112 protein-coding genes and 1 tRNA gene (2 of these 113 only partly in view) are annotated in these 111,422 nt (G+C 65.9%); 57 read left to right on the top strand and 56 right to left on the bottom strand.

The window, feature by feature from the left end; genetic code table 11:
• Positions 1-168, top strand: the 3' portion of a protein-coding gene (locus tag P0645_RS09460) for a HutD/Ves family protein (protein WP_284164324.1). It extends 366 nt beyond the left edge of the window; only the last 168 of its 534 coding nucleotides appear in the window; its start codon lies off the left edge, out of view; the stop codon is at positions 166-168.
• Between the two features lie 67 nt (positions 169-235).
• On the opposite strand, the gene P0645_RS09455 is transcribed toward P0645_RS09460, so the two are convergent.
• Positions 236-1,591, bottom strand: a complete 1,356-nt coding sequence (locus tag P0645_RS09455) for a formimidoylglutamate deiminase (protein WP_284164323.1) — start codon at positions 1,589-1,591, stop codon at positions 236-238.
• A gap of 74 nt (positions 1,592-1,665) precedes the next feature.
• Between P0645_RS09455 and hutI the strand changes: the two genes are divergently transcribed.
• From hutI to hutU, 4 genes are read left to right on the top strand one after another with little or no spacing between them, the layout of a single operon-like run.
• Complete coding sequence (gene hutI / locus P0645_RS09450; RefSeq protein WP_284164322.1) at positions 1,666-2,862, top strand: imidazolonepropionase; 1,197 nt, start codon at positions 1,666-1,668, stop codon at positions 2,860-2,862.
• A complete protein-coding gene (hutH, locus tag P0645_RS09445; RefSeq protein WP_284164321.1) occupies positions 2,859-4,394 on the top strand; it encodes a histidine ammonia-lyase in 1,536 nt (511 codons plus the stop codon). The genes hutI and hutH overlap by 4 nt, the downstream gene beginning before the upstream one ends.
• Positions 4,391-5,194 (top strand): N-formylglutamate deformylase, encoded by an 804-nt coding sequence (gene hutG / locus P0645_RS09440; RefSeq protein WP_284164320.1) that lies wholly within the window; start codon positions 4,391-4,393, stop codon positions 5,192-5,194. Before hutH ends, hutG begins: the two co-directional genes overlap by 4 nt.
• Before the next feature lie 11 nt (positions 5,195-5,205).
• Positions 5,206-6,894 carry a urocanate hydratase gene (gene hutU, locus P0645_RS09435; RefSeq protein ID WP_284164319.1) on the top strand — a complete coding sequence of 563 codons (1,689 nt, stop codon included), beginning with the start codon at positions 5,206-5,208 and terminating at the stop codon, positions 6,892-6,894.
• Here the strand turns inward: hutU and P0645_RS09430 are convergent.
• The 4 genes from P0645_RS09430 to ptsP form a co-directional block, all read right to left on the bottom strand.
• On the bottom strand, positions 6,828-7,163 hold the full coding sequence (locus P0645_RS09430) for an RHS repeat domain-containing protein (RefSeq protein ID WP_284164318.1): 336 nt from the start codon (positions 7,161-7,163) through the stop codon (positions 6,828-6,830). The genes hutU and P0645_RS09430 overlap by 67 nt on opposite strands.
• 409 nt (positions 7,164-7,572) lie before the next feature.
• Positions 7,573-8,355: an RHS repeat-associated core domain-containing protein gene (locus P0645_RS09425; RefSeq protein ID WP_284164317.1), complete on the bottom strand. Its 783-nt coding sequence runs from the start codon at positions 8,353-8,355 to the stop codon at positions 7,573-7,575.
• 48 nt (positions 8,356-8,403) lie between these two features.
• Positions 8,404-9,240 (bottom strand): glutathione-dependent disulfide-bond oxidoreductase, encoded by an 837-nt coding sequence (gene yghU / locus P0645_RS09420; protein WP_284164316.1) that lies wholly within the window; start codon positions 9,238-9,240, stop codon positions 8,404-8,406.
• 94 nt (positions 9,241-9,334) lie between these two features.
• Positions 9,335-11,581 (bottom strand): phosphoenolpyruvate--protein phosphotransferase, encoded by a 2,247-nt coding sequence (gene ptsP, locus P0645_RS09415; RefSeq protein WP_284164315.1) that lies wholly within the window; start codon positions 11,579-11,581, stop codon positions 9,335-9,337.
• A 218-nt stretch (positions 11,582-11,799) separates the two neighbouring features.
• Here ptsP and tpiA point away from each other — a divergent pair, with 218 nt between their 5' ends.
• The 3 genes from tpiA to P0645_RS09400 are packed head-to-tail and all read left to right on the top strand — an operon-like array spanning position 11,800 to position 14,641.
• Positions 11,800-12,546 carry a triose-phosphate isomerase gene (gene tpiA, locus P0645_RS09410; protein ID WP_284164314.1) on the top strand — a complete coding sequence of 249 codons (747 nt, stop codon included), beginning with the start codon at positions 11,800-11,802 and terminating at the stop codon, positions 12,544-12,546.
• Between the two features lie 3 nt (positions 12,547-12,549).
• Positions 12,550-13,458 (top strand): DMT family transporter, encoded by a 909-nt coding sequence (locus P0645_RS09405; protein ID WP_284164313.1) that lies wholly within the window; start codon positions 12,550-12,552, stop codon positions 13,456-13,458.
• 1 nt (position 13,459) lies between these two features.
• Positions 13,460-14,641 (top strand): cytochrome P450, encoded by a 1,182-nt coding sequence (locus tag P0645_RS09400; protein WP_284164312.1) that lies wholly within the window; start codon positions 13,460-13,462, stop codon positions 14,639-14,641.
• Positions 14,642-14,728: 87 nt separating this feature from the next.
• On the opposite strand, the gene P0645_RS09395 is transcribed toward P0645_RS09400, so the two are convergent.
• Positions 14,729-15,190: an Lrp/AsnC family transcriptional regulator gene (locus tag P0645_RS09395; protein WP_284164311.1), complete on the bottom strand. Its 462-nt coding sequence runs from the start codon at positions 15,188-15,190 to the stop codon at positions 14,729-14,731.
• A 141-nt stretch (positions 15,191-15,331) separates the two neighbouring features.
• On the opposite strand from P0645_RS09395, the gene P0645_RS09390 reads away from it, so the two are divergent.
• The 5 genes from P0645_RS09390 (at position 15,332) to P0645_RS09370 (ending at position 19,347) form a co-directional block, all read left to right on the top strand.
• On the top strand, positions 15,332-15,637 hold the full coding sequence (locus tag P0645_RS09390; protein ID WP_284164310.1) for a DUF2849 domain-containing protein: 306 nt from the start codon (positions 15,332-15,334) through the stop codon (positions 15,635-15,637).
• Positions 15,630-17,300: a nitrite/sulfite reductase gene (locus tag P0645_RS09385; RefSeq protein ID WP_284164309.1), complete on the top strand. Its 1,671-nt coding sequence runs from the start codon at positions 15,630-15,632 to the stop codon at positions 17,298-17,300. Before P0645_RS09390 ends, P0645_RS09385 begins: the two co-directional genes overlap by 8 nt.
• The gene (locus P0645_RS09380) at positions 17,290-18,066 is read left to right on the top strand and encodes a phosphoadenylyl-sulfate reductase (RefSeq protein ID WP_284164308.1); all 777 of its coding nucleotides are present in this window, start codon (positions 17,290-17,292) and stop codon (positions 18,064-18,066) included. The genes P0645_RS09385 and P0645_RS09380 overlap by 11 nt, the downstream gene beginning before the upstream one ends.
• A complete protein-coding gene (locus P0645_RS09375) occupies positions 18,063-18,434 on the top strand; it encodes a DUF934 domain-containing protein (RefSeq protein ID WP_284164307.1) in 372 nt (123 codons plus the stop codon). Before P0645_RS09380 ends, P0645_RS09375 begins: the two co-directional genes overlap by 4 nt.
• Before the next feature lie 88 nt (positions 18,435-18,522).
• Complete coding sequence (locus tag P0645_RS09370; protein WP_284164306.1) at positions 18,523-19,347, top strand: ferredoxin--NADP reductase; 825 nt, start codon at positions 18,523-18,525, stop codon at positions 19,345-19,347.
• 136 nt (positions 19,348-19,483) lie between these two features.
• On the opposite strand, the gene P0645_RS09365 is transcribed toward P0645_RS09370, so the two are convergent.
• Positions 19,484-19,912, bottom strand: coding sequence for a hypothetical protein (locus P0645_RS09365; protein WP_284164305.1), 429 nt, complete (start codon positions 19,910-19,912; stop codon positions 19,484-19,486).
• A 238-nt stretch (positions 19,913-20,150) separates the two neighbouring features.
• Here P0645_RS09365 and infC point away from each other — a divergent pair, with 238 nt between their 5' ends.
• From infC to P0645_RS09350, 3 genes are all read left to right on the top strand, one after another.
• Positions 20,151-20,639 carry a translation initiation factor IF-3 gene (infC, locus tag P0645_RS09360; protein ID WP_284164304.1) on the top strand — a complete coding sequence of 163 codons (489 nt, stop codon included), beginning with the start codon at positions 20,151-20,153 and terminating at the stop codon, positions 20,637-20,639.
• A 175-nt stretch (positions 20,640-20,814) separates the two neighbouring features.
• Positions 20,815-22,065, top strand: coding sequence for a SulP family inorganic anion transporter (locus P0645_RS09355; protein WP_284164303.1), 1,251 nt, complete (start codon positions 20,815-20,817; stop codon positions 22,063-22,065).
• A 28-nt stretch (positions 22,066-22,093) separates the two neighbouring features.
• Entirely contained in the window at positions 22,094-22,888 is a 795-nt protein-coding gene (locus tag P0645_RS09350; protein ID WP_284164302.1) for a 23S rRNA (adenine(2030)-N(6))-methyltransferase RlmJ, read from the top strand.
• Here P0645_RS09350 and P0645_RS09345 read toward each other — a convergent pair.
• Positions 22,874-24,493 (bottom strand): DUF4034 domain-containing protein, encoded by a 1,620-nt coding sequence (locus tag P0645_RS09345; RefSeq protein WP_284164301.1) that lies wholly within the window; start codon positions 24,491-24,493, stop codon positions 22,874-22,876. The genes P0645_RS09350 and P0645_RS09345 overlap by 15 nt on opposite strands.
• Before the next feature lie 139 nt (positions 24,494-24,632).
• Between P0645_RS09345 and P0645_RS09340 the strand changes: the two genes are divergently transcribed.
• The 3 genes from P0645_RS09340 to P0645_RS09330 are packed head-to-tail and all read left to right on the top strand — an operon-like array spanning position 24,633 to position 25,770.
• Complete coding sequence (locus P0645_RS09340) at positions 24,633-25,028, top strand: ArsR/SmtB family transcription factor (RefSeq protein ID WP_284164300.1); 396 nt, start codon at positions 24,633-24,635, stop codon at positions 25,026-25,028.
• Positions 24,967-25,389, top strand: coding sequence for an SRPBCC family protein (locus P0645_RS09335; protein ID WP_284164299.1), 423 nt, complete (start codon positions 24,967-24,969; stop codon positions 25,387-25,389). The genes P0645_RS09340 and P0645_RS09335 overlap by 62 nt, the downstream gene beginning before the upstream one ends.
• Positions 25,390-25,398: 9 nt before the next feature.
• Complete coding sequence (locus P0645_RS09330; protein WP_284164298.1) at positions 25,399-25,770, top strand: DUF1761 domain-containing protein; 372 nt, start codon at positions 25,399-25,401, stop codon at positions 25,768-25,770.
• 167 nt (positions 25,771-25,937) lie between these two features.
• Here P0645_RS09330 and P0645_RS09325 read toward each other — a convergent pair whose 3' ends face one another.
• From P0645_RS09325 to P0645_RS09315, 3 genes are all read right to left on the bottom strand, one after another.
• Positions 25,938-26,411, bottom strand: a complete 474-nt coding sequence (locus P0645_RS09325) for a DUF1203 domain-containing protein (RefSeq protein ID WP_284164297.1) — start codon at positions 26,409-26,411, stop codon at positions 25,938-25,940.
• 116 nt (positions 26,412-26,527) lie between these two features.
• A complete protein-coding gene (locus P0645_RS09320) occupies positions 26,528-28,606 on the bottom strand; it encodes an OmpA family protein (RefSeq protein WP_284164296.1) in 2,079 nt (692 codons plus the stop codon).
• Positions 28,607-28,731: 125 nt separating this feature from the next.
• Positions 28,732-29,598 (bottom strand): glycosyltransferase family 32 protein, encoded by an 867-nt coding sequence (locus P0645_RS09315; protein ID WP_284164295.1) that lies wholly within the window; start codon positions 29,596-29,598, stop codon positions 28,732-28,734.
• Positions 29,599-29,757: 159 nt separating this feature from the next.
• Between P0645_RS09315 and P0645_RS09310 the strand changes: the two genes are divergently transcribed.
• Positions 29,758-30,762 carry a Fe(3+) ABC transporter substrate-binding protein gene (locus P0645_RS09310; protein WP_284164294.1) on the top strand — a complete coding sequence of 335 codons (1,005 nt, stop codon included), beginning with the start codon at positions 29,758-29,760 and terminating at the stop codon, positions 30,760-30,762.
• Positions 30,763-30,833: 71 nt separating this feature from the next.
• On the opposite strand, the gene P0645_RS09305 is transcribed toward P0645_RS09310, so the two are convergent.
• Positions 30,834-31,739, bottom strand: a complete 906-nt coding sequence (locus P0645_RS09305; RefSeq protein WP_284164293.1) for a hypothetical protein — start codon at positions 31,737-31,739, stop codon at positions 30,834-30,836.
• 138 nt (positions 31,740-31,877) lie between these two features.
• Here P0645_RS09305 and P0645_RS09300 point away from each other — a divergent pair, with 138 nt between their 5' ends.
• Positions 31,878-32,819 (top strand): nucleoside hydrolase, encoded by a 942-nt coding sequence (locus P0645_RS09300; RefSeq protein WP_284164291.1) that lies wholly within the window; start codon positions 31,878-31,880, stop codon positions 32,817-32,819.
• A 72-nt stretch (positions 32,820-32,891) separates the two neighbouring features.
• Here P0645_RS09300 and P0645_RS09295 read toward each other — a convergent pair whose 3' ends face one another.
• From P0645_RS09295 to P0645_RS09275, 5 genes are read right to left on the bottom strand one after another with little or no spacing between them, the layout of a single operon-like run.
• A complete protein-coding gene (locus P0645_RS09295) occupies positions 32,892-33,242 on the bottom strand; it encodes a hypothetical protein (protein ID WP_284164290.1) in 351 nt (116 codons plus the stop codon).
• A gap of 46 nt (positions 33,243-33,288) precedes the next feature.
• Positions 33,289-34,305: an endonuclease/exonuclease/phosphatase family protein gene (locus P0645_RS09290; protein ID WP_284164289.1), complete on the bottom strand. Its 1,017-nt coding sequence runs from the start codon at positions 34,303-34,305 to the stop codon at positions 33,289-33,291.
• Positions 34,306-34,315: 10 nt separating this feature from the next.
• On the bottom strand, positions 34,316-34,999 hold the full coding sequence (locus tag P0645_RS09285) for a molecular chaperone DjiA (RefSeq protein ID WP_284164288.1): 684 nt from the start codon (positions 34,997-34,999) through the stop codon (positions 34,316-34,318).
• Positions 35,000-35,039: 40 nt separating this feature from the next.
• On the bottom strand, positions 35,040-35,525 hold the full coding sequence (locus tag P0645_RS09280; RefSeq protein ID WP_502854376.1) for a GNAT family N-acetyltransferase: 486 nt from the start codon (positions 35,523-35,525) through the stop codon (positions 35,040-35,042).
• The gene (locus tag P0645_RS09275) at positions 35,525-36,133 is read right to left on the bottom strand and encodes a VOC family protein (RefSeq protein ID WP_284164286.1); all 609 of its coding nucleotides are present in this window, start codon (positions 36,131-36,133) and stop codon (positions 35,525-35,527) included. The genes P0645_RS09280 and P0645_RS09275 overlap by 1 nt, the downstream gene beginning before the upstream one ends.
• Positions 36,134-36,278: 145 nt before the next feature.
• Between P0645_RS09275 and nhaA the strand changes: the two genes are divergently transcribed.
• Positions 36,279-37,496 carry a Na+/H+ antiporter NhaA gene (nhaA, locus tag P0645_RS09270; RefSeq protein WP_284164285.1) on the top strand — a complete coding sequence of 406 codons (1,218 nt, stop codon included), beginning with the start codon at positions 36,279-36,281 and terminating at the stop codon, positions 37,494-37,496.
• A 3-nt stretch (positions 37,497-37,499) separates the two neighbouring features.
• Here the strand turns inward: nhaA and scpA are convergent, their stop codons facing one another.
• The 8 genes from scpA to P0645_RS09230 all read right to left on the bottom strand — a co-directional run bounded on the left by scpA (position 37,500) and on the right by P0645_RS09230 (position 46,582).
• A complete protein-coding gene (gene scpA / locus P0645_RS09265) occupies positions 37,500-39,632 on the bottom strand; it encodes a methylmalonyl-CoA mutase (protein WP_284164472.1) in 2,133 nt (710 codons plus the stop codon).
• A gap of 53 nt (positions 39,633-39,685) precedes the next feature.
• Complete coding sequence (locus tag P0645_RS09260; protein WP_284164284.1) at positions 39,686-41,212, bottom strand: DUF8728 domain-containing protein; 1,527 nt, start codon at positions 41,210-41,212, stop codon at positions 39,686-39,688.
• Positions 41,209-43,212 (bottom strand): acetyl-CoA carboxylase biotin carboxylase subunit, encoded by a 2,004-nt coding sequence (locus P0645_RS09255; RefSeq protein WP_284164283.1) that lies wholly within the window; start codon positions 43,210-43,212, stop codon positions 41,209-41,211. Before P0645_RS09255 ends, P0645_RS09260 begins: the two co-directional genes overlap by 4 nt.
• A gap of 101 nt (positions 43,213-43,313) precedes the next feature.
• Positions 43,314-43,529, bottom strand: a complete 216-nt coding sequence (locus P0645_RS09250; RefSeq protein ID WP_284164282.1) for a hypothetical protein — start codon at positions 43,527-43,529, stop codon at positions 43,314-43,316.
• Positions 43,530-43,854: 325 nt separating this feature from the next.
• Positions 43,855-44,208 carry a hypothetical protein gene (locus P0645_RS09245; RefSeq protein WP_284164281.1) on the bottom strand — a complete coding sequence of 118 codons (354 nt, stop codon included), beginning with the start codon at positions 44,206-44,208 and terminating at the stop codon, positions 43,855-43,857.
• An 84-nt stretch (positions 44,209-44,292) separates the two neighbouring features.
• Complete coding sequence (locus tag P0645_RS09240) at positions 44,293-44,421, bottom strand: hypothetical protein (protein ID WP_267633996.1); 129 nt, start codon at positions 44,419-44,421, stop codon at positions 44,293-44,295.
• 217 nt (positions 44,422-44,638) lie between these two features.
• The gene (locus P0645_RS09235) at positions 44,639-45,040 is read right to left on the bottom strand and encodes a DUF6497 family protein (RefSeq protein WP_284164280.1); all 402 of its coding nucleotides are present in this window, start codon (positions 45,038-45,040) and stop codon (positions 44,639-44,641) included.
• Positions 45,041-45,049: 9 nt separating this feature from the next.
• Entirely contained in the window at positions 45,050-46,582 is a 1,533-nt protein-coding gene (locus P0645_RS09230; protein WP_284164279.1) for an acyl-CoA carboxylase subunit beta, read from the bottom strand.
• Positions 46,583-46,770: 188 nt separating this feature from the next.
• On the opposite strand from P0645_RS09230, the gene P0645_RS09225 reads away from it, so the two are divergent.
• The 3 genes from P0645_RS09225 to P0645_RS09215 all read left to right on the top strand — a co-directional run bounded on the left by P0645_RS09225 (position 46,771) and on the right by P0645_RS09215 (position 49,892).
• Entirely contained in the window at positions 46,771-47,124 is a 354-nt protein-coding gene (locus P0645_RS09225; protein WP_284164278.1) for a DMT family protein, read from the top strand.
• Between the two features lie 40 nt (positions 47,125-47,164).
• Positions 47,165-48,376 carry a multidrug effflux MFS transporter gene (locus tag P0645_RS09220; RefSeq protein ID WP_284164277.1) on the top strand — a complete coding sequence of 404 codons (1,212 nt, stop codon included), beginning with the start codon at positions 47,165-47,167 and terminating at the stop codon, positions 48,374-48,376.
• Between the two features lie 121 nt (positions 48,377-48,497).
• Entirely contained in the window at positions 48,498-49,892 is a 1,395-nt protein-coding gene (locus tag P0645_RS09215; protein WP_284164276.1) for a helix-turn-helix domain-containing protein, read from the top strand.
• Between the two features lie 3 nt (positions 49,893-49,895).
• Here the strand turns inward: P0645_RS09215 and P0645_RS09210 are convergent, their stop codons facing one another.
• Positions 49,896-50,135, bottom strand: a complete 240-nt coding sequence (locus P0645_RS09210; protein WP_284164275.1) for an HP1242/YdcH family protein — start codon at positions 50,133-50,135, stop codon at positions 49,896-49,898.
• Between the two features lie 186 nt (positions 50,136-50,321).
• Between P0645_RS09210 and P0645_RS09205 the strand changes: the two genes are divergently transcribed.
• Together P0645_RS09205 and P0645_RS09200 are read left to right on the top strand one after the other, a co-directional pair.
• Positions 50,322-51,446, top strand: a complete 1,125-nt coding sequence (locus tag P0645_RS09205) for an aminodeoxychorismate synthase component I (RefSeq protein WP_284164274.1) — start codon at positions 50,322-50,324, stop codon at positions 51,444-51,446.
• Complete coding sequence (locus P0645_RS09200) at positions 51,416-52,036, top strand: aminotransferase class IV family protein (protein WP_284164273.1); 621 nt, start codon at positions 51,416-51,418, stop codon at positions 52,034-52,036. The genes P0645_RS09205 and P0645_RS09200 overlap by 31 nt, the downstream gene beginning before the upstream one ends.
• Here P0645_RS09200 and P0645_RS09195 read toward each other — a convergent pair.
• From P0645_RS09195 to betI, 5 genes are all read right to left on the bottom strand, one after another.
• On the bottom strand, positions 52,017-52,550 hold the full coding sequence (locus P0645_RS09195; protein ID WP_284164272.1) for a DUF1003 domain-containing protein: 534 nt from the start codon (positions 52,548-52,550) through the stop codon (positions 52,017-52,019). The genes P0645_RS09200 and P0645_RS09195 overlap by 20 nt on opposite strands.
• A gap of 130 nt (positions 52,551-52,680) precedes the next feature.
• Positions 52,681-54,330 (bottom strand): choline dehydrogenase, encoded by a 1,650-nt coding sequence (gene betA / locus P0645_RS09190; RefSeq protein WP_284164271.1) that lies wholly within the window; start codon positions 54,328-54,330, stop codon positions 52,681-52,683.
• Positions 54,327-55,337, bottom strand: a complete 1,011-nt coding sequence (locus tag P0645_RS09185; protein ID WP_284164270.1) for a pyridoxal-phosphate dependent enzyme — start codon at positions 55,335-55,337, stop codon at positions 54,327-54,329. The genes betA and P0645_RS09185 overlap by 4 nt, the downstream gene beginning before the upstream one ends.
• Complete coding sequence (betB, locus tag P0645_RS09180) at positions 55,334-56,788, bottom strand: betaine-aldehyde dehydrogenase (protein WP_284164269.1); 1,455 nt, start codon at positions 56,786-56,788, stop codon at positions 55,334-55,336. The genes P0645_RS09185 and betB overlap by 4 nt, the downstream gene beginning before the upstream one ends.
• Positions 56,785-57,369, bottom strand: coding sequence for a choline-binding transcriptional repressor BetI (gene betI / locus P0645_RS09175; protein ID WP_284164268.1), 585 nt, complete (start codon positions 57,367-57,369; stop codon positions 56,785-56,787). The genes betB and betI overlap by 4 nt, the downstream gene beginning before the upstream one ends.
• Before the next feature lie 266 nt (positions 57,370-57,635).
• Between betI and choX the strand changes: the two genes are divergently transcribed.
• From choX to choV, 3 genes are all read left to right on the top strand, one after another.
• Positions 57,636-58,562 carry a choline ABC transporter substrate-binding protein gene (gene choX, locus P0645_RS09170; RefSeq protein ID WP_284164267.1) on the top strand — a complete coding sequence of 309 codons (927 nt, stop codon included), beginning with the start codon at positions 57,636-57,638 and terminating at the stop codon, positions 58,560-58,562.
• Positions 58,563-58,651: 89 nt separating this feature from the next.
• A complete protein-coding gene (choW, locus tag P0645_RS09165; RefSeq protein WP_284164266.1) occupies positions 58,652-59,500 on the top strand; it encodes a choline ABC transporter permease subunit in 849 nt (282 codons plus the stop codon).
• On the top strand, positions 59,500-60,552 hold the full coding sequence (gene choV / locus P0645_RS09160; protein WP_284164264.1) for a choline ABC transporter ATP-binding protein: 1,053 nt from the start codon (positions 59,500-59,502) through the stop codon (positions 60,550-60,552). The genes choW and choV overlap by 1 nt, the downstream gene beginning before the upstream one ends.
• A 4-nt stretch (positions 60,553-60,556) precedes the next feature.
• On the opposite strand, the gene P0645_RS09155 is transcribed toward choV, so the two are convergent.
• Positions 60,557-61,453: a DMT family transporter gene (locus P0645_RS09155; RefSeq protein ID WP_284164263.1), complete on the bottom strand. Its 897-nt coding sequence runs from the start codon at positions 61,451-61,453 to the stop codon at positions 60,557-60,559.
• Between the two features lie 80 nt (positions 61,454-61,533).
• A complete protein-coding gene (locus P0645_RS09150; protein WP_284164471.1) occupies positions 61,534-62,136 on the bottom strand; it encodes a LysE/ArgO family amino acid transporter in 603 nt (200 codons plus the stop codon).
• 137 nt (positions 62,137-62,273) lie between these two features.
• Between P0645_RS09150 and P0645_RS09145 the strand changes: the two genes are divergently transcribed.
• Positions 62,274-63,155, top strand: a complete 882-nt coding sequence (locus P0645_RS09145) for a LysR family transcriptional regulator ArgP (RefSeq protein ID WP_349775076.1) — start codon at positions 62,274-62,276, stop codon at positions 63,153-63,155.
• 147 nt (positions 63,156-63,302) lie between these two features.
• Here P0645_RS09145 and P0645_RS09140 read toward each other — a convergent pair whose 3' ends face one another.
• From P0645_RS09140 to P0645_RS09125, 4 genes are all read right to left on the bottom strand, one after another.
• Entirely contained in the window at positions 63,303-64,043 is a 741-nt protein-coding gene (locus P0645_RS09140) for a YebC/PmpR family DNA-binding transcriptional regulator (RefSeq protein ID WP_284164262.1), read from the bottom strand.
• A 73-nt stretch (positions 64,044-64,116) separates the two neighbouring features.
• Positions 64,117-64,455: a hypothetical protein gene (locus tag P0645_RS09135; protein ID WP_284164261.1), complete on the bottom strand. Its 339-nt coding sequence runs from the start codon at positions 64,453-64,455 to the stop codon at positions 64,117-64,119.
• A gap of 4 nt (positions 64,456-64,459) precedes the next feature.
• Entirely contained in the window at positions 64,460-66,244 is a 1,785-nt protein-coding gene (locus tag P0645_RS09130) for an SLC13 family permease (protein ID WP_284164260.1), read from the bottom strand.
• Between the two features lie 156 nt (positions 66,245-66,400).
• Positions 66,401-67,216 (bottom strand): TIGR00282 family metallophosphoesterase, encoded by an 816-nt coding sequence (locus P0645_RS09125; RefSeq protein WP_284164259.1) that lies wholly within the window; start codon positions 67,214-67,216, stop codon positions 66,401-66,403.
• 171 nt (positions 67,217-67,387) lie between these two features.
• Between P0645_RS09125 and P0645_RS09120 the strand changes: the two genes are divergently transcribed.
• Positions 67,388-68,014, top strand: coding sequence for a hypothetical protein (locus tag P0645_RS09120; RefSeq protein WP_284164258.1), 627 nt, complete (start codon positions 67,388-67,390; stop codon positions 68,012-68,014).
• Between the two features lie 54 nt (positions 68,015-68,068).
• Here P0645_RS09120 and P0645_RS09115 read toward each other — a convergent pair whose 3' ends face one another.
• A complete protein-coding gene (locus P0645_RS09115; protein ID WP_284164257.1) occupies positions 68,069-68,635 on the bottom strand; it encodes a 5-formyltetrahydrofolate cyclo-ligase in 567 nt (188 codons plus the stop codon).
• Positions 68,632-70,029 carry a magnesium transporter gene (gene mgtE / locus P0645_RS09110; RefSeq protein WP_284164256.1) on the bottom strand — a complete coding sequence of 466 codons (1,398 nt, stop codon included), beginning with the start codon at positions 70,027-70,029 and terminating at the stop codon, positions 68,632-68,634. Before mgtE ends, P0645_RS09115 begins: the two co-directional genes overlap by 4 nt.
• Before the next feature lie 126 nt (positions 70,030-70,155).
• Between mgtE and guaD the strand changes: the two genes are divergently transcribed.
• Positions 70,156-71,448, top strand: coding sequence for a guanine deaminase (gene guaD, locus P0645_RS09105; RefSeq protein ID WP_284164469.1), 1,293 nt, complete (start codon positions 70,156-70,158; stop codon positions 71,446-71,448).
• A gap of 73 nt (positions 71,449-71,521) precedes the next feature.
• On the opposite strand, the gene P0645_RS09100 is transcribed toward guaD, so the two are convergent.
• Positions 71,522-72,763 (bottom strand): flavin monoamine oxidase family protein, encoded by a 1,242-nt coding sequence (locus tag P0645_RS09100; RefSeq protein ID WP_284164255.1) that lies wholly within the window; start codon positions 72,761-72,763, stop codon positions 71,522-71,524.
• 109 nt (positions 72,764-72,872) lie between these two features.
• On the bottom strand, positions 72,873-74,213 hold the full coding sequence (locus P0645_RS09095; protein ID WP_284164254.1) for an 8-oxoguanine deaminase: 1,341 nt from the start codon (positions 74,211-74,213) through the stop codon (positions 72,873-72,875).
• Between the two features lie 240 nt (positions 74,214-74,453).
• Between P0645_RS09095 and rpmG the strand changes: the two genes are divergently transcribed.
• Entirely contained in the window at positions 74,454-74,621 is a 168-nt protein-coding gene (rpmG, locus tag P0645_RS09090) for a 50S ribosomal protein L33 (RefSeq protein ID WP_023666545.1), read from the top strand.
• A gap of 175 nt (positions 74,622-74,796) precedes the next feature.
• The gene (locus P0645_RS19300; RefSeq protein WP_349775075.1) at positions 74,797-74,973 is read left to right on the top strand and encodes an AAA family ATPase; all 177 of its coding nucleotides are present in this window, start codon (positions 74,797-74,799) and stop codon (positions 74,971-74,973) included.
• A gap of 283 nt (positions 74,974-75,256) precedes the next feature.
• On the opposite strand, the gene P0645_RS09080 is transcribed toward P0645_RS19300, so the two are convergent.
• Together P0645_RS09080 and P0645_RS09075 are read right to left on the bottom strand one after the other, a co-directional pair.
• A complete protein-coding gene (locus P0645_RS09080) occupies positions 75,257-75,979 on the bottom strand; it encodes a Bax inhibitor-1/YccA family protein (RefSeq protein ID WP_284164253.1) in 723 nt (240 codons plus the stop codon).
• 112 nt (positions 75,980-76,091) lie between these two features.
• On the bottom strand, positions 76,092-76,316 hold the full coding sequence (locus tag P0645_RS09075; protein ID WP_284164252.1) for a hypothetical protein: 225 nt from the start codon (positions 76,314-76,316) through the stop codon (positions 76,092-76,094).
• 127 nt (positions 76,317-76,443) lie between these two features.
• Between P0645_RS09075 and P0645_RS09070 the strand changes: the two genes are divergently transcribed.
• The gene (locus P0645_RS09070; RefSeq protein ID WP_284164251.1) at positions 76,444-77,355 is read left to right on the top strand and encodes a LysR family transcriptional regulator; all 912 of its coding nucleotides are present in this window, start codon (positions 76,444-76,446) and stop codon (positions 77,353-77,355) included.
• Here P0645_RS09070 and P0645_RS09065 read toward each other — a convergent pair.
• Positions 77,283-78,254 (bottom strand): NADPH:quinone oxidoreductase family protein, encoded by a 972-nt coding sequence (locus P0645_RS09065; protein ID WP_284164250.1) that lies wholly within the window; start codon positions 78,252-78,254, stop codon positions 77,283-77,285. The two genes, P0645_RS09070 and P0645_RS09065, sit on opposite strands and share 73 nt — an antisense overlap.
• Before the next feature lie 323 nt (positions 78,255-78,577).
• Here P0645_RS09065 and P0645_RS09060 point away from each other — a divergent pair, with 323 nt between their 5' ends.
• Both P0645_RS09060 and P0645_RS09055 read left to right on the top strand, forming a co-directional pair.
• Complete coding sequence (locus P0645_RS09060) at positions 78,578-78,940, top strand: helix-turn-helix domain-containing protein (protein WP_267633960.1); 363 nt, start codon at positions 78,578-78,580, stop codon at positions 78,938-78,940.
• A gap of 99 nt (positions 78,941-79,039) precedes the next feature.
• Entirely contained in the window at positions 79,040-79,849 is an 810-nt protein-coding gene (locus tag P0645_RS09055) for an inositol monophosphatase family protein (RefSeq protein ID WP_284164249.1), read from the top strand.
• A 103-nt stretch (positions 79,850-79,952) separates the two neighbouring features.
• Here the strand turns inward: P0645_RS09055 and P0645_RS09050 are convergent, their stop codons facing one another.
• Positions 79,953-81,074 (bottom strand): PA0069 family radical SAM protein, encoded by a 1,122-nt coding sequence (locus tag P0645_RS09050; RefSeq protein WP_284164248.1) that lies wholly within the window; start codon positions 81,072-81,074, stop codon positions 79,953-79,955.
• 165 nt (positions 81,075-81,239) lie between these two features.
• Here P0645_RS09050 and P0645_RS09045 point away from each other — a divergent pair, with 165 nt between their 5' ends.
• The 3 genes from P0645_RS09045 to P0645_RS09035 all read left to right on the top strand — a co-directional run bounded on the left by P0645_RS09045 (position 81,240) and on the right by P0645_RS09035 (position 82,866).
• On the top strand, positions 81,240-81,938 hold the full coding sequence (locus tag P0645_RS09045; protein WP_284164247.1) for a cobalamin B12-binding domain-containing protein: 699 nt from the start codon (positions 81,240-81,242) through the stop codon (positions 81,936-81,938).
• A 131-nt stretch (positions 81,939-82,069) separates the two neighbouring features.
• Positions 82,070-82,243, top strand: a complete 174-nt coding sequence (locus P0645_RS09040) for a hypothetical protein (RefSeq protein WP_284164246.1) — start codon at positions 82,070-82,072, stop codon at positions 82,241-82,243.
• A complete protein-coding gene (locus tag P0645_RS09035) occupies positions 82,240-82,866 on the top strand; it encodes a DUF1638 domain-containing protein (protein ID WP_284164245.1) in 627 nt (208 codons plus the stop codon). Before P0645_RS09040 ends, P0645_RS09035 begins: the two co-directional genes overlap by 4 nt.
• A gap of 102 nt (positions 82,867-82,968) precedes the next feature.
• Here P0645_RS09035 and P0645_RS09030 read toward each other — a convergent pair whose 3' ends face one another.
• Positions 82,969-83,394, bottom strand: a complete 426-nt coding sequence (locus tag P0645_RS09030; RefSeq protein ID WP_284164244.1) for a SufE family protein — start codon at positions 83,392-83,394, stop codon at positions 82,969-82,971.
• Between the two features lie 119 nt (positions 83,395-83,513).
• Here P0645_RS09030 and P0645_RS09025 point away from each other — a divergent pair, with 119 nt between their 5' ends.
• Entirely contained in the window at positions 83,514-83,990 is a 477-nt protein-coding gene (locus P0645_RS09025; RefSeq protein ID WP_284164243.1) for an SH2 domain-containing protein, read from the top strand.
• A gap of 127 nt (positions 83,991-84,117) precedes the next feature.
• Here P0645_RS09025 and rnd read toward each other — a convergent pair whose 3' ends face one another.
• The 4 genes from rnd to P0645_RS09005 form a co-directional block, all read right to left on the bottom strand.
• Positions 84,118-85,275: a ribonuclease D gene (rnd, locus tag P0645_RS09020; protein ID WP_284164242.1), complete on the bottom strand. Its 1,158-nt coding sequence runs from the start codon at positions 85,273-85,275 to the stop codon at positions 84,118-84,120.
• Between the two features lie 166 nt (positions 85,276-85,441).
• The gene (purN, locus tag P0645_RS09015) at positions 85,442-86,029 is read right to left on the bottom strand and encodes a phosphoribosylglycinamide formyltransferase (protein ID WP_284164241.1); all 588 of its coding nucleotides are present in this window, start codon (positions 86,027-86,029) and stop codon (positions 85,442-85,444) included.
• The gene (gene purM / locus P0645_RS09010) at positions 86,026-87,069 is read right to left on the bottom strand and encodes a phosphoribosylformylglycinamidine cyclo-ligase (RefSeq protein WP_284164240.1); all 1,044 of its coding nucleotides are present in this window, start codon (positions 87,067-87,069) and stop codon (positions 86,026-86,028) included. The genes purN and purM overlap by 4 nt, the downstream gene beginning before the upstream one ends.
• A gap of 63 nt (positions 87,070-87,132) precedes the next feature.
• Complete coding sequence (locus tag P0645_RS09005; RefSeq protein ID WP_284164239.1) at positions 87,133-87,555, bottom strand: ABZJ_00895 family protein; 423 nt, start codon at positions 87,553-87,555, stop codon at positions 87,133-87,135.
• A 94-nt stretch (positions 87,556-87,649) separates the two neighbouring features.
• Between P0645_RS09005 and P0645_RS09000 the strand changes: the two genes are divergently transcribed.
• From P0645_RS09000 to P0645_RS08955, 10 genes are all read left to right on the top strand, one after another.
• Positions 87,650-87,725: transfer RNA gene (locus P0645_RS09000), tRNA-Ile, on the top strand.
• Positions 87,726-88,116: 391 nt separating this feature from the next.
• Positions 88,117-90,204: an oxidoreductase gene (locus tag P0645_RS08995; protein ID WP_284164238.1), complete on the top strand. Its 2,088-nt coding sequence runs from the start codon at positions 88,117-88,119 to the stop codon at positions 90,202-90,204.
• A 94-nt stretch (positions 90,205-90,298) separates the two neighbouring features.
• The gene (locus P0645_RS08990) at positions 90,299-91,813 is read left to right on the top strand and encodes a trimethylamine methyltransferase family protein (RefSeq protein ID WP_284164237.1); all 1,515 of its coding nucleotides are present in this window, start codon (positions 90,299-90,301) and stop codon (positions 91,811-91,813) included.
• Positions 91,814-91,820: 7 nt separating this feature from the next.
• Positions 91,821-93,839, top strand: a complete 2,019-nt coding sequence (locus tag P0645_RS08985; protein ID WP_284164236.1) for a CocE/NonD family hydrolase — start codon at positions 91,821-91,823, stop codon at positions 93,837-93,839.
• 159 nt (positions 93,840-93,998) lie between these two features.
• Positions 93,999-94,949, top strand: a complete 951-nt coding sequence (locus P0645_RS08980; RefSeq protein ID WP_284164235.1) for an ABC transporter permease — start codon at positions 93,999-94,001, stop codon at positions 94,947-94,949.
• A 7-nt stretch (positions 94,950-94,956) separates the two neighbouring features.
• A complete protein-coding gene (locus tag P0645_RS08975) occupies positions 94,957-95,790 on the top strand; it encodes an ABC transporter permease (RefSeq protein ID WP_284164234.1) in 834 nt (277 codons plus the stop codon).
• Positions 95,787-96,758 (top strand): ABC transporter ATP-binding protein, encoded by a 972-nt coding sequence (locus tag P0645_RS08970; protein ID WP_284164233.1) that lies wholly within the window; start codon positions 95,787-95,789, stop codon positions 96,756-96,758. The genes P0645_RS08975 and P0645_RS08970 overlap by 4 nt, the downstream gene beginning before the upstream one ends.
• A complete protein-coding gene (locus tag P0645_RS08965; protein ID WP_284164232.1) occupies positions 96,755-97,711 on the top strand; it encodes an ABC transporter ATP-binding protein in 957 nt (318 codons plus the stop codon). The genes P0645_RS08970 and P0645_RS08965 overlap by 4 nt, the downstream gene beginning before the upstream one ends.
• Before the next feature lie 15 nt (positions 97,712-97,726).
• On the top strand, positions 97,727-99,277 hold the full coding sequence (locus P0645_RS08960; RefSeq protein WP_284164231.1) for an ABC transporter substrate-binding protein: 1,551 nt from the start codon (positions 97,727-97,729) through the stop codon (positions 99,275-99,277).
• A gap of 35 nt (positions 99,278-99,312) precedes the next feature.
• On the top strand, positions 99,313-99,909 hold the full coding sequence (locus P0645_RS08955; RefSeq protein ID WP_284164230.1) for a TetR/AcrR family transcriptional regulator: 597 nt from the start codon (positions 99,313-99,315) through the stop codon (positions 99,907-99,909).
• A gap of 3 nt (positions 99,910-99,912) precedes the next feature.
• Here P0645_RS08955 and P0645_RS08950 read toward each other — a convergent pair whose 3' ends face one another.
• From P0645_RS08950 to P0645_RS08930, 5 genes are all read right to left on the bottom strand, one after another.
• Complete coding sequence (locus P0645_RS08950) at positions 99,913-100,722, bottom strand: ABC transporter permease (protein ID WP_284164229.1); 810 nt, start codon at positions 100,720-100,722, stop codon at positions 99,913-99,915.
• Positions 100,719-101,531 (bottom strand): ABC transporter permease, encoded by an 813-nt coding sequence (locus P0645_RS08945; RefSeq protein WP_284164228.1) that lies wholly within the window; start codon positions 101,529-101,531, stop codon positions 100,719-100,721. Before P0645_RS08945 ends, P0645_RS08950 begins: the two co-directional genes overlap by 4 nt.
• 51 nt (positions 101,532-101,582) lie before the next feature.
• The gene (locus P0645_RS08940) at positions 101,583-102,698 is read right to left on the bottom strand and encodes an ABC transporter substrate-binding protein (protein WP_284164227.1); all 1,116 of its coding nucleotides are present in this window, start codon (positions 102,696-102,698) and stop codon (positions 101,583-101,585) included.
• A gap of 50 nt (positions 102,699-102,748) precedes the next feature.
• Positions 102,749-103,804, bottom strand: coding sequence for an ABC transporter ATP-binding protein (locus tag P0645_RS08935; protein ID WP_284164226.1), 1,056 nt, complete (start codon positions 103,802-103,804; stop codon positions 102,749-102,751).
• A gap of 103 nt (positions 103,805-103,907) precedes the next feature.
• Complete coding sequence (locus tag P0645_RS08930) at positions 103,908-104,792, bottom strand: LysR substrate-binding domain-containing protein (protein ID WP_284164225.1); 885 nt, start codon at positions 104,790-104,792, stop codon at positions 103,908-103,910.
• A 218-nt stretch (positions 104,793-105,010) separates the two neighbouring features.
• On the opposite strand from P0645_RS08930, the gene P0645_RS08925 reads away from it, so the two are divergent.
• From P0645_RS08925 to P0645_RS08910, 4 genes are all read left to right on the top strand, one after another.
• Entirely contained in the window at positions 105,011-106,603 is a 1,593-nt protein-coding gene (locus tag P0645_RS08925) for a zinc-binding metallopeptidase family protein (protein WP_284164224.1), read from the top strand.
• Between the two features lie 15 nt (positions 106,604-106,618).
• Positions 106,619-107,548, top strand: a complete 930-nt coding sequence (locus P0645_RS08920; RefSeq protein WP_284164223.1) for a dimethylarginine dimethylaminohydrolase family protein — start codon at positions 106,619-106,621, stop codon at positions 107,546-107,548.
• A 128-nt stretch (positions 107,549-107,676) separates the two neighbouring features.
• Positions 107,677-108,507 (top strand): dimethylarginine dimethylaminohydrolase family protein, encoded by an 831-nt coding sequence (locus tag P0645_RS08915; RefSeq protein ID WP_284164222.1) that lies wholly within the window; start codon positions 107,677-107,679, stop codon positions 108,505-108,507.
• 23 nt (positions 108,508-108,530) lie between these two features.
• Complete coding sequence (locus P0645_RS08910) at positions 108,531-109,532, top strand: GT-B fold glycosyltransferase domain-containing protein (RefSeq protein ID WP_284164221.1); 1,002 nt, start codon at positions 108,531-108,533, stop codon at positions 109,530-109,532.
• Between the two features lie 105 nt (positions 109,533-109,637).
• Here P0645_RS08910 and P0645_RS08905 read toward each other — a convergent pair whose 3' ends face one another.
• A complete protein-coding gene (locus tag P0645_RS08905; RefSeq protein ID WP_284164220.1) occupies positions 109,638-110,516 on the bottom strand; it encodes a phosphotransferase in 879 nt (292 codons plus the stop codon).
• Between the two features lie 161 nt (positions 110,517-110,677).
• Between P0645_RS08905 and P0645_RS08900 the strand changes: the two genes are divergently transcribed.
• A protein-coding gene (locus P0645_RS08900) for a DeoR/GlpR family DNA-binding transcription regulator (RefSeq protein WP_284164219.1) crosses the window boundary here: on the top strand, positions 110,678-111,422 show its 5' portion. The gene runs 8 nt beyond the window's last position; only the first 745 of its 753 coding nucleotides appear in the window; it begins with the start codon at positions 110,678-110,680; its stop codon lies off the right edge, out of view.

The raw sequence follows: 111,422 nt of genomic DNA, 5'->3' as shown, positions 1-111,422 counted from the left end.
CTGCCCGACTGCATGCCCGCCCCCGGCCGCAGCCATGCGCTCCTCGCCCTGAGCGCGCTGGAAACCCCGGCGGTTCCGGCCCGCGCCATTGCGCTGTTCGATCGCCTCGACGCCGGTCCGGCGCCGGGCTTTCGCGGCCTGCTCGTAACGCTCGACCAGCGTCTCTGATCCACTTTCTGTCGCGAAATACTCCGGGGGAGTCCCGGGCCCCGGCCCGGGACGGGGGCAGCGCCCCCTACCCGGCCAGAAGCCCCGCAACCGCCGCCCGATAGCCCGCGACGACCGCGTCGCGCGCCAGATGGCGGCCCGAGCGCACCTGATGGCGCCCGGCGGACCAGAGGTCGGTCACCACATTGTCCGGCGCGGCAAAGACGAGCCCGTCGAGCAGCTGATCGCCCGAAAGCCCGCAGAGCGCCGGATGATCGCCGTCCAGAGCCACCAGATCGGCAAGCCTGCCCGCCTCGATCCGCCCCGCATCGCGCCCCAGCGCCTGCGCTCCACCCGTCGCGGCACCGCGATAGAGGAAGGCACCGACCGAGCCCTCGCCCGGCACCAGAACATTGCGGCTCAAGTCCCTGAGCCTTTGGGAATATTCCAGTGTCCGAAGTTCCTCGACCATCGAGATACGGACATTCGAATCCGACCCCACCCCGAACGCTCCCCCTGCCGCGATCCAGCCTGGCCCGTTGAACGGCCCGTCACCCAGATTGGCCTCGGTGACCGGACACAACCCCGCGACCGCCCCTGACCGGGCCAGCCCCGCGGTTTCCGCCGCCGTCATGTGGGTCGCGTGTATCGGGCACCAGCGCCCGTCCACCGGCGCATTGGCCAGCAGCCAGTCCACGGGGCGGGCACCGAGCCAGACGGAGATATCCTCGACCTCCTTCGGCTGCTCGGCGATGTGGATATGGACAGGTCCGCCCGCCGCCAGCGGCAGCGCCGCCGCCAGATCCGCCGGGCAGGTGGCGCGCAGCGAATGCGGCGCGATACCGACGACCGTATCGGCTTTCATCCCCGCCGCATGCCCGCGCACTGCTTCAAGAAGGTGCGCAAAGCCCTCGACATCATTGCCAAACCTGAGCTGCCCGCCCGCCAGCGGCGCCTTGCCCGCGCCGCCATAAGTATACAGCACCGGCAGATGCGTCAGGCCGATCCCGGTCTCGGCCGCCGCGGCCATGATCCGCGCCGACATCTCGGCCCGGTCGGCATAGGCCGCCCCGCCCGGCTGGTGATGGACATAATGGAACTCGCCGACCGAGGCGAAGCCCGCTTCCTGCATCTCGACATAGACCATCGCGGCGATGGCCTGCATCTGCTCGGGCATCAGCCGGTCGAGGAAGCGGTACATGATCTCGCGCCAGGTCCAGAAGCTTTCGCGGCCCCTGGCCCGCACCTCGGTCCGCCCCGCCATCGCCCGCTGGAAAGCATGCGAATGCAGGTTGGCAAGCGCGGGCAACAAGACGTCGACCCGCGTGTCGCCCGGCCCTGCAGCGCCCCCCACCTGAACAGACGCGATCCGCCCGCCATCGCAGGTCACGCGGACATCCTCCGCCCATCCCGAAGGCAGAAGGGCACGGCGGGCGAAGATCATGGCGGGCTCCATTATGTCTAGACATATTCTCTATAACCGACTAGAACCCGCTCAGGCAACCGGAATCGCAGCCCATGACCTCTGCCCCCCTTCTCTACGTCAATTGCCGCGCCGCGACGCTTGCGGGCGAGGCACCCTACGGCCTGATCGAAGATGCGGCGATCCTTGTGGAACAGGGCCTGATCCGCTGGATCGGCCCCCGCACCAAGGCGCCGAAGGCTGCGGAACGCGACCTTGGCGGCCGGCTCGTGACACCCGCCCTCATCGACTGCCACACCCATATCGTCCACGGCGGCCACCGCGCCGCCGAATTCGAACTGCGGCTGAAGGGCGCGAGCTATGAAGAGATCGCCCGTGCAGGCGGAGGCATCATCTCGACCGTCGCCGCCACTCGTGCCGCGTCAGTCGAAGACCTTGTCGCCTCGGCCCTGCCCCGGCTCGATGCGCTGATCGCCGAAGGCGTGTCGTGCGTCGAGGTGAAATCGGGTTATGGGCTCGATATCGACACCGAGCTTCGCATGCTGCGCGCCGCGCGCGCGCTTGCCGCGCTGAGACCCGTGACGATCCGCACCACGTTCCTCGGCGCCCATGCGGTGCCGCCGGAATACAAGGGCCGCCCCGACGCCTATATCGACGACCTCTGCCTGCCCGCGCTGCGCGCCGCCCATGCGGACGGCCTGGCCGATGCGGTCGACGGGTTCTGCGAAGGGATCGCCTTCAGCCCGGACCAGATCGCCCGTGTCTTCGACGAGGCAAAGCGCCTTGGCCTGCCGGTGAAGCTGCACGCCGAACAGCTGTCGAACCTTGGCGGAGCCGCGCTCGCTGCCGGTTACGGGGCACTTTCCGCCGACCATCTGGAATATCTCGATGAAGCGGGCGTGAAGGCCATGGCCGCCGCCGGAACCGTCGCGGTGATCCTGCCCGGCGCCTTCTATGCGATCCGCGAGACGAAAGAGCCGCCCGTCGCCCTTCTGCGCCAGCATGGCGTGCCCATGGCCGTCGCGACCGACATGAACCCCGGGTCGTCGCCAATGGGATCGCTGCTTCTGGCGATGAACATGGCCTGCACGCTTTTCCGCCTGACGCCCGAGGAAGCCTTGCGCGGCGCCACCCAACACGCCGCCCGCGCCCTTGGCCTGAGCGACCGTGGCACGCTGGTGCCCGGACTGCGCGCCGACCTGGCGGTCTGGAACGCCGATCATCCGGCAGAGCTCGCCTACCGGATAGGGTTCAACCCGCTTCACCAACGCATTTTCGGAGCCACCTCGTGACCCTGACCCTCACCCCCGGCGCCGTCACGCTGAACGACCTCGCCCGCATCTGGTTCGAGGACGAACCGGTCCGCCTTGACCGCAGCGCCAGACCAGCCGTCGACCGGGCTGCCGCGGCGATCCGCGCCGCCGCCGAAGGCAATGTGCCGGTCTATGGCGTCAACACCGGCTTCGGCAAGCTCGCCTCGGTGAGGGTCGCGCCCAAGGACACGGCGACGCTGCAAAGGAACCTGATCCTGTCGCACTGCTGCGGCGTGGGCGAGCCGGTCAGCCGCCGTCATGCCCGCCTGATGATGGCGCTGAAACTCCTCTCCCTCGGCCGCGGCGCCTCGGGCGTGCGGTGGGAGCTGATCGAACTTCTTGAAAACATGCTGGAAAAGGGCGTCACGCCGGTCATTCCAGCGCAAGGCTCGGTCGGCGCCAGCGGCGACCTCGCCCCCCTTGCCCACATGACCGCCGTGCTCATCGGTCATGGCGAGGCAGAGTATCAAGGCCAGACGCTGCCCGGCTCGGAAGCGCTCGCCAAAGCGGGCCTGAAACCCATCCCGCTTGGCCCCAAGGAAGGGCTTGCCTTCATCAACGGCACACAGTTTTCCACCGCCTTCGCGCTCGCGGGTCTGTTCGACGCCTGGCGGGCGGCGCAGGGGGCGCTGGTCACGTCGGCGCTTTCGACCGACGCGATCATGGGGTCGACCGCACCCCTGCAACCGGAAATCCATTCGCTGCGCGGTCACGTCGGCCAGATCGAGGCCGCAGGCTTCCTACGCTCCTGCCTCGACGGCTCGGTCATCCGCGAAAGCCACCGCGAGGGCGACACGCGCGTGCAGGACCCCTATTGCATCCGCTGCCAGCCGCAGGTGACGGGCGCGGCGATGGACGTCCTGCGCATGGCAGCGCGGACGCTTGAAATCGAGGCGAATGCCGCCACCGACAATCCCCTCGTCCTGACCGAAGCGGGGATCATCGTCTCGGGCGGCAACTTCCACGCCGAGCCGGTGGGCTTCGCGGCCGACATGATCGCGCTTGCGCTGGCCGAGATCGGCGCCATTGCCCAGCGCCGCGTGGCGCTGATGGTCGATCCGGTCCTGTCGTTCGATCTGCCCGCCTTCCTGACCCCGAACCCCGGCCTCAATTCCGGCTACATGATCGCCGAGGTCACGACGGCGGCCTTGATGAGCGAGAACAAGCATCTCGCCAACCCGACCGTCACCGATTCCACCCCCACCTCGGCCAATCAGGAGGATCACGTCTCGATGGCCGCCCACGGCGCGCGCCGCCTCGGCAGGATGGTCGAGAACCTCGACCGCATTCTCGGTGTCGAGCTTCTCTGCGCCGCGCAGGGTATCGAGTTCCGTGCGCCGCTGGTCACGTCTGGCCCGCTCCAGAATGTGCTGAAACGGCTCAGACAAGAGGTGGCCACCCTCGGCGAAGACCGCTACCTCGCCCCCGACCTCGAACAGGCCGCGCGGCTTATCGGCTCGGGCGAGATCGCGCGGGCGACCGGGCTGGCGCTGCCGGAGCTTTCCGCATGACGCCCTTCACCGTCACCGAAGGCGACAGCCCCGTCATCCTCGGGATGCCACACGGCGGCACATGGTTGCCGGACGATCTGGCCGCGCGGCTGAATGACAACGGCCGGAAACTGGCCGACACCGATTGGCACATCGACCGGCTGTACGATGGTCTTTTGCCCGGGGTGACGGTGGTCGCCGCCACTTTCCACCGCTACGCCATCGACGCGAACCGCGATCCGTCCGGGGTTTCGCTTTATCCCGGCCAGAACACGACCGAGCTTTGCCCGACCACCGACTTTGACGGGCTGCCCATCTGGTCCGAGGGTCAGGCGCCCTCGGAGGCGGAAATCCTCGAGCGGCGCGAGGCTTTCCACACGCCCTACCACCTCGCCCTTCAATATCAGATCGACCGCGTAAGGGCCCTCCACGGTGCCGCGATCCTGTGGGATTGCCATTCGATCCGCTCGGTCATCCCCTTCCTGTTCGAAGGCACGCTGCCGCATTTCAATATCGGCACGAACGAGGGCACGACCTGCGCGCCCTTGATCGAAACCGCCACCCGCGCGCCCTGCATGGGCGCGACCGACTTTGAAACAGTGGTGAACGGCCGCTTCAAGGGCGGCTGGACCACCCGCCACTACGGCCGCCCCGAAGCGAAAATCCATGCGATCCAGATGGAGATTGCCCAGCGCGCCTATCTGTCCGCCGAAGGCGCGCCATGGTCCTTTGACGCCGCAATCGCCGAAGCGCCCCGCCGGGTTCTCGCAACGGCCCTCACCACCCTTGACCGCCTCGCCCGCTCGGGCGCCCTCTCCTGAAGGAGTCCCAAATGCTCGACCTCGACCGCAAGAACAGCCGCGACATCTACCCGCCGACCGGCCCCGACCGCACCGCCAAAAGCTGGCAGACCGAGGCCGCGATGCGGATGCTGATGAACAACCTGCATCCCGACGTTGCCGAAAACCCGCATGAGCTGGTGGTCTATGGCGGCATCGGGCGCGCGGCGCGCAGCTGGGGCGACTTCGACCGGATCGTGGCGACCTTGAAGGACCTTGAAAGCGACGAAACCCTCGTCGTCCAGTCCGGCCGCCCGGTGGCCGTGGTCAAGACCCATGCGGACGCCCCCCGCGTGCTGATCGCCAATTCGAACCTCGTGCCGCACTGGGCCAACTGGGACCATTTCAACGAATTGGATAAGAAGGGCCTGATGATGTACGGCCAGATGACCGCCGGGTCCTGGATCTACATCGGCACCCAAGGCATCGTGCAGGGCACCTACGAGACATTCGCAGAAGCGGGCCGCCAGCATTACGGCGGCAATCTCAGGGGCAAATGGATTCTCACGGGCGGTCTTGGCGGCATGGGCGGCGCCCAGCCCTTGGCCGCCGTCATGGCCGGCGCCTGCTGCCTCGCCGTCGAATGCGACGAGACGCGCGCCGACTTCCGCATCCGCACCCGCTATTGCGACGCCAAGGCCCATACGCTGGACGAGGCGCTGGCGCTCATCGACCAATGGACCAAGGCGGGCGAGGCCAAGTCCGTGGCCCTCATCGGCAATGCCGCCGATGTCTTCCCCGAGCTTGTCCGGCGGATGAAGGCGGGCGGCCCCCGCCCCGACATCGTCACCGACCAGACCTCGGCCCACGACCCCGTCCACGGTTACCTGCCGCAGGGCTGGACCGTCGCCGAATGGCGCGCCAAGCAGGAAAGCGATCCGAAAGCGGTCGAAAAGGCCGCCCGCGCCTCGATGAAGGTGCATGTCGCGGCGATGGTCGATTTCTGGAACGCAGGCGTGCCGACGCTGGATTACGGCAACAACATCCGCCAGGTGGCGAAGGACGAGGGGCTGGAAAATGCCTTCGCCTTCCCGGGCTTCGTGCCCGCCTACATCCGCCCCCTCTTCTGCAAGGGCATCGGCCCCTTCCGCTGGTGCGCGCTCTCGGGCGACCCGGAGGATATCTACAAGACCGACGCGGCGATGAAGAAGCTCTTCCCCGAGAACCAGCACCTGCACCGCTGGCTCGACATGGCGCGGGACCGCATCGCCTTCCAGGGCCTGCCCGCCCGCATCTGCTGGATCGGCCTGGGCGACCGCCACCGCGCGGGGCTGATGTTCAACGAGATGGTGGCGAAGGGCGAGTTGACAGCCCCGGTCGTCATCGGCCGCGACCATCTGGACTCGGGTTCGGTCGCCTCGCCCAACCGCGAGACCGAGGCGATGAAGGACGGGTCCGACGCCGTCTCCGACTGGCCGCTTCTGAATGCGCTGGTGAACACCGCCTCGGGCGCAACCTGGGTTTCGCTGCACCACGGCGGCGGGGTCGGCATGGGGTTCAGCCAGCATTCCGGCGTCGTCATCGTCGCCGACGGCACACCGGAAGCGGCCAAGCGCCTTGAACGTGTCCTGTGGAACGACCCCGCCTCCGGCGTCTGGCGCCATGCGGATGCAGGCTACGACATCGCGATCAGACATGCCCGCGACATGGGGCTGAGGCTGCCGACGATCCTCGGGAACTGAGCAGGCTGCGACTGGTCCGCCCCCCCCAGGATCATCACCTCCCACCAGTCGGGCTGGAGGAACATCCCCAGCCTCGGGTCGTAGTAGCGGGCGTTGAGGTACTGGAGCCCCGCGTCGGCGTCGTAGCGCTCGCCGATATAGCCGCGGCTCTCGTTGAGGAGGGCGGTGTAGGTCTGTTCCTGCTCTTCGCCATAGGGGCGGTAGAGGGCGGTTTCGGAGCGGGCGCCGGCCGCGTCGGTGACCGCGCGGACCGAGCCGAGGCCGTCCAAGTGCCGGACCGACAGCACCGAGACCGAGGTGCCGTTATAGAGCCGCCGGACGAGGCGCAGGCCGGGGCGGGCATGATCTCCATCAGCTCAACGCGCGTAGCCGCCCGTCTTTCTCGGGCCGGATCAAGGGGGCGGCATCCGTCCCGCCGCCGTCCCAACAGGTAAGTCGGCCAATGCGACACCGCCCGTTCATTTTCCAGCCTCGATAAAGCGCGAGAGGACGTAGGAAGAAGCGCCTGTACATAAGCCAACAAGAAGAGCGAGCTTCCAAGTTTCCACGACGAATGGCCGGAAGACCAGATATGCTACGACTGCCACGACCAGACATGCGATGCTGACTGCCAGTTTCTTCATTGTCTTGACACCAAGCGATATTTCACCAGCTGCCGGTGGAATGGAATGTACCTTGTCAGGGTGCCGTCCAGTCAGGAACATCCGGTCCTTCACCAACCGATATGCACCCATTCATCCCAAAAACGCCCGCAGCTGCCAACCCTCCGCGTGCAGCCGCCACAACTGCCGTCGGTCCCGAAACATATACACCTGCCGCCGCTAGCCCCGCTGCCAGAAGAGCTTTCTCAGAGGTGGAGAGCGGCCGCGTCCCTGGCGGGCAAGGATTGGGGCCAGATGGCGCGAGCACCGAGGGCGAACTGGCCGGGGTAGCTGACGCAGCTACAGTGCTCCTCCCGGGCACATCACGATCTCGATTGTCCGGCCCCGGCCCGGATTGCGGACCAGAACCGCCTTGCCCGCCACCCGCCGTACCGCCACCATTCCGTTCCTTGTATTTCGGATCGTTGGAGACGTGCCTCCGATCACCTTTTGGTCCAGTGAGTTTTCCATCGGCCTGTTCTTCGAGCCAATGCCCGCTCGGGTCGCGGCCATTGACAGGATCATTGAAGCTGTAGGCGTAGCGATTGGTCCCCACACCGCGGCGAGTGGGTCGCCACCAGTCCGGCTGGAGGAACATCCCCAGCCTCGGGTCGTAGTAGCGGGCGTTGAGGTACTGGAGCCCCGCGTCGGCGTCGTAGCGCTCGCCGATATAGCCGCGGGTCTCGTTGAGGAGGGCGGTGAAGGTCTGTTCCTGCTGCTCGCCATAGGGGCGGTAGAGGGCGGTTTCAGACCGGAGGCCCGGCGCGTTGGTGACGGCGCGGACCGAGCCGAGGCCGTCATAATGCAGGACCGAGAGCACCGAGACCGGGTTGCCGTTCTCAGGGCGAAGCGCCCGGCAGCGCCCCGTCTACTTCGCGAAGTCCGACGCCGAATGGCGTTCGGGCAATTGCATGTCCGCCTCGCCCCAGTTGCGGTTGACCATGCGGCCGCGCTTGACGGCGGGGCGGGTGTCGATCGCTTCGGCCCAGCGCATCACATGTTTGTAGGAGGCCGTGTCGAGGAAAGTCGAGGCATCGCCATAGGCCCGGCCAAGCGCCAGATTGCCATACCAGGGCCAGATCGCCATGTCGGCAATGGAATAATCGTCACCGGCGATGAAGGGCCGTTCCGCCAGCTGGCGGTCAAGAACGTCATACTGGCGCTTCACCTCCATCGCATAGCGGTTTATCGGATATTCGTATTTTTCAGGCGCATAGACGTAGAAATGCCCGAACCCGCCGCCGAGGAAAGGCGCGCTGCCCATCTGCCAGAAGAGCCAGTTCATCACCTCGGTCCGCGCCGGGCCGTCCTTGGGCAAGAAGGCACCGAACTTTTCGGCGAGATGGACGAGGATCGAGCCGCTTTCGAAGATGCGGCGCGGCGTCTCGCCGGAGCGGTCGAGAAGGGCCGGGATCTTCGAATTGGGATTGACCTCGACGAAGCCCGAACCGAACTGGTCGCCCTTGCCGATGTCGATCAGCCAGGCGTCATATTCGGCGCCCTTGTGGCCCGCTTCCAGAAGCTCTTCGAGCATCACGGTCACCTTCACGCCATTGGGCGTCGCGAGCGAATAGAGCTGCAGCGCATGGGAGCCGACCGGCAGGTCGCGGTCATGTGTCGGTCCGGCAACGGGCCGGTTGGTCGAGGCGAAGCTGCCGCCGGAGGGCTGTTCCCATGTCCAGACTTTGGGGGGCTGATAGGTCATCGCGGGCTCCATCGCTGATCTTTCCTTTCCAGATTAGGCACCAAGGCGTCCGTCGCAACCGGGCGGCGCCACACAGGTGGATGTGCAGCCCTGCTCAGACGTCCTGACGGCTGAGCCAGTCCATGACCGCCGGGCGCAGATTGTCGGCGCCGCTGGCCCGTGCCCGCTCCATCACCGCCTTCAGCGCGCCAAGATCGACGCGGCGGATCAGATGCTTGACCGGCCCGATCGAGGCGGGCCGCATCGAGAGCATGCGGAACCCTATCGCGGCAAGGCAGAGCGCCTCGACCGGACGCCCGGCATCCTCGCCGCAGAACGACAGCGGCGTTCCGGTCCGGTCGCAGCGCGCAACGATCTTTTCAAGGAAGGTCACGAAGCTCGCATTCAGCATGTCGTAGCGCTTCCTCACCCGTTCGTTCTCGCGGTCGGCGGCGAAGAAGAACTGCTTGAGGTCATTGCCGCCGATCGAGATGAAATCGGCCATTTCGAAGAAGGCGTCCGGCGCGAAGGCAAGCGAGGGGGTTTCCAGCATCGCCCCCACTTCGAGGATCGAGGGCAGCTTGTGGCCAAGGCTGCGCTCGTTCTCGATCTCGTCGATCAACATCGTCCGCGCTTCGGTGAATTCCGACATTTCGGCCACGAAGGGGAACATTACCGTCAGGGGCCGCCCTGCGGCCGCGCGGATCAGCGCCTGAAGCTGCATGCGCATCACGCCCGGCTTGTCGAGCCCGACGCGGATCGCGCGCCAGCCCATCGCCGGGTTCGGCTCCTCGACCCGTTTCATGTAGGGCAGGACCTTGTCGGACCCGATATCGAGCGTGCGGAAGACCACGCGCTTGCCGTGCGCTGCCTCCATCACCCGGGCATAGAGCGCGGCAAGCTCGCCGCGCTTGGGGACATGGCTACGGATCAGGAACTGCAGTTCCGTGCGGAAGAGGCCGACACCTTCGGCGCCGGACCCGGCGAGCGAGGGCAGGTCGGCCATCAGGCCCGCGTTCATGTGCAGCGCGATCGTCGTGCCCGCCTTGTCGGTCGCGGGCTGGTCGCGCAGGCTCGCATAGCGGCTTTGCGCCGCCGCCTGCATGGCGATCTTCTCGCGGAAATGGCGGGCGACGGTTTCGTCGGGCCTGAGATGCACCATGCCCTGATCGCCATCGACAAGGATATGGTCGCCGTTCAGCGCCTCGGTCGTGATCTTTTCGGCATGGATCACCAGCGGGATCGCCAGCGCGCGCGCCACGACCGCCGCATGGCTGCCGACCGACCCTTCCTCCAAGACCACGCCCTTCAGCTTGCGGCCATAATCCAGAAGCTCAGCCGGGCCGATATTGCGCGCGACGAGGATCGGATTGTCCGGCATCTCGGCGCCGGTATCCTGCCCCTGCCCGGTCAGGATGCGCAGAAGCCGGTTCGAGAGATCGTCAAGATCGTGCAGCCGGTCGCGCAGATAGGGGTCGGGCACGGTTTCCAGCCGCGCGCGCGCCTGGGACTGTTCCTTCTCGACCGCCGCCTCGGCCGACAGGCCGCGCGCGATATCCTCCTCCATCCGCCGCATCCAGCCGCGGGAATTGGCGAACATCCGGTAGGCTTCGAGGATCTGGTTCTGCTCGGCATCACCATTGTCGGAGGTGGTGATCATCGCATCGACCGACAGGCGCAGATCGGCGACCGCCTTGTTCAGCCGCTCCATTTCCTTGACCGGATCGTCGCCCACCGGATTGATGATGACGACGCGCGGCTCATGCAGCCAGACCCGACCCTCTGCCGCGCCTTCCTGCCCCGTCCCGCCCCGGAACATCACCGCATGCTTGTGGGGCGCCGCCAGCGCGTCGCCCTCGCCGATGAAGGCGCCAAGCTCGCTCATCTCGGCCACCACCATGGCCACGACCTCGAGCGCATAGATCTCGTCGTCGGAATAGCTGCGCGCCTCTTTCGACTGGACGACCAGCACGCCGAGCTTCTCGCCCAGCCGCTGGATCGGCACGCCGAGGAAGGAGGAATAGATCTCCTCCCCCGTCTCGGGCATGTAGCGGAAGCCCTTTTCGGCAGGCGCATTGGCGGTATTCACCGGCGACGAGGTCTTGGCCACCCGTCCGACAAGACCCTCGCCCAGCTTCATCCGGGTCTTGTGGACGGATTCGCGCTTCAGCCCTTCGGTCGCGCACAGTTCCAGCGTCTCGTCGTCGCGGAAGAGATAGACCGAACAGACCTCGGTGCCCATCGAGGAGGCAATAAGCCGCACGATCCGGTCCAGCCGTTCCTGACCGGCGCCGGGTTCGGCCAGCGTGTCGCGCAGGCGCCGGAGCAGCCTGCGACTGTCGCTTTCGGTACGTTCGGTCATGATCAGTCCCGTCTGCCTCGCCTCCTCTATAGGCGATGCGTTTCGCAAAAGGGAGTGGGAAGGCGGCCACTTTCGGGCGGATTTTTGCAGTCTGCCTGCGGCGCGGGCGGTTTTTCGGCCCCTATGTCCGTGCGGGGTCAGCCCGGAAATCGCGCCGCTTGCCCTTTCCGCGCGCCTGCCGGATTGCTACAGCTAGCCGGTCAGCGATGGAGGAAGAGATGCGCCGCAAGCTAGCCGCCGGAAACTGGAAGATGAACGGCACCCGCGCGAGCCTTGCCGAGATCGGCCGGATCGCCGCCGACCATGGCGGGGCGGCCTGCGAGATCATGATCTGCCCGCCCGCAACGCTGATCGCCGCCGCCGTAACAGCCGCAGGCGATGCGCCGGTGCGGATCGGCGGGCAGGATTGCCATGCGCGGGCCTCCGGCGCCCATACCGGCGACATCGCGGCGGCGCAGTTGGCCGATGCCGGCGCGAGCCATGTGATCCTCGGCCATTCCGAACGCCGCGCCGATCATGGCGAGAGCGACGCCGATGTGGCCGCCAAGGTGCTTGCCGCCTGGTCTGCGGGTCTCGTGGCCGTGGTCTGCCTGGGCGAGACGGAGGCGGAGCGCGACCGGGGCGAGACGCTTGCGGTGATCGGCCGCCAACTGGCCGGATCGGTGCCCGAGGGAGCGACGACGGCCAATCTCGTCGTCGCCTACGAACCGGTCTGGGCGATCGGCACCGGTCGGACGCCGACGCTGGACCAGATCGCCGAGGTCCATGATTTCCTCAGGGCCGGACTGACGTCGCGACTGGGGCCCGCTGCGGACGGCGTGCGGCTCCTCTATGGCGGATCGGTCAAGCCCTCGAATGCCAGCGAGATTTTCGCCGTCTCCAATGTCGATGGCGCGCTTGTCGGGGGGGCGAGCCTGAAGGCCGAAGATTTCGGCCAGATCATCGCGGCACTGTCGGCGGCCTGACCCATGACACTGGTGCGATCGAGCCCCGAACGCGGTCAGGGTGTGCTCGGCGCCAATCTCCTGTGCATGGGCTCGATGATGGTCTGGGCGGCGGGGCTGCCTGCGGCCGACGTGCTTATCCCGCTCCTGCCGCCGCTCGCACTCGCGGCTGCGCGCATGGCGCTGGCGACCGCCGTCCTTCTGCCGATCTGGCTCATACTGGAACCCAGGGCGGCGCTCGGCGCCAACTGGCTGATGGGCCTCCTTGTCGGCGGGCTCCTCGGTTTCGGCGCCGCCTGCCTCGTCATAGGCCAGGGCATGACGAGCGCGGTGACGGTCGCCATCATCTCGACCACAATGCCGATCGTCGGCGCGCTGATCGAGGCGGTGCTGGACCGCCGCCGCCCCTCGGGCGCGCTTCTGGCCGGGATCGCGCTCAGCCTGACGGGGGGCTATGTGGCGCTCGACCCTGCGGCGGGCGGCCCCGACTTCGGCCTCGGCGCGCTCGTCATGCTCGCATCCCTCGTCGTCTATGCGCTGGCCTCGCGCCTCACCGTCAGCGCCTTTCCCGCGCTCACGCCGCTCGGGCGCACCACGATCACCCTGACGACCGCGGCGATGGTCACGGCGCTCGCCGCCAGCATCTTCGGCGCCGAACCCGCCCAATGGTCGCACCTCGACGCCCATGCCTGGGGCGCGCTCGCCGTCTTCGCGGTGGGCGGGCTCGCGCTCAGCCAGCTTCTGTGGATCCTCGGCCTCGGGCGGCTCGGGCTCGCGCAATCCTCGCTCCACCTCAATGCCACGCCCTTCTACGTGATGCTCATCCTCTTCGCGCTTGGCGGCAGCTGGGTCTGGCGCGAGGCGGCAGGGGCGGCGATCGTCGGCCTTGGCGTGCTTGTCGCGCAGAATATCCTGACCTTCCGGAAGACCTGACATGCAGAGCCTCTCCCAGTCCCCGACCGATCCCGCCTTCGTGCAGGACCCCTACCCTTTCTACGAACGCGCCCGCGCGACGGGGCCGCTCTTTCACTGGGACGATTACGGGATGATCTGCACCACTTCGGCCGCCGTCACCGGCGCGATCTTCCGCGACCGGCGCTTCGGCCGCGAGGTGCCGCCCGAGAAGAGCCGCCCGATCCCCGCGCATCTGAAGCCCTTCTATGCGGTCGAGGCCCATTCGATGCTGGAACTGGAGCCGCCACACCACACCCGCCTGCGCGGCCTTGTGCTGCGCGCCTTCACCTCGCGCCGGATCGCTGCGCTCGGGCCGGAAATCGCCGAGGTCACCCATTCACTGATCGACCGTTTCCCCTCGGGCGAGTTCGATCTTCTCAAGGCCTTCGCCACCCACCTGCCCGTCATCATCATCTGCCGCCTTCTTGGCGTGCCGGAGGAACGGGGCGACGACCTGCTCGCCTGGTCGAACGCGATGGTCGGCATGTACCAGGCCCGCCGCACCCGCAAGACCGAGGAGGCGGCGGTGGCGGCGACCGAAGCCTTCGTCGCCTTCATGCGCGCTTATGTCGAGGAGCGCCGCCACCGGCCCGCCGACGATCTGATCACCAGCCTCATCGCCGCCGAGATGGAGGGCGAGAAGCTCTCGACCGACGAGCTGATCACCACCTGCATCCTGCTCCTGAACGCGGGCCACGAGGCGACGGTCCATACGCTCGGCAATGGCGTCATGGCCTTGCTGGAAAACGGTTTTGGCGCAAACGTGCTGGGAAGCGACAGCGTGGAAGCGACGGTCGAGGAAATCCTCCGCCACGACCCGCCGCTCCATATGTTCACCCGGCACGCCTATGAAGATATCGAAATCGGCGGCCATCTCTTCCGCCGGGGCGACGAGGTAGGCCTTCTTCTCGGCGCGGCCAACCGCGACCCCAATGTCTGGGACGATCCTCAGCGCTTTGACCCCTCGCGCCCGGTGAAACCAAACCATGCGTTCGGCGCGGGCCTCCATTTCTGCGTCGGCGCCCCGCTTGCACGCCTCGAACTGCAGATCGCGCTGCCGATCCTCTTCGACCGCTGCCCGAGCCTGCGCCTGACCGCGCCGCCGCGCTACGCAAACCTCTATCACTTCCACGGCCTCGACAGGCTCATGGTCCAGCCCTGATCCCTTTCATCTTGGCTGAAATACCTCGGGGGGTCCGGGGGGCAGCGCCCCCCGGCGGGTCGGCCCCGAAGGGGCCGAAATAGCCGCTCACAAGGGCAGCAACGTCGTCGACTTGATCTCTTCCATGCTCAGAAGCGCGGTGACATTGTAGATCTTCACCTCGGAAATCAGCGCCTGGTAGAACGTGTCATAGGCCCGCGCATTCCTGACCCGCACCTTCAGGATATAGTCGATATCGCCCGCCAGCCGGTGCGCCTCCAGCACCTCCGGCCGTTCCTTGAGCGTCTTGAGGAACTTCTTCTGCCATTCCGCCTCATGTTCCGATGTGCGGATCAGGACGAAGAAACAGGCCTCCAGCCCCAAAGCCTCCGGGTCGAGAATCGCGGTCTGGCGGCCGATCACGCCCGCCTCCTTCATCTTGCGGATCCGGTTCCAAACGGGCGTCTTCGAGGAGCCCACCTTGCGGGCGATCTCATCCAGCGACTGGCTCGCATCCTCCTGCAGTTCGGCAAGGATTTTCCGGTCGACCTCATCCAGACGGACTGACATTCGCTTTTCCTGCGCTTTCCGAAACACGGGTTCCTTCGGGGCGTTGATACGAAACGAATGTCCTTATCTGCAAGGGGTATCTGGCGGAAATGTGGGAAAATTTCCTATATTGGGCGCGGAAATATCACAGTGGATTCCGCCATGGCCCGCGCCTTCACGCCGAAAGTCGTCACCGCCAACGCCCTTCTCGAAGGCGATGTCATCTATCTGACCGCCGACGACCGCTGGACCCGCGATCACCATGAGGCAGAGCTGATCGAGGATGAGGCCCATGCGCAGCTTCGGCTCCTCAAGGCCGAAGCGCAGCGGCTGACGGTGGTCGGCGCCTATCTGGCCGATGCCAGGCCCGGGCCGAACGGGCCGGAACCCGTGCATTTCCGCGAGGTTTTCCGCACCCGCGGCCCCTCGAATTATGCGCACGGCAAGCAGGAGACCTCTCATGTATAAGTACTCCGATTTCGACGAGGCCTTCGTGCGCACCCGCGCCGCCCAGTTCCGTGGCCAGGTGGAACGCCGGATTTCCGGCGCGCTGACCGAGGATGAGTTTCGGCCGCTGCGGCTGATGAACGGGCTTTATCTGCAGCTTCACGCCTACATGCTGCGCGTGGCCATTCCTTACGGCACGCTTTCCTCTGCCCAGATGCGCCAGCTGGCGCTGATCGCCGACCGCTGGGACAAGGGTTACGGCCATTTCACCACGCGCCAGAACATCCAGTACAACTGGCCGAAACTGCCTGACGTGCCCGACATGATCGACGCGCTGGCCGATGTGCAGATGCACGCGATCCAGACCTCGGGCAACACGATCCGCAATGTCACCGCCGACCATTTCGCGGGCGCCGCGGCCGACGAGATCGAGGACCCCCGCCCGATTGCCGAACTGATCCGCCAATGGTCGACCGACCATCCCGAATTCCAGTTCCTGCCGCGCAAGTTCAAGATCGGCGTGACCGGCAGCCCCAATGACCGCGCCGTGGTCAAGGCCCATGACATCGGGCTGCGCACCGTGCGCGGCGGATCGGGTCAGGTGGGCTACGAGGTGATCGTGGGCGGCGGCCTTGGCCGGACGCCGATGATCGGCCAGGTGATCCGTCCCTTCGTGAGGAAGGAAGACCTGCTGCCCTATCTCGAAGCCATCGTCTCGGTCTACAACCTCTGGGGCCGCCGCGACAACAAGTACAAGGCTCGGATCAAGATCACCGTCTTCGAGAACGGCATGGAAGCCTTCCGCGACGCGGTCGAGGAGCGCTACCGCGCAATCCGGCCCGAGTTCACCGGCATTGATCAGGTGCTGCTGAAGGAGATCGAGGCCGCCTTCGCGCCCCCGGCCTTCCGCAATACGCCGGAAGACAGCTTTGAAGCTGCCCGCGCGAGCGATCCGGTCTTCCGCGCCTGGACCGACACCAACCTCGCCGCCCACCGCGCGCCCGGCTATGCAATCGTCACCGTCTCGCTGAAAGCTCATGGCGCGACGCCGGGCGACGCGACATCGGCGCAGATGCGGCTGCTGGCGGACTTGGCCGAGACGTATGGCCATGGCGAACTTAGGATCAGTCACGAACAGAATGTCGTGCTGCCGCATGTTCATAAATCCGACCTGGCGGTGCTGCACGCGGCGTTGAAGACCGAAGGGCTGGCGACCGCGAACATTGGCCTCGTCTCGGACATCATCGCCTGCCCCGGGATGGATTATTGCGCGCTCGCCACCGCCCGCTCTATCCCGGTCGCGCAAGAGATCGCCAGCCATTTCAAGGCCCTCGGCCTTGAAGAGGAGATCGGCCAGCTGAAGATCAAGATCTCGGGCTGCATCAATGCCTGCGGGCATCACCATGTGGGCCATATCGGCATCCTCGGCCTCGACCGGGCGGGGGTGGAGAACTACCAGATCACCCTTGGCGGCGACGCGACCGAAAAGGCCGAGATCGGCGACAAGGTCGGCCCCGGCTTTGCCTATGATCAGGTGGTCCCCGCGATCGAGCGGCTTCTGCGCGCCTATCTCGACATCCGCGCCGACCGGTCCGAGAGTTTCATCGACACTTTCCGGCGCCTCGGGCCGGAGCCGTTCAAGGCCGCGCTCTATCCGGCCGAGGCGGAACGCGATGCCGCTTGACCTGACCGACCTTGACGCGCGGGTGGCGGCCCTCAACGACCGCTATCGCCATCATTCGGCGACGGCGGTGCTTGAGCGTGCGCTGCATGACCCCGAGGTCGGGCAACTGGCGCTCGTCTCCTCCTTCGGGGCGGAATCGGTCGTTCTTCTGCATCTCGTCTCGGTCATCGCGCCTGAGACACCGGTTCTCTTCATCGACACGCAGATGCTCTTCCCCGAAACGCTCGCCTACCAGCGCGAACTGGCGGAGAAGCTGAACCTGACCGACATCCGCACCATCCGCGCCGACCGGCGCGACACGGATTTCGAAGATCCGGACGGCACGCTTCACCAGTTCTCGACCGATGCCTGCTGCCATATCCGCAAGGTGGTGCCGCTGGAACGCGCGCTGAAGGGCTTCGATGGCTGGATCACGGGCCGCAAGCGCTTTCAGGGCTCGACCCGCGCCGCGCTTGAGTTCTTCGAAAACGAGGACGGCAAGCGGCTGAAGGTCAACCCGCTTGCCCACTGGGGCCGCGACGACCTGCAGGACTATATCGTCAACAACCGCCTGCCCCGCCATCCGCTGGTCGCCAAAGGCTATCCCTCCATCGGCTGCGCCCCCTGCACCAGCCCGGTGGCCGAGGGCGAGGACCCGCGCGCGGGCCGCTGGCGCGGCCAGGGCAAGGTCGAATGCGGAATTCATATCGTCGACGGCAAGGTCGTGCGCGGGCCGCTGCCCGCCGCCGAGGCCGAGGCCGCTGCGCTGAAGGAGAATGTTGCATGAGTGTGATCGTGCGCGATGATGGTTTTCATGCCGAGGATTACGCGGGCGACCGCATCGTCGAGATCGCGTCAGATACGCGGCCCGATGCCCTGCCGGACGTGACGGGCGCAGAACTTGTCCGCGTGGCCTTCCCGGCCTTCTCGGACGGGCGCGGCTTCACCCTCGCCCGCCATATCCGCGCGGCGGGCTACACGGGGCGCCTGCGGGCCGCTGGCCATGTGATCGCCGACCAATATGCGATGGCACGGCGATCGGGCTTCGACGAGGTCGAGATCGGCGATGATCTGGCCGCCCGCCAGCCCGCCGACCAGTGGCTTTACCGGGCCGACTGGCGCGCGCATGACTATCGCGCCCGCCTGCGCGCCTGAGCCGCCTTTCACCCGACCGGTTTTCCGTGTAAAAGCAGGGCGACGGCCCCGCGTTCGTTTCTGCACAAACAAATATCCGAGGCTCCCCGTGAACGATCTCGCCGCACCCAGCACGCCCTCCCCGGCCGCCAGGCACCTGCCCGACGCCCAGACGGTGACGTCTGTCAGACACTGGACCGACCGGCTGTTTTCCTTCCGGGTGACGCGGCCTCAAAGCCTGCGCTTCCGTTCGGGCGAGTTCGTGATGATCGGGCTTCTGGGCGACAATGGCAAACCGCTGTTGCGCGCCTATTCGATCGCCTCGCCCTCCTGGGACGAGGAGTTGGAGTTCTATTCGATCAAGGTGCCGGACGGGCCTTTGACCTCGAAACTCCAGCATATCCGTCCGGGCGATGAGATCATTCTGCGGCCGAAACCGGTGGGCACGCTCGTCCATGATGCGCTTCTGCCCGGCAAGCGGCTGTGGTTCCTGGCCACCGGCACCGGCATCGCTCCCTTCGCAAGCCTGATGCGCGAACCGGAAACCTATGAGAAGTATGAAGAAATCTACATGCTTCACACCTGCCGGACGGTCGCGGAGCTGGACTACGGCCGCGAACTGGTCGAAAGCCTGAAGGACGATCCGCTGATCGGCGAGATGGTGGGCGACAAGCTGCGCTATTACCCGACCACCACGCGGGAAGAGAGCCCGCTGATGGGCCGGATCACCGACAATCTGGAAAGCGGCAGGATATTCGACCATTACGGCATCGCACCGATGAACCCGGCGACCGACCGGGCGATGGTCTGCGGGTCGCTGGCCTTCAATGTCGATGTGAAAGAGGTGCTCGAAGGGTTCGGCCTGCGCGAAGGCGCGAATTCCGACCCGAAGGAATATGTGGTCGAGAAGGCTTTCGTCGGCGACGGGATCTGACGACCGGCCGGGGCCGGGCCAAATTTTTTCGCAAAAAAATTTGGCCAAAATCCTTCGCGAAGGATTTTGGCGCCAGAGGTCAGCCAAAAGAAAACCGCGCCGGTCACCCGGCGCGGTTTTGCATGTCTGGCGGCGATTACTGGCCGAGCGCGGCCTTGACCTGGTCGATCGCGGCCTGCACCAGCGCCGGGTTGGCGCGGGCGGCTTCGACGGCGGCCTTCAGCGTCGTCTTGGTCGCATCGTCAAGGGTCGAGCCGTCGATCGAGGCGATCAGCGCGTCGGCATCGAAGGGCGCCGCCTCGGTCGCAGCAGCGGCGGCTGCGGCGGCAGCCTCTTCGGCGGCCTTGGCAGCGGCCTCTTCAGCCGCCTTCGCGGCGGCGGCAGCCTCTTCGGCGGCTTTCGCTGCGGCTTCTTCCTCGGCCTTCTGGGCAGCGGCGGCAGCCTCTTCGGCAGCCTTGGCGGCGGCTGCCGCTTCCTCTGCGGCGCGCTGCTGGCCGGTGTAGTACCAGTAGCCGCCGCCCGCGAGCACTGCGATGATCAGCGCGATGATGACGTTTCTGTTCATGACTAGTCCTTCCCAAAGTCGCGCGCTTTTCTGTCTGTCCCGCGCGCTGCGCGCCCGCTATGACAGAAAATCGCCTGTATGGAAAGGGAATTGCCCTGAGACGGGCGCTCGGAATCCGGGTTGAAAGCGGCGACGCGCCCGTCTATTTTCCGTGCACTTCACCGGCAACAGAAGAAGGAACGCCGCCATAGCCCGCAGACCGCACAACGCCCCGCCGCAACGCGACACGGGACCCCGCGTGAACGAACGTATCCGCGCCCCCGAAATCCGCCTGATCGGCGCGGATGGCGAGAATGTCGGGGTCGTGACCCCGTTCAAGGCCATGCAACTGGCAGAGGAGGCCGGGCTCGACCTTGTCGAGATCTCGCCCAACGCCGAGCCGCCGGTCTGCAAGATCATGGATTTCGGCAAGTACAAGTACGAGACGCAGAAGCGCGAGGCCGAGGCGCGCAAGAAGCAGAAGATCATCGAGATCAAGGAAATCAAGTTCCGCCCCGGCACCGACACGCATGACTATGACGTCAAGATGCGCTCGGTGCAGAAGTTCCTCGGCGAAGGCGACAAGGTGAAGATCACCCTGCGTTTCCGCGGCCGCGAGATGGCGCACCAGGAACTGGGTCTCGAGCTTCTGAACCGGGTGGCCGCCGATGTGGCCGAGACCGGCAAGATCGAGCAGATGCCGAAGCTCGAAGGCCGGCAGATGGTGATGATGATCGCGCCGAGGTAAGTGCTTCGGCCGTCTGACGGCAGGGGCCCCTCCCCGGGGCCCTTTCTGTTTTCGCAGTCTGTTTTCGCAGTCTGTTATCGTAGACCGGCCGCAGACGCGCAAATAACTTTCCAACCTCAGGGAAACATGGAATTCTGCGGCGGATCCTCTCTCAGGTCCAGCCGTGCGCCCTGCCTTGTCCGACACGCTTCCCGGTTATGGTCTCGCGACCTTCCGGGCCGATCTTTTCGCCGGTCTCACGGTCGCGATGGTGGCCCTGCCGCTCAGCCTCGCCATCGCCATAGCCTCGGGGGCTACGCCCGCGGACGGGCTGATCACGGCGATCATCGCGGGCTTCCTCATATCGGCGCTTGGCGGCAGCCGGGTGCAGATCGGGGGGCCGACCGGCGCCTTCATCGTCGTGGTCTTTTCGGTCATTGCCGAGCATGGCTATGGCGGGCTGGTGACTGCGACCTTCATGGCGGGGCTGATCCTTCTTTGCGCGGGTTATCTCAGGGCGGGCAACCTGATCCAGTACATTCCCGAACCTGTGGTCAACGGTTTCACCATCGGCATCGCGCTGATCATCGCCACCAGCCAGATCGCCGATTTCCTCGGGCTGGGCCTCAGGCACATGCCCGCCGACTTTCTTGAAAAGCTGCCGGTCCTCTGGGCGGCGCGCGGCGCGGTCAACCCCTGGTCGCTCGGCATCGGCCTTGCCACCCTTGGCCTCATCATCCTTCTCAGGCGGCTCTTCCCGCGCTGGCCGGGCCTGATCGTGGCGGTCGGCGCCACGTCAGCTCTGGTCTGGGCCTTCGCCCTGCCGGTCGAGACGCTGGAGGGCCGCTTCGGCGCCCTGCCCGACCGGTTGCCCGTGCCGGGCCTGCCGGACCTGTCGCCCGGGCGGCTGGCAGCACTTTTCCCCTCGGCCCTTATCATCGCTTTCCTCGCGGGCGTTGAATCGCTCCTGTCCGCCATGGTGGCCGACCGGATGCACCAAAGCCGCCATCGCCCGAACGCAGAACTTCTGGCGCAGGGCTGGGCGAACCTTGCCTCTGCTCTGGTGGCGGGTCTGCCCGCGACCGGTGCGATTGCCCGCACGGCCACGAACATCCGCGCGGGCGCCCAGACGCCGGTGGCCGGCATGATCCATGCACTCGTCCTGCTGATCTGCCTTTTGGTCGCCGGGCCGCTCGTTGGCCACATGGCCCTGCCCGCGCTCGCCGCGCTTCTGATGCTGACCGCCTGGAACATGAGCGAGCCGCATCACTGGCCGCACTACCTGCGGCTTCGCGCCGCGGACAAGCTGCTGCTGGTGCTGACCATGGTCTTGACCCTGCTCGTCGACCTCACGGTCGCGATCGGCGTCGGCGTGGCGCTCGGGCTTGCCATTCGGCTCAGACGGCGCAATGTGCCCCCCGCCGACTGGGAAGCGCCGGATCGCTGACCCGGGGGCCCAGACTGCCGGAGGGACTATGCTTTCCTATCAACATGCCTATCACGCCGGGAACATGGCGGATGTGCAGAAGCATGCGCTTCTGGCGGTGATGCTCGACTATCTGGGCAGGAAGGACAAACCCTTCAGCTATATCGAAACCCATGCAGGGCGCGGGCTTTACGATCTGGGCAGCGCCGAGGCCGCGAAGACCGGCGAGGCGGCGGCGGGGATCGATCTGGCCGAGGCGAAGGGCTGGTTTCCGCCGGATCATCCCTATGCCCGTGTTCTGGCGGCCGTGCGCCGCGATCACGGGGAGCGCGCCTATCCAGGCTCGCCGCTGGTCGCCGCCCATCTCCTCCGGCCCGACGACCGCGCCACGGTCTGCGAGCTTCACCCGCAGGAATATGAGGCGCTTCTGGCCGCGATGCTGCCCTGGCCGGTGGCCTGCCGGAAGGCCGACGGGATGGATCTGGCGCTTGCCCTCACCCCGCCGGAACCGCGCCGCGGGCTGATGCTGATCGACCCGTCCTGGGAGGTGAAGGCCGATTATGAGACGATCCCCAGACGCATCGCCGCCATCCATCGCAAATGGAATGTCGGCACCATCGCGCTCTGGTATCCGATCCTGACCGATGGTCGGCACCGGCCGATGACAACGGCTCTCGCCGCCATGAATTTCCCGAAGGTCCTGCAGCATGAGATGCGCTTCCCCCCCGCCCGCGACGGGCACGGGATGGTGGGATCGGGCATGTTCATCCTGAACACGCCTTTTGGGAGCGAAGCCGAGGCGGCGCGGATGGATCGATTGATGGCCGGGTCAGGGAAGCGGTAGCGGCAGATCGAGATCGTTCGCCGAGTCTGGCAACTCGATCTTCGAAAGGTCCACGTCATGTGGCATGAACTGAATGTCGGCCAGCTCTCCTGTCAGCTCTTTCTGACAGATTCCGGCCTTCCTTACGGCAGCAACTGCTGCGGTCCACTCTTGGCCGGCAAATTCACGCTGACACTGTGATGCGGCAACGCGCTCGACCGCACATTGCAGCGCATAGAACCGGGCGGCCCGGGTGAACGGGCACAGAAGAGTCTCCGCATCCCCTTCTCTAACTTCGGGATTGTCTCGATCGCCGCCCGTTTCAGACGCGTAGCCCCGCCACTGGTTAACAAAGACCGAAGCCTTCAGGTCGGCGTATTGAAAAAGCGCGTTAGGCCCATGATTCGAATAGACGATCGCGTTCTGAAGGTATGGTTCCGCCACGGTTTCGCCGAGCGCGAAACGCAGATCCGTTCCGAGCATCGACCACATTGTCGGATTGTACGGGTTGTCCTTGAGCGCAGTCACATACATCTCCACGCGCTTGGCGAGCGTCGGCCCGGGCGGCTTTGGCCCCGGCATGGGCGGCCCTGACAAGACCTCGGATATCAGATCGGCATTTGCCGGATCGCGCTGCAGTTGCAGCCATGCATATCCCATCCGCCGCATCCAGACAGCGAGCTTGATCAAAGGGCGTCCAGCCGGGCGGTAGAAGGTTTCGTCCAGGGCCCAAGCGAGGCGCTCGTCGGTCTCGAACTCGTCAGCCAGGAACGCTTCGAGCCGCTTCTGCAACTCGGGGCTCCTGTCGCCCGCGTCCAGCGCCTGATTGATCCGCATCCGCTGCAGAAATGGCTGCTCGGAGGTCGAGATGACCGCGATCAGGTCGGCCCGATTACCCGCGACGAGACCGGCATCATCCAGAAGGTCAGCCTGGCAGACGGGCACGGTATAGCCCTCCACATTCGGCACTTGCGCGGCGTGATCATTGCAAAGCGCCATGACCGCCTCGACCGACCCGCCCCAGCGCGGCGATAGTGCCCTGGCCGCGAATTGCAGCGTTCTGCGGTTGGGAACGGTCGACATCACTTCTGCGATCAGTTCCTTCACCGGTTGCTTGGGCCCGATGTAGGCGCTGACACTCATAAGATAGTCCGAGGCGACGACCAGATCTGGTGCAAGCTCATAGGCCCTTTCCGCGTGTGTACCTGCTTCGCGAAAATAGGCTCCAGCCGCCTCCAGCGCGGCCGGATAGGTTTGGGCGATGGAGCCTTTACCCCTCAATCGGAGTGCCTTGCCGTAGAGACTGGCGGCTCGGGCGGTCTGTGCATAGGGAGAATCCGGTTCCTCCTTGACCCAGCGTTCGGCCATCGCCGCGATATCCGGGTCGCTGACCTCGAACAGACCGAAAAATGCCCGCTGACGCGCGTAATTCTGCTCTGCGTCCTCTGGCAGATGGTGATAGACCTCGGCCCGCTTCCTCATGTCATCGAGCTTGCCCAGTTTCATACTCGGCCAGGCGGATTGTTCCAGAAGATAGACTTCCGTCGCAAACTCCTTGGCGGAGACCGGCGGCGAGACGGCAGCCAGTCCGGCGAAAAGAAACGTCAGGACATTCAACCTATTCATGTAGTGCGCCTCGCTATTACTCCATGGGCTGCATAGATCGCGATTGCGGCGGAATATTGAAACCGGCATCAAGGTTCGAAACAATCTATCATTCACCTAACTGGTTGACTGATGGCGCCGCACAGCATAATTCCACCATATGGTTGAACGAACGGACGATTCGCTGACGGAGATCCTGAAGGCGGCGTCCGATCCCACGCGGCGCGCGATCTTGACCTTTCTGGCGCAGGAAGGCGCGCTCAGGGTGACGGATATCGCCAAGCGCTTCGACATGAGCCTCAATGCCGTGTCCAAGCATATCAAGGTCCTGGAAGCCGCCGGTCTCGTTCACCGCCGCACCGTCTGGCGCGAGCATCTGATCGAGATCGACCTCGAACCGGTCCGGGAGATCGACCGCTGGTTCGGGCGGCTGCGCTCTGTCTGGTCGCTCACGCTCGACGCCCTGAACGAGGTTCTGACCGAGGAGCAGGAAGATGAGCGACCTCCGACTGACCGTCAGCCGCACGATCGCGGCCCCGGCGAAGAAGGTCCATGACGCCTGGCTGAACGCCGAGACGCTCGCGCGGTTCATGCTGCCCGCCGAGGGTGTCACCGTTCTGGACTGCGTGACCGATCCCCGGGTGGGCGAGCGGTTTTCCATGATCATGCGCGTGTGCGAGCGCGATATTCCGCACTCGGGCACCTATCAGGAGCTGACGCCCCGCAGCCGCATCCGCTTCGGCTGGGAATCGCCCTTTTCCGCCGACGGCAGCGAGGTGACGATCGACCTCGCACCCGAGGCGGCGTGCACGCGGATCACGCTGACCCATGTGCGGTTCCCCAGCGAGGAATCGCGCGACAATCACGATGCCGGCTGGGCGCGGATCCTCGAGGTTCTCGGCCGGGAACTGGCTTAGGGGGATAGGATGCTTTCAGATATCAACTGGCTTGCGGTCCTTGTCGGCACCGCGGCGGCCTTCGCGCTCGGCATGGTGTGGTTCGGCCCGCTCTTCGGGCGGATCTGGGCGGCGGGCAGCCATGGCATTTCGCCCCCTGCCCGGCCGCCGGAGGGGGCCATGGCACTGCAACTTGCCGGAACCTTCCTTCTCGCGCTCGTCATCGGGCTGACCGCAACGCGCAACGACCTCTGGACGGCGCTCGCCGCGATCCTTGCGACCGGCGCCCTGCAACTGGCGGGCGGGCTCTTCAGCCAGAAGACGGCGGGCGCAGCGCTGGTCGACGGAAGCTATCCGCTCGCCATGGGCGCGCTGATGATCGCGGCGCAGGGGCTCTTGTGAGAAAGGCGCTGCGGGCACGAGGGGCCCGCAGCGAAGGGTACGGCCAGGCGGAAGGGAGGGAGCCTGCCCGGAACCGGGCGATCAACGGCCGCCGCGATGCGGCGAAGGGAGAGATCGCCCTGCCCGTTCTGCCTAGCCGATTCCCTCGCGCTGCCCCTTGATCTATGTCAATCCCCCCGGCGGATGCGAAGCTGAAAGCAATTGTTCCTCGCCGAGCGGACATCGACATAGGCGACGTCGGGATCGGCAAGCAGCGCCTCGGCATAGGATGAAACCTCTGCCCTCGGCACCACCCGGCCGGTGCCGTAGAAGATCCGGTCGTTCGCCCGGTAGCCTTTCAGGAGATAGTCGTCGGACATGGTCAGGATCGGCGGCAGGCCCGCCCCGCCCCATGCCGCGCAATCGTCAGCGCAGAGGAAGATGGGCCCGCATTCCGCATAGGGTTGCAGCGCCGCGAAGGGCCTGTGCGCGAGGATCAAGTATTCCTGGCCCTTTGGCACCTGATTGAGGCAGTGGCGGCAGGGCTCGCCGCTGCCTGCAGATATGAAGCCGCGCTCGGCCGGAATGCCGTTGGCATCGGGGCCACCGGCGCGGATGGCGCGGACCTGGGCGGTCGGGATCGGTTCGAAACATAGGGTCATGGGAAGCTCCTTTCGCCCGCGCACCCTGCACCGCCGCCCCATAGTCGGCGACCCGGAGCCTGCGCAAAGAAAAGGCCGCCCCGAAGGGCGGCCCCAAGGTCTCGGCGCGGTCCGGTTCAGCGCAGAAGCGAGGTGATCCGGCGGACGCTGGCGCGGCGGTTGGCGCGTTCGTCGCTTTGGGTGTCGACCTTCAGGAAGTCCTCGCCATAGCCCTGCACCACCATATTCTCGGGCGGGACGCCGAAATATTCGGTGAGGGCAAGGGCCACAGATTCTGCCCGGCGATCCGACAGCGCGAGATTATAAGCGGCGCTGCCCACAGCATCGGTATGGCCTTCGATCAGGAAGACCTCGGACGGGTCCTTGCGGATATAGGACTGGATCAGCTTGCCCAGGCCAGCGAGTGCCTTGGCCTGTTCTGGCCGGATCGCAGCCGATCCGCTTTCGAAGGTGATCGTGTCGAGGTCGATCACCGGCACCAGCGAGCGCACTTCCCAGATGTTGCGCACCTGACGCAGGCTGAAGCGGCGGCCCACGTCGCTTCGCGTGGCCAGCGCCACGCGCAGCGCCTCCTCGTCGGCGGTCGTCACATCGATCGGCTGGGGGCGGCTCTTCGGCAGCTTCGTCACCACCACCGGCTCGTAGGTTGCCAGATCGTCGATCAGAAGCGTCTCGCGGCCATCCGGCGCCACATGGACCCGGCGCAGGACGCGCTGTTCGGCGTCGCGGATCGTCACCACCCGGCTGCCGTCGGGCCGGGTCACCGTCGTGCGGGTCGAGCCGTCGCGGAAGGTCTCGGTCCGCACTTTCGAACCGGGTTGGCGCAGCAGCGCGTCATCGTCCTTCAGCACCGAATACTGGCCGTCGCGGCTGACGACCACGCGGTCGCCCGAGTTCATCTCGACCTTGCGGTTGTTCGAGAGCATCGCACCGACGACCAGCGCCCCGGCGCCGAGGAGCAGGAGCTTCTCGGTGTCCGAGAGGCCCTTCTTGCGCTCGACAACCTGCGGCTGGGCGACATTCGCGGCCTTGGCGGCCCCGGCAGCCTCGTTCACCTTGTTGGCGAAATCCTCCGACGACGAGCGGGCCGTGTCTGCTGTCACCTCCTCTTCGGTGACCTGCGTGACGGCCTCTGCGGGTACCTCGGCGGTGGCTGGGCCAGCCTCTGTGCCGCCAGCGGCCTCGGTCAGGATCTGCGCCGCCTCGGCGACAGGCGCCTCGCCGGTTTCCGGCTCGGGCTGGACCGGCAGGTCGGGCACCACTTCAGTCGAGGGCAGGCTGCCCTCGGCGGCCAGTTCCTCGACGATATCGGCGGTCGCGGGCGTCACCACCGGCAGCTCGGTCGCCTCGGCGGGCGGTTCGGCGAGCGCCTTCTCCAGATCCTCGGCGGTGGGCGCCGCCTCTGTCTCTGCGGGCGTTTCCTCTGCGGGCGCTTCCTCGGCCGGTGCTTCGGCGGCGGGAGCTTCGGCGGCGGGTTCCGCCACGGGCTCTTCGCTCGGCGCGGGTTCGGCCGCCGGTTCGGTCTGCGCGTCCGGCGCGGGTTCGGTCGCGGAGCCGTTCAGCTCTTCGCCGAGCGCCTTTTCAAGATCCTCGGCAGTCGGGACTTCCGCCTCGGGCGCGGCGGGCTCGGCCTCGGGCTGGACCTCGGGATCGGGTTGAGGCTCAGGCTCGGTGACGGGCGCGGGTTCGGCTGCGGGCGCTTCCTCTGCGGGCGTCTCTGCCGCGGGCTGCTCCGGGGCTGGCTGCTCTGCGGGTGCTTCGGCTGCGGGCGCTTCATCTGCGGGCGCTTCGTCTGCGGGCGCTTCGTCTGCGGGTTCGGGGGTCGGTTCGGCGACCGGCTCAGGGGCAGGCTCAGCTGTGGACTCAGGGGTAGATTCAGGGGCCGGTTCGGCCGCAGGCTCCGGTGCGGGCTCGGGGCTCGCCTCGGGTTCCGGCGCCGGTTCGGCGGTGGGCTCTGGTTCGGGTTCAGCCTCCGGTTCGGCGGCTGGTTCGGCTGCGGGCTCGGCGGCGGGCTCGGCGGCCGTCGGCGCCGGGATCGCCTCGACCCCTTCGGCGCAGGGCAGTTGGGTGCCATCGGCGCAGATCATCGCCGGACTGGTATCCGGGCTGCTTTCCTGTGCGAACACGGCGCCATGCGGCACCAGAAGTGACAGGCTCGCAACCAGAGCCGTCGAGGACTTGAACATACGAAGCATGGATTTCCCTCATGGAACTGCATTCGACCCAAAGTCGGAGGGGAACGTCCGTTAGGCAATAACGGTTCCGAAAAGTCGGCCGCCCCGGCAGCAAGCCGCGCATGAACGCTGCATCCTGAAGGCTCTCACGCCTCTTCCTGCTCGTCCTCGGTATCGGCGGGGCGCGCGTGGTAAGGGATCGGCGCAAGCGTCGGGTCGATGCCATGCTTCTTCAGGAGCTGGCCGATGATCGAGCGCGGCTTCGGGATACCGTCGAACTTCTCGACCAACCGCCGCCGCATCCGGCGGCCGTAGAAATGGATCGAATAGGTCTCTGCCGTCACATGATCAGCCATCGGCACGCCGGGCCGGGTCAGGAGGATACGGTCCTTGAAGGAAATCGGATAGAGCGCGACGCGCGGCAGCGCATGGCGAATCTCGCCCGTCGCTTTCAGGAAATGGCTAAGCGCATGCGGCCCCCAGACGCCCCAGGGCTGATCGCCGACATGGATGGGGTTGCCCGCATCGCGTGCCGCCTCCAACTCCTCCCGGTAGCTTTTGCCGTACCAGACAGGGATGGCGAACTCATCCTGCGTGAAGTCCAAGAGCTGGCCCAGCGCCTCGCTGTCCGGCGGCAGACCGAGAACGCCGCCGTTCACATCCTTGTCGCTTTCCCAGGCGAAGAAATGGCCCGTCGCGGTTTCGAAGGGCTTCACGCAATAGGCATCGGTGTCGGCCCAGATCGTGCGGTCGACCTTCTTCAGAAGATGATAGCGGAACAGGTCGGAATGCAGCGCCGGGCTCGATGTGCGGGCATGGCGCAGGAAATTGGCCTGGGGCAGGATATCGCTTGCATCGGCATGTTCGATACCCTCTGGCGCATTGCCGATCGGCTCGTAGGAATAGAGCTTCAGATGGTGGCCGACGTCGAGAAAGGATTTCAGGCAAAGCTGCTCAAGATAGCTGAGATCGCCGCCGATCCAGAGGGCCGCGATCTGATACTCCTGCCTCATCACTCGTTCCTTCCCGTTTCCACGATCTATCTATCACCGGCCTTTGCCGCTTTGCCAAGACACCGGCGTCGAGATTATGTCAGACGGAATTAGTAAGGATTGACAGGTCGCCGCACCGGACGTATCGAAACGAGGAAATCCCGACTAAAGGAATCAACAATGCGCACGACCGTTCTTCTTCCCCTTCTGTTCGCGACTGTCGCCGGTCAGGCAGCGGCTGACGAGGTGAATGTCTATTCCCACCGCCAGCCCGAACTCGTGCAGCCCCTGTTCGACGCTTTCACCGCCGAGACCGGGATCGCGGTGAATGTCGCCACGATCGACAAGGGCATGGTCGAGCGCCTGGTGGCCGAGGGCGATCGCAGCCCGGCCGATCTGGTGATGACGGTCGATATCGCTCGGCTGCAGCAGGTGGTGGATGCGGGCGTCACGCAGCCGGTCGCTTCGGACGTGCTGAATGCGAACATCCCCGCCGAATACCGCGACCCGGCGGGCCACTGGTTCGGCCTGACCACCCGCGCGCGAATCGTCTATGCCTCGAAGGATCGTGTGGCCGACGGCGAGGTCACGACCTATGAGGATCTGGCCGATCCGAAGTGGAAAGGCCGCATCTGTACCCGCCCGGGTACACATGATTACAACCTCGCCCTTATGGCCGCGATGATCGGCCATCACGACGAGGCCTATGCGAAGGAATGGGCAACGGCGGTGCGCGCCAACCTCGCCCACAAACCCGAGGGCAGCGACCGCGATCAGGTCAAGTCGATCTGGGCGGGCGAATGCGACATATCGCTGGGCAACACCTATTACATGGGCGCGATGCTTGCGGACCCCGAACAGACCGAATGGGCCAATTCGGTGCGCATCGTCTATCCGGTCTTCGAAGGTGGCGGCACGCATGTGAACGTGTCGGGCGTGGCGTTGACGAAAGCCGCCCCGAACAAGGAGGCCGCACTGAAGCTGATGGAATTCCTATCGTCCGACGAAGCGCAGAAGATCTATGCCGAGATCAATAACGAATTCCCGGTGAAGCCGGGGGTCGAGCAGTCGGAGTTGGTGAAGAGCTGGGGCGCGTTCACGCCCGACAGCCTGAACCTGTCGGAGATCGCCAAGCTGCGCCCCGCGGCGCTGAAGCTGATGGAAGAAGTGGGTTTCGACGGCTGATCGCAGCCCCCTCGAAGCAGGAACGCCCGGCAGGACCTGCCGGGCGTTCTCTTTTGCGTTGAGGGTGTCCCCTATTCGGCGGCAAGTGCCGTCTGCATGGCGCCATGAACGATGGCGCGATGATCCTGCTGCAGCGAAGCCAGATCGGCGACATAGCGGCCCCGCAGGTCCGACAGCGCCAGCGCCGAGAAGCCGTAGTCCGGCGCGATCTGCGGCTGGCGGGCGTGGAAGGCGATCAGCCGGTCGCGCTGGCCGGGCTGCAGGCGGGTCCCCTGCGCAAGGCAGCGCTGGATCATCGCGACCGCACTCGGCGTGACGCGCGGCTTGGCCTGCGGTTCGACGGGCTGGCGCAGTTTCAGCCCGGGCACCAGATCGGCGACGAACCGGGCGGGCGCCACGGGCGCGGTCTGGACGACAAGTTCCCGGACCCGCAGCTCCTCGACCAGGATGGAACCAAGCTCGGCCCAGCCGCCCCGGAAGGCTGCGAGCAGCTCGGCATAGTCGGCGAAAGCGTCGATCCGGCGGTCGAGCGCGAGGCGCATCCAGGCGGCGTGGAACAGGACCTCATAGGGCTGCACCACCATCACCAGCCGTTCCACTGGCTGGCCAAGGGCCCGCGCCAGCGTCCGCGCGCGGACACGGGCGGCGCTGTGGAACCGGCCGATGAGCAGTTCCTGCATCGGCCCGGCAAGGTCGGGCATCGAAAGGACAAAGCCCTCCTCCCCCGCCTTGCGGTCGGGCGCGAGACGGCGGGCAAGCCGCGCGGCCGCATCCGCGATCGCGGCTTCGTCTGCGGCCGGGCCCGGCATCAGGTCGGAAAGCCCGTCAACCTCGCCGCCGATGACGTCAAAGCAATGCAGCCCGTAACCCGCGCGCCGCAGCCCGGCGCGGTTGGCCGCCAGATAGACCACAAGGTCTTCGGCGCCCGTAGTCGTCCCGCCAACATGCAGGAAGACCGGCTGGTCGTGTTCGCCCATGTCTCAACCCGTCCCCGAGAGTTAACGAACCATTACCGGCGATTGTGGCGGCCGTTTGGCGCTCTTGCGGCACTGGACTTTCCCGCGGTCTTCTTGTCAGTGTGCCGCCTGGAATTCGTCCCGAAAAGGCAGGTATTCATGGCCTCTGCGCGCAAGATCATCATCGACACCGATCCCGGGCAGGATGATGCCGTGGCGATTCTCCTCGCCCTCGCCTCGCCCGAGCTGGAGGTCCTCGGGATAACCGCCGTCGCGGGGAACGTGCCCTTGGCCCTGACACAGAAGAACGCTCGCGTGGTGTGCGAACTGGCGGGGCGGACCGACATCCGGGTCTTCGCGGGCTGCGACCGGCCGCTGAAACGCAAACTCGTCACCGCCGAACATGTGCATGGCAAGACCGGTCTCGATGGCGTCGCCCTGCCCGATCCGACCATGCCACTGGAAGACGCGCACGCGGTCGATTTCCTCATCGAGACGCTGCGCCGGGAACCGCCGGGTTCGGTCACACTTTGCCCGCTCGGGCCGCTGACGAACATCGCGACCGCCTTCGAGAAGGCCCCCGATATCGTGGGCCGCGTTGCGGAAATCGTGCTGATGGGCGGCGGCTATTTTGAGGGTGGCAACATCACGCCCGCGGCAGAGTTCAACATCTATGTCGACCCCGACGCCGCCGATATCGTCTTCCGCGCGGGCGTGCCGCTGGTCGTCATGCCGCTTGACGTCACCCACAAGGCGCTGACCTCGCGCGACTGGGTCGAGGGGATGCGCAGCCTCGGCACAGAGGTCGGCCGCGCGGTGGCCAGCTGGACTGATTTCTTCGAACGGTTCGACACGGCGAAATACGGCTCGCAGGGCGCGCCGCTGCATGATCCCTGCGTCATCGCCTATTTGATCGAACCGGACCTTTTCACCGGCCGCCATGTGCATGTGGCGATCGAACTGGAGGGAACCCACACGCTTGGGATGACCGTGGCCGACTGGTGGCGGGTGACGAAGAACGCGCCGAACGCGATGTTCATGGGCTCGGTCGACCGCGACCGGTTCTTCGCGCTTCTGACCGAGCGGATCGGGCGGTTCTGAGGCGAAAGAGCGGGGTCCGGCGGGCAAGAGTTTTCGAAAACTCTTGCCAAAAATCTTCAAAGATTTTTGGCCCTACAGCTCGATCTGTCCGTCGGGATCGGCGATCTCGGCCGGGGTCTTGCGGCGGATGATGATATCGCCGTTAGGCAGAACCTCGGGCGGGTGATAGTTGCGGAAATCGTCGATCTTGAGGAGCAGTTCCTTCAGCGCGGGCCCCATCTCGGCCAGAGCCTGATCAAGGCCCTTCTGCAATTCTTCCATCTTCGGCTGAACGTCGTCCAGAAGCGAGCGAAGGATGATCCTGGCGCCCTCCTCGATGAGGCTCATGCCCTCTTTGGTCGAGGGGTCGGCCGGGAGAGGCGTCTCGGCCAGGAGCGGCGAGGCGGACATGGCGAGCAGAAGGGATACCGTCACAATACGCATGGCAGGAATATAGGTTGCCCGACGGCGCCTGTTAAGGGCGGCGCGCTCAGATCGGCAGGTCGATGCTGACCGGGAAATGATCCGACGCCATCAGAAGCGCCTCGCGCAATTCCGGCACCTGATAGCAATGGGGGTCGTCGAACGGATGCCAGATGCGCCAGGCGGGCTTCAGCGCGCGCAGGTCGGGCGAGACCATGATGTAATCGAGCAGCGCCGAGAAATAGCGTTTCTCGGTGTCGAGATAAAAGCGCGCGGTCATCGGTGCGACGCCTGTCTTCTTCGAGTAGGCGATGCGGGCATGGGGATCGTACAGCCGCGTCTCGCGCGGCTCGTCCCAGCCCAGCACGATCTCCACCCCCGAGCGGCCGAAGAGTTTCTCGTACTCGTCAAGGCCGGGGCCGTCGTTAAGATCGCCCATCACCAGAAGGCTGTCGCCCGCCTTCAGATGTTCAATGACCCGGGCCCGAAGCCAGATGCATTCGGCCAGCTGCTTGCGGCGATTGGCGATGGCGATCCTTTGCACCTGCTCGGGGGTCGTGGCGCCATGCGGCGCCTTGGTCTTCAGATGCGCGCCGATCAGGCGAAAGCGCTTGCCCTCGCGGGTCTCGGCCTGCAGTTCCAGCGGGGGCTTCGAAAAGGCGACACGGTCGAGCGTGCCATCCACGTCAAGGTCGATCATGTAGGACTGGTCGAAGCGCGGCGTCTCGCCCTCGGCCCCGCCTTTGGGGTCATGTTGCACGGTCAGCACGTCGGGGTCGTAGAGAAGCGCGATTTCCTGCTGGGTCTCGTTCTGAAACCCCATGATCGCGCGACGGCAGCGCAGGTCGAAGCGCGCGGCGAACCGTTCCAGCATCGGCACCGTCTGGCGGCGGCGGTTGTTGTCCGGTGCCTCGATGATCATGACAGCGTCAGGGTCGATGGCCGTCAGAACGATGGCGATGGATTCAATCTGTTGCCGACGGGTGACCTTGTAGCGCGAGGACCAGTCCTCATCCTCCAGAAGCCGCCCGCGCGCGTCGAAGAGATTGGTGAACCATTCGACGTTCCAGGTGGCAATCCGCATGGCCTCGACCTCAGGCCGGGACTTTGCGGTTGATCTCTTCCCAGGCGCGGTTCACGTCGCGCAGCCGGTCCTCGGCCAGGCGGATCGCCTCTTCGGGCAGGCCGCGCGCCGCCAGCACGTCGGGGTGGCTTTCCTTCACCGCCTGCCGCCAGGCGGCGCGCGCTGCCTCGACCGGGGCGCCCGGCTCCAGCCCGAGCACCTCGAAAGGATCGCGCGGCGCTCCGGGCACATGACGGGCGTGCATAGTGCGGAAACAGCGCTCGCCCACGCCGAAGATGTCCGCGACCGTCCTGAGGAAATCCTCCTCGACCTCATGGAACTCGCCGTTCGCAACGGCAATGTGGAAAAGCCCGTCCACCAGGTCGATCAGCACCGGATCGCCCGGGCCGAACATGCCCGCGATCCGGCGGGCATAGTGATCGAACCCCGCCACATCCTGCCGGGCGAGGTTGAAGACGCGCGCGGCGTTCGCCTCGTCCTCGGGCGCGATCAGGAAGACCGAGCGGAAAGCCCGCACCTCGTCCCGCGTCACCTGACCGTCGGCCTTGGCCATCTTGGCGCCAAGCGCGATGACGGCGATGGTGAAGCCCACGGTCTTCTCAGGCGGCGTGCGCAGCTTTTCAAAGACCGCAGCAAGCCCTTCGCCCTGGCGAAGCGCGGACAGGGCATCGGCGATGCGGGTCCAGATCGACATGGCCGGGAGAATAGCGTCTCGGGCCGGAAAGGCCAGAGATTCAAAGAAATTTCATCATCAGGACCAGGTCGAGCCAGCGGCCGAACTTGCGCCCGGCCTCGGGGATCACGGCGACGGTCCGGAAGCCCACCTTCTCGTGAAAGGCGATACCTGCGGCATTCTCGCCCGAGACACCGGCGAAAAGCGTATGGCCCCCCGCCGCGCGCGCGTGATCCTCAAGCGATCGCATCAGCGCCCGCCCCGCCCCGCGACCCCAGGCGGCGCGATCGAGGATGATCGAATGTTCAAGTGCATGGGCATAGCCGTTTCCGGCGCGGAACTGGGCATAGGTGGCGAAGCCAAGGAGCGTATCGCCCTCCATCGCCACGAAGAACTCGTGGCCAGCCGCGCGGCGGGCCGCGATGATCCCGGACGCCGTCGCCTCGTCCCTTTCCTCTGAATGGAAGATGATGGTCGTGTCGCGGATCACCGGGTTCCAGAGCGTGACGATGGCGGGAAGGTCGGCGTCCTCGGCCGGGCGGATGATCATTCAAGCCGTCTCCTGCCCCCGGGCGTGTCGAACGTGGCGCGAAGGGCGGGCGCGCCGGGGACGATTTCTATCCGCGCATCGGAAAGCTGCAAGAGGGCGCGCAGCCGGTCGGCCTCGGGATGGGCGACTTCGAGGCGGACGAGGCGGCAGCCGCTGTCGGCAAGCCGGTCGGAGGGTTTGAGGCCGCCCTGCCAGGAGAGAAGCGCGGGGAAGCAATCGTCGAAAGGCAGTAGGCCGCTGACGGGCACCGCCATGCGCCAGCGGAAATCGCCGCGCGCGAGCGCGATCGGCACGCCGGCGCCATCTGGGGCGGCACTCAATGCAGCGTCAAGGTCGGGCACCCGGCAGATCCAGTTGGTGAGGCGCGCCCGTGTCGGCGTCTCGCTGAGCCGGAACCAGCGCGGCCAGGCGGGCACTGGCGCCTCCGGATCGACAGCGATGGCTTCGAGATAGTCGGAGGGCCCGAGGCCGACGAGCCGGTTGTGCGTGCCCATATGGGCGTGGTGACCGACCGGACCGGGCGCGACGCCCAGCGCCGAAGCCACATGATCCGCTGCCTCTGCCAATGTCGGGGCGGTCACCGCCAGATGATCAAGCGCCCACATCTCGCCTCCGCAGCCTTTCCGTTCGCCTGCCCGCGATCCTAGAAGCGCGAAAAGCGCGGGCAAGGGGGTTTTTCGCAGCGCGCATGGTTGATATCCCGGCAATTCGCCCCATGTCAGGCCGAACCCGCCCGAGGAGAGGAGCCCCATGCAGTCCGTCGCCGCAATCGCCCGTTTCTTCCGCCATGATGCCGCCCCCGGGGTTCTTCTGATGCTGGCTGCGGCCTGCGCCCTGTTCACCGCCAACTCGACATGGAGCGCGGACTATTACGCGGGGCTGGAAAGAACCTTCGCTATCCTCCTCGATGGTCAGGGCCTGTCCAAACCTCTGATCCTGTGGATCAACGACGGGCTGATGGCGGTCTTCTTCTTTCTGATCGGGCTGGAACTGAAGCGCGAGATGCTGGAGGGCAAGCTGAAGAACCCGCGCGACGTGATGCTGCCCGGCGCGGCGGCGGTCGGCGGGATGGTTGTTCCTGCGCTCATCTTCCTGATCTTCAACTGGTCCGACCCGGTGACACGCGGCGGCTGGGCGATTCCTGCCGCGACCGACATCGCTTTCGCCGTGGGCGTTCTGGCACTGGTCGGAAAACGCGCGCCTGCGAGCCTGAAGATCTTCCTTCTGACGCTTGCGATCCTCGACGATCTCGGCGCCATCCTGATCATCGCACTGTTCTACACGAGCGAACTGCATCTGCATTACCTCATCCTCGCGCTCTTGCCGCTCGGCGGGCTGCTCGCGCTCAATCTCGCGGGGGCGCACCGGATCGCGCCCCTGATCCTTCTGGGAACCATCCTGTGGTTCCTCGTCCTGAAGTCTGGCGTCCATGCGACGCTTGCGGGCGTCGTGACGGCCTTCTTCATCCCGCTGAAGGACCGGTTCGGAAAATCGCCGCTGCATTCGCTTGAACATGCGCTGACGCCCTATGTGACGCTGTTGATCGTGCCGATATTCGCCTTCGCGAACGCGGGCGTGCTGCTTGAGGGGCTGACGCTCGGCGACCTCTTCTCGCCGCTGCCGCTCGGCATCGCGGCGGGTCTGGTCATCGGCAAGCAGATCGGCGTCTGCGGCACGGTCTGGCTGATGGTGAAGATGGGCCTCGCGCGCCTGCCGCACGGCGCTGGCTGGATGCATATCTACGGGCTGGCCTGCCTTGCGGGCATCGGCTTCACCATGTCGCTCTTCATCGGCGGCCTGAGCTTTTCCGACATCGCCCATATGAACGCGGTGCGGATCGGCGTCCTGAGCGCCTCGGCGATCTCGGCAATGCTGGGCTATGCGGTGCTGGTGATGGCGCGGCCGGTCGACGTCGAGACCGCTGCCGTGACACCGGCCGGGACAGAGCCCCGGCCGGTCGAGGCATAAGGCTCAGGCCGCGCGCGCGGCGCGGATCAGCGACAGGATGTCGGTCGCGGCGGCCGGGATATTGGTGCCCGGCCCGAAGATCGCCTTCACGCCCGCCTTCTTCAGATAGTCGTAATCCTGCTGCGGAATCACGCCGCCGCAGATGACGATGATATCGCCCGCCCCCTTCGCCTTCAGCGCCTCGATCAGCTGCGGCGCCAGCGTCTTGTGGCCCGCCGCCTGCGACGAGACGCCTACGACATGCACGTCATTGTCGATCGCATCCTGCGCCGCCTCGTCCGGTGTCTGGAAGAGCGGGCCGACGTCCACATCGAAGCCGATATCGGCGAATGCGGTGGCGATGACCTTGGCGCCGCGGTCATGGCCATCCTGTCCCATCTTTACCACCAGCATGCGGGGGCGGCGGCCCTCTTGCTCGGCAAAGGTCTCGACCTCTTTCTGGATACGGGCAAAGCCCTCGTCGCCCTCATAGGCCGAGCCATAGACGCCCGCGAGCGTCTTCACCTCGGCCCGGTGACGGCCGAACACCTTTTCCATCGCCATCGAAATCTCTCCCACGCTCGCCCGCGCCCGCGCCGCCGCGACCGCCGCTTCCAGAAGGTTGCCACCCTCGCGGGCGCGGCGTTCCAGTTCCGCCAGCGCCGCATCGCAGGTGCCCGCGTCGCGCGTCGCGCGGATCTTCGTCAGACGCGCCACCTGCGCTTCGCGCACCGCCATATTGTCGACGTCGAGGATCTCGACCTGATCCTCGCGCGTGGGCTTGTACTTGTTCACGCCGACGACGACCTCTTCGCCCCGGTCGATCATCGCCTGACGCCTGGCCGCCGATTCCTCGATGCGAAGCTTCGGCATGCCGGAGGCGACGGCCTTGGTCATGCCGCCCATCGCCTCGACCTCCTCGATCAGCTTCCAGGCTTCCTCGGCCAGTTGGGCGGTCAGGCTTTCGACATAGTAGGAGCCCGCCAGCGGATCGACGACCTTCGTCACGCCGGTTTCCTCCTGCAATATCAACTGCGTATTGCGCGCAATTCGTGCAGAGAACTCGGTCGGCAGCGCCATCGCCTCGTCGAGCGCATTCGTATGGAGCGACTGCGTGCCGCCCAGAACCGCGCTCATCGCCTCGTAGGCGGTGCGGACGACGTTGTTGTAGGGGTCCTTTTCCTGCAAGGACACGCCCGAGGTCTGGCAATGGGTCCTGAGCATCAGGCTTGACGGTTTCTTCGCCCCGAACTCGGTCATGATCCGGTGCCAGAGCAGCCGCGCGGCGCGAAGTTTCGACGCCTCCATGAAGAAGTTCATGCCGATAGCGAAGAAAAATGAAAGGCGCCCGGCGAACTCGTCCACATCCATGCCGCGCGCGATGGCGGTGCGGACATATTCGCGCCCGTCGGCCAGCGTATAGCCCAGCTCCTGCACGAGGTTCGCGCCCGCTTCCTGCATGTGATAGCCCGAGATCGAGATCGAATTGAATTTCGGCATCTCTTTTGCCGTATATTCAATGATATCGGCGACGATCCTCATCGAAGGCTCGGGCGGATAGACATAGGTGTTCCGCACCATGAACTCTTTCAGGATGTCGTTCTGGATCGTGCCGGACAGAAGCGCGCGATCGACGCCCTGCTCCTCGCCCGCGACGATGAAGGAGGCGAGGACCGGGATCACCGCCCCGTTCATCGTCATCGAGACCGAAACCTGATCCAGAGGGATTCCGTCGAAGAGGATCTTCATGTCCTCGACAGAATCGATCGCCACCCCCGCCTTGCCGACATCGCCCACCACGCGCGGATGGTCGCTGTCATAGCCCCGGTGGGTGGCCAGGTCGAAGGCGACCGACACGCCCTGCTGCCCGGCGGCGAGGTTCTTGCGGTAGAAGGCATTGCTCTCCTCCGCCGTCGAGAAGCCCGCATATTGCCGGATCGTCCAGGGGCGGCCCGCATACATGGTCGCGCGCACGCCACGGGTGAAGGGCGCCAGGCCGGGCAGAGAGCCCATATGCGCCAGCCCCTTGCTGTCGGCCTCGGTGTAAAGCGGCTTGACCGCAATGCCCTCGAGCGTCTCCCAGGTCAGGTCCTCGGGCGTCCGGCCTTTCAGTTCCTTCGTCACCAGCCCGCGCCAGTCGTCCATCCGGTCAGCCATCGTCATCCTCTCATCTCATCGGTAGAACGGCCGCGGCGGGCCATCCGCGAAACTCAGTCCAGTTCAGTCAGGATCGCTCCGTCCGGCAGGGTCGCCGCAAGCTCTTGAAGCGCCTTTCTGAGCGCAGGCTCGAAGGCCGGATCGGTCGCGTAGATCGTGACATAGGCTCCACCCTGAAGGCCACGCTCCGGGCTCATCGTCAGCTGCGCGACCGGGCGCCAGTCAGCCCCGATGCCGGTTGCGATCCATTCATCGTAGATCATCGCATAGCGCACGCGATGCTTCTTCACGAGCGCGTCGGCCCAGCCTGCAGGCGCGGGTGCCCCATCCGTGCCCGGCAGGCGCGCGAGCCGGGCCTCGCGCGAAGCGAGCCCCCAGAGGTCGAGCACGGTTACGTCTCGTTTCCAGGCTACCTTGCCGATATCGTTGACCGCCACGGGTTCACCCGGCAACAGGTCGGTCAGGCGCGCCATCTGCTCCTGCTCCAGGTGAACCGAACGCGGGTTCCAGGTGTAGAAGACGGTGCTGTACCAGAAATGGGACAAGGCCCAGAGCACCATCGCGATCGGCACGAACTGCCTCAGGCGGCGGCCCAGGCGTGGCAAGGCCAGCACGAGTGCCACCCCGGTCATGACCATTACATAATGTTCGTAACGGTTGAAGTAGAACGGGCTTCCCGAAAGGAGGTGGGCAAGGGCCGCAGCCCCAACAACGGCACCGAGCAAGGCAAGATTGCGATCCTTCCGCACGACCGGCGAAAGGAATGCAAGGCCAAGAAGCCCCAAAGCCGAGAGGAAGACATCGGCCCCCGGACCGTCCGTGGCCAACAGGAAGCGCGCGACCGGATCGGGGCTGCGGCTACCATCCCCCAGTTTCGCGAGAACCGAGCTTGGCAACGGATCGAGACCCTGCCCCATCAGGAATAGCCCGAAGAGCACCGGACCTGCCACGACCGCGACCCCCAAGGCCAGGCCCGCCGCGACCCGGCCGCGCAGGACCAAGACGCCAGCAGCCAGGAGTGACAGCGCCAAGCCCTCATAGCGCATGAGCGGCGCAATGACTGCTGACAGGACCAGTGCAGGGCCGAGCGAGCCCGTTGTCAGAAAGCGCCAAAGTCCCTGGACCAGCACACCTACCGCAAGCGCGTGGAGCGAATGCTCCATCCCGAGCGCCGCTACGGAAGGCATGCCAAGCGCGAAGGGGCCAATCAAAGCCAGGAATAGCGCCTGGGTGTGCGTCAGCGCCGCCTCGCGCACGATGCGTCCCCAGATGAAGGCAAGCGCAAGAAGCGCCGCCGTATTCCAAAGAAGCGGCAGGAAACGCTGAAGGTCGCTGCCGGCGAACGGCAGGAGCAGGATCGGATAAAGGATCGACGAGGCGGCCGATGCGGGTTCCCCGGGATTGATTCCGTAGGTACCGCCCGCGATCCCCTCGGCCATGGCAAGATGGATATAGGTATCGTCGAGCGGATATTCGAACGTGCCCGCCCGCGAGAAAGCGAGCAGCTGCCACAGCGCAAATCCTGTCAGCGCCGACAGCGCGGCGACGACAGGCAGGCGTATGGCGGCCAGAGTGGTCATTCAAACTCCATGATCACGTCATCGACCTTGAGGCTCGCGCCCGGGGCGGCGTTGATCTTCCTGACCACGCCCCGGCGCTCGGCCTTCAGGATGTTCTCCATCTTCATCGCCTCGACGGTGGCCAGCGCCTGGCCTTCCTGCACCTCCTGCCCCTCTTCGACGCTGACCTTCACGATCAGGCCGGGCATCGGGCAAAGCAGGTATTTCGACGTGTCGGGCGGCAGTTTTTCCGGCATCAGTTTCGCCAGTTCCGCCTGGCGCGGCGTGCGTACATGGACCTTCAGGTCCGCACCCCGGTTGCGGATGCGGAAGCCGCCGGGGATCTTGCCGACCTTCAGCACGATCTCGGACCCGTCGACCTGAAGCCGGGCAAGCGGCTGGCCGGGCAACCAGTCCGACGTCACCCGCAGGCTGGCGCCGTCGGCCTTGAAGGTCACGGTCGAGCCCTGCCGGTCCGCCGCGATCCTGACCGGATATTCCTGCCCCTGCAGCGTCACCACCCAGTCGTCGCCGACATGGCGCTCATGATTGCCGAGCGTGCCGGTGATGCGGGTGCGGCGGATCTCGGCCACGCGGTTCATCGCCGCGGTTGCAGCCGCGATCCGCTTCAGTCGGTCTTCGTCCAAAACCGCGCCTGCAAAACCGTCGGGATATTCCTCGGCGATGAAGGCGGTGGTGATATCGCCCTTCACGAAGCGCGGATGGTCCATCACGGCGGAACAGAAGGGCAGGTTGTGGCCGATCCCCTCGACCTCGAACGCATCAAGGGCGGTGCGCATGCCTTCGATCGCCGCCGCGCGGTCGGGACCCCAGGTGCAGAGCTTGGCGATCATCGGGTCGTAATACATGCTGATCTCGCCGCCTTCGTAGACGCCGGTATCGTTGCGCACGACGCCCGTTGCCGTCGCCGCCTCTTCCGGCGGGCGGTAGCGGGTGAGCCGCCCGATCGAGGGCAGGAAATTGCGGTACGGGTCTTCGGCATAGAGGCGGCTTTCCATCGCCCAGCCGTTGATCTTGAGGTCCTTCTGGGCAAAGGGCAGCTTTTCCCCCGCCGCGACGCGGATCATCTGTTCGACCAGATCGACGCCGGTGATCAGTTCGGTCACCGGATGTTCGACCTGGAGGCGGGTGTTCATTTCGAGGAAGTAGAAATTGCGGTTGCCGTCGACGATGAATTCGACCGTACCCGCGCTGGTATAGCCCACGGCCTTCGCCAGCGCGCAGGCCTGTTCGCCCATCGCCTTGCGGGTCGCCTCGTCCAGGAACGGGCTCGGGGCCTCCTCGATGACCTTCTGGTTCCGGCGCTGGATCGAACATTCGCGTTCGTGCAGGTAGACGCAATTGCCGTGCTTGTCGGCCAGCACCTGAATTTCGATATGCCGGGGCTGGGTGACGAACTTCTCGATGAAGATCCGGTCGTCGCCGAAGCTCGCCGCCGCCTCGTTCTTCGAGGACTGGAAGCCTTCGGCAGCCTCCTGATCGTTCCAGGCGATGCGCATGCCCTTGCCGCCGCCGCCAGCGGAGGCCTTGATCATCACCGGATAACCGATCTCGCGGCTGATCTTCACCGCCTCGTCGGCGTCGGCGATCAGGCCCATGTAGCCCGGCACGGTCGAGACGCCCGCTTCCCTGGCAAGTTTCTTGGACGTGATCTTGTCGCCCATCGCCTCGATCGCGGGTGACGGGGGCCCGATGAAGACCACGCCCTCCTCCTCAAGCGCCGCCGCGAAATCCATTCGCTCGGACAGGAAGCCATAACCGGGATGCACCGCCTCGGCGCCGGTCGCGCGGATCGCGGCCATGATCCTGTCGATGACGATATAGGATTGGGCGGCGGGGGGCGGACCGATATGGACCGCTTCGTCGGCCATCTGCACATGCAGCGCATTGCGGTCGGCGTCGGAATAGACCGCCACCGTCTTGATCCCCATCTTCCGGGCCGACTTGATGACGCGGCAGGCGATCTCGCCCCGGTTGGCAATCAGGATCTTCTTGAACATCTCGGCCCGTCCCCTACAGCGAAAGAAAAAGGCCACCGGAGCGGATGCTCCGATGGCCCGATGTCAGATTGGCGCGGCGCGCGGGCGCCGCGATCAGATGATTAACGGCACAGGCCGGTCGCGCCGGCACCCGCACCGAGCGCACCGCCAACGATCGCGCTTTCGGCGAGGTTGTTATCGGTGACTGCGCCAAGCGCCGCGCCACCGGCCGCGCCCATGAGCGCGCAGTTGGCATTGATGCCGCCGCCCTGGCCCTGCACGCAGGCCGACAGGCCGACAACGGCGACAAGGCCCGCGATGAGTGTGAATTTCGACATTTTGCTCTGCCTCCAGACAAGGTTGTTATGGCGCAGAAGCTACAGAATGCCGCCCGTCCGTGGAAGCGCAAAGCGCGGGCGGAATCCGCGTCGGCTGAGATTTGCCGATCATCCGGCAAACGAAGCGACCTGATCCGAAATGGATCAGGTCGCCCAGAAGGGGAAGGGTAACGGTTTTGACAAACACAGATCCCGCGGGTGCAACGGAACGGGATCTGTGGGTGACGATGCGGCACATCCGGCGATGACGCAAACCCAAACTGGACGACCGCCGCACCTTCGGCAGCATCCTGCCAGTGACCGTCTGGGTTGCGCGGAAACATGCCTATTCCTCCGTCCCGAAGGCTTCCGGAAAGGCGGCGCGCGCCCGGGTCACGTCAATTTGCAGCCGGGCTTCATAGCTTTCGGGGTCGAACGGCTCTTCGGCCGGAACGACCTCGCGGCCGAAAAGCCACGACAGGCGGCCTGCGTCGAGATTGCCGCGTTCGAACGGCTCTTCGCCGAACGCCTCCCACAAAGCGGCCATGAAGCCCGCATCGGCCCGCTTGTCGGCGGGGGCGCGGTCGCGGAACCGCTCGCGCGCGACGAGCTTCGTCACCCCCTTGGGGTTGGCGCGGCGGATGGTGAACTGGAAATCGGTGCCGGGCAGGCGGCCGGGAAAACCACGGTGCTTCAGCATGGGCGGACCCTCCTTGCAGGGGTCTCGCACCGGCGGGCCGGGACCGGGCCATCGGCCCGGACCCGGCAGGAGACAGTCAGTAAATCAGTTGTACTTGCCGGTGTAGACGGGCTCTTGCGAGACCGGCTGTTCGACATAGGTGGTCTCTTCCTTCTTGGCGCAAGCAGCGGCCAGAGCGACGAGCATCGCCGCGAAGAGGACTTTCTTGGACATGGTATTCTCCTGCTCTCAACGGCGGTTTCGCCCGACCGGGCGCCCGCCAATTTCAGTTTCTTGTTCGGTGTCAGAACATTCCGACCCGAGCGCAGGATAGCAGAGGCAGGACTCCCCGCACAATGGCTCAATCCGAAGTTGCCGGGTTGTGGCTGAATTGCACCAAGCGCACCCTGATCAAGGGTGGATTTCCATTTCCCTTGCGGAGAGGCGATCATCAGAACCCCTCCCAGACGCAGGCGCCATCCTCGGGCCGGAAGGCCTCGAAGAACTGGGTGGCCTCGGGGGCGGGCTCGCCGAAGGGCACAGGCCGGTCGGCGAGGCTGATGACGATCTGGGCGGGCTGCGGCCCGGTCGAGGGGACCGCCTTCATTGCAAAGGTGTTGCAGAGGAATTCCATATCCAGAAGTGCTGTATCGGCATCGACCGTCCCGCCGTCGCGCGCGATCGCGGGTGCGATGAAGCGGAAGCGGTAGGTCAGCCCCTCCGGTCCCTGCGCGTTCTGGATCGTCTCGAAATAGGTCACGGTCTGTCCTGAGGGTACGGGGATGGGAATATCTGCGGCCGCCGCCGCCAGCGGCAGGAGAAATGGACAAAGCGCGGCGGCGAACGGTTTCACGGGCGAGGCCTAGAGCGGAATATTGTCGTGCTTCTTCCAGGGGTTCGTCAGCTTCTTGCCCCTCAGGCTCGCGAAGGCGCGGGCCACGCGCCGCCGGGTGGAATGGGGCATGATCACCTCGTCGATGAAACCCTTTTCCGCGGCGACGAACGGGTTGGCGAAGCGGTCCTCGTAATCCTTCGTCCGCGCCGCGATCTTCTCCTTGTCGGCCAGTTCGCTGCGATAGAGGATCTCGACCGCGCCCTTGGCCCCCATCACCGCGATCTCGGCCGTGGGCCAGGCATAGTTGAAATCGCCGCGCAGGTGTTTGGAGGCCATCACGTCATAGGCGCCGCCATAGGCTTTGCGGGTGATCACCGTGACTTTCGGCACCGTCGCCTCGCCATAGGCGAAGAGCAGCTTCGCGCCGTGCTTGATGACGCCGCCATATTCCTGGCTGGTGCCCGGCAGGAAGCCCGGCACATCGACCAGCGTCAGGATCGGGATTTCGAACGCATCGCAGAAGCGAACGAAGCGCGCGGCCTTGCGGCTGGAATCGATGTCCAGACAGCCCGCCAGAACCATGGGCTGATTGGCGACCACTCCGACCGTCTGCCCCTCGATCCTGAGGAACCCGCAGATGATGTTCGCCGCGTAGTCCTTCTGAACCTCGAAGAAATCGCCCTCGTCCGCGACCTTCTGGATCAGCTCCTTCATGTCGTAGGGCTGGTTGGGGTTGTCCGGCACCAGGGTATCGAGGCTTGCCTCGATCCGCGCGGGATCGTCGAAGAAGGGGCGGGTCGGCGCCTTTTCGCGGTTGTTCAAAGGCAGGAAGTCGAAAAGCCTGCGGATTTCGGCCAGCGCCTCGACGTCGTTTTCAAAGGCGCCATCGGCGACCGAGGATTTCTTCGTATGGGTCGAGGCGCCACCCAGTTCCTCGGCGGTGACGATCTCGTTCGTCACGGTCTTCACCACGTCGGGGCCGGTGACGAACATGTAGGACGTGTCCTTCACCATGAAGATGAAATCGGTCATCGCCGGGCTGTAGACCGCGCCGCCGGCGCAGGGGCCCATTATCACGCTGATCTGCGGCACGACGCCCGAAGCCATGATATTGCGCTGGAAGACCTCGGCATAACCCGCGAGCGATGCCACGCCCTCCTGGATGCGCGCGCCGCCGCTGTCGTTCAACCCGATCACCGGCGCGCCGTTCTGCATGGCCATGTCCATGATCTTGCAGATCTTCTGGGCATGGGTTTCGGAAAGCGAACCGCCGAAGACGGTAAAATCCTGGCTGAATACATAGACCATCCGGCCATTGATCGTGCCCCAACCCGTCACCACCCCGTCGCCCGAGGGCCGATCCGCCTCCATGCCGAAATCGACGCAGCGGTGGGCGACGAACATGTCAAACTCCTCGAACGAACCTTCATCGAGCAGAAGCTCGATCCGTTCGCGCGCCGTCAGCTTGCCGCGCGCATGCTGGGCATCGATCCGGCGCTGGCCGCCACCCTGACGGGCGACCGACCGGCGGGCCTCGAGCTGTTCAAGGATATCCTTCATCTCCGCCTCCCTCGCGCGATTGATCCTCTATAGGGCGCGCGACGCGCGGCGCAAAGCGGACTCTGGAAAATTTGCAAATTCTTGGCAGCGATCGACATGCAAATTGCAAACCCGATTCTCTTGCCAAAGCCCGGCCGCCGTGGTTCCGATGCCCCGCCATCTTTCCCCGCCATCAGCGCGAGTTCATCATGCCTTCGCTCCCCGTTCCTGTCCTGACCATCGGCCTCCTTCTGGCCTCGAATATCTTCATGACCTTCGCCTGGTACGGGCACCTCAAATTCAAGGCGGCCCCCCTTTACGTGGTGATCCTCGCAAGCTGGGGGATCGCGCTCTTCGAATATGTTCTGCAAGTGCCCGCAAACCGCTATGGCCACGGCCATTTCAGCGCCGCGCAGCTGAAAACCATCCAGGAAGTGATCATGCTGTCGGTCTTTGCCGTCTTTTCCTGGGCCTATCTCGGCGAAAGAATCGGCTGGCAGCAGGGCTTGGGTTTCGCCTTCATCGCGCTCGGCGCCTGGTTCGTCTTTCAGGGCCGGGGCTGAGGCTGTGGACATTGCCGTCCCGCGAGCCTAGCAGGGACGGATGAGCCGCCCTTCCGTCCGCTTTCTTGATCGCTCGACCGCCCCGCATACCGTCACGCTGGTGGTGCTCGCCGGTCTTTCGACGCTCGCCATGAACATATTCCTGCCGTCGCTTCCCGGCATGGCGCGCTGGTTCGGGGTCGATTACGCGACGATCCAGTTGGCGGTACCTCTCTACCTCGCCGGAAGCGCCGCTCTGCAGGTCATTGTCGGGCCCCTGTCCGACCGGTTCGGGCGGCGGCCGGTGATCCTGGCAGCACTTCTCCTCTTCATCGCCGCGACGCTGGTCGGGCTTTTCGCACCGGACGCGCATTGGTTTCTTGCAGCGCGGATCGTGCAGGCGGTGGTGGCGACCGGCATGGCGCTGTCGCGCGCCGTGATCCGCGACATGGTGCCCACCGAGGAAGCCGCCTCGATGATCGGCTATGTGACCATGGCCATGTCGGTGGTGCCGATGATCGGCCCGGCCCTTGGCGGCGCGCTTGACGAAAGCTTCGGCTGGCAGGCGAGCTTCGTGCTGCTGACCGCTGCGGGCGTCCTGACGACCCTGCTCGTCTGGTTCGATCTGGGCGAGACCGCCCTGCCCCCCGGCCGGAGCTTCGCCGCGCAGTTCCGCGATTACCCGGCCCTCCTCGCCTCGCCGCGCTTCTGGGGCTATGCGGCGGTGGCGAGCCTCGCCTCGGGCGCCTTCTTCGCCTATCTCGGCGGCGCGCCCTTCGTGGGTGAGAAGGTCTTCCATCTATCGCCCGCGGCGATCGGCTATTATTTCGCCGCACCCGCCATCGGCTATGCGCTTGGCAATTTCATCGCCGGACGCTTCTCGCGGCGCTACGGCATCGACCGGATGATACTCGCGGGCACCCTCATCGCCACCGGAACGCTGATCGCGGGCGCGCTTCTGGCGCGCGCCTTCCCGCCGCATCCGATGCTCTTCTTCCCCTTCACCGGCCTGATGGCGATGGGCAACGGCATGACGCTGCCCAATGCCAATGCCGGCATGCTTTCGGTCCGCCCGCATCTGGCCGGCTCCGCCTCCGGCCTCGGCGGCGCCCTGATGATCGGCGGCGGGGCGCTTCTGGCGGCGATCACCGGGCATCTGCTGAACGAGGTCACCGGCCATGCGATCCTGCTGGAGGTGATGGCGGCCAGTTCGGCACTGTCGATCCTCGCTATCCTCCTCGTGATCCGACGGGCACGCCGCGTCCGACGCTGACGGCGGAAAAATCTTCGCGAAGATTTTTCCGCCCCCCAATTTTCTTCGCGAAGAAAATTGGGTCCGGCTTGCGGCACCGCTTTGCAAACCATAATCTGGTGGTTAGCAAAGCGAGGGTACCATGGCCACACAGAAGCTCTATGCCGGAGTGAAGCTGCGCGAGACGCGGGCGCGGATGGGACTGACGCAGAAGGCCTTCGCCGACAAGCTCGGCGTCTCGCTGCCCTATCTGAACCAGATGGAGAACAACCATCGCCCGCTGTCGGCCGCGGTGGTTCTGGCACTTGCGGCCGACTTCGGCATGGACGTGACGGAGCTTGCAACCGGCGACGCGGAACGCATCGTATCGGACATGAAAGAGGCGCTGGCCGATCCGGTCTTTGCCGACAATGTGCCGCCGCTCGCCGATCTCAGGCTTGCCGCCTCGAACGCCCCGGCCTTCGCCCGCGCGTTTCTGGAACTGCACCGCGCCTACCGGCAAAGCCACGAACGGCTCGCCTCGCTTGACGAGGCGCTCGGGCGCGATGATGCCGGTCCGCGCTCCTCGCCCTGGGAAGAGGTGCGCGATTTCTTCCACTATTGCGACAATTACATCGACGCGGTCGACCGCGCGGCCGAGCGGTTCGCTGCCCCCGACGGCAAGCTGCAGGATATCGTGTCTCGTGCGAGTATGCTTCTGCGCGACAAGGGCCTGCGCATCACGATCGCCGACGCGGCCGAGATCCGTGCCCGCGACGGCGGCGATCTGACCATCTCCAGCCGCACCGCGCCGCCCACGCAGCGGTTCCAGATCCTGCACCAGCTGGCGCTCGTGACCCAGAACGATCTTCTGGAAGCCACGCTCGATCTCGCGCGTTTCCAGTCCGACACCGCCCGCGCCATCGCCAAGATCGGGCTGGCGAACTATTTCGCCGGGGCCGCGCTGATGCCCTACCGCGCCTTCCATGCCGCCGCGCAGGAGGTCCGTCACGACCTCGAACGGCTGGCCGACCGGTTCGGCGCCTCGATCGAGCAGGTGGCGCACCGGCTTTCGACCCTGCAACGGCCGGGGCTGAAGGGGATCCCCTTCTTCTTCGTCCGGGTCGATCAGGCGGGCACGATCACCAAGCGCCATTCGGCCACCCGCCTGCAATTCGCCCGTTTCGGTGGCGCCTGCCCCCTTTGGAACGTCTACCGCGCCTTCGAGACCCCGGGCCGCTTCATCCGCCAGCTGGCCGAAACACCGGACGGCGTGCGCTATCTCTGCCTTGCCCGCGATGTGTCGAAGCCCGGCGGGTCGTTCAACGCCCCGGTCCGCCGCTATGCGATCGCGCTTGGCTGCGAGGTGAGCCATGCCAAGGGCCTCGTCTATGCCGACGACCTCGACCTGACGAACGCCCGCGCCTATGAGCCGATCGGCATTTCCTGCCGCATCTGCGAGCGGCCGAACTGCCACCAGCGGTCGGTGCCGCCCCTGGAACGCAAGCTGAAGATCGACCCGGACCGGCGGGGGCTTCTGCCCTATGACGTGTCCTGACGGTCAGGCTGAAGCGAGCAACCGCGCGATCTCGTCCTTCAGATGGCTGCGCCGCTTGCGCAGGTCGACCTCGGCTAGCTCCTCCATCGGCTCGAGATTCGTCTCAGCCCGGTGAACCCGGCGATTGACCTCGTGATATTCGTCCGACAGCCGCGCGAAATGGGCGTCACTGGTCTTGAGACGATGGATCTTCTCGGCCTCCCTCGGAAACTCTTCGGCCAGTTCGTGCGGTGTGTGCGACATCTGTCTTCCTCTTGCTGTCTGTCCCGATTCTAGACCTGTTCGGGTGGCCGCACCTTGAGCCTTGTCAAACCGGCGACAGGGGTGACGCAATCGGCACAAGTTCCGCCGGTCGGCTTCTTGCGCAACGCCCGCATTGCGACCATGGTGCGCGCGATTCCACGGCAGGACTATGGAAACGGGCGGCCAATGATCTTTGTCGAAAACGGACCGGGGGGAGAGGCCGCACTCTTCGACGGCGCCAGGGCCCTGATCCGGGCCGACCGGCCGGAGGAGGTCGAGGCGGCGCTATCAGCCCTCGACCGGGCGCAGGCGGACGGGCTCTGGGCTGCGGGCTTTGCCTCCTACGAGCTTGGCTATGCGCTTGAGCCGCGCCTCGCAGCGCTGATGCCCGCCGCCCGCCGCCTGCCGCTTCTGCAGTTCGGCCTCTATGACGGCCCGTCCGACCCCGCGCCCTTCCTTGCCCGCTCGGCAGAGGAGGCCCCCGCCGCGCATCTCGATACCCTGCGCCCGGCCTGGTCGGCCGAAGTTCACGCCGACGCTCTTCAGCGCATCCTCGACTATATTGCCGCAGGCGATATCTATCAGGCCAACCTCACGATGGCGCTCGAGGCGCGCTGGTCCGGCACGCCCGCGGGGCTTTATGGCGCGCTGCGGGCCCGGCAGCCGGTGGCCTACGGTGCCTTCCTTGACATGGAGGGAGCGCCGCCGATCCTGTCGCGCTCGCCGGAACTCTTCTTCGCGACCGATGCCTGCGGCCGGATCGAGACCCGCCCGATGAAGGGTACCGCGCCGCGCGCCTCGAACCCCGCCCATGACGCGGCGCTCAGGATGGATTTGCAGGCGAGCATAAAGAACCGCGCGGAAAACCTTATGATCGTTGATCTTTTGCGCAACGACATTTCCCGCGTCTGCCGGGCGGGCAGCGTGAAGGTGCCGCAGCTTTTCGCCATCGAAAGCTATGCGACCGTCCATCAGATGGTCAGCCATGTCACCGGCGAATTGCTGCCCGGAACGCCCCCCAGCGCGATCTTCCGCGCGCTTTTCCCCTGCGGCTCGATCACCGGCGCACCCAAGATCAGGGCGATGGAAATCATCCGCGCGCTTGAGGCGGGCCCGCGCGATGTCTATTGCGGCTCGATCGGCTGGATCGCGCCGGATGGCGCGTCAAGCTTCAATGTCGCGATCCGCACGCTTGTGCTCGACGGCGACCGGGCACGGTTCGGCGTCGGCGGCGGGGTCGTGGCGGATTCGACCGCCGCCAACGAATATGAGGAGGCGCTGTGGAAGGCCCGCTTCGCGATCCTGAGCTGAGGCTGATCGAGACCTTCCGCTGGGATGGGTCGGCCTTCGTCCGGCTGGAGGCGCATCTGGCACGCGCCCGCGCGTCTGCCGGCGCGCTTGGATTTCACTGGAGGGCGGCAGAGGTCGACCGCGCGCTCGCCGCTGTCGGCGGCCCGACGCCGCTGCGCATCCGCCTGACCATCGGCCGCGAGGGGGATGCAGACCTATCCAGCGCGCCTCTGCCGCCCGCAGCGCGCCAGTGGCGGCTCGCGATCCATCCCGAACCGATCGACGAAGGAAACCCGGCGCGGCGCCACAAGACGACCGACCGCGCGCTGTATGACCGCGCCCGTGCCGCCCTGCCCGCAGGCGTGGATGAATATCTCTTCCTCAATCGTCGGGGCGAACTGGCCGAAGGAACCATCACCACTCTCTTCGCCGATCTCGGCCAGGGCCTTCTGACCCCGCCGCTCGCCTCCGGCTGCCTTCCGGGCGTCCTGCGCGCGGACCTGCTCGCGTCGGGTCAGGCGCGCGAGGCGGTCCTGACCGCCGATATCCTCGGAAAGGCAAGGCTCTGGGTCGGCAATTCGCTGCGCGGCCTTATCCCCGCGTCTCTCTGAGCGCATCGAGCCGCGCCTCGATCCGCTGGAAATGATCCTCCAACTGCCGCTGGCGCATATCGTCGAGCTTTTCGTGAAGGCTCAGGATTTCAAGTTCGGCCTTGAGATTGACCTCGTAATCATGCCCCGCCACCTCGCGGTCCTTCGCCGCCTGTCGGTTCTGGCTCATCATGATGACCGGGGCCTGAATGGCCGCGATCATCGACAGGATCAGGTTCAGGAACACGAACGGATATGGATCGGCGGGCGCCGTCATCAGCCAGAGATTCGAGGCAACCCATGCAACGATCATCGCCGCAAAAAGAAGGATGAAGGTCCAGGACCCGCCGAAGGCCGCCACCCGGTCGGCGACCCGCTGGCCGAACGTCAACTCGCTGCGGAAGCTCTCGTTAACATTGCGCGAGATGGCGGCCCGCGCCGCGATGCGCCGCAACACACGCTGCTCGCGCTCCGGCAGATCATCATAGCCCGCGCTCAAGAGCTTCGCCGCCAGGTCGCGCACCCGCTCGTCCATGCTGCCCTCCATAGAACAGGCCGGGGGCTCTGCCCCCGGACCCCCGAGGTATTTTCGCCAAGATGATATCCAGCCCTTCATTCTGGCGCAAATATCCTCGGGGGGTCCGGGGGGCAGACAGCCCCCCGGCCTAGCGCTGGGACGCAGACCAGCGTCCGTTCATCCAGGGCGCGGAGTTGGCGGGCGCCAGCATGCCTTTGCCCAGAATATGGTCGGCCGCCTTCTCGCCGGTCATGATCGAGGGGGCATTCAGATTGCCGTTCGTCACGCGCGGGAAGATCGAACTGTCGGCAACGCGCAAGCCATCGACCCCGATCACCCGGCATTCGGCATCGACGACCGCCATCGGGTCGTCCCGCCGCCCCATGCGGGCGGTGCCGCAAGGGTGGTAGGCGCTTTCGGCATGCGCGCGGATGAAGCTGTCTATCTCGTCATCGGAACGGTATTTCGCGCCCGGCTGGATCTCGTGCTTCACGAAGGGCTCGAACGCCTTTTGCCCGAAGATCTCGCGCGTCAGGCGCACGCATTTGCGGAAGTCCGCCCAATCGTCGGGATGGGACATGTAGTTGAAGAAGATACGCGGCGCCTCGCGCGGGTCGGCTGATTTCAGCGTCACCGCCCCGCGAGATTTCGACCGCATCGGGCCGACATGGGCCTGGAAACCATGGCCCTCGGCCGCCGCCTTGCCGTCATAGCGCACGGCAATGGGCAGGAAGTGATACTGGATGTCGGGATAATCCACGCCCTTGTCCGAGCGGATGAAGGCGCAGCTTTCGAACTGGTTCGAGGCGCCGAGCCCCTTGCCGGTGAAAAGCCATTGCGCCCCGATCACCGCCTTGCCCCAGAGGTTCCAGTATTTGTAAAGCGTGATCGGCTGTTTCGAGGCGAATTGCATATAGATCTCAAGGTGATCCTGCAGGTTCGCGCCTACGCCCGGCCGGTCGGCGACCACCTTGATCCCGTGCTCTTGCAGATGCCGGGCGGCGCCGATGCCCGACAGCATCAGAAGCTTCGGCGTGTTGATCGAGGAGGCCGCGAGGATGACCTCGACGCCCGCGCGGATCACCTCGACCTGCCCGCCGCGCTCGACCTCGACGCCCACTGCGCGGCCGTTCTCGATCACCACCTTGCGGGCGAAGGCACGGATCAGTTCGCAATTCTCGCGCTTCAGCGCCGGTTTCAGATAGGCGTTCGCCGCCGACCAGCGCCGGCCCTTGTAGATCGTCGCCTCCATCGGCCCGAAGCCTTCCTGCTTCTCGCCGTTATAGTCGGAGGTCACTTCATAGCCTGCCTGCTTGCCTGCTTCGACGAAGGCATGGAACAGCGGGTTCGACCGGGGGCCGCGCGTCACATGCAGGGGGCCACTCGTCCCCCGGAACTCATTGGGCGCGCCGCCGTGCCAGGTTTCCATCCGGCGGAAATAGGGCAGTACGTCGGCATAGGACCAGCCCTGCGCGCCCTGATCGGCCCAATGGTCGAAATCCTTTGCGTGGCCGCGCACGAAGACCATGCCGTTGATTGAGGACGACCCGCCCACCACCTTGCCGCGCGGCGTGGCCAGCGTGCGGCCGCCCAGATGCGGCTCGGGCTCGGTCCGGAAGCCCCAGTCATAAAGCGGCATGTTCATCGGATAGGACAGCGCGGCAGGCATCTGGATGAACGGCCCTGCGTCGGTGCCGCCATGTTCGATGACGATCACCCGCTTGCCCGCTTCCGTCAGCCGGTAGGCCATCGCGCAGCCCGCCGAGCCCGCCCCCACGATCACATAGTCGGCCATCATTGCGTTCTTCCATCTTCCGGGGCCGCGCGGGTGAGCGCGACGAAGGTTTCAAAGGCGATATTGCCGCCGGAGGCGACGAGAAGGACCGTCCTGCCCTTTACGGGCAACTGTCCTGAGAGAAGTGCCGCGATGGCTGCCGCACCCGACGGTTCCAGCACCAGTTTCAGCTGTTCGAAGGCTGCGATCATGGCCCTGCGCACGGCGGTGTCCCCCACGGCGCAGCCCCTGACCCCGGCCGCCTGCGCGGCGGCAAAGGGTGCGGCGCCGGGGGCGGTTGCCTGCAATGCGTCGCACAGGCTCTGCGCCCCCGGCGCCACCCGGCCAATCGCAGCCGCCGTCAGCGACCGGCCCATTCCGTCAAATCCCTCGGGCTCCACGGCCCAGATCTCGGCGCCCGGCAGCGCGGCGCGGGTCGCAAGCGCCATGCCCGCAATCAGGCCGCCGCCGCCCGTGGGCGCCGCCACGAGATCGGGCGCCTGGCCCAACTCTGCCATCTGCTCCAGCGCCTCGACCGCGACGCCCGCCTGCCCGGCGACCACCGCAGGATCGTCGAACGGGTGGAGGAGCGTCAGCCCCTGCTCCCCGGCCAGATGCCGGGCAAGCGCCGACGCCACTTCCTCGCGCGGGCGGTCGCCGTGGTGCGACAGAACCACCCGAGCGCCATATCCTTCTGTCGCGCGGCGCTTCACCTCGGGTGCGTCCCCGGGCATCACGATCGTGACGGGCACGCCCGCCGCCTTGCCCGCGGCCGCCAGTCCTTGCGCGAAATTGCCCGAGGAAAAGGCGATAACACCTTGTTTCCGCTCAACTTCAGTCAACTGCGCAAGCCGCCATGTCGCGCCGCGTATCTTGAATGACCCGGCCTTCTGCAGGCTTTCCGCCTTCACGAACACGCGCGCCGCACCACTTGCCTCGGCGAAGGCCGCAACCTCGATCAGCGGTGTGCGGATCGTTGTCTGCCGGGTCAGCGCATAGGCGCGGGCGATATCGGCTGCGGTCGGACTCACCAGGGCGCCTCGACCGGGCCGAGGTTCACATAGACCGACTTCACATGCGTGTAATGCTCGATCGCGGCCTTCGAATTTTCCCGCCCGACGCCCGACAGTTTGGAACCGCCGAACGGCCCCTCGACCGGCGTCAGGTTATAGGCGTTGATCCAGCAGGAGCCTGCCTGAAGTTCGGCCACCACCCGGTGGCCACGCGCCAGATCGGCCGTAAAGACCCCGGCGGCGAGGCCAAACTCGGTGGCGTTTGCCCTCGCGATCACCTCTGCCTCGGTCTCGAAATCGAGAACCGCCATGACCGGGCCGAAAATCTCCTCCCGCGCGATGGTCATGTCGTCGGTCACGTCGGCAAAGACGGTGGGCGCGACGAAGGCACCGCTTTCCGGCGCGGCACGGTGGCCGCCGGTCACAAGCCGCGCGCCTTCCGCCCTGCCCACCTCGACATAGCCCAGAACTTTCTCAAGCTGCGCGGCAGAGACGAGCGGACCCATCTGTGTCTCGGGGTCGCGCGGATCGCCGAGCCTGATCGCTTCCGTCCGCTCTCTCAGCCGCGTCAGGAACCGTTCCTTGATACCCTTCTGCACGAACACGCGGGTACCGTTCGAACAGACCTGACCCGTGGAATAGAAATTCCCCAGCATCGCGCCGCCAACCGCGTTTTCCACGTCGGCGTCATCGAAGACGATGAGCGGCGACTTGCCGCCCAGTTCCATCGTCACATGGCGGATGCCTTCGGCGGCCATCGCATAGACCTTGCGCCCCGTAGGCACCGACCCGGTCAGCGATACCTTGGCCACGCGCGGGTCGGTGACAAGCGAGGCCCCGACCTGCCCCCTGCCCTGAACCACGTTGAAGAGGCCCGGCGGCAGGCCCGCCTCGATGAATATCTCGGCGATCTTCAGGGCGCAAAGCGGCGTCACCTCGGACGGTTTGAAGATCATCGCATTGCCGAAGGCAAGCGCGGGCGCGGCCTTCCAGCAGGCGATCTGGGTCGGATAGTTCCAGGCACCGATGCCAACGCAGACGCCCAGGGGTTCGCGGATCGTGTAAAGGAAATCTCGGCCGAGCGGCACGGTCTCGCCGGTGACGGTCGGTGCGAGGCCCGCGAAATATTCCAGCGCGTCAGCGCCCGAGGTGGCGTCGGCGACCGTGGTTTCCTGAATGGGCTTGCCGGTGTCGAGCGTCTCAAGCTCCGACAGGGACTGGTTGCGCTCGCGGATGATCCCGGCCGCGCGGCGCAGGATGCGCGACCGTTCGACCGGCTTCATCCGGCCCCAGTCCCGCTGGGCACGCTCCGCCGAAGCGAGCGCCTTTTCGACAACGGCGGGCGTCGCCTCATGCACGCGGGCAATCACTTCGCCCGTCGCGGGGAAAACCACATCGATCACGGCGCCCGCCGTGTCTTCCAGATAGGTGCCGTCGACGAAGTGGCTTGCCCGGGGTTGCGCGATCATTCTGTCTTGTCCAGTTCCAGTGTGAGATATTGCAGCGCCATCGCTGCTGCCGCAGTGCCGTCCGGCATTGCCTGCTGTTTCAGCGCCTCGCGGATATAGACCCCGTCGATCATCGCAGCCGTGCCGCGCGCCACTTCCTCGGCGCGGGCGCCGACGAGCTTTCTGAGATCATAGACAAGGTTGGTGTGCAGCCGCGCCTGATAGACGCGGAGAAGCCGCTTGGCCTCCGGCACGGTCTGGGCAAGCACGTAGAAATTCAGCCAGGCCCCGATCACCTCGCGCCGGAAGTTCACCGCCGTGAAGCTTGCGCGGAGGATCGCCGTCAGGCGCGCGCGCGGCCCCTCGGCCATGGCGAGCGCCCCCCTGACCTCTGCGCCGTAAAGGCTGAGGATATGGCGCATTGCCGCGAGGAAGATCTGTTCCTTAGAACCGAAATAGTGATGCGCCAGCGCCGAGGACATGCCCGCGCGCTTGGCAATCTGGCTGACCGTGACGTCGAGCGAACCGGTGCGACCGATCTCGAGGATCGTCGCCTTCACCAGTGCGGCCTTGCGAATCGGCTCCATTCCAACTTTCGGCATGATCTGCCCTCTCGGTTCGGGGGGATGGGAGTACAAGAGCGGTTATTGACTCGTCAATCAAGAAAAAACTGGCGGGCCGTGTCAACCGGCTTTGCACCCTTCCGATCTTCCGCTAGCCTGCGCGCAGACACAACTCTGCCACAGGGGCTGTCACAGGGGGAAACATGCTCGATGCGGGAAAATGCGCCCGGGCAAGAATCTTCTTGCTTACGTAAGTGATGATGATGTTAATTGACTCATCAATCAAGAACATATGGGAGGCTGCCATGAAACTTCGTTCCATCCTGCTTGCGTCCGCGGCGCTGGCATTCGCGTCGCAAGCGTCGGCGGAAGGCTGCGACAAGGTCGTGTTCTCGGATGTCGGCTGGACCGACATCACCGCGACGACCGCCGTCACCGCCACGATTCTCGAAGCGCTCGGCTATGAGACCGAGACCAAGGTCCTGTCGGTGCCGGTGACCTACACCGGCCTGGCCGAAGGCGACATCGACGTGTTCCTCGGCAACTGGATGCCGACGATGGAGGCAGACATCGCGCCCTACCGCGATGCGGGTACCGTGGAAACCGTCCGCGTGAACCTCGTGGGCGCCAAATATACGCTTGCGACCAACGAGGCAGGCGCCGCACTCGGGATCGACGATTTCTCGAAGATCGCGGCCAACAAGGATGCGCTGGAAGGCCAGATCTACGGTATCGAGCCGGGCAATGACGGCAACCGTCTGATCATCGACATGATCGCGGCGAACACCTTTGGCCTTGAAGGGTTCGAAGTGATCGAAAGCTCCGAACAGGGCATGCTCGCAGAGGTCGCCAAGCACAACGGCGACGGCAAGCCGATCGTCTTCCTCGGCTGGGAACCCCATCCGATGAACGCCAATTTCAAGATGACCTATCTCGCCGGCGGCGATGATATTTTCGGGCCGAATTTCGGCGGCGCGGAAGTGGCGACCAACGTGCGTGCGGGCTATGTGGCGGAATGCCCCAACCAGGGCAAGCTCTTGCAGAACCTCGAATTTACGCTCGCCATGGAAAACGAGATCATGGGCGCGATCCTCAACGAAGGCGCCGACCCGATGGATGCGGCCAAGACCTGGCTCGCGGCCAATACAGAGTCGCTTGGCCCTTGGCTTGACGGCGTGACCACCAAGGATGGCGGCGATGCCATGGCGGCGGTGACGGCGGCGCTGCAATAAGCCGACCCCGCACCTGACCTTTCACGAACCCGGCGGCAGCGAACCTTCGCTGCCGCCTTTCAAACGCCAACAAAGCGAAGGGGAGCGCGATGGACTGGCTCGAACAGCTGTGGCTGGCCGACTACAAACTTCCGGTCGGCAAGATATCGAAGACGGCATTCGACTGGCTGAAGGAGAATTTCAGCTGGTTTTTCGATTTCCTCGCGGACACGATGGAACTGCTGATCAAGGGTATCCTCTGGTGCCTTGAAACGCCGCACCCCCTGATCATCGTCGCGCTCGCCGTCGCCCTCACCTGGTATCTGCAGCGCAACTGGAAGATCTGCCTCTTCGTCCTTTTCGGCTTCCTCTTCATTCTCAATCAGGGCTACTGGGACGAGACCGCAGAAAGCCTCACGCTGATCCTTGCGAGCTGCGTGGTCTGCATGGGCGTGGGCGTGCCGATCGGCATCGCCGCCGCCCACCGGCCGCGGTTGTACACGGCGATGCAGCCGATCCTCGACCTGATGCAGACGCTGCCGACCTTCGTTTACCTGATCCCGGCCATCGTCTTCTTCGGCCTCGGCATGGTGCCGGGCCTGATTGCGACCGTGATCTTCGTTCTGCCTGCACCGATCCGCCTGACCCATCTTGGCGTTTCCAACACCCCCGCCGCCCTGACCGAGGCGCTGACCGCCTTCGGCGCAACCAAGCGGCAAGTGCTGTGGAAGGCGGAACTGCCCTATGCCTTTCCGCAGATCATGGCGGGCCTGAACCAGACCATCATGCTTTCGCTCTCGATGGTCGTGATCGCCGCCCTTGTCGGCGCCAACGGCCTCGGCGTGCCGGTCGTCCGCGCGCTCAACTCCGTCAATACCGCGCTCGGCTTTGAATCGGGCTTCGTGATCGTGGTCGTCGCCATCGTGCTCGACCGGATGCTGCGCAAGGGGAATGCGTGATGGCCAAGGATCTGCAGACACCCGACATCGCGGTCGAGTTCAACAAGGTCAACATCGTCTTCGGCAAAGAGCCCGGCAAGGCCCTGCCCCTGATGGACAAGGGCATGAGCCGGTCGGATATCCAGAAAGCCACCGGCCAGATCCTTGGCGTTCACGATTGTTCCCTGACCGTGGCGCGCGGCGAGATTCTCGTTCTGATGGGGCTCTCCGGCTCCGGCAAGTCGACGCTCCTGCGCGCGGTCAACGGGCTGAACCCGGTCTGCCGGGGCGCGGTTACGGTGCGTGACGGCGACTGGAGCTGTGAAGTTGGCGGCGCCAACCGCGAAGACCTGCTGAAGGTCCGGCGCGAATGCGTGGCGATGGTCTTTCAGCAGTTCGGCCTTCTGCCCTGGCGCACGGTGCGCGAAAACGTCGGCCTTGGGCTAGAGCTTGCGGGCCAGACACCCGCCCAGATGCGCGAGAAGGTCGATCAGCAACTTGCGCTGGTCGGCCTGTCGGAACGGGCCGACGCCAAGGTCGGCGAATTGTCCGGCGGCATGCAGCAGCGCGTGGGCCTCGCCCGGGCCTTCGTCACCGACGCGCCGATCCTGCTGATGGACGAACCTTTCTCGGCGCTCGACCCGCTGATTCGTACCCGGCTGCAGGACGAGCTTCTGGAATTGCAGGAGAAACTCCACCGCACCATCATCTTCGTCAGCCATGACCTCGACGAGGCTTTCAAGATCGGCAACCGGATCGCGCTGATGGAAGGTGGCCGGATCGTGCAATGCGGCACGGCGCGCGAGATCATCGCCAACCCGGTCTCGGATTATGTGGCGGATTTCGTCAATCACATGAACCCGCTTTCGGTCCTGACCGCGCGGGACGCGATCGAGCCCACGCCGAACAGCACGCCGACGACCGGCCAATGCGACATCGACACGCCGATCAAGGATGTGATGGCGCGGCTGAAGGATGAGACGCGCGCTTTGGAGGTGACGGATCACGGCAAGGTCGTGGGCCAGGTCTCGCGCAAGACGGTGATCGCGCGCCTTCTCGACCCGCGCGGCTGACCCGTCAGGCCTTTTCGGCACCGACGGGCGGGGTCACACCCGCCCGCGCGATCTGCGCCTCGCGCCAGCTCATGTAGCTGATCGCGCCGATGATGACCGCGCCACCCAGAAGGACATAAGGGTCCACCCGCTCGCCGAAGGCGAAGACGCCCAGAAGGGTTGCCCAGACGAGTTGCAGGAAGATAACCGGCTGGGTGACGCTGACCGGCGCCACGGCGAAGGCGCGGGCCATGAAATAATGGCCAAGTGTCGCGAAAAGCGCCACGACGGCAAGCGCGGCAAGTTGCGCCAGCGTCGGAGTGACCCAGGACCAGAGCGCGAAAGGCGCAAGGCCGATCGCCACCGACAGCGACAGAAGCGCCACAAGGGCACCTGCGGGCAGGACCGTCGATAGACGCTTGGCAACGATATAGGACAGGCCGAAGAAAGTGGCAGCCCCCACCTGCGCCAGATGGCCCGGCGCGAGCTCCCTTAGTCCCGGCCTCAGTACGATCAGCGCGCCAAGAAGCGCCACCGCGATCGCGGTGATCCGCCGAGCCGCGATCCGCTCGCCCAGGAACATCGCCGCCCCTGCCGTCACCACGATCGGGCTCAGATAACCAATCGCCGTCACATCGGCGACCGGGATGCGCGCCATCGCATAGAACCACAGGATCACCGCGACTGTATGCAGACCGCCGCGCAGCGCGATCATCCTGATCGCGCCATCCGGCAGCCCCGCGCGCAGGATGCGCCAAAGCGGCGCGGCGAGGAAGACGAGCCCGTAGAGAAACCGGATGAAGGCCCCTTCCGCCGCCGGCAAGGCGGTGCCCAGATGATGGACCGTGCCATTGACGGCAACGAAGCTCAGCCCGCTGAGCGCCATCCAGAGGATCCCGGCCAAAGGCGTCTGCTTTCCCATAGGCTCCATCCCGACGCCCTGCCCGCCCGTTTGCGCCCCGGCGCCCGAAGCCAGACCAGATCGGCAGGGGAAAGACAAGCTCAGCCGACGGCGATCCCCCAGGCGAGCGACCACATCAAGGCGCCGACGAAAAGATCGAGAACCACCCAGGCGCGAGGCCGCGCGAAGACCGGCGCCAGCAGACGCGCCCCGTAGCCGAGCGAGAAGAAGAAGGCGAAGGACGAGGCCGCAGCCCCGAGGCCGAAGGCCAACGCCCGGCCGGGATATTGCGCGGCGATCGAGCCGATCAGCACCACCGTGTCGAGATAGACATGCGGATTGAGCCAAGTCACCGCCGCGATCATCGCCAGCACCCGGCCGAGCGGCGGCACCGCGCCTTCAGCGGCGCGCAGCGCCTCCCCGCCCCGGAACGCCGCGCGGAAGGACCGCGCTCCATACCACAGCAGAAAGGCCACCCCGCCCCAGCGCAGCGCCGGGGCAAGCCATGGCAGCCGCGCCGACGCGAAGGAAAATCCCGAAACGCCAAGCCCGATCAGCACCGCATCGGAGGCAGCGCAGAAGAGGCAGACGGCAAACACATGCTCGCGCCGGAGCCCCTGCCTCAACACCATGGCGTTCTGCGCCCCGATGGCGAGGATGAGCCCCAGCCCCAGCCGGAACCCGGCGAACGCCGCCTCAAGCATCGCGCCTGATCCGACGCCAGTCCGCAGATGTTCCACCGCTCATCAGTCGCCCTCCGCTCCGGCCGCATGGCTGACCGGATAGCGCCTGGCTGTCTCCAGGACTACTTAATTTTCGTAATCCATGTTAAGAAAATCTGATGATAGACCCCGACCAGCTCTCCTCCCTCGCCGCAATTCTGCGCACCGGCTCTTTCGAGGGCGCGGCGCGGGCGCTGAACGTGACGCCCTCGGCAATCTCGCAGCGCCTGCGCGCGCTCGAGGACCGGCTCGGCACGGTTCTGGTCCTGCGCACCCAACCCGCGCAGGCGACAGAGGCGGGCCGGAGGCTCGCCCGCCATGCCGACGATCTGGCGCTCCTCGAAAGCGCGCTGATGCATGATCTTGGCCGCGCCGCCGACCGTGCCAATCCGACGGTGCGGATCGCCGTCAATGCCGACAGCCTCGCCACCTGGTTTCTGCCAGCCCTGGCAACGGTGCCCGATCTTCTCTTCGATCTGGTGATCGACGACCAGGATCATTCCGTCGACCTGCTGAAACACGGCGAGGTCGCGGCCGCCCTCACCGCCGGCACAGCCTCGGCGCAGGGCGCGGCCATATACGCTCTCGGCGCCCTCACCTATCGCGCCACCTGCTCCCCTGCCTTCCGCGACCGCTGGTTCGCGGGCGGCATGAGCGTCGAGGCGCTCTCACGCGCGCCCGCGCTCACCTTCAACAACAAGGACCGCCTGCAGACCGACTGGGCCCGGGTGCTGACCGGGCGCCCCGTCGCACTCCCGACCCATCTCATCGCCTCAAGTCACGCGTTCGTCGAGGCGGCGCTTCTCGGCCTTGGCTGGGGCATGAATCCCGAACCCCTGATCGCACCCCACCTCGCCCGCGGAACCCTCGTCGACCTCGCCCCCGACCGCCCGCTTCTCAAGCCGCTCGACTGGCAGGTGAGCCGCCTGCATGCAACGCTTCTCGCGCCGCTCACCGCAGCCGTCCGCCGGGCAGCAAAAGCCAAGCTCACGCCGCCCTGAACCGCGGTCAAACCCCTGTTTTCACTTTCTGTCCCGAAATACTCTGGGGGAGCGCGAGGGGGCAGCGCCCCCTCGCACCTTGGAGGGGGAGCGCGAGGGGGCAGCGCCCCCTCGCGCGGGTCGGCCGGGCGAAGCCCGGACGAAATCTCAAAGCGCGGCGGCAACCTCGTCGGGCACGTCGAAATTATGGGTCACGGCCTGCACGTCGTCGTCCTCTTCCAGAAGGTCGATCAGCTTCATCAGCTTCTGTGCCGTTTCGAGGTCCACCTCGGTGCGCGACTGCGGCTTCCAGATGAGCTTTGCCTCCTCGCTCTCACCCAACGCCTTCTCCAGGGCCTCGGTCACGTCGCTCAGCGCATCTGCGTCGCAATAGACCCAATGGCCCTCCTCGTCGCTTTCCACGTCATTGGCACCCGCATCCAGCGCCGCCATCATCACCGTGTCACCATCGCCCGCCTCGGGCTTGAAGCTGACTTCCCCCACCCGGTCGAACGAATGGCTGACCGAACCGGTCTGGCCAAGGTTGCCGCCGCATTTGGTGAAATAGGACCGCACGTTCGAGGCGGTGCGGTTCAGGTTGTCGGTCATCGCCTCGACAATGATCGCGATCCCGTTCACGCCATAGCCCTCATAGCGGATCTCGGTATAGTCCGCCGCATCGCCGCCCATCGACTTCTTGATCGCCCGTTCGATCACGTCCTTGGGCATCGACTGGGCCTTGGCCGCCTTCACCGCAAGCCTGAGGCGCGGGTTCTTCTCGGGGTCGGGGTCGCCCATCTTGGCCGACACCGTGATTTCCTTGGCGAGCTTCGAGAACATCTTGGAGCGTGCAGCATCCTGCTTGCCCTTGCGATGCTGGATATTGGCCCATTTGGAATGGCCTGCCATGACCTTCTCCGACAGATTAGCTGGTTCGGCGCCTCTATAGGCAGGCGCCTTGCGACCCGCAACCCCGGGCCGGTCAGTGCCTTTGGTCGCGCCCGAGCGTGGGCGGTGTGCGGAAGCGCGTAACGCGGCCCTGCGCATCGGTGATCGTGACCAGCGCATAGGGCGACACGGCCGCACCGAGAAGCGGCTCAAGATAATTGCGCTTGCGGACCATGACCCGCCAATCCGCAGCATGCGGGCAACCTTCCATCCGCCCTGCCCCGCCGGTCAGGCCGACATCGGCGCGGCAGATGACGCCGTTGGGGAAATAGACCGTCAACCGCTCGCCGCCCAGCCAGATACGGTCCGGCACCGGCGCGGCCACCACGGGAAGCGCAAGAAGCGAGAGAAGAAAGGCACATGCGATCCGCATCGAACTACCCCTGCAAAGGCCAGATCCAGGCGATGGTCAGCACCGCGGTGATACCGGTCACGATATCGAGCGGGATGCCCATCCGCAGGAAATCGGTGAACTTGTAGCCGCCGGGGCCGTAAACCATCATATGGGTCTGATAGCCGATCGGTGTGGCGAAGGCCACAGAGGCAGAGAACATCACCGCGATCGCGAAGGGGCGCGGATCGAGGCCGAGGGTGACGGCCAGATGCATGGCGATCGGCGTGTAGATCACCGCGACCGCGTTGTTTGACAGGAACTCGGTCAGGACGAGCCCGAGGAAATAGACGATGGCCAGTGTCGCAAGCGGCGGCAGATGCTGGATATGCGGCGCGACCGCATCGACGATCAGCTGCACCGCGCCCGAGGCATAAAGCCCCTCTCCCACGGCCAGCATGCCGAAGATCATCGCCAGAAGCCGCCCGTCGATCGCATGCAGTGCCTCGTCTGGATCGACGGAGCGGGTGACAAGAAGGAACGTCACGGCAAGCATCGCCAGAACGAGGATCGGCGCCACGTCGAGCGCTGCAAGCATGACGACGGCCGCCAGACCGCCGATGGCAAGCGGCATGTGGCTGCGCCGGTAGGGTTTCGCCGACGGTTTCGACACATCGACGAGGTCCACATCGCTCGCCAGCCGCTGGATATCTTCCGCAGCCCCTTCCAGCAGCAGCGTATCGCCCACCTGCACCATCAGATCGTCGAGCTGGCGGCCGATATTCTGGTTGCGGCGATGGACGGCCAGCACATAGACGCCGTAGCGGCGGCGCAGGCGCAATTCGCCGAGCGTGCGGCCGATCAGCCGGCAGCCGGGCGTGATCAGCACCTCGACCGTCTCGGTCTCGACCGACGACAGCTTGTCCACCAGCCGCACGTCCTTGCGCTGCTGAAGATGCAGAAGCTCGGCCATTTCGGTGCGCAGGACGACCCGGTCACCTTCGCGCAGGTCGACCGAGGTGAGGTCGCGCCTGAGCGAAGCGTCGCCGCGTAGCACGTCCACCAGCCGCACCCCGTCGCGCTTGAAGATCTCGACATCCATCACGCGCCGCCCGATCAGGCTGGACTCTTCGGGCACGGCGACCTCGGTGAAGAATTTCACCTTGCGCCGGTCGCCGAGAAGGACACCCATCGATTGCCGCTCCGGCACCAGCCGCCGGGCGAAAACCGCCATGAAGGCCGCGCCCACGAGCGTTACGGCAAGACCCACCGGCGCGACATCGAAGATCGAGAAGGCCTCCATCCCCTGTTTCTGCACCACGCCGTCCACCAGGATGTTGGTCGATGTGCCGATAAGCGTGATCATCCCGCCCATCACGGTGAAATAGGAGAGCGGCATCAGGAAACGCGAGGGCGAGGTGCCCAGCTTTTTCGCCACCTGCATGAAAATCGGGATCATCACCGCCACCACTGGCGTGTTGTTCATGAAGGCGGAACCGACGATGACCACGAGATAGAGGAGCACGATCGTCCGTGCCGGATGATCCTCGACATGGCGCTCGGCGATATTGGTGATTGCCTGAAGCGCGCCGGTGCGCATCAGCGCGCCCATGATCATGAACATGAAGGCGATGGTCCAGGGCGCGGAATTCGAAAGCGTCTTCGTCGCCTCTTCGATCGGCAAGATACCAAGGACGATCATCAGGGCCGCGCCCGCCATCGCCACCACTTCGGGCGCGAATTTCTCGCTGAGGAAAAGCGCAAACATCACCGCGACAATCCCGAGCGCGAGCCATGCCTGCACCGTGTCCAGAAATTCGAAAGGCAGCATTCTATCCCCGAGCGCGGGGCCGCTATCGGGACCCCATCGGGCAGAGGCATCGCATGCCCGCCCCATCCGATCAAGCTTTCTGAGCCGGGTTCAAGGCTTTAGCGCCGCGTTTGCAACGTGCCTTACAGGGCGGCCATCCGCCTGCCGCGCCGGTTTTCAGTCCGGCGTCGCGGGTGAAAGACGGCCGCCCACACGGATCATCCTGACCTTGGTGGCCTTGCCGGAACGGTCGTCCGTTTCGACAAGAACGCCCGACAGGGTCGCTTCCCCCTCGGCGGGCGTGAAACGCTCCTTGCCCATGCCGGTCACGAAGCGGCGCATCGGCTCAAGCTTCTGCATCCCGATGACCGAATCGTAATCGCCGCACATGCCCGCGTCGGTCAGATAGGCGGTGCCGCCCGACAGGATCTGCGCGTCCGCCGTCGGCACATGGGTATGGGTGCCGACGACAAGGCTCGCCCGCCCGTCGCACCAGTGGCCCATGCCCATCTTCTCGCTCGTGGCCTCGGCATGGATGTCGACCAGCACAGCCTGGGCGAGCCCGCCAAGCGGATGGGCCTTCAGAACCGCGTCGATGGCCGAGAAGGGATCGTCGAAGGGCCGTTTCATGAAGACCTGCCCCAGCGCTTGCGCCACCAGCACCTTGCGCCCGCCTGGCGCATCAAATAGCCGCGCCCCGCGTCCCGGCGCGTTTCTGGCATAGTTCAGGGGGCGCAGGATCCGCGGCTCGCTTTCGATGTAGGACAGCATGTCCTTCTGATCGAACGCATGATCGCCGAGCGTCAGGCAATCCGCCCCGGCGGCCAGCAGGTTCTTGGCGTGATCCGCAGTGATCCCCGCCCCGCCGGTCGCGTTCTCGCCGTTGACCACCACGAAATCGAGCCGCCAGTCGGCGCGCAGGCCCGGCAGCCGATCGGTGATCGCCTTGCGGCCGGTCCGGCCCATCACATCGCCAAGGAACAGAATGCGCATATGCCCTGCCTATGCGCCCGACCGGGGCAGCGCAAGCCCCCGAAACCGGTGCGAAAGGTACGATCACTGGCGGTATTTCGCCTGCCGATTGCAAAGCGCTTGACGCGGCGTCTTCATGTTTCCTAGCCTTCGCGCGGGTTGTTGCGGGCCAGAGGCCCGATGGGAGGGGTAATGAGCGCCTTGGGACGCATTGTGCGTGCTGGTCTTCTGGTCGCGATGAGCGCTGTTGGCGCCTCGGCGGCGACGATGAATTTCGACAATTTGCCCGATGAGGGCGCCCAACTTGGCAGCTACAGCGAGAACGGTATCGTCGCGACCGCTCTTGGCGGCGTTCTCGCCTATGAAGGCACGCCGGGTTTCGCCCATCTCGACGATTCCGGCACCGGCCTTGCCTATGGGATCGATTTCACCATGGGCGGTCTCTTCGACGCGGTCGAGTTCTCGCTGACGTCGCTCGGCTATGATTTCTGGGACCCGCCGGGGCCGCTTTCCGACAATCTGATCGTCACCGGTTTCAACGGATCGAGCGTCGTCAGCATGGCGGGCTTCATCCTGAGCGACGTCTTCGGCGCCACTCAGACCTTCACGCTGGGATCGGCCTTCTCGGGCCTGACCTCGCTGAGGATCGAGCTGATCTATCCTGTGAACAGCGCCTATTGCGGCGCGCCCTGCGGGCATCTCGACCTTGATTATGTGACGCTGAATGGGCCTGCTGCCGTGCCGCTTCCGGCATCGGGCCTTTTCCTGATCGGGGCCGGGCTGGGCCTTGGCGCGCTGCGGCTCCGGCGTCGGGCCTGAGCGCAGGCCCCCGGGGGCCGCTCTTCCGCCCTGGCAGGCGTCATCGCTGCAGGCTCAACCGCCGGTCAGGGCGATGACCTCTTTCTCGGTGACGATCAGATCCAGCCGCTGGTCGGTGGGCTCGGTCGGCACCTCGCCCACTTCCTGCGCCGCGAAGGCAAAGCCGACGGCGGTGACGGGGCCCCGCGCCCGCAGCAATTCCAGCGTCCGGTCGTAGAAGCCGCCGCCATAGCCCAACCGATAGCCGCGCCGGTCGAAGGCCAGAAGCGGCACGATCAGCACTTGCGGAACAAGTTCCGCCCCGCCTTCCGGGATCAGTGCCTTGAACGCGCCCTCGATCATGCGCGTCTCGGGCGTCCATTCGTGGAAGCGCAAGGGCTGCGCCGGGCCGGGGATGACCGGCACCGCGACCCGCCCGCCGGCGGCGCAGTGCGCCGCCATCGCGGGCAGGCAGTCGATTTCGGTCCGCATCGGCATGTAGCCCGAAAGCACCTTGGCCCCGTGGGCAGCAAGCGCCTTGATCAGGAGGTCGGCGTCACCCGGCCCCCGCGCCGCGAAGGCGGCCTTGCGCCGCGCGAAAGCCTCGTTCCGCGCCATGGTCTTGATGTCTGCCAGCGTCATAGGAGGATCAGGCTCGCCAGTCCGAGGAAGGTGAAGAAGCCCACGACATCGGTCGTCGTGGTCACGAATGTCCCCGAAGCCAAAGCAGGATCGAAATCGAATTTCTCAAGCGTAAGCGGCACAAGAACGCCCGCCAGCGCCGCGACAAGCTGATTGATGATCATCGCGGCGCCGACGACGCCGCCCAGCATCCACGACCCGTAGATCGCATAGCCGACAACCCCCATCACGCTCGCGAAGATAAGGCCGTTCAACACGCCGACAACCGCCTCGCGCCGCACGACCCGCGCCGCGTTGGCGCCCGTGAGGTCCTTCGTCGCAAGGGCACGAACCGCAACGGTCAGCGACTGGGTTGCCGCCGTTCCCCCCATCGAGGCGACGACCGGCATCAATGCCGCCAACGCCACCAGAGCCTCGATCGTTCCGGCAAACTGGGCGATGACGAGGGCGGCGATATTGGCGGTCAGAAGGTTGATCAGAAGCCACGGCACCCGCTGGCGCAAGGTCTCGACCACGCCGTCCGAGATCGAGCTTTCCTCGCCGACCCCGGCGAGCAGCAGCACGTCTTCCTCATGTTCCTCGTCCAGAACCGCCATCGCGTCGTCGATGGTGATGACGCCCACCAGCCGTTCATGTTCATCGACCACCGGAGCCGAGATCAGGTGATACTGGTTGAAGGCATAGGCGACATCGCCCTCGTCCTCCATGACCGAGATGGTGCGGAAACTGTCCTCGACGATGTCCTTCATCGGCGTCGCGCGTTTCGACGACAGGATCTTGCCCAGCGTCACATAGCCGGTCGGGTGCCAGCGCGGATCGACGAGGATCACATGATAGAACTGGTCGGGCAGTTCCGCCTCGCCGCGCAGGAAGTCGATGGCCTGACCGACCGTCCAGTCCTCGGGTGCGGTCACCACCTCGCGCTGCATCAGGCGGCCCGCAGAATATTCCGGATAGGTCAGCGATTGCTCGACCGCCGCCCGGTCGCTGTCCTCAAGCGCTTCGAGGATCCGTTCCTGCTGCGGTTCCTCCAGGTCCTCGATCAGGTCGACGACATCGTCGCTGTCGAGTTCCCGGACCGCCTCGGTCAGGACCTCGTGCGGCAGCGCCGCGATCACTTCCTCGCGGATCGCTTCGTCAAGCTCCGACAGGATCTCGCCGTCGATCCCGCGCGACCAGAGCGACAGGAGCCGCGCCCGCTCGCCCGAACCGATCTGTTCGAAAAGGTCGGCGATGTCAGCCGCGTGCAGCGGCTCCATCAGCCCTTCGATGGCCGTCGCGTCGCCCGCCTCGACCGCATCGAGGATCGCCTCGACCGTCTCGGGGTCGAGCGCGTAATCCTCCTCCTCGCGGTCCTCGACCGCCGGGCCTTTCTGATGCTCGTCCAGGCTCATCCATCCCCCGCCGCATTACCGCGACCTTATCGGAAGCACTTTCAAAGAAACAGGGGCAAAGGGCGGATTCCCCGAAGCCCCGCTTGGCCTTAGACTGCGAAGGCAACGGAAATGCAAAGGGCGAACATGGCCGACCTCCTTCTGGGACAGACACTTTCCTTCACCGGCGATCCGATGACCGAGGGGCCGGAGGCCGCGCGCCATTCCGCGCGGGGCGGGGTTCTGGTGGAGGGCGGCCGGATCGCCGCGGTGGGCGAGGCGGACGATCTGCGCCGCAGCTATCCGCAGGCGCGTGTCCACGATTACGGCCAGGCGCTGATCTCGGCGGGTTTTGTCGATGCGCATGTGCATTATCCGCAGACGGCGATGATCGCGTCCTGGGGAAAGCGGCTGATCGACTGGCTGAACAGCTACACCTTCCCCGAAGAGATGAAGTTCGCGGACAAGAACTACGCGTCAGAAATCGCCAGCCGCTACTTCGACCTGACGCTCGCGAACGGCACGACGACCGTCTGTTCCTATGCGACCATCCACCCCGAAAGCGTAGACGCCTTCTTTGAAGCGGCTGAGGCGCGCGGCCTGCGCGCCTATGCGGGCAAGACCTGCATGGACCGCAACGCACCCGAGGGGTTGAGAGACACGGCGCAAACCGGATACGACCAAAGCAAGGCGCTTCTGGAAAAGTGGCATGGAACCGACCGCCTCTCCTACGTCATCACGCCCCGTTTCTCGCCCACTTCGACGCCTGAACAGCTGATGGCGATGGGCGCGCTCTGGCGCGAATATCCCGACTGCCTGATGCAGACGCACCTTTCCGAGCAGACCGACGAGGTCGAATGGGTCAAGTCGCTCTTCCCCCAGTCGCGCGATTACCTCGACACCTACGAGGCGCAGGGGCTTCTGCGCGAAGGCGCGCTCTTCGGCCATGCGATCTATCTGACCGAGCGGGAGGTGGCGCGCATCCGCGAGACCGGCGCGGCGCTGGTTCATTGCCCGACGTCGAATACCTTCATAGGTTCGGGCCTCTTTCCAACGATGGCGATGGCGCGGAAGGGCATTCGTGTGGGCCTTGCGACCGACACGGGCGGCGGATCGTCCTTTTCCATGCTGCGGACCATGGCGGCGGCCTATGAGGTCGGCCAGCTTCGCGGCACGCCGCTGCACCCGTCGCAGCTCTGGTGGCTGGCCACGCAAGGCTCGGCCCGGGCGCTCAGGGCCGATCACCTGATCGGCAACCTCGCGCCGGGGATGGAGGCGGACATCGCGGTGATCGACCTTGCGTCCACCCCTGCCATCGCCCAGCGCACCGCCCGGGCCAAGGACATCTGGGAAGCGCTCTTCCCCACGATCATGATGGGCGACGACCGGGCGACAAGGGCGGTGTGGGTCGGCGGAAGGCAAGCCGCTCTTCAGCCCTGACAGGCTTCATCGCTGACGGTGCCACAGCGATGAGCACGCGCAAGGGTGCGAAGAGCGGCCCCGCCCGTCGCCCTCAGTCGACCAGGGCCGCGAGGCGGACCGCCGTGTCCCGCCCGCTTTGATAAGCGCCATGGGCGGTCGCCTGCGCAGTCGGCGAGAAGGCTTCGCCTGCAAAGGCGATCCGGCCGGTATCGGCCGCGATCATCCGGGCGCGGGCCGATGCCTTGCCCGGCACAGTATAACTGTAGGCGCCGCGGGTCTGCGGATTTCTCTGCCAGCCGGTCACGGCCGCGCCGGTGATGCGCGCGCCGATTGCCGATCCGAACGCCCGTTGCAAGGCGGCGCGCGCCTCGTCCGCCATCGCGTCTTTGCCCGCCGCCACAAGATCGCGCGCATATTCACCCGCAAGATGCAGGACAAGCATCGGCACCGCGCCTTCGACCACCTGGAACCAGGGCATGAACCGGCCCGCGCCCATGTCGACGGCAAGGCCTGTGCGCGCGGCCAGCTCTTCCGGCAGGCGATCAAGCGCCAGCGCCACCTTCTCATAGCTGCCGCAAGGCACATGGGCGACCTCGTCCAGCAGATCGCGCGAGGGCCCCTTGGGCAGCGAGATCGCACCCGACAGAAGCACATTCGTCGAAACCGTGACAATCGCCGCCCGCGCGTCAATCGCGCCGCCCGGCCCTTCGACCCTGACCCCGCCGGGCCGTTCGGTGATGGCGGTCACAGGCCTGTTCAGCCGGACCGGCAGCCCTTCGGCCATCCGCGCGACAAGCGCGCCGAGGCCGGAGCGCACGGGCCAGTTCATCCCGGTATCCTCATAGGCGGCGTAACCTTGGGCCGAAACCCTCTCCGGGTCGTCGCAGGCCATGTAGGTCAGGACTGACCGCAGGAACGGATCGTCCATGCCCCGCGCCGCAAGCACCTCGCCAAGCGAACGTTCGATGGTCTCGGCGCCCGCTGCGTAAACCGCCGCAAACCCCTCTTCAAGCCGGCCATCCACGGCCGCCTCCTCGGTCGCGTTCAGCCAGCGCCCGCCGCGCCACTGGGCGGTCGAAAAGGCCAGCTGGTCCCGCCCGAGATCGGCATTGAACCGGTCCGCCCAAGCGACCAGCGGATTGATGTCGGCGCTGTGCAGCCAATGGCAGCCATGGTCCCAGGCGCCGGGAAGCGAGCAGGCATCGGTGAAGGCGCGCCCGCCGACCCGGTCCGCGGCTTCGAGGATGACACAGGCAATCCCCCGCGCGGCGAGTTCAAGCCCCGCCCCGATTCCGGCAGCACCGGCACCGACGATGACGACATCCGGGTGCATGGCACACCTCCCGGCGCGCAGACTGCGTCAGGACGGACCCGCCGACAAGCCCCATCGGGACCGGCGGGCCGCTCTTCAGCCTTTACAGGCCTCAGGGCGCGAAGAGCGCTCAGCCCGCCAGACGCCGCGCCAGCCGGTTCTGATCCTCGATCACCCGGGGCAGGTCGATGGTCGCGACCTGCCCGTCACGGACAATCTGCCGCCCCTCGACCAGAAGATGGCGCACCTTCGTCGGGCCGCAGAGCATCAGTGCCGCGACCGGATCCCAGGCGCCCGCCGCCTCGATCCCGGTCATGTCCCAGATCGCGATATCCGCGCGCTTGCCCGGCTCCAGCGACCCGCAATCGCGGCGTCCCAGCACCTGCGCCCCGCCAAGCGTGGCGATCTCCAGCGCCTCGCGCGCCGCCATCGCGTCGGCGCCGTGTGCGACGCGCTGCAAGAGCATCGCCATTCGTGCTTCCGCCACCAGATTGCCCGCGTCGTTCGAGGCAGAGCCATCGACGCCCAACGCCACCTTGACGCCCGCATCGCGCATCGCACGCACCGGCGCTATCCCCGACCCGAGCCGGCAGTTCGAACAGGGGCAGTGGGCCACACCGGTGCGGGACCGGGCGAAAAGCCCGATCTCGGATGGATCCAGCTTCACGCAATGCGCGTGCCAGACATCATCGCCCGTCCAGCCGAGCTCCTCGGCATATTGCCCGGGGCGGCAGCCGAACGTCGCCAGCGAATAGGCAATATCCTCGTCATTCTCGGCCAGATGGGTATGCAGCATCACCCCCTTGTCGCGGGCCAGGAGCGCGGCCTCGCGCATCAGGTCGCGGCTGACCGAAAAGGGCGAACAGGGCGCAAGACCCACCCGCACCATCGCGCCTTCGGCCGGATCGTGGAACCGGTCGACCACCCGCACCATATCCTTCAGGATCGCCTCTTCCCGCTCGACCAGCGCATCGGGCGGCAGACCGCCCGCGCTTTCGCCGATCGACATGGCCCCGCGCGTCGGGTGGAACCTGACGCCGATCTCGCGCGCCGCATGGATCGTATCGTCGAGTGTAGCGCCGTTCGGGAAGAGATAGAGGTGGTCCGAGGTCAGCGTGCAGCCCGACAATGCCAGCTCTGCCAGACCCGTCAGCGCGGAAACCCGCAATTCCTCCGGCCCCATCCGGCCCCAGATCGGATAGAGCGTCTTCAGCCAGCCGAACAGAAGCGCGTCCTGCCCGCCCGGCACCGCCCGCGTCATCGACTGGTAAAGATGGTGGTGGGTGTTCACGAGCCCCGGGGTGACGACGCAGCCCCGCGCCTCGATGACCTCGGCCGCGGGTGCCTGAAGCCCCTGCCCCACCGCAACGATCTTGCCGCCGCCAACGATGATGTCCGCGCCCGAAAGCTCGCGCCGCGACCCGTCCATGGTCACGACCTGGTCGGCGTTCCTGATCAGGACTCTGTCCATCCCCATCCCCTTCCAACACCCCCTTCGGTGTCATCGGGATGCGACCGACAGAAGGGAGCTGAAGGACTCGGGCGCACTGACCTGATATCCGAACGCGACCGTTGGGTCAAAGCTCCGCGCGGTGCATGCCTGCGTCGTTTGGCTGTTGACTCTGCCCGGCGCATCCGTAAAAGGCGGGCTTCAAGGATTTCACCGGCGGGCGTCCGTACAGTTTGGGCCCCCGGGACTATGGAGACAGAAATGGCGAAGCCGACGACGATCAAGATCCGTCTGAACTCGACGGCGGGCACCGGGCACTTCTATGTGACCAAGAAGAATGCCCGCACCATGACCGAAAAGATGGTCGTGAAGAAATACGATCCCGTGAAGCGGGAGCATGTGGAATACAAGGAAGGCAAGATCAAGTAAGATCGCCGCCGACCGCAAGGACAGGGCCGCGCCGCAAGGTGCGGCCTTTTCGTTTCGGCCGGGGCCGAAGAGTTTTCGCGAAAACTCTTCGGTGCGGCGGAAAGTCCTTCGCGAAGGACTTTCCGCCCCCGGGGCGGTTCGAACTGCCGAAGCCGAGGGCGCGACGGAGGGCGTAATGCAACGGATCATGATCATCGGCCAGCCCGGCGCGGGCAAATCGACACTGGCCGCAGCGCTGGGGCAACGGACCGGGCTGCCGGTGATACACATTGACCATATTCACTGGCAGCCAGGGTGGATAGAACGCAGCAGCGATGAAAAGACCCGCCTGTGCAATGTGGCTGTGCAATGAGGCTGCGGCAGGGGAACGCTCGATCTTCGAGGGCGGGCATTCCGTCACCTGGCCGGGTCGCCTGGCCCGAGCAACTGTCGAACCTGCCTGAATTCCTGTCTTTCATCTGGCGCACCCGGCACAGCGCCCGGGCTGTCGCCATGCGGCTTCTGGCCGGGGCGGATGCGCGAGAACGCATCATCCATCTGCGCAGCCCGCGACAGGTGCGCGCCTTTCTTTCCGGATACGGAAAATAAAAATGGCCGGGGAGTTCCCCGGCCATTCCGTCAGTCTCTATCCAGGATCACTCGCGGTTGCCGAGGAACTGCAGCAGGAACATGAACATGTTCAGGAAGTCGAGATAGAGGTTCAGGGCGCCCATGATCGCCGACTTGGCGAGCCATTCCTGATCGCCCACCTGCGCATGCGCGATGTAGGTGTTCTTGATCGCCTGTGTATCGAAGGCTGTGAGGCCCGCGAAGATCAGCACGCCCACGACCGAGATCGCGAAGGCCAGCGCGCCCGAGGCGAGGAAGAGGTTGACGAGCGAGGCGACGATCAGCCCGATCAGGCCCATCATAAGGAAAGTGCCGAAGCCCGACAGGTCGCGCTTGGTCGTGTAGCCGTAAAGCGACAGGCCCGCGAAGGCAATCGCGGTCACCAGGAAGGTCTGGGCGATCGACACGCCGGTGTAGACGGCGAAGATGAAGCTGATCGACAGCCCCATCAGCGCGGCGAAGCCGTAGAAGACCAGCTGCGCAGTGGCCGACGACATCCTGTGGATCATCGCGCCGAACGCGAAGACCACGGCGAGAGGCGCAAACATCACGACCCATTTCAGCGGCGAGCCGAAGATCGCGACAAGAAGCTGGTCGTTGGTGCCAACAGCCCAGGCGACAAGCCCGGTCAGCACCATTGCCACGGACATCAGCCCGTAGACCTTGTTCATATGGGCGCGCAGGCCCTCGTCGATGGCGGCCGCGCTCGTAGCGCTGCGGCCATAGTTGATGGTCTGATAGTCGGCCATCTTTCCCTCCACTAAACCGTTTTCGCCCGCGCGACGTCGCGTGCGCGGGATTACCTGTCCATATTGGGGCCATCCCGCGGGATTTCAAGGATTTCCAGCCCGGGTTGCGGAACTAATTGCGCCAGCGGTCCGGCCCGCCCCATGTCCAACGCGCCGCCTCCCGCGCCGCTGCCTCCGGGTCGAGGCCCAGATCGAGCAGCCGGTGCGTTTCCAACTCTTTGAGTGCGTGGCGCTGACGCGAAAGGTCCATGGCGCGGAAGACCGCCCGTCCCGGACGTGCTGGCGACAGGGCGAACAGGTGTCGAATGGTGGGCAGGAAAAGGGTTTGTATGGACATTGCGGCATCCTTTCATTTCATCTGATGATAAAGCTGTCTCCTTGCATCAAATCTGTTGATAGTCGGCCATATTTGCCATACATTCCGTATATGAATTTATCTTGCCAAGATAATCACGGATGATGATATGGCCCGCAATCTCGACCTGACCGCGCTGCGCGCCTTCATCGTGACCGCCGATGTGGGCGGCGTGACACGCGCCTCCTCGCTTCTCAACCTCACCCAGTCCGCCGTCTCGATGCAGATCAAACGGCTGGAGGAGAGCCTTGGCCTGTCGCTTTTCTTCCGAACCGCTCGGCGGCTTTCGCTGACGCCCGAGGGCGAGCAGCTTCTGGCCTATGCGCGGCGCATGCTCGACCTCAACGACGAGGTGCTGGCGCGCCTGCACAGCAGCTCGCTGACAAGCGAGCTGCGGATCGGCGTGCCGCATGACATCGTCTACCCTGCGATCCCGGAAATCCTGAAAGTGATGGCGGCGCGCTATCCGCGCCTCCGGATCAACCTGACTTCGGCCTTCACCATGACGATGAAGGAACAGTTCGCGCGCGGTGAACTGGACCTGATCCTCACGACCGAGGAAGAGCCGGGTCCGGGCGGCGAGAAGCTTTCCTGCCACGATCTGATCTGGGTCGGCGCGCCCGGCGGCACCGCCTGGCAGAACCGCCCCGTCCGGCTTGGCTTCGAGGAAAACTGCAAGTTCCGCGCCATCGCGCTCGAACGGCTCGATGCGGCGGGAATCCCGTGGGAGATGGGGTTCTTCGGCCGCTCGAACGAGGCCGTCCATGCGATGATCGCCGCCGATCTCGCCCTGACGGCGCGGCTGAGAGGCTGGAACCCGGGCTCCACCTGCGCGATTCCCGGCCATGCCGACCTGCCCGCGCTCGGCAGCATGTGGATCTGCCTTTACGACAGCGGCTTGCAGAAGGGGCCGATCATCGAGGATCTGAAAGGCCAGATCCGGGCCGCCTATGCGGACGCATCGCAGCGCACCACGACCTTGCCGGTCGATCTGCGTTCCCTCAAGAGGGCCAGCGCCTGATCCGCCTGTGACAGCGGCAAGACATGGCTGACATGCGGCTTCAGCCGCCCTTCGCCATACCAGGCGAACAGCTGTGCGAGACTGTCGCGCAGCACATCCGGCCGGAAGCTCAGATACCCGCCCCAGTAAAGGCCGATCACCGATAGGTTCTTGACCAGCAGCCGGTTCGCCGCGACCTGCGGCACGGTGCCGCCCGCAAAGCCGATGGCAAGCATCCGCCCCTCTGGCCGCATCGCGCCCATGGCAGCCTCGAAGACCGCGCCGCCAATCGTCTCATAGGCGACGTCGACGCCGCCGAGCACCTTCAGTTCCGCCTTGAGGTCTGCGGTATCGCTGTCGATCAGGTGATCCGCCCCTGCCGCGCCCGCCACCGCGAGCTTTTCCGCGCCCCGCGCCACCGCGACGACACGCGCCCCCATCAGCCTGCCGATCTCGACCGCCGTCAGCCCGACGCCGCCCGCCGCGCCGGTGACCAGCAATGTCTCGCCCGCCTGCAACCCCGCGCGCCGGTCAAGCGCGAGATGACTGGTGCCATAGGCAATCGGGAAGGCCGCGGCGGCCTCAAACGGCATGCCCTCCGGCAGCGGAATGCAGCGGTCGGCGGCAAAGCACCCCATCTCCGCCAGCCCGCCGTGCCCGGCGATCACCGCGACGCGCATCCCGGGCGCCAGGCCCGCCACCCCTGGCCCGACCCTGTCGATGCGGCCCGCGATCTCCATCCCCGGCACATAGGGCAAGGGGGGCTTTTCCTGATAGCGACCCTCGATCATCAGGAGGTCCGCGAAGTTCAGCCCGCAGGCCGCTATGCGCAGACGCACCTCTCCCGGACCCGGCTCCGGGACCGGGAGGTCCGTCATGAGGGGCGATTCGCCGAGGCGGGAGACAAGCAGAGAACGCATCGATCGGCTCCTGACGGCTTGGGTGCGCCCCTCTCCTAGGCGGCAATCCGCCAGCGGGCAAGAAATTAGACTGCTTGCTCGCAAACAGCAAAGGCAAGGTGCAGTTCTTTTGCTTTTTGCAATGCAAATCGCAATTGCAACCTCCGGTGAAAATTTTTGTTGTGCAGTCCGCAAACGGCGAGCTGTACTTTTGTATAGGCTCGTTCACGGCAACCTGGCCGACTTTTGAATTCCCCAAAACACCTATTTCTTGTATTACAATTTGACGAATTGATCATATTGGCGCCGCCGCGCCGTTCGTCGTTAGAGAGTTGGAGAGCACTATGAAACACCCTGTGGATGTACATGTCGGCAAGCGGGTCCGCCATCGTCGCTGGATGATCGGCATGACCCAGCAGCAGCTGGCCGACAAGGTGGGCATCAAGTTCCAGCAGATCCAGAAATATGAAACCGGCATGAACCGGATTTCCGCCTCGCGGCTGTGGGATATCGCCGATGCGCTCGGCGTGTCGATCAGCTTCTTCTTCGAGGGGCTGGGCGCCGAGGCGCCGGTGATCGACGAGCAGATGGGCGACATCCTTGCCGACAAGGAAGCGTTGATGCTGGTGCGGTCCTATTACGCGATCCCCGAAGCGCAGCGGCGCCGCCTTTTCGATCTGGCGAAGGTCCTGTCGGACGCTGCCTGACTGCAAGGGGACGTCGGCGAGGCGGGGTGAATTCCACAGCTGCTTGACCGGCGCGCAGCGCGCGGCCTATGCCTCCGGGGCACGATACGGAGGCGCGGCATGGGGATGTCGGACAGACTGAAGGACGAGCTGGTCGGCGCGGCGCACGCTCTGGCGGATGCCGCGCGCGAAGAGACGCTCGCCTGGTTCCGAACGCCCGACCTTTCTGCCGAAAACAAGCTCGCTTCGGGCTTCGACCCGGTCACGCACGCCGATCGCGCGTCGGAGGCACGGATGCGGGCGATACTGGCCGACCTGCGGCCCGAGGACGCGATCCTGGGCGAGGAATTCGACGCGAAACCCGGCACATCCGGCCTGACCTGGGTGCTCGACCCGATCGACGGCACCCGCGCCTTCCTGTCGGGGGCGCCCACCTGGGGCGTGCTGATCGCGGTTGATGGCGGTACTGGCCCGATCCTCGGGATGATCGACCAGCCCCATATCGGCGAGCGGTTCGTGGGCGGCCTCGGCTGGGCCGAACTGAGCGGTCCGCGCGGCGTAAGCCCCTTAAGGACGCGCGCGGCGCGTCCGCTTGGCGAGGCGATCCTGTTTTCCACCTTCCCCGAAGTCGGCAGCGAGGCCGAGCGCACCGCCTTCCACCGGCTCGCCGGGATGGTCCGTCTTACGCGCTACGGCACCGACTGTTATGCCTATGGCCTCGTCGCGGCGGGTCAGATCGACCTTGTCGTCGAAGCGGGCCTGCAGACCTATGATATCCAGGCCCCGATCGCGGTGATCGAGGCGGCGGGCGGGATCGTGACCGACTGGCGGGGCGGCCCGGCCCATCACGGCGGCCGGGTTCTCGCCGCCGCCAACCGCGCGATCCATGCCGAGGCGCTGGCCATCCTGCGCGAAGCACCCGAGGGCTGATCCTTCCCCTGCCGTGATCCGGCGGAGCCGCGCGCGGAAGCGCGCGGCAAGCCATCTCTCGCAGCCCGCGCCGGGGCGCGGGCTGCTCGGGGCGGGCGTCGCGTCAGAGCCCGTCAAATAGTGCGAGCTGCCCGTCCTGCGCCAAGGGCCGCCGGAAGCTCTTGCAATCAAGCGGCGGCAACCGCCCATCGAGGCCGCTGCGCCGGGCCGCTATCTGGAAGCGCCGCTCAAGAAGTTCGGCATAGGTCCCCTCCCCCCGCATGCGATAACCCCAGTCAGCATCGTAGTCGGCCCCGCCGCGCATCTCGCGCAGGAGATTCATCACATGGGCGGCGCGGCCTGGCTCAGCCCGCGCCAGCCAGTCGCGGAAGAGGGGCGCGACCTCCAGCGGCAGGCGCAGGAGGATCCAGCTCGCCGCCCGCGCGCCTGCATCCACGCCCGCCTGCAGGATCGCCTCCATCTCGTGATCATTGAGCGCCGGGATCATCGGCGAGGCCATGACCCGCACCGGCACGCCCGCCGCATTCAGCGCCCGGATCGCCTGCAACCGCCGGGCAGGCGCAGGCGCGCGCGGCTCCATCCGCCGCGACAGGCCGGGATCGAGGGTCGTGACCGAAATGCCCACCTGCACCAGATTGCGCCGCGCCATGTCGGCCAGCAGGTCGATGTCACGCTCGATCAGCGCGCCCTTGGTCACGATCGCCACCGGATGGTTCCAGTCCGACAGAAGCTTCAGAATCTCCCGCATGATCCGGTAGCGCGTCTCGACCGGCTGGTAGGGATCGGTATTGGTACCGATGGCGATCGGCGCCACCTTGTAACCCTTGCGGCCGATCTCGCGCGCCAGCACCTCGGCAGCACCCGGCCGCGCCACCAGCTTCGTCTCGAAATCCAACCCCGGCGACAGGCCGAGGTAGGCATGTGTCGGCCGCGCGAAACAATAGGAGCAGCCATGCTCGCAGCCCCGGTAGGGGTTGATCGTCCGGTCGAACGGCAGGTCGGGCGAGGCCAGGAAATTCAGCATCGAGCGCGGCCGCTCCTCGCAGACCTCGGTCCGCAAGAGCCGCTCCTCCTCGGGCATGTCCCAGCCGTCGTGCGCAGGCGCCCTCGCATAGGGCTCGAACCGGCCCGCGTCATTGGTTGCGGCGCCGCGCGCCCGCAGCCGAAGCGCCGGATCGGCAGGCGTCAGAGGATCTGGGGGGAGGGAAGACTTGGTTCTGATCATGCCGCAAGATTAGAACATATCACGAACAAAATCCACTGCCCCCTATGCGCATCCGACACGGCCACCACCCGCCGGTCGCCTTCCGACGCGGCGAGGTCGCAAATCGCCAAGTTGACATCCCCCCGCGCCCGTAATTACGTCGCAAGGACCGTCAGGAGACATGCCATGGCCGATGAAGGCGACATCATTCTTTCCGAGCTCGACGACGAGGAGCTCGTGCTTCAGATGCACGACGACCTCTACGACGGTCTGAAGGAAGAGATCGAGGAGGGCGTGCGCATCCTTCTCGATCGCGGCTGGGCGCCCTATGACGTGCTCACCAAGGCCCTGGTCGCCGGCATGACCATCGTCGGCGCCGACTTCCGCGACGGCATCCTCTTCGTGCCGGAAGTGCTTCTCGCCGCGAACGCGATGAAGGCGGGCATGGCGATCCTGAAGCCGCTTCTGGCCGAAACCGGTGCGCCCAAGGTCGGCAAGATGGTGATCGGCACGGTGAAGGGCGACATCCATGACATCGGCAAGAACCTTGTCGGCATGATGATGGAAGGCGCGGGCTTCGAGGTTGTCGATCTGGGCATCAACAACCCGGTCGAGAAATATGTCGAGGCGCTGGAGCGCGAGGATGCCGACATCCTCGGCATGTCGGCGCTGCTGACGACCACGATGCCCTACATGAAGGTCGTGATCGACACGCTGAAGGAAAAGGGCATGCGCGACGATTATATCGTGCTCGTCGGCGGCGCCCCTCTGAACGAGGAGTTCGGGCGTGCGATCGGCGCCGACGCCTATTGCCGCGACGCGGCGGTGGCCGTGCAGACCGCCAAGGATCTGATGTCGAAGCGCAAGCACAACCAGCTGGCCTGAGCAGTATGGCGGCTCGCGGGTTCGCTCCCGACCTATGCCCCGAGGAGCGCCGCTCCCCGGGGTTTTTCTTTGCGCGGACGGGCGCTTGCGGTTAGGCTCGCCGCGCCCCAGATTGAGGTAAGGAGGCTGAGATGACCGCGCTGAAAACCGCTTTTCTCGTGATGTCCGTGATCTTCGTCGCGGCCGCAACGATCTGGTTCGCCTTCCAGATGGCAGGCGACGGCCGTTCGGTTCTGTTTGCAGCCGCCGGGCCGGTGCTGCTCGCGGCAGCCGTCCTGGCGCATCTGAAGGGCCGCAAGGGATGATCGCCTCGGACGACAGCCTGACCAGCGACGGGCTTGCGCCCGCACAGGCAGGCCGCGTCCTTCTCATCGCCTGCGGGGCACTCGCGCGCGAGATCCTCGATCTGAAGACCGCGAACCACTGGGATCATCTCGACCTGACCTGCCTGCCCGCGAACCTCCACCTCTATCCAGAACGGATCACCGAGGCCGTGACGGCAGCGGTCGAAAAGCACCGCGCCGACTATCCCTCGATCTTCGTCGTCTATGCCGATTGCGGCACCGGCGGCCTTCTGGAACAGCGCTGCCGCGACCTCGGCGTCGAGATGGTCGCAGGCCCCCATTGCTATTCCTTCTTCGAAGGCAATGCGGCTTTCGCCGCGCGCGAGGAGTTCACCGCCTTCTACCTCACCGACTTTCTCGTCCGGCAATTCGACGCCTTCGTCTGGAAACCGATGGGCCTCGACCGCCACCCCGAGCTGCGCGACATCTATTTCGGCAATTACGAGAAACTCGTCTATCAGGCCCAGACCGACGATCCGGCGCTGGATGACAAGGCCCGCGCCTGCGCCGAACGTTTGGGGCTGGCCTATGAACGCCGCCTCACCGGCTATGGCGACCTGACCCAGGCGCTCGCAAGGCTCTGAAGGCCGCGGATCGCACCGGGGAAGACGTCTCCCCGTTTCATCTTGGCACAAATACCTCGGGGGTGCGGGGGCAGCGCCCCCGCGAGACCTCAGCCCGCCGCCTCAGCCCGCCGCCTCCGCCGCATGCTTGCGGATCCGCGCGACCATTGCCCTCACGCCGTTCGACCGCTGGGCGGACAGATGTTCGTCCAGCCCCAGCCGCTTCAGCTCCGCCGCCGCATCGACCTTCAGCACCTCCGCGACCGTCAGGCCCGAATAAAGCGCATGCAGGATGGCAATGAGGCCCCGCACGATCATCGCATCGCTCTCGCCCCGGAAATCGAACCGCGCGCCCGCGCCGCTGCCCTCGATCTGCGGCAGAAGCCAGACCTGGCTCGCGCAGCCATCGACCTTGATCGCCGGGCTGCGCAGCGCCTCCTCCAGGCCCGGCATCGCCTTGCCCATCTCGATCACATGGCGATAGCGGTCCTCCCAGTCCTCGAGGAACTCGAAGGTCTCGGCAATATCCTCGAAGGCGGGGCTGGCCATGTCTGTCTCCCGTACGTCGCCCCTCCCTACCGCCGTGCGCCGCGAAGGTCCAGAACGGCTCCCCTTTTCACAGGCGCGCGAATGGGCTACCCAGACGGGAAGCAAACCGGAGCCTGCCCATGAACCGCCGCGCCGCCCTTCTCGCCACACTTGCCTTTCCGCTGGCGGCGGCAGGCTGCGGACGCATCCGCGAGAGCCGACTCAATCCGTTCAACTGGTTCGGCCGGGCCAGGCGCGAAAAGCAGGCGACGGTCCTGAAACCGAACGAGGCCGCCGACGGCCGCTTCCTCGTCCGCGAAGTGACCGAACTGAAGGTCGAGAAAACCCAGGGCGGCGCCATCATCCGCGCCACCGGCCTGCCGCCCAGCCAGGGCTGGTGGGAGGCGGAATTGGTCTCCGAAACCCGCGGCCGCCCGGACGAGGACGGCGTGCTCACTTACCGGTTCCTCGTCTTCCCGCCCCTGAAACCCACGCCCGCCTCAACCCCGCGCTCGCGCCAGCTGACCGCCGCCGTCCATCTCTCGGACATCCGGCTCGAAGCGGTGCGCCGGATCGTCGTCCAGGGCGAGACGAACGCGCTTTCGACCGGCCGCTGATCCCCTACTTTCTGTCCTGAAATACTCCCGCCGGAGGCGCCCGAGGCTCGCGCGCCCGGCGCGGGAGCCGAGAGATGTCTTGGCGCCGCAGGCGCCTCTATTGGATAGGCCGCGACCGGCGCGTCGCTCAGACGACGACGACCCTCACGGCCCCGCCCATCGCCGACAAGGCGATCTCGCCCCGGCAGAGCCGCAAGGCGTCGGACCCGAACACTTCATGCCGCCAGCCATGCAGCATCGGCAGCTCGCGCTCGCCGGCCGACAGGGCATCCAGTTCCGAGGCCGCCGCGATCAGCTTCGGCGCCACGCCCGCCTCCTCGCTCTTCGCCTTCAGAAGCACGCGCAGAAGGTCGGCAAGCGCGGTATTGACCTGCAACTGTTCGCGCGCGCCATCGACCTTGGGGAAATCCTCGGGCTTCATCTCCATCCCGGCCTTGACGGCGGCAAGGATGCCCTCGGCAATATCGGCCTTGCGCCCCTCGCGCATCAGAAGCCGCGAGCGGCCAAGCTCCTCGAGGGTCGCGGGCCGGGTCGAGGCCAGCTCCAGCAGCGCATCATCCTTGAAGACGCGGCTGCGCGGCACGTCGCGGGTCTGGGCATAGTCCTCGCGGAAGCGCGCAAGCTCGCGCACGACCGCCATGAACCGCCCCGAATTGGTTCGGGTGCGGACCTTCATCCAGGCCTCTTCCGGCCGGGTGATGTAGGTCTCGGGATCGAGAAGGATCGCGATCTCCTCCTCGACCCAAATCTGGCGCCCGGTCCGTTTCAGCTCCTTGGCGAGATGTTCGTAGATCACCCTCAGATGGGTCACGTCGGCCAGCGCATAGGTCTGCTGCGCGGCACTCAACGGGCGGCGCGACCAGTCGGTGAAGCGCGAGGATTTGTCGAGATTCTCGCGCGCGATCTTCTTGACCAGCGTCTCGTAGCCCACCTGCTCGCCGAAACCGCAGACCATGGCCGCGACCTGGGTGTCGAAGAGCGGTTTGGGAAAGACCTTGCCCTCGACGAAGAAGATCTCAAGGTCCTGGCGCGCGGCGTGAAACACCTTCACCGTCGCCTCATGGCGGAAGAGGTCGTATAGCGGTTCCAGCGACAGATCGCCCCCCGCCAGCGGATCGACCAGAACCGCCTCGCCGTCCTTGCCGGGCAGGGCCATCTGGATGAGGCAGAGCCTGGAATAATAGGTCCGTTCCCTGAGGAACTCCGTATCGATCGTCACATAGGGCTGGGCCTTGGCGGCCTCGCAAAACCGGGCCAGATCGTCGGTCGTGGTAATCGTGCGCATCGCAATCCTGACTGGTGCGGGTTCGTCCCGCCTGTACCCCGGGTGATAGGCGGTCTTTTGCCGATTGCATAGTCTGACGCACCGTCACGCGTCATCGGCGGGCGAAACTGTTGCCCTTCTGTGATGTTTTGCCCGCAAGTATCCGGGATTTATGCGGGAATCACCGTCAGAGATAGAGAGGCGCCCGCTCTCCCTCCGCGAAGCGGCGCAGGACGGCCGGATAGAGCCGATGTTCCATCACCAGAACCTTCGCGGCGAGGCTCTCGGGCGTCTCGCCTGCCGCGACCGCAATCTTCGCCTGACCGAGGATCGGTCCGGCGTCAAGCTCGGGCGTCACTTCGTGCACCGTGCAGCCCGCCTCCGCGTCGCCCGCCGCGATGGCGCGGGCATGGGTGTGAAGCCCGGGATATTTCGGCAGAAGCGAGGGATGGATGTTCAGCATCCGGCCCTTGAAGGCCTCGACGAAGCGCGGAGTCAGCACCCGCATGAAGCCCGCAAGACAGATGATATCGGGCCGCGCGAGGATCAGATGCGCCATCAGCGCATCCTCGAACCCGGCACGGTCCTTGCCATAGGGCCGGTGGTCGACCGCCGCTGTCGGGACGCCCAGCATCCGCGCCCGGTCGAGGCCGGTCGCTGACGGATCATTCGACGCGACCAGCACCGGTCGCGCCGGATGATCGCCCTTCATGCTGGCGGCCAGCGCCACCATGTTGGAGCCACCCCCGGAAATCAGGATGGCCACCCGCTTCACAGCAGCGCGCCCTTGTACTGAACGCCCTCTCCTTGCACGACGCGCCCCATGGGCACCACCGTCTCGCCCATCCCCGCCAGAAGCGCCTGCAGCGCCTCCGCCCGGTCGGCAGCGACAACCAACATCATGCCGATGCCGCAATTGAAGGTCTTGAGAAGCTCGGGCTCGCTCATGCCTGCGGTCTTCGCCAGCCAGCGGAAGACCGGCGGCAGGGTCCAGGCAGAGAGGTCGATCTCGCAGGCCAGCCCCTCGGGGATCACGCGCGGCGGGTTCTCGGTCAGGCCGCCGCCGGTGATATGGGCAAGCCCGTGCACGCCGCCCGCGCGGATCGCGGCCAGCGCCTGCCTCACATAAAGCCGCGTCGGGGCGAGAAGCGCCTGCCCCAGCGTGCCGCCGCCGAACGGCGAGGCTGCGTCCCAGCCAAGGCCGGAAAGCTCCACCACCTTGCGCACGAAGGAATAGCCGTTCGAATGAACGCCATTCGAGCCAAGACCCAAGAGCACATCGCCCTCGGCGACACCCTTGGGCAGGTCCGACCCCCGCTCCATCGCGCCCACGGCAAAACCGGCAAGGTCGAAGTCGCCCTTGTGGTACATGCCCGGCATTTCCGCCGTCTCGCCGCCAATGAGCGCGCAGCCGGATTGCGCACAGCCTTCGGCAATCCCTTCGATGATCCGCGCCGCCTGCTCGATCTCAAGCTTTCCGGTCGCGAAATAATCGAGGAAGAACAAGGGCTCCGCCCCCTGGCAGACCAGATCGTTCACGCACATGGCGACAAGGTCGATGCCGATCGTATCGACATTGCCCGTATCAATCGCGATGCGAAGCTTCGTGCCCACCCCGTCGGTCGCCGCAACCAGAACCGGATCGACATAGCCCGCCGCCTTCAGATCGAAGAGCGCCCCGAAGCCGCCAAGGCCGGACATCGTGCCGGGGCGAGAGGTGCGCTTCGCTGCGGGCTTGATCCGCTCGACCAACGCGTTGCCAGCGTCGATATCGACACCGGCATCGGCATAGGTGAGCCCGTTCTTGGTGGTCATGGCAATCCCCCGCAATCCGTCGCCGCCGCGATACCCGAAACCGCCAGCGGGGGCAACGCGCGATCAGCGCGGCATGCGTGCCCTTGCGGCCTGTCTTGCGCCAAGACCGAAGGAATAGCGCGATAGGGGAATCGCGACGGCAACGTAGCCAAAGAGGACGACCCCCATGATCGCGGCCCCGTCACTTTCTTCCGCCATCAGCTCCTGCATCGCGAGCCACAACAGCAAGCCAACCAGAGCCGCCTGGATCGTCGCGAACCACAGGGCAAAACGCCAGGCTTCCAGCGACACCGCCGCCCGGCCTGCATGGCGCCCGAAACTCATCCCCGCCAAAAGGGCCGGACCGGCGAGCGAGAGGAGCAGGCAGGCGGCGTAGAACAGCACAAAGCCGGAAAGCAGCGGAATGTCGCTTGCGACGAGAACCAGCGCCTCCGTCAAGACCAACCCCAGCCCGTAGACTGCTGTGACCCGCCAGAATTGTGGCATATGGCGCCCTCCCTCGGTGAATAGTTACCTGAGCCTGTCCGTCCGCGCAAAGATGTTGACCCCGTCGGCGACCCGGCTTAGTGAAACGCTGGTCGGGCCTGTAGCTCAATGGTCAGAGCAGGGCGCTCATAACGCCTTGGTTGGGGGTTCGAGTCCCTCCGGGCCTACCAACCTATCCCGTGGAAACCTGTCAACGGCGGCGTCAAAGCCTGCCACTGTGGGGCGCGCGCCTGGGAGTGAGCGGCCATGATGCAGCGCAGGTTCCAGGGCACATTGGCCGTCGGGCCAATTCCCTGCGGCTCAGTTTCCGGGGTTGGCAAGGCGGGCGCGGCTCTGGTTGCGGCGGTAAGCTACGCCGTTCGTTTCCGGGATGTTGATGTGGCAGTTCGCCGACACCGCAAATCCAGTCGGTTCCGTCGCCGGACCGCTCTTGCGGGACGTGCGGCCGCTGCGGCGCCTGCGCGGAAGCGTCGGAACGACACCTGCCCCATCCTGCGGCACCAGGACTTGACGGATCGCCGATTCGGGCGCAACTGTACTGAAGTATAGCAAGGTGAGCCCATGCCCCGCCCCGCCCGATACGATCTTCTGTTCGAACCGGTCCGCATCGGCCCCAAGACCGCGAAGAACCGGTTCTTCCAGGTTCCGCATGCATCCGGCATGACCAATGCCAACCCGCATGTGCGGGCGGCTTTCAGGGGCATGAAGGCCGAGGGCGGCTGGGGCGTGGTCTCGACCGGCGCCTGTTCGGTCCATCCCTCGTCCGATGACAGCCCCTTTCCCTTCGCCTCGCTCTGGGATGCGGCAGACATACGCGCCCATGCGCTGATGACGGATGCCGCGCACGACCATGGCGCGCTGGCGGCGGTCGAACTCTGGCACGGCGGGGCGGCGGCGATGAACCGCACGACGCGCCACCCTGCCCTCTCGCCCTCCGGCGTGCCCTGGATGGCGACGCACCCGGGCTTCATCTCGGCCGCGCGGCCCAAGGTGATGGACCGAAGCGACATCCGCGACCTGATCCGCTGGCATGCCGAGGCGGCGGTGCGGGCAGAAGAAGCGGGCTTCGACATCCTCTATGTCTATGCAGGCATGGGCTATCTGCCCTATCAGTTCCTGCTCTCGGACTACAACAAGCGCACCGACGCCTATGGCGGCTCGGTCGCCAACCGGGCGCGGCTGACGCTCGACCTCATCGACGCGGTACGCGAGGCGACGGGCGGGCGCTGCGCCGTAGCCTTGCGCATCTCGCTTCAGGAACTGCGCGGGCGGCCATCCGAGAATGCGCCGTCCGAAGCGCATGAGGTGATTGCGGCGCTGAAGGACGCGCCGGACCTGTTCGACGTGAAGATGGATTATTCCGCGACCGATTGCGCGCCCTCGCGCTATGTCGGCGAAGCCAGCCACGAACCCACCGTCGATTTCGTCAAACAGGTCACCGACAAGCCGGTCGTCGGTGTCGGCCGCTTCACCTCGCCCGACACGATGGTCTCGATGGTCAGGCGCGGGGTTCTCGACCTGATCGGCGGCGCGCGGCCCTCGATCGCCGATCCGTTCCTGCCCCGAAAGATCGAGGAAGGCCGCGAGGCGGAGATCCGCGAATGTATCGGCTGCAATATCTGCATCTCTTCCTGGCATGACGGCGTCTGGGTCCGCTGCACCCAGAACCCGACGGCAGGCGAGGAATGGCGGCGCGGCTGGCACCCCGAGATCGTGCGGAAGGACAGCGAGGGGTCGGTTCTCATTGTCGGCGGCGGCCCGTCGGGGCTCGAGGCGGCACTGACGCTCGCCCGGCGCGGCTTTCAGGTTTCGGTCGCCGAAAAGGCGCGGGAGTTCGGCGGGCGGCTTGTGTGGGAAAGCAGGCTGCCGGGCCTGCGCCAGTGGTTCCGGGTGATCGACTACCGGCTCGGGCGGCTCCGCGAGATGCCCAACGTCTCGCTTTTCGCCGAAAGCGAGCTGGCGGCCGGGGATGTAAGCGATTTCGGTGCCGGTCATGTGGTGGTGGCGACCGGCGCGCGCTGGCTGAAAAGTCTCTGCAAGGACAGCGAGTTGCCGGGCGATCCTCTCGCGGCGCCGCGGGTCTATACGCCCGATGACATCGCCCGGGGGGAAGAGATAGAAGGCCCGGTCGCGGTTTTCGATTTCGACAATTACTACATGGGCTCTGCGATCGCCGAACATCTGGCGGCGAAGGGGCTGAAGACCACCTACATCACCTCGGCAGGCGCGGCGCAGGCCTGGGGGATCATGACCAACGAACAGCCCCATGTGCACCGTGCCTTCCTGAAGGCAGGTATCGCCTACCGGACGCTGGAACTGGTGACCGGCTTTGATGGCGGGACCCTGCGCCTCGCGCAATTCTTCACCGGCGAGGCGCGCGAGATCGAGGCGCGCTCGCTTGTGATCGTCGGGCAAAGGTCGGGCGGATCGGCACTTTACGACGCTCTCGCGCGGGAGGATGGCCTACCTTTCTCGCTTTCGCTCACCGGCGATGCCAATGCACCGGGCGCCATCGCCCATGCGGTCTATCAGGGCCATATGACGGCCCGCGCCCTCGGCCTGCCCCGTGGCGCGACCGACGCCCGCCGCGATGCGCCCTTCCCGCCGCCTGAATTTCAGCCTCATCGCGTCGACGAGGCCGCCCAATGAGGCGCGGGCAAAATTCTTCGAAGAATTTTGCCAAGATTTTTCGAAAAATCTTGGCGCGCGAGTCTCGTCGACCGCGAGCTCGGGGGCAGGCAGCATGAGCGCCCGCCCCCGCCGCGCGTCGCGGAGCGCCGCTGCCATCCGGCAAGCGCCCTTCGGGCAGCGGCCGCGCCCCTACCAACCCGTCCAAGTGCTGAGCGCCGATCAGGTGGAGGCGATCCATGTGGCCGCCCTCTCGATCCTCTCCGAGATCGGCATGCGCGTCCTCGACCCGACCGCGCGCGATCTCTTCCGCAGCGCCGGCGCCGGGGTCCAGGATCAGACCGTCCGCCTCGACCCCGGCCTGATCGCCGAACGGCTTGCGGCCGTGCCCGCTCGCTTCCCGCTCGAGGCCCGCAACCCCGCCAAGACCCTGATCGTCGGCGGCGACCATTGCATCTATTCCTCCGTCGGCGGCCCCGCCTATGTGATGGACAATGACCGCGGCCGCCGCGACGGCACCTATGCCGAGATGTGCGATTATCTGCGGCTGGTCCAGACGCTGAACGTCCTCCATCAGGAAGGCGGCGGCCCGTTCGAACCGATGGACCTGCCCGCCAATACCCGGCATCTGGATATTTACCGGGCGGAGATCGGGCTTCTCGACAAAAGCTGGCAGGGCCAGACGCTCGGCCGCGCCCGGACGATGGACGGGATCGAGATGGCGGCGATCATGCTTGGCACGACGCCCGAGGGGCTGAAGGACCGCCCCGTCCTGATCGGCGTCATCAACACCAATTCGCCCCTGCAACTCGATATTCCGATGGCCGAGGGGCTGATCGCGATGGCCGACCATGGCCAGCCGGTCGCCATCACGCCCTTCACGCTCGCGGGCGCCATGGCGCCGGTGACGCTGGCAGGCGCTCTCGCCCAGCAGCATGCCGAGGCGATTGTCGGGATCGTCCTGACCCAGATCGTGCGCGCCGGCTGCCCGGTCCTTTATGGCGGCTTCACCTCGAACGTCGACATGCGCTCGGGGGCGCCCGCCTTCGGCACGCCGGAATATGTGAAGGCGGCGCAAGCCTCGGGCCAGCTTGCCCGCCATATCGGCGTGCCGTTCCGGTCCTCGAACGTCACGGCGGCGAACGCGGTGGACGCGCAGGCGGCCTATGAGAGCCAGATGGCGCTCTGGGGCGCGCTCATGGGCGGGGCGAACCTTCTGGAACATGCCGCCGGATGGCTGCATGGCGGGCTGACCGCCAGTTTCGAAAAGCTCATCCTCGATGCCGAACTTCTGCAGATGATGGACGCCTATTTCACCCCCATCGACACATCGCCAGCCGCGCTTGGCCTCGATGCGATCCGCGAGGCAGGCCCCGGCGGGCATTTCTTCGGCACCGCCCACACGATGGAACGCTACGAGACCGCCTTCCATGCGCCGCTCCTCTCGAACTGGGACAATTATCCCAACTGGCTCGAACGCGGCGGCATCGACGCCCGCGCCCGGGCGAATACGGTCTGGAAGCAGCTCTTGGCCGAATACGAGGAACCTACACTCGACCCTGGCATTGCCGAGGCGCTCGACGATTATGTCGCGCGCCGCAAGGCCGAGGGCGGCGCGCCGATGAACTGAGGGTCAGATGGCACATATCCGCGAGACATTCCCCTTTGAGATCGAAATCGTCGAGAATGTCTTCGTGCCGATGGCGGATGGGGTGCGGCTTGCGGGCAAACTCTGGCGCCCCAAGGGGACAGGTCCGGTGCCCGCGATCCTTGAATATCTGCCCTACCGCAAGCGCGAGGGGACAAGGGCGCGCGACCAGAAGATGCATGCCTGGCTTGCCGGGCACGGCTATGCCTGCCTCAGGCTGGACATCCGCGGCACCGGCGACAGCGAAGGGCTGATCGACGACGAATATACGGTACAGGAACAGGAGGATGGCGTCGTGGCCATCGACTGGATCGCACGCCAGGACTGGTGCGACGGGCAGGTCGCGATGTACGGCATTTCCTGGGGCGGCTTCAACGGGTTGCAGATCGCCGCGCGCCAGCCGCCCGCGCTGAAGACGATCATCACCGTGGGTTCGACCGACGACCGCTATGCGACCGATGTCCATTATGTGGGAGGCTGCCTGTCGAAGGACAATTTCGACTGGTCGGCCACCATGTTCGCCCATAACGACCTGCCGCCCGACCCGGCAATCGTCGGCGAAAAATGGCGCGAGATGTGGAGGGCGCGCATTCGCCACAACAGCCCGTGGATCCTGCCATGGCTCACGCATCAGCGCCGCGATGCCTACTGGCAGCAGGGATCGGTCTGCGAGGATTTCTCGAAGATCACCATCCCGGTCTTTGCGGTGTCCGGCTGGGCCGACAATTATTCAGAAAGCGTGCCACGGTTGCTCGCGGGCCTCTCCGGGCCGCGCCTCGGCCTCATTGGCCCCTGGGCCCATTCCTTCCCGCATGACGTGGCCGTCCACCCCGCCATCGGCTGGCTGCAGGAGGTGGTCCGCTGGTGCGATCACTGGCTGAAGGGGCGCGACACCGGCATCATGGACGGGCCGATGTACCGGGTCTGGATGCAGGAAAGCGCAGCGCCCGCGACCTGCTATCTCGACCGCCCCGGCCGCTGGGTGGGCGAGGCAAGCTGGCCCTCGCCCCGGATCGACATGCGATCCCTTCATCTGAACGCGGGCGGCGCGCTTGGCGAAACCGCCACGCCCCCCGCCCCGGTGCCGATCCGCTCGCCCCTCTGGGTCGGCCTCGCGGCGGGCGAAGTCGGGCGCTATGGCGAGGATGCCGAATGGCCGCCCGACCAGCGCGAGGACGATGGCGGCTCGCTGGTCTTTGTCAGCGAGCCCCTGCCCGGGCGCACCGAGATTCTCGGCGCGCCGCAGCTTCGCTTGCGCTTTTCCTGTGACAAGCCGCTCGCCCTTGTCGCGGTACGGCTGAATGACGTGATGCCGGACGGCCGCTCGACCCGCGTCGCGCTCGGCCTCCTGAACCTGACGCACCGCGATAGCCACGAACAGGCGGCGGCGCTGGAGCCGGGCCGCATTTACGAGGCAACCGTCGATCTCGACGATATCGCCCATGCCTTCCCGGCCGGTCACCGCATCGCGGTTTCGCTCTCCACCACTTACTGGCCCATCGCCTGGCCCTCGCCGGAACTGGCAACCCTGACCGTCATCACCGGCGAAAGCCGCCTGGCGCTGCCCGTCCGCCCGCCCGATCCGGCGGACGATGCGCTGCGCCCGTTCGACCCGCCCGAGATGGCCGCGCCCACGCCCTCGACCGAGCTGCCCGTCGAGGCGCCCCACCGCCGCACCATCCGCCGCGATCTTCTGTCCGGCGAGATGGTGGTGGATTTCCCGCGCTGGACCTATGCGACGGAGATGCCCGACATCGGCCAGACCGTCCGATCCGACGCGCTCGCCCGCTACCGGATCACGGACGGCGACCCGCTGTCGGCGATCTGCGAGACGCAGGCCAATGTGGTGATCGAGCGCCAGGATGGCGCCTTCGGCCACCATTCGCACGGCCGGCTGACCGCCGACGCCAGCCATTTCCGGGTCGAGATGAGCCTGCGGATCACCGAGAACGGCGAGACGACCTTCGAGCGACACTGGGACGAAAGGATCGCGCGTGACCATGTCTAGAGACAAGCCGGGGCATTCGGGAAAGCCGTTTCAACAAAGTGCCGGATTTCTGGAAGAAATCCGGACGGAGCCTTTGAAAGGCTCCGGACCGATTTCTTTGCAAGAAATCGGTGCGCTGACCGCGTGCCAACGCTCGCTCACGAGGCCGGACAGAGGATCATGCTGAGATATGCCGTCAAGCGCATCGGCCTTGCCGTCGTGATCCTCTTCACGGTGATGCTGGCGATGTACGCGATGGTGTTTCTGGTGCCGGGCGATCCGGCCTCGCTGGCGCTCGGGCCGCGCGCCACGCCGGAACTGAAGGCGCTATTGCGCGAGCGCATGGGGCTCGACCAGCCGGTCCTGTCGCAGATCTGGCATTTCTTCGCCAGCGCCGCCACGGGGGACCTCGGCTATGATGTCTGGTCGAAGCGCCCGGTCCTTGACCAGATCCTCGAATTCTTCCCAAACACCCTGATCCTCGGCGCGCTGGCACTTGGCTGGGCGCTTGTCGCCGGCGTGGCGCTTGGCTGCCTCGCCGTCGTCTGGCGGGGCCGGATGATCGACCGGCTGCTCGGTGTCCTCTCGGTGAGCCTCATTTCCGTCCCGGCCTTCGTCGTCGCGATCTATGCGCTTCTCGTCTTCGCGGTCTGGCTTCGCTGGCTGCCCGCCATCGGCGCCGGAACGCCCGGCGATCTGGTCAGCCAGGCGAAGGCGGTGATCCTGCCTGCCTTCGCGCTCGGGGTCGGATGGGTCGGCTATATCGCCCGCCTCGTCCGCGCCTCGATGCTGGAGGTGATGGGCGAGAACCATATCCGCACCGCCCGCGCCTTCGGCCTGCCCGAAAGCCGGATCGTGCTGCGCTATGCGCTCCGCATCGCCATCATCCCGACCATCGCCATCCTCGCCGTCGGCCTCGGCTCGGTCCTCTCAAGCGCGGTCTTCGTCGAGACAGTCTTTGGCCGCCCGGGGATCGGCACGCTGATCACCGGCGCCGTGCAAAAACGGAACTATCCGGTGGTGATGGGCACGGTCCTTTTCATGACCGCCTTCTACCTCTTCATCGTCACCGCTGCCGATCTGCTGATCGCGCGGCTCGACCCGAGGGTGCGCGATGTCTTCCGGGGCTGACCGCAGCTTGCTCAGATCGCTGGTCAGCGACCCGATGGGGGCGCTGGGGCTGGTGCTCGTCCTTCTCTTTCTTGCCATGGCGCTCTTCGCTCCCTGGCTGGCACCAGCCGACCCGGTGAAGCTCGACGTCACGCAGAAATTCCAGCCGCCGAGCCTGACCCATTGGGCGGGCACCGACCAGCTTGGCCGCGACCTGCTGTCACGCATCATCTATGGCGCGCGCACCGCGGTCTCTATCGCGGTCACTTCGGTCGGGCTTGCGGGGCTTATCGGCCTCCTCCTCGGCATGATCGCGGGCTACGGACCGCGCTGGCTCGATGCGATCCTCGTCCTTCTGTTCGATTCCCTCTCCTCGCTGCCGATGATCCTCTTCGCGCTCGCGGTCATCACCGTCATCGGGCCGGGAACCTCGACCCTGATCCTCGTCGTCGTCATCGTCTCGATCCCCGGCTACGCCAGGCTGATCCGGGCCCAGACGCTCGGCCTTTCCGGCGCCGACTTCATCCAGGCCGAACGGGCGATGGGCGCGGGGCCGGTGCGCGTCCTTCTTCGCCATCTCTTGCCCAATGTCGTCGGGCCGCTCGTGATCCTTCTGTCGATGGATATCCCCGTCGTCATCATGCTTGAGGCGGGGCTTTCCTACCTGAACCTCGGCGTCCGCCCGCCGACACCTTCCTGGGGCAATATCCTCTATGATGGCTACACCTCGCTGCGTTCGGCGCCCTATATGGTTCTGATCGCGGGCCTGCCGCTCGTCCTCTCCACCCTCGGCTTTACCTTCCTAGGCGAGGGCTTGCGCGACGCGCTCGACCCCAAGCTTCGCCACGGGGTGCCGCGATGACAGGAGCGGTTCTGCAGATCGAGGGGCTGAAGCTCGATTACGCCGTGCCGGGCGGACGGCTTCACGCGCTTCGCCATGTGTCACTTTCTATCAAGAAGGGCGAGGTTCTGGGTATCGCGGGCGAAAGCGGTTGCGGCAAGTCCACGCTCGCCGCCGCGATGATCGGCCTGACCGGCGCCAATGCGCGCCAGAGCGCCGGAACCATCCGGCTTGGCGGTCAGGACATGGCGAGCCTGAGCGAGGACGACCGCCGCCGCCTGCGCGGTCGCAAGATCGCGATGGTGTTTCAGGATCCGATGACAGCCTTCAACCCGGTTCTGACGATCGGCGGGCAACTGACGGATTTTCAACATAATATCGAAGGCCTCGGTCGCGCCGAAAAACGCGCCCGGGCGCAGGCGATGCTTTCCCGCGTCGGCCTGTCCGACCCCGCCCTGATCATGGGGCGCTACCCGCACGAACTCTCTGGCGGCATGCGCCAGCGCGCCGCCATTGCCGCCGCCCTGCTCCTGCAGCCCGAGGTGCTGATCGCCGACGAACCAACCACCGCACTTGACGTGACGATGGAGGCGCAGATCATCCACCTCTTCCGCGAGCTGCGCGACGATTATGACGGCGCGATGGTGATCGTCACCCACCATCTCGGCGTGATCGCCGAGCTTTGCGACCGGGTGGCCATCATGTACGCGGGCGAGGTGGTCGAGGAAGGACCCGTGGACGCGATCTATCATGGCGCCCGACACCCCTACACGCGGGCCCTGATGGCCTGCGACCCGGCGATGATCGAGGGGCGGACCGCGCGCTTGCCCACCATTGGCGGCGCCCTGCCCGACCTGCGAAGCCCGCCGCCCGGCTGCGCCTTCGCGCCGCGCTGCCCGCTCGCCACCGACCGCTGCCGCGCCGAGGCGCCGCCGGACGTCCAACTCACAGCTGGCCACCGCGCGCTGTGCCACGAGGTCCGGCCATGAGCGCGCTTCTGTCCATCCGCGACCTTTCGGTCGATTTCGCGCTGGGTAGCTGGCTGGATATCGGCGCCCGCAGGCAGCTGAACATCCTCTCCGGCATCTCGCTCGATCTTGTGCCCGGCGAGACGCTCGGGCTCGTCGGCGAAAGCGGCTCGGGCAAGACCACCCTCGCCCGCGCGATCCTCGGCCTGCAGAAGCTGAGCGGCGGGACGATCCAATTCGAAGGCGCGCCGCTTGCCTCCCCATCCGATTTCGCCCGCGTGCGCCGCCGGACGGCGATGATGTTTCAGGATGCGGTCAGCTCGCTGTCGCCGCGCATGGCGGTGGGTGAGGCCGTGACCGAGCCATTCGCGATCCACCGCGAGGCGCTCGCCGACAGGCGCCAGACCGCGCGCGACCTTTTGGCCGAGGTCGGCCTCCGCCCCGAGATTGCCAGCCGCTTCCCGCATGAACTCTCCGGCGGTCAGGCGCGGCGGGTGGGCGTCGCCCGCGCACTTGCACTGCGCCCGGCGCTGGTCATCGCCGACGAACCGACGGCGGGGCTGGATGTCTCGGTGCAGGCCGAGATCCTCAATCTAATGGCCGACCTGAAGGACCGCCTGTCGCTCAGCTACCTGATCATCACCCACAATCTGGCCCTTGTCCGCCATGTCGCGGACCGGATCGCGGTCCTCTATCTCGGGCGGCTGGTGGAAACGGGACCGAGCGAAAAGATCTTCGCCCGCCCCGCCCATCCCTACACCAGAAGCCTGATTGCCGCCGAGCCGATCCCCGACCCGCGCCGCCGCCGCGCCGATCTGGCGATCAAGGGCGAGATCCCCAGCATCCTGCGACGCCCCGGGGGTTGCGTCTTTCACACCCGCTGCCCGATCGCCAAGGACCGTTGCAAGACCGAGACCCCCGCGCCCCGGCGCGAGGGCGCCCACCAAGTCAACTGCCATTTCGCCGATATCTGACCAAGGGAGGACAACATGACCTGGACGACCAATCGCCGCCGTTTCCTCACGACCGCAGGCGCCAGCCTCGCGGCGCTTTCAGCCAGCCCCCGTTTCGCCTGGGCGGCCGAGGGCGACATACTCCGCATCCGCATGGATGCCGATTTTCAGGTGCTCGATCCCTGGGGGATCATCGGCGGCCTCGACGAGGTGATCCCGCGCTGCACGCAAGTCTCTCTCGTCCGCATGGGCGACATGCGCGAGGGCAACAACTGGGAGCTTTACGCCGCCGAAAAGCTGGAATGGACCAGCGACACGAGCCTTGCCTTCACCTTGCGCGAGGGGCTGACATGGACCGGCGACTACGGCCCGGTGACGGCGGCGGACGTGAAATTCAGCTATGAGCGGATCGCCGGGTCCGACAGCGCCTGGGCCTATCAGTTCGAGAAGCTGAAGGAAGTCGAGGTGATCGACGACCGAAATGGCGTGATCCACCTGACCGAGGCCTTCGCGCCCTTCATCGTCGTCGCCATGCCCTATTACGGCGGCCATATCGTCTGCAAGGCGGCGGTCGAGGCGGCGGGCGGCCAGTATACGACCGAGATCCCTGCCCAGTGCGGCCCCTACCTGTTCGGCGCCTGGGAACAGCAGCAGAAGGTCACGCTGACCGCCAACCCCGCCTGGACCGGCGAGAAACCCGCCTTCTCGACCGTCGAGATCTATATCGTCGGCGACGATCAGGCGGCGCAGCTTGCCTATGAAGCTGATGCGTTCGACTATACCCGCGTCACGCCCGGCGCGGTCACGAAGCTGAAGGAGGCGATGCCCGCCGGTGCCACTCTGATCGAGGCGGAATCGACCCGCTATGTCTGGCTGACGATCAATCAGAATGCCGAACCGCTGAAGGACCTGCGCGTAAGGCAGGCGATTCAATATGCCTATGACAGCGACGCGGTCTTGCAGGGCGCCTATGACGGGCTGGTGGCGCGGTCGGCAGGCGTGGTGCAGCCCGGCACTGCCTTTGCGCGCGAAAAGAACCTCATCGCAACGCGAGACGTGGAAAAGGCCAAGGCGCTTCTGGCAGAGGCGGGCGCCGAGGGGCTGACGCTCAACCTTGTCGCGCTAACCGATTCCACCTCGCAAACCATCGCCCAGATCATCCAGGCGAGCCTTGGCGAGGCGGGCATCACCGTGGAAATCCAGCCGACCGAGGATGCCGCCTACTGGGCCTTGGGCGACAAGACCGCGGGGGACGATTATCTCTCTCTGGAACTCGTCCTGCAAAGCTTTGCGGGCGGCGTCGATCCGACCGAGAACCTGGTCTGGTTCCGTCCGGAACAGATCGGCGTCTACAACTGGGCCTTCTTCGACAGCCCGGAATACGAGGATCTCTACCAGAAATCGCTGGTCGAGCGCGACACAGACAAGCGCCGGGCGATGTTCAACCGGATGGAGGATCTGATGGAGGAATCGGGCGATTTCGTCTTCATCTGCTTCGAGCCCTTGACCGCGCTGCATGACAGCGATCTGAAGCCGGTGATCCTTGCCGACGGCCATCCCGATCCGGTACGGTTCACCAAGGTCTAGGGTCGGATGCGGCGACACCGCCGCGAGGGTGTTGCATGGTAAGGATCGAACATGTTCCGAAATACACCCGCCTGACGGGCGAGGAACGCCGCGCCGAACTGGTGGCGGCGGGCCTCGCCTGCATGGCGCGCGGCGGGATCCAGGACTTCACGGTCGACAAGATCTGCGCCGAAGCGGGCGTGTCGCGGGGGCTGATCACCCATCATTTCGGCTCGATGAACGGGCTCTTGGCGGCGGTCTATGCCACGATGTATCGCGCGGCGACCACGGCGCGCGACGATGGCAGGCCGCATCTCTCGGCGCTTCTCGATGCCTTCTTCGCGCCCGAGGTCTTCAACCGCGATGCTTTGAACATCTGGCTGGCGCTCTGGGGCCAGGTATCGGTCAATGCCGAGCTTGGGGCCGAACATCGGCGGCAATATGCGGGCTATCTGGCCGATGTCGCCTCTGCCATCGCCGAAATGGCGGCTGCCCGCGGCCGGTCCGTGGATGCCGACGGCCTGGCGCGGGCGCTCATCTGTCTCGTGGATGGTCTGGGCCTTCAGCATTGCATCGACCCGCCAAGCATGAGCGCACATCGTGCCCGAATGCTCTGCCACGCGCTCATAGAGCCGCATCTCGGTCCGCTCTGACCGTCAATCGCGGGCGCGGCGCAGATGCTGGACCAGGGTCTTGGTCAGGACCACCGCGACGACAATCGCCAGCAGCACCACGGAAATCGCGGCGATCGCCGGATCGATATTGTCGCGCAGCCCCATCCACATCAGCCGCGGCAGCGTCACCGCATTGACCGAGGTGATGAAAAGCGTCACGCCGATCTCCTCCCACGACAGGACGAAAGTGAGAAACAGCGCGCTGAGAAGGCCGAAACGGATATTGGGCAGGATCACCCTGACCAGCCGCGTGACGGTCGAGGCGCCCATCGACCGCGCGGCAAGGTCGATGCGCCGGTCGATCTGCGAAAGCGCGACCGAGATCAGCACGACCGCAAAGGGCGCGATCATCACCGAATGGGCCAGCACCACGCCCGCGAACGTATCGAAGGCGAGGAAACTGTTCACCTTGGAAAGCGAAATCAGAAAGAAATAGAGCGTCAGCGCCGACACGACCGGCGGCGCCACCATCGGCAGAAGGGCAAGGCCCATGTAAAGCGCCTTGAAGCGCGGCTCTATCATCCACAGGCCCGTGGCGAAGAGCGTCGCAAGAAAGGTCGAGACCAGGGCCGACACCAGACCGATCCGGATCGACAGCCAGGTGCCCGCCGCCCATGCGGGATTGTCTATGAGCGCCCGGTAATGGCGCAGCGACCATTCCTCGGTCGGGACGGAGAGATAGCGGTTCGGCGTGAAGGACACCGGGATCACCGCGATGAGCGGCATCATGAGAAAGACCGCCACAAGCGCCGCAAGCGCCGTGACGACCGGGCCGGGGGCAAGCGGTTTCATCGCGCGCCTCCCGCCCGGCCCTGCCGCATCATCAGCGCCAGAAGCGCGCCGACACAGACCATCAGGATCACGCTGACCGCCGCGCCAAGGCCCCAGTCCGGGCTCTGGAAGATGCGCAGATAGACCAGTTCCGCCGCCATGACGCTGCGGCCGCCGCCAAGGATCGCGGGGGTCACGAAGAAGCCGAGCGCGAAGACGAAGACCAGCAGCGCTGCACCAAGGACGCCCGCGCGCGTCATCGGCACCATGACCTGCCAGAAGATGCGCGCCCGCGACGCGCCCATCCCCCGCGCAGCCATCAGCACGCGTTCATCAAGACCCCGGAAGGTGGTGGCCAGCGGGAAGGCCGCGAAAGGGATGAGGAAATGCACCATGCCGACGATCACGCCGAATTCGTTGCGGACCAGCGTCAGCGGCTGGCTTAAGACGCCAAGGCTCATCAGCCAGCTGTTCAGAAGCCCCTTGTTCGACAGAAGGGCCAGCCAGCCGAATGCCCGCGTCAGGACCGAGATCCAGAAGGGGATGAGGATGCAAAGTTCGACCAGAAGCCGCTGCACGGGGCTGCCCCGCACCCACAGAAGCGTGACAACATAGGCCGCCGCGACCGAAACGACAGTCACCACCGCGCAGATGCGCAAGGTCCGCCAGAAGACCGACAGGACCAGCGGGTCGGTCAGCGCCGCGTGATACTGGCCAAGGCCGGGCTCTGGCAGGGTCACGCTCCATCGCACCACGCCCAGGAACGGCAACAGGTATGCAAGCCCCAGAAGGAGCATCAGCGGGCCGAGAAGGGCGGCGGTGCGGGTCATGTGCCTTTCCAAAGGGCCGCCGCCGGTGGTGCCCGGCGGCGGCGTTAGCGATCAGGCCGACACCAGCGCCAGATAGGCGTCGAGCGCCGGGCCGTAGTTGGTTTCATACCAACCCATGTCAAGCGCGACCTGCACGGCGGCATTGGCCGGATCGACCGGGTTGAAGCGGGCCTCCTCTGGCGGCAGGAGCGCGTCGGCGGCGGGGTTCGCCGGCCCCTGCCCCAGCATCTTGAACATGACAAGCTGGCGTTCGGGGTCCTGGGCCGAGGCGATGAACTTCATCGCGTTGGCCGCACCGCCCGGGTTGCCCTTGACCACCGCCATGGCGCCCGGCGCGATCAGCCCCTGGTTCCAGGTGAAGGTGATGTCGCCGCCACTGTCCTGCTCGATCAGCCGCGCACGCGTCGACCAGACCAGCGCCATCGAGGCCTCGCCGTTCAGAAGCACCGACTGGCTTTCCGACCCGCCGCCCCAGAAAGTGACGACATGGTCCTTGATCGCGGCGATCTTGGCATGTGCGCGCTCCAGGTCGATCGGATAGAGCTGGTCGGGCGCCACGCCATCGGCGAGCAATGCCGCCTCCCACATGCCCGCACCCCATTTGTACATCGACCTTTTGCCGGGGAATTTCTCGACATCGAAGAAATCCGCCATGCTTTGCGGCGGGTTGTCGCCATAGGCGTTTTTGTCGTAGGCGATGATATAGCTGTAGAAATAGCTCGAGGCCGCATAGTCCCAGCCGAAGCCCTCGCGCATCTTCGCCCGGTCGACCACGGCGTAATCAATGGGCTCCATCATCCCCTTCTTGCCCAGGGCCTCGGCCGAGAACGGGTCGGCATCGACGATATCCCAGGCGGGATTGCCGCTTTCGAACTGCGCCTGGATCGCGCCTTCCAGCGGCCCCGATCCGTCCTGTTTCACCACGATCCCGGTTTCCGCCTGGAAGGGGGCGCCATAGGCCGCGTCATAGGCCGCGCCCGCATCGCCGCCCCAATTGACGAACACGAGTTCGCCCTCTGCCGCCTGCGCCATCGTGCCCCTGAGGCCAAGCGCGCTGGTGCCCAGAAGCAGCGCCGCGCCCTGCACGAAGCTGCGGCGCCCGATAGCGCCCGATTTCAGTTTCTCGGACAGGATCTCGAGCCCGTCCTTCACAAAAGGTCCATGCATGTCTCTCTCCCTGTTGCTTCCTTGGCCGCCGGAATGCCCCGGCGGGTCGTTCAAAGTGCGAAGGCCCGGGTCTCGGGCCAGCTGAGCCAGACCGGCGTTCCCGGCACGAGGCCCTGAGGCAAGGCGCCGGTCGGCTGGCGCAGGATCAGCAAGGTGCCACCCGGCGTCGTCAAGCCCATGCGGGTTTCGGCGCCCTGATAGGTCAGGTCGGTCAGGCGGGCGGCGATGGCATTGCCCGCAGCGGGCTGCTTCAGATGCAGCCCCATATATTCCGGCCGGACCGCGATATGGCTCGCGGTCGTGCCGACGCCGTCGCAGGCCAGGGGCTGGCCCTCGAAACTCAGGCGCCCGCCGTCGCCACTTACCGGCAATATGTTGATATCGCCAAGAAACTCCGCAACGAACCGGTTCGCGGGGCGTTCATAGACCTCCTCAGGCGCCGCGATCTGCTGCAGCCGCCCCTTGTCGAAGATCGCGACGCGGGTGGACAGCGCCAGCGCCTCGGACTGATCGTGAGTGACGAAGACGAAGGTCGTGCCGGTCTCGCGGTGCAGACGCTTCATCTCCTCCTGCATCTGGCCGCGCAGGTTCTTGTCCAGCGCCGAGAACGGCTCGTCCAGCAGCAGCACCGGCGGCCCGTAGACCAGCGCGCGCGCCAATGCAACGCGCTGCTGCTGGCCGCCAGACAGCGCCGAGGGGCGCTTGTGGGCATGGCCTTCGAGCCCGACCATTGCGACCATTTCCTCAACCCGGCGGGCGACATCGGCGGCGGCGCGTTTCTGGACGCGGAGGGGGAAGGCGATATTGTCGGCGACGGTCATGTGGGGAAAGAGTGCATAGCCCTGAAAGACCATGCCGAAGCCCCGCGCCTCGGCCGGAAGGCGGGTCACATCCTGCCCGTCTACCCAGAGCGAACCTGAACTTGCGGCTTCAAAGCCTGACAAAACCATAAGAAATGTCGTCTTGCCGGAGCCGGAAGGGCCGAGCAGTGTCAGGAACTCGCCGCGGCCGACCGTCAGGCTCACCCGATCAAGCGCCGTGAAGGCGCCGAAGGTCTTAGTTATTGATTTTGCTTCGATTTCCGAAGCTTTTCTGTCCGATGCCATTCACATCCCCCTGACTGTGATTAAGGGCCGGGGTTTGCGCCAAGGCAATCGAATTGTTTTGCCCTGATCGGCGAATGAAATTTCTCATTCGCCCAGGCACCCGTCAGATCACCGTCAACTCCTCGCGCAGCCAGTCGCGAAAGGCCATGACCGGGGGCGTGCCGGCCTTGGTCTCGGGCACCACCATGTAATAGGCGCGCGGCGAGCGGATCGCGAGGTCGAAAGGCCGGATCAGCGCGCCCGAGGCCATGGCCGCGTGACAGATGAACTCGTCGCCCATGCAGATGCCCTGGCTCGCCAACACCGCCGCATAGACGAGGTTCATGTCCTGAAAGAGGATGCCCGCACGGCCCGCCTCCTCTCCCAGCCCGGCCAGATCGCACCAGCGCATCCAGTCCTCGTGCGAGAACAGATGCAGGAGCGTCGCGTCGCGCAAATCTTCCGGCCCGTCGAGGCCACCGAGGCGATTGAGATAGGCGGGGCTGCAGAGGGGGGTGAACTCGACCTCTTTCAGAAGCTCTATTTCCATCCCCTGATGCGCGCCAAGACCGAAGGAAACAAAGACATCCACATCGGGATTGGTCACATCGTCCAGCCTGCGCGGCGTGACGATCGACAGCGCGATATCCGGCGCGCGGTCGGTGAAACGGCCCAATTTGTTGCAAAGCCAAGATGAGGCAAAACCGGGTGGGCAACTGACGGTAAGCGTCCCGGTCAGGCCTCTACCCGCCTGCCGCTGCGCGGAGCCAGCAAGTGCGGAGAGCGCGCGGCGCACATCCTCGGCATAGGCCAGGCCCTGCGGCGTCAGCTCGACCCGCGTTCCGATCCGGTCCATCAGCCGAAAGCCCAGATCGCGTTCGAGGAGCCTGAGCTGGTGGCTGACGGCGCTGCGGGTCAGGTGCAATTCGTCCGCCGCCTGCCAGACCGTGCCATGGCGGGCGAAACTGTCGAGCGCGCGAAGCGCCTGCATTGAGGGGATACGGGCCATCGGTCGTCTCCTTCGCCCGTCAGCTTAGCGCATGGCGGCGCCCCCGCCAGCCCCTTGGTGAAAATCATTTGCCGAGAGCGGGAAAAGGTTTCACTTCCGCGCGCGGCGACGGGGCGTGTAGCGATGGGGCAGGACCTGTCCCGCCTGCGTCGGCCTTCCGTCCCGCATCCGTCCCGACAGCGTCCCGACATTCTGTTGCCGTCCGAAAGGGGAAACCCGTGACCGCCGCCGCGCTGACCGCCGCCCAGAAGGACGCTCTCGCCACAGTGGCGGCGCGGGCGGGCGAGCTTTCGGACTGGTGCGCGACGATCTTCGGTTTCGGCGAGACAGCCTGGCGGGAATATCGCTCGGCCGACTGGTATGTGGCGCGGCTGAGGGCCGAGGGCTTTAGGGTCGAGGAAGGCTCGGGCGGCATGCCCACCGCCTTTTGCGCCGACTGGTCGAACGGAGAAGGCCCGGTCATCGGCCTGTATGGCGAATATGATGCGGTGCCGGGGAATTGCCAGGCGGCCACCACCCGCCGCGAACCGCGCGCGGGGCTGGGGTTTCAGGCGGGCGGCCATACCGACCCGCATTCGGGGCTTGGGATCGGGGCGCTTGGCGGGCTTCTGGCCACCAAGGAGGCGATGGAGAAGCACGGGATCAAGGGCGGGCTGCGGTTCACCGGCGAACCGGCGGAGAAGGTGCGCGGGTCGAAGCCCATCCATGCCGCCAAGGGCTATTACGATGGCCTCGCCGCGATCCTGTCCTTCCATCCGTTCTACATGCTGCCGATGTGCAACACGGTGCGATGGGACACGCATTGCGGCGCGGCCTATGCGATGATCTACCGATTCATCTGCGATGCGCCCGAGGCCTGGGGCCGGGCCGATGGTGCCCCCATTCCGCAATCGCATTCCGCCGTGCGGGCGCCGGGCGCCAATGACGCGCTGATGATCATGTACCAGTCCTCGAAAGCCTTGCGCGAGGCGATGTTGCCGCATCAGGGCGGCTGGTCGGTCAGCGAGGCGATCCTGACCGCGGGCCAGGCGACGGCGGACAACCTGCCTGCGGGGTTGGCCGAGATCCAGTACATGATGCGCACGCCGACGGTGGCGATGGCCGAGCAGATCACCGCCGTCCTCGACCGCAATGCGGGAGCCGCCGCCATGATGTCGGGCTGCCGCTGGGAAAGGCATTGGGTCTGCAAGTCGCGCCCCGGTCTTGCGAACCATGCGATGGCGCGGGTCGTCTGGGACGCGCTGCAGGCCGTCGGCGCCCCGCAATGGGGCGAGGCGGCGCGCGAGATTGCGCGTGAGATACAGCGGGAACTGGGGCTGTCGCCCATGGTCCGCCCGTTCATCGATGAAATGGAAAGGCTGGTCGATCCCGTGGAAGCGGAAGCGATCCTGCGGCGCGACCTGCCGCCGTCGCAGATCAATTCCACCTCGGACGATTACACCGACATGTGCTGGCACGCGCCGACCGCGCGCTTCTACATCGCCCGGCCCGCGCTGAAGGCGCCCGATGGCTTCGCCTATCCGAACTGGGTGATGAATGCGCTTGGCGGCATTCCGGCGACCATCGATCCGATGGTGACGACGGCCGCCAAGGTGCTTGCACTCTCGGCGCTCCGGCTTCTGGAGGACCGCGCCGCGCGCGACGCGGCGATGGAGGAATTCAAGTCCCGCACCGGCGGGGGGATCGGCGGCCGGGCCTGGGTGGCGCCCCTGTGCGACTACCCGCCGCCGATCCATTTCCGCTGGCCCGAATATGTCGAAACCACGCGCGGCCGCGACTGGTGGATTCCCTCCGCCATGCCCGGCGCCTGAATGAGGATGTGAGAAATGGCTCTGGACCGCCTGCCCCATGCCGAAGGCTTCACCCTGCAGCGCCGCAATCCGAAGGGCGGCACCAAGCCCCTGTCCTACTGGGGGTTCCAGAACGAGACCGATCCCCTGACCGACGTGCTGCTGGGCTCGCCCGCCTATCTCTACCACCGGGCTACGTCGAGCCTGTCGCGCAAGCATCTCCGCGAGGCGCCGTGCAATATCCAGATGGCGCAGGCCCAGCATGCCGAGCTTGTCGCGGCCTACGAGCATTTCGGCGTGAAGGTGCATATGTTTCCGGCCGAACCGGAACTGACCATGCAGGTCTATGCGCGCGATTCCAGTGTGATGACGCCCTATGGCGCGGTGATCACCGCGATGGCCAACTGGTGGCGGCGGGGCGAGAATTATGCGGCGATCCGCGCTTATGAGGCGATGGGCATCCCGATCTACGACATGGTGACGGCGGGGACCTTCGAGGGCGGCGATTTCAACGTGATCGAGGAAGGCTGCGTGCTCATTGGCTGCGGCGGGGCGCGCACGCAGGAGGAAGGCGCGCGCCAGGTGGCGGGCTGGTTCGAGAAGGAAGGCTGGGAGGTGCGGCTGGCCTTCATCGACGAATATTACGTCCACATCGACCTGATGGTGGTGCCGGTGGCCGAGAAGCTGACGGCGGTGTGCCTGGCCTGCACCGACCCCTGGATCGTCGACTGGCTGAAGGGCAAGGGGCACGAGATCCTTGACGTGCCTTTCCAGGACACGATGGCGCTGGGGTGCAATTTCATGAGCCTCGGCAACGGCAAGGTCATTGCGCCGGCCGCGTCGAAGGCGCTGGTCGGGCAACTCAGGGCGCGCGGGTTCGAGGTGGCCGAGGTCGAGACCGCCGAGATTTCCAAGACCGGCGGCGGCATCCATTGCATGGCGCAGGCGCTGCGGCGGGCAAGGTAGGGGGCGGGCAAGGTAGGGGGCGGGCAAGGTAGGGCGATCCGAAATCTTTGGAAGATTTCGGACCGGAACCTTTGAAGGTTCCGGCGGTGGCGCGGATCGGCTAGGACGGGGCGAAAATGGAGGCAGACATGTCTGACAGATCCTATCGTTTCACCCATGCCATCGTGCGCGCGCCCGCCGACAGCGCGACGGAGGGCCTGCGCGCCGTCGATAGCGGCGCGCCCGACATCGCGCTCATGCGGCGCCATCATGCCGATTATGTCGCGGCGCTGCGGGCCGAGGGGGCCGTGGTGGTGGACCTGCCGCCGCTTCCGGCCTATCCCGATGCGCAGTTCGTCGAGGATACCGCGCTCTGCCTGCAGGAGGGCGCGGTGGTGATGCGGCCCGGCGCGCCGTCACGGCTGGGCGAGGCGGCGGAAATGGCGCCCACGCTGGCGCGGTTCTATGACGAGGTGCTGACCATCGAGGGGCCGGGGACGATCGAGGCGGGCGATGTGCTGACCATGGAGACGGAAATTCTTGTGGGCCGGTCTGCCCGGACCGATGCGGCCGGGATCGCGGAAATGGCGCGGCTCGTCGCCCGCTGGGGCTACCGGGTCCGGGAACTGGAGACACCTCCCGGGGTCCTGCATTTCAAGACCGACTGTTCGCTTCTCGACGCCGAAACCATCCTCTCGACCGAGCGCCTTGCCGCTGCGGGCGGCTTCACCGGCTACCGGGTGATCCTGACCGCAGAGGGAGAGGAGGCGGCGGCCAATGCGATCCGCTTCAACGGAGCGGTGATCGTGCCCGACGGATTCCCGCGCACGACCGAGCGGCTGGCGCAGGCGGGCTACCGCGTTGTTCCGGTCGGCAACAGCGAATGCGCGAAACTCGACGGCGGCATGTCCTGCCTGTCGCTGCGCTTCTCGCCACCGAAGGCGGGAGAGGGCTTGCCTGGCCTCCGGGCGCCCCTATAGTCGGCCTGTGAGGCCGAGGTGCAATGACGGAAAAGACCGAAGAAACAGGGCGTTTCACGCTTGTCTGCATCGGGCAGGACGGGCGGCTGGGCTATGAGGCCATCATCCTTGCAGCCACCCTGCGCGCCGCCGATCCCGGCTTTCGCGGCCGTCTGATCGTCGCCGAACCGCAGCCCGGGCCGCTCTGGCGCCGCGATCCCCGCATGGGCGCGCCGGTCAAGACGGCGCTTGCAGACCTCGGCGCGGAAATCCTGCCGTTCGAGAACCGGGTCTTCGGGGACGCCTATCCCGAGGGCAACAAGATCGAGGTGCTGACCGCCCTGCCCGAGGATGCCCCCTTCATCTTCTTCGACACAGACACGCTCTTCACCGGCCCCCTGTCGGAGGTTCCCTTCGACTTCGACCGGCCCGCCGCCTCGATGCGGCGCGAGGGCACCTGGCCCGACCCGCCGCTTTACGGGCCGGGCTATGGCGCGATCTGGAAGGCGCTATACGACCGGTTCGGGCTGTCGTTCGAGCCGACGCTCGACCTTGATCAACCGGCCGAACATTGGGAACGCTATCTCTATTTCAACGCGGGCTGGTTCTTCCATCGGGACCCGCGGGCCTTCGGGCAACGCTTCGCCGATTTTGCCCGCACCATCCGCGACGAGGAGATCGAGGCGCTGGCCTCGCAGGTGCTGTTTCCCTGGCTCGATCAGATCGCGCTGCCGCTGGTCATACATTCCTTCGGCGGCGGGCGCCCCGGTCCGGGCCTTTCCGGTCTCGACGGCGGGGTGAGCTGCCATTACCGGGCGCTGCCGCTGCTTTATGCGCGTGAAAGCGATGCGGCTGTGGCGGCGCTGGAGGCGGCGGTGGCGCCCAACCGGATCAAGAAGGTGCTGAAGGACTATGAGCCCGCCAAGAGGCTGATCTATCAGGGACATGGCGCGAAAATCCGCAAGGCCTTCGACCGCGCCGCCCTGCCCCGGCGTGAACAGGCGATCCGCAAGCGCATCCGTGACATGGGATTGTGGCTGCGCTGAGCGGCGGGTCGGACATGCGCCTCCTCCGGACAGCCGCCTCCTCGAGCACTGCGTGCACTCGTCGGGCGCCCGCGAGGAGTGCATGAAATGCTCGACGAGCGGCCCTCAGACCGGGCCGTAGGCTGATTGATACTGCCCGAGCGCCGCGTCGAACCGTCCCAGATAGTCCCGCGCATGCGCCTCGTAGTCGGCGCCGGGTGCGGCGAGGAATATCTCTGACACCATCGCCCACATCGCCTCGCGCATCAGCGCCGCGCATTTCATCGCCGCGAAGCTCTTCACGAAGGCCTCATCCGGCGCGCCGCCGAGATAGGCCGTGATCAGTGCCATTTCCTCGTCGGCAGACATGCCGCCGTTGCCCGCCGCCCCGGCAAGGTCGAACATCGCCGTCCCGAAGCCCGCATATTCGAAATCGATCAGCCAGAGCCGCCCGTCCTGTTCGAGGAAATTTCCCGGCAGAAGGTCGTGATGGCCAACGATGATGGGCAGCGGTATCTGTGCCGCCTCGAGCGCCGCATTCACGGCGAAAAGCCTTGGCAATTCGGCTGCAAAGCGGCTGCCATGGGCCGACAGCGTACGGCCGTAGTCGCGGATGACGTGAAACACCCAGAAGACCGCGCCCGGCCCTTCCAGATGCGCGGGCATCCGGCCGTGGAAGGCGGCGAGAAGCCGCCCGATCCGGTCGGGACTGGCGCGCATGTCGGCCTCTGTCCAGGTGCGGGCGTCGAGGAAGGCCGACACCATCGCGCCGTCGCCCGCCCATTCGACCGCTGGCGCGAAGCCGGCGGCATGGGCGGCGCGGGCGGCTGCCAGCTCGCGGTCGCGGAAGACATGATGGAAGGGGAAATCGACACCGAAGCGCACCACATGCGCGCCGCGTCCGTCGGTCACTTTCCAGCTCTCGTTCGAGAGGCCGCCCTTTAGCGGCTCGGCCCTGATCTCGCCCTGCCAGCAGGGCAGCGCGCGAAGTCTGTCCAGGCTCATGGTTCTTTCCTTCATCTGGAAAGGAGCTTTCCGGCCCGCCCCTGCCCTGTCAATCGGCTTTCGTGGGAATATTTGGCTTTGCCGCCCGCAGAACGCCCGTTTCTTGCCAAAAGCCCGGCAAAACCCTAAAGTTCCCACGAAATCCCGAGGGGGGGGGCCCGATGCTGTCGAAACGCCATGCGGCGATTCTGAAGCTTCTTGAAGCGAACGGCATGATGCCGCTTTCGGCACTCGCCCGCGCGCTCGACGTCTCGCATGAAACCGTGCGGCGTGACGTGCGCCCGCTGGAAGAGGCGGGTCAGGTCCTGCGCATCCATGGCGCGGTGGGGCTGGCCGGTCAAGTGGGCGAGGCGCCGTTCCAGAAGCGGATGCGCGAGAATGCGCAGGCCAAGCGCCGGATCGCGCGGGCGGTGGCGGCGACGATCCGCGATGGCGAGGCGGTGATGCTTGATACCGGCACGACGACGAGTTTCCTTGCGCGCGAGCTGGTGCATCACCGCAAGCTGACGGTCATCACCAATTCCTCCGACATTGCCCGCACGCTCGCCACCCAGAACGGCAATCGCGTCTATATGGCAGGGGGCGAGTTGCGCCCCGATTCCGGCGCGGCCTTCGGCACGTCGGCGCTTGAGTTCGTGCAGCAATTCTCGGTCGCGCATGCGGTCATCTCGGCGGGCGCGGTGGACACGTCCGGCGTGATGGATTTCGATCTGGAAGAGGCGGTCTTTGCCCGCACGATCCTGGAACGCGGCGAGCGGCGGGTGGTGGTGACCGACCATACGAAATTCGGACGGCGCGGCCTGATCGCGGTCTGTCCTTTCACCGCGGTCACCGACCTTGTGACCGATGCCGCCCCGCCTGCCGACATAGCCGAGGCGCTTGCCGCGGCCGGGGCGACATTGTCGG

The organism is Frigidibacter sp. SD6-1, assembly GCF_030143255.1.
In the GTDB taxonomy this organism is placed as follows: Bacteria; Pseudomonadota; Alphaproteobacteria; order Rhodobacterales; family Rhodobacteraceae; genus TMP-24.
This window is presented reverse-complemented; position numbering and strand designations above follow the sequence as displayed.

What these genes read in the sequence shown, in the direction of transcription:
- P0645_RS09340 (WP_284164300.1), top strand. Translation starts at nt 24,633, where the DNA reads ATGGTTGAACGAACGGACGATTCGCTGACGGAGATCCTGAAGGCGGCG.
- P0645_RS09305 (WP_284164293.1), bottom strand. Translation starts at nt 31,739, where the DNA reads ATGGGCGAACACGACCAGCCGGTCTTCCTGCATGTTGGCGGGACGACT.
- P0645_RS09250 (WP_284164282.1), bottom strand. Translation starts at nt 43,529, where the DNA reads ATGTCGAAATTCACACTCATCGCGGGCCTTGTCGCCGTTGTCGGCCTG.
- P0645_RS08990 (WP_284164237.1), top strand. Translation starts at nt 90,299, where the DNA reads ATGAGCGCCCGCCCCCGCCGCGCGTCGCGGAGCGCCGCTGCCATCCGG.
- P0645_RS09080 (WP_284164253.1), bottom strand. Translation starts at nt 75,979, where the DNA reads ATGGCCGACTATCAGACCATCAACTATGGCCGCAGCGCTACGAGCGCG.
- hutI (WP_284164322.1), top strand. Translation starts at nt 1,666, where the DNA reads ATGACCTCTGCCCCCCTTCTCTACGTCAATTGCCGCGCCGCGACGCTT.
- purM (WP_284164240.1), bottom strand. Translation starts at nt 87,069, where the DNA reads ATGACCACCAAGAACGGGCTCACCTATGCCGATGCCGGTGTCGATATC.
- P0645_RS08920 (WP_284164223.1), top strand. Translation starts at nt 106,619, where the DNA reads ATGGCTCTGGACCGCCTGCCCCATGCCGAAGGCTTCACCCTGCAGCGC.
- P0645_RS09195 (WP_284164272.1), bottom strand. Translation starts at nt 52,550, where the DNA reads ATGGACGAGCGGGTGCGCGACCTGGCGGCGAAGCTCTTGAGCGCGGGC.
- P0645_RS08955 (WP_284164230.1), top strand. Translation starts at nt 99,313, where the DNA reads ATGGTAAGGATCGAACATGTTCCGAAATACACCCGCCTGACGGGCGAG.
- betA (WP_284164271.1), bottom strand. Translation starts at nt 54,330, where the DNA reads ATGATGGCCGACTATGTGATCGTGGGGGCGGGCTCGGCGGGCTGCGCG.
- P0645_RS09035 (WP_284164245.1), top strand. Translation starts at nt 82,240, where the DNA reads ATGATCGCCTCGGACGACAGCCTGACCAGCGACGGGCTTGCGCCCGCA.
- P0645_RS09375 (WP_284164307.1), top strand. Translation starts at nt 18,063, where the DNA reads ATGAGTGTGATCGTGCGCGATGATGGTTTTCATGCCGAGGATTACGCG.
- P0645_RS09215 (WP_284164276.1), top strand. Translation starts at nt 48,498, where the DNA reads ATGGCCACACAGAAGCTCTATGCCGGAGTGAAGCTGCGCGAGACGCGG.
- P0645_RS09325 (WP_284164297.1), bottom strand. Translation starts at nt 26,411, where the DNA reads ATGACCCTATGTTTCGAACCGATCCCGACCGCCCAGGTCCGCGCCATC.
- P0645_RS09145 (WP_349775076.1), top strand. Translation starts at nt 62,274, where the DNA reads ATGATAGACCCCGACCAGCTCTCCTCCCTCGCCGCAATTCTGCGCACC.
- choW (WP_284164266.1), top strand. Translation starts at nt 58,652, where the DNA reads ATGGACTGGCTCGAACAGCTGTGGCTGGCCGACTACAAACTTCCGGTC.
- P0645_RS08980 (WP_284164235.1), top strand. Translation starts at nt 93,999, where the DNA reads ATGCTGAGATATGCCGTCAAGCGCATCGGCCTTGCCGTCGTGATCCTC.
- guaD (WP_284164469.1), top strand. Translation starts at nt 70,156, where the DNA reads ATGGCCGACCTCCTTCTGGGACAGACACTTTCCTTCACCGGCGATCCG.
- scpA (WP_284164472.1), bottom strand. Translation starts at nt 39,632, where the DNA reads ATGGCTGACCGGATGGACGACTGGCGCGGGCTGGTGACGAAGGAACTG.
- P0645_RS09225 (WP_284164278.1), top strand. Translation starts at nt 46,771, where the DNA reads ATGCCTTCGCTCCCCGTTCCTGTCCTGACCATCGGCCTCCTTCTGGCC.
- P0645_RS09245 (WP_284164281.1), bottom strand. Translation starts at nt 44,208, where the DNA reads ATGCTGAAGCACCGTGGTTTTCCCGGCCGCCTGCCCGGCACCGATTTC.
- P0645_RS09300 (WP_284164291.1), top strand. Translation starts at nt 31,878, where the DNA reads ATGGCCTCTGCGCGCAAGATCATCATCGACACCGATCCCGGGCAGGAT.
- P0645_RS09320 (WP_284164296.1), bottom strand. Translation starts at nt 28,606, where the DNA reads ATGCTTCGTATGTTCAAGTCCTCGACGGCTCTGGTTGCGAGCCTGTCA.
- P0645_RS09290 (WP_284164289.1), bottom strand. Translation starts at nt 34,305, where the DNA reads ATGCGGATTGCCACCTGGAACGTCGAATGGTTCACCAATCTCTTCGAC.
- P0645_RS08995 (WP_284164238.1), top strand. Translation starts at nt 88,117, where the DNA reads ATGCCCCGCCCCGCCCGATACGATCTTCTGTTCGAACCGGTCCGCATC.
- betI (WP_284164268.1), bottom strand. Translation starts at nt 57,369, where the DNA reads ATGCCGAAAGTTGGAATGGAGCCGATTCGCAAGGCCGCACTGGTGAAG.
- P0645_RS09120 (WP_284164258.1), top strand. Translation starts at nt 67,388, where the DNA reads ATGAGCGCCTTGGGACGCATTGTGCGTGCTGGTCTTCTGGTCGCGATG.
- P0645_RS09295 (WP_284164290.1), bottom strand. Translation starts at nt 33,242, where the DNA reads ATGCGTATTGTGACGGTATCCCTTCTGCTCGCCATGTCCGCCTCGCCG.
- choV (WP_284164264.1), top strand. Translation starts at nt 59,500, where the DNA reads ATGGCCAAGGATCTGCAGACACCCGACATCGCGGTCGAGTTCAACAAG.
- P0645_RS08935 (WP_284164226.1), bottom strand. Translation starts at nt 103,804, where the DNA reads ATGGCATCGGACAGAAAAGCTTCGGAAATCGAAGCAAAATCAATAACT.
- tpiA (WP_284164314.1), top strand. Translation starts at nt 11,800, where the DNA reads ATGCGCCGCAAGCTAGCCGCCGGAAACTGGAAGATGAACGGCACCCGC.
- P0645_RS08930 (WP_284164225.1), bottom strand. Translation starts at nt 104,792, where the DNA reads ATGGCCCGTATCCCCTCAATGCAGGCGCTTCGCGCGCTCGACAGTTTC.
- hutU (WP_284164319.1), top strand. Translation starts at nt 5,206, where the DNA reads ATGCTCGACCTCGACCGCAAGAACAGCCGCGACATCTACCCGCCGACC.
- P0645_RS09075 (WP_284164252.1), bottom strand. Translation starts at nt 76,316, where the DNA reads ATGTCCATACAAACCCTTTTCCTGCCCACCATTCGACACCTGTTCGCC.
- P0645_RS09380 (WP_284164308.1), top strand. Translation starts at nt 17,290, where the DNA reads ATGCCGCTTGACCTGACCGACCTTGACGCGCGGGTGGCGGCCCTCAAC.
- P0645_RS09130 (WP_284164260.1), bottom strand. Translation starts at nt 66,244, where the DNA reads ATGCTGCCTTTCGAATTTCTGGACACGGTGCAGGCATGGCTCGCGCTC.
- P0645_RS09310 (WP_284164294.1), top strand. Translation starts at nt 29,758, where the DNA reads ATGCGCACGACCGTTCTTCTTCCCCTTCTGTTCGCGACTGTCGCCGGT.
- P0645_RS09400 (WP_284164312.1), top strand. Translation starts at nt 13,460, where the DNA reads ATGCAGAGCCTCTCCCAGTCCCCGACCGATCCCGCCTTCGTGCAGGAC.
- P0645_RS08915 (WP_284164222.1), top strand. Translation starts at nt 107,677, where the DNA reads ATGTCTGACAGATCCTATCGTTTCACCCATGCCATCGTGCGCGCGCCC.
- hutG (WP_284164320.1), top strand. Translation starts at nt 4,391, where the DNA reads ATGACGCCCTTCACCGTCACCGAAGGCGACAGCCCCGTCATCCTCGGG.
- rpmG (WP_023666545.1), top strand. Translation starts at nt 74,454, where the DNA reads ATGGCGAAGCCGACGACGATCAAGATCCGTCTGAACTCGACGGCGGGC.
- P0645_RS09135 (WP_284164261.1), bottom strand. Translation starts at nt 64,455, where the DNA reads ATGCGGATCGCATGTGCCTTTCTTCTCTCGCTTCTTGCGCTTCCCGTG.
- P0645_RS09285 (WP_284164288.1), bottom strand. Translation starts at nt 34,999, where the DNA reads ATGTCGATCTGGACCCGCATCGCCGATGCCCTGTCCGCGCTTCGCCAG.
- P0645_RS09210 (WP_284164275.1), bottom strand. Translation starts at nt 50,135, where the DNA reads ATGTCGCACACACCGCACGAACTGGCCGAAGAGTTTCCGAGGGAGGCC.
- P0645_RS08905 (WP_284164220.1), bottom strand. Translation starts at nt 110,516, where the DNA reads ATGAGCCTGGACAGACTTCGCGCGCTGCCCTGCTGGCAGGGCGAGATC.
- P0645_RS09275 (WP_284164286.1), bottom strand. Translation starts at nt 36,133, where the DNA reads ATGTGGGCGCTTGATCATCTGGCGGTGACCGCCCCGACATTGGCAGAG.
- P0645_RS09060 (WP_267633960.1), top strand. Translation starts at nt 78,578, where the DNA reads ATGAAACACCCTGTGGATGTACATGTCGGCAAGCGGGTCCGCCATCGT.
- P0645_RS09260 (WP_284164284.1), bottom strand. Translation starts at nt 41,212, where the DNA reads ATGACCACTCTGGCCGCCATACGCCTGCCTGTCGTCGCCGCGCTGTCG.
- P0645_RS19300 (WP_349775075.1), top strand. Translation starts at nt 74,797, where the DNA reads ATGCAACGGATCATGATCATCGGCCAGCCCGGCGCGGGCAAATCGACA.
- P0645_RS08945 (WP_284164228.1), bottom strand. Translation starts at nt 101,531, where the DNA reads ATGACCCGCACCGCCGCCCTTCTCGGCCCGCTGATGCTCCTTCTGGGG.
- P0645_RS09345 (WP_284164301.1), bottom strand. Translation starts at nt 24,493, where the DNA reads ATGAATAGGTTGAATGTCCTGACGTTTCTTTTCGCCGGACTGGCTGCC.
- P0645_RS09030 (WP_284164244.1), bottom strand. Translation starts at nt 83,394, where the DNA reads ATGGCCAGCCCCGCCTTCGAGGATATTGCCGAGACCTTCGAGTTCCTC.
- P0645_RS09005 (WP_284164239.1), bottom strand. Translation starts at nt 87,555, where the DNA reads ATGCCACAATTCTGGCGGGTCACAGCAGTCTACGGGCTGGGGTTGGTC.
- P0645_RS09155 (WP_284164263.1), bottom strand. Translation starts at nt 61,453, where the DNA reads ATGGGAAAGCAGACGCCTTTGGCCGGGATCCTCTGGATGGCGCTCAGC.
- P0645_RS09390 (WP_284164310.1), top strand. Translation starts at nt 15,332, where the DNA reads ATGGCCCGCGCCTTCACGCCGAAAGTCGTCACCGCCAACGCCCTTCTC.
- P0645_RS09365 (WP_284164305.1), bottom strand. Translation starts at nt 19,912, where the DNA reads ATGAACAGAAACGTCATCATCGCGCTGATCATCGCAGTGCTCGCGGGC.
- P0645_RS09040 (WP_284164246.1), top strand. Translation starts at nt 82,070, where the DNA reads ATGACCGCGCTGAAAACCGCTTTTCTCGTGATGTCCGTGATCTTCGTC.
- mgtE (WP_284164256.1), bottom strand. Translation starts at nt 70,029, where the DNA reads ATGAGCCTGGACGAGCATCAGAAAGGCCCGGCGGTCGAGGACCGCGAG.
- P0645_RS09070 (WP_284164251.1), top strand. Translation starts at nt 76,444, where the DNA reads ATGGCCCGCAATCTCGACCTGACCGCGCTGCGCGCCTTCATCGTGACC.
- P0645_RS09230 (WP_284164279.1), bottom strand. Translation starts at nt 46,582, where the DNA reads ATGAAGGATATCCTTGAACAGCTCGAGGCCCGCCGGTCGGTCGCCCGT.
- P0645_RS08960 (WP_284164231.1), top strand. Translation starts at nt 97,727, where the DNA reads ATGACCTGGACGACCAATCGCCGCCGTTTCCTCACGACCGCAGGCGCC.
- P0645_RS09065 (WP_284164250.1), bottom strand. Translation starts at nt 78,254, where the DNA reads ATGCGTTCTCTGCTTGTCTCCCGCCTCGGCGAATCGCCCCTCATGACG.
- P0645_RS09385 (WP_284164309.1), top strand. Translation starts at nt 15,630, where the DNA reads ATGTATAAGTACTCCGATTTCGACGAGGCCTTCGTGCGCACCCGCGCC.
- P0645_RS09095 (WP_284164254.1), bottom strand. Translation starts at nt 74,213, where the DNA reads ATGGACAGAGTCCTGATCAGGAACGCCGACCAGGTCGTGACCATGGAC.
- P0645_RS09055 (WP_284164249.1), top strand. Translation starts at nt 79,040, where the DNA reads ATGGGGATGTCGGACAGACTGAAGGACGAGCTGGTCGGCGCGGCGCAC.
- P0645_RS08950 (WP_284164229.1), bottom strand. Translation starts at nt 100,722, where the DNA reads ATGAAACCGCTTGCCCCCGGCCCGGTCGTCACGGCGCTTGCGGCGCTT.
- ptsP (WP_284164315.1), bottom strand. Translation starts at nt 11,581, where the DNA reads ATGACCGAACGTACCGAAAGCGACAGTCGCAGGCTGCTCCGGCGCCTG.
- yghU (WP_284164316.1), bottom strand. Translation starts at nt 9,240, where the DNA reads ATGACCTATCAGCCCCCCAAAGTCTGGACATGGGAACAGCCCTCCGGC.
- P0645_RS09335 (WP_284164299.1), top strand. Translation starts at nt 24,967, where the DNA reads ATGAGCGACCTCCGACTGACCGTCAGCCGCACGATCGCGGCCCCGGCG.
- P0645_RS08970 (WP_284164233.1), top strand. Translation starts at nt 95,787, where the DNA reads ATGACAGGAGCGGTTCTGCAGATCGAGGGGCTGAAGCTCGATTACGCC.
- rnd (WP_284164242.1), bottom strand. Translation starts at nt 85,275, where the DNA reads ATGCGCACGATTACCACGACCGACGATCTGGCCCGGTTTTGCGAGGCC.
- P0645_RS09050 (WP_284164248.1), bottom strand. Translation starts at nt 81,074, where the DNA reads ATGATCAGAACCAAGTCTTCCCTCCCCCCAGATCCTCTGACGCCTGCC.
- P0645_RS08910 (WP_284164221.1), top strand. Translation starts at nt 108,531, where the DNA reads ATGACGGAAAAGACCGAAGAAACAGGGCGTTTCACGCTTGTCTGCATC.
- P0645_RS09140 (WP_284164262.1), bottom strand. Translation starts at nt 64,043, where the DNA reads ATGGCAGGCCATTCCAAATGGGCCAATATCCAGCATCGCAAGGGCAAG.
- P0645_RS09330 (WP_284164298.1), top strand. Translation starts at nt 25,399, where the DNA reads ATGCTTTCAGATATCAACTGGCTTGCGGTCCTTGTCGGCACCGCGGCG.
- P0645_RS09115 (WP_284164257.1), bottom strand. Translation starts at nt 68,635, where the DNA reads ATGACGCTGGCAGACATCAAGACCATGGCGCGGAACGAGGCTTTCGCG.
- P0645_RS09455 (WP_284164323.1), bottom strand. Translation starts at nt 1,591, where the DNA reads ATGATCTTCGCCCGCCGTGCCCTTCTGCCTTCGGGATGGGCGGAGGAT.
- choX (WP_284164267.1), top strand. Translation starts at nt 57,636, where the DNA reads ATGAAACTTCGTTCCATCCTGCTTGCGTCCGCGGCGCTGGCATTCGCG.
- P0645_RS09405 (WP_284164313.1), top strand. Translation starts at nt 12,550, where the DNA reads ATGACACTGGTGCGATCGAGCCCCGAACGCGGTCAGGGTGTGCTCGGC.
- P0645_RS09045 (WP_284164247.1), top strand. Translation starts at nt 81,240, where the DNA reads ATGGCCGATGAAGGCGACATCATTCTTTCCGAGCTCGACGACGAGGAG.
- P0645_RS09315 (WP_284164295.1), bottom strand. Translation starts at nt 29,598, where the DNA reads ATGAGGCAGGAGTATCAGATCGCGGCCCTCTGGATCGGCGGCGATCTC.
- P0645_RS08985 (WP_284164236.1), top strand. Translation starts at nt 91,821, where the DNA reads ATGGCACATATCCGCGAGACATTCCCCTTTGAGATCGAAATCGTCGAG.
- P0645_RS09205 (WP_284164274.1), top strand. Translation starts at nt 50,322, where the DNA reads ATGATCTTTGTCGAAAACGGACCGGGGGGAGAGGCCGCACTCTTCGAC.
- betB (WP_284164269.1), bottom strand. Translation starts at nt 56,788, where the DNA reads ATGATCGCGCAACCCCGGGCAAGCCACTTCGTCGACGGCACCTATCTG.
- P0645_RS09240 (WP_267633996.1), bottom strand. Translation starts at nt 44,421, where the DNA reads ATGTCCAAGAAAGTCCTCTTCGCGGCGATGCTCGTCGCTCTGGCCGCT.
- P0645_RS09255 (WP_284164283.1), bottom strand. Translation starts at nt 43,212, where the DNA reads ATGTTCAAGAAGATCCTGATTGCCAACCGGGGCGAGATCGCCTGCCGC.
- P0645_RS08940 (WP_284164227.1), bottom strand. Translation starts at nt 102,698, where the DNA reads ATGCATGGACCTTTTGTGAAGGACGGGCTCGAGATCCTGTCCGAGAAA.
- nhaA (WP_284164285.1), top strand. Translation starts at nt 36,279, where the DNA reads ATGCAGTCCGTCGCCGCAATCGCCCGTTTCTTCCGCCATGATGCCGCC.
- P0645_RS09150 (WP_284164471.1), bottom strand. Translation starts at nt 62,136, where the DNA reads ATGCTTGAGGCGGCGTTCGCCGGGTTCCGGCTGGGGCTGGGGCTCATC.
- P0645_RS09350 (WP_284164302.1), top strand. Translation starts at nt 22,094, where the DNA reads ATGCTTTCCTATCAACATGCCTATCACGCCGGGAACATGGCGGATGTG.
- P0645_RS09125 (WP_284164259.1), bottom strand. Translation starts at nt 67,216, where the DNA reads ATGCGCATTCTGTTCCTTGGCGATGTGATGGGCCGGACCGGCCGCAAG.
- P0645_RS09395 (WP_284164311.1), bottom strand. Translation starts at nt 15,190, where the DNA reads ATGTCAGTCCGTCTGGATGAGGTCGACCGGAAAATCCTTGCCGAACTG.
- P0645_RS09220 (WP_284164277.1), top strand. Translation starts at nt 47,165, where the DNA reads ATGAGCCGCCCTTCCGTCCGCTTTCTTGATCGCTCGACCGCCCCGCAT.
- P0645_RS08965 (WP_284164232.1), top strand. Translation starts at nt 96,755, where the DNA reads ATGAGCGCGCTTCTGTCCATCCGCGACCTTTCGGTCGATTTCGCGCTG.
- P0645_RS09025 (WP_284164243.1), top strand. Translation starts at nt 83,514, where the DNA reads ATGAACCGCCGCGCCGCCCTTCTCGCCACACTTGCCTTTCCGCTGGCG.
- P0645_RS09100 (WP_284164255.1), bottom strand. Translation starts at nt 72,763, where the DNA reads ATGCACCCGGATGTCGTCATCGTCGGTGCCGGTGCTGCCGGAATCGGG.